Source organism: Pseudomonas sp. P1_C12 (assembly GCF_056406435.1).
Genome location: NZ_JBFUAE010000016.1, coordinates 54,220 through 155,778, shown reverse-complemented (window position 1 = coordinate 155,778; position 101,559 = coordinate 54,220). Strand labels below are relative to the sequence as shown.

Sequence of the window (101,559 nt, the reverse complement as noted above, 5' to 3'; positions counted from 1 at the left end):
AAGATGTCGATGAACCCGTTCTGCGAAATCGCCGTGGAAGAAGCCGTACGCCTGAAAGAGAAGGGTGTTGCGACTGAAATCGTCGTCGTCTCCGTAGGCCCGTCCACCGCTCAAGAGCAACTGCGCACCGCGCTGGCTCTGGGTGCCGACCGCGCCATCCTCGTCGAGTCCGCCGAAGACCTGACTTCCCTGGCTGTTGCCAAACTGTTGAAAGCTGTTGTCGACAAGGAACAGCCTCAGCTGGTGATCCTTGGCAAACAGGCCATCGACAGCGACAACAACCAGACTGGCCAGATGCTCGCTGCATTGAGCGGCTACGGTCAGGGCACGTTCGCTTCGAAAGTCGAAATCAGCGGCGACAGCGTCGCTGTTACCCGTGAAGTCGACGGCGGCGCGCAGACGGTTTCCCTGAAATTGCCGGCCATCGTCACCACCGACCTGCGTTTGAACGAGCCGCGCTACGCGTCTCTGCCAAACATCATGAAAGCCAAGAAGAAGCCTCTCGAAGTGCTGACTCCGGATGCTTTGGGCGTTTCCACCGCCTCCACTAACAAGACCCTGAAAGTCGAAGCGCCGGCTGCACGCAGCGCGGGTATCAAGGTCAAGTCGGTGGCTGAACTGGTCGAGAAACTGAAAAACGAAGCGAAGGTAATCTAAATGACTATCTTGGTTATTGCTGAACACGACAACAAAGTGCTGGCTCCGGCCACGCTGAACACCGTTGCTGCTGCCGCCAAAATCGGTGGTGACATCCACGTTCTGGTCGCTGGCCAGGGTGCTGGCGCCGTGGCTGAAGCCGCTGCGAAAGTCGCTGGCGTGGCTAAAGTGCTGGTAGCTGATAACGCTGCCTACGCTCACCAGCTGCCGGAAAACGTTGCTCCGCTGGTTGCAGAGTTGGGCAAGGGCTACAGCCACATCCTGGCTGCCGCTACTTCCAACGGCAAAAACATCCTGCCACGCGTTGCCGCTGCACTGGACGTTGACCAGATCTCCGAGATCATCTCGGTAGAAAGCGCCGACACCTTCAAGCGTCCGATCTATGCCGGTAACGCCATCGCTACCGTTCAATCGAACGCTGCGGTCAAAGTGATCACCGTGCGTGCCACCGGTTTCGACCCGGTAGCTGCTGAAGGTGGCTCCGCTGCCGTTGAAGCCGTTGCTGCTGCCCACGACGCTGGCATCTCCAGCTTCGTTGGCGAAGAGCTGGCCAAGTCCGATCGTCCGGAACTGACCGCTGCCAAGATCGTCGTTTCCGGCGGGCGCGGCATGCAGAACGGCGACAACTTCAAACACCTGTACGCCCTGGCCGACAAGCTCGGCGCTGCTGTCGGTGCTTCACGCGCCGCGGTCGACGCAGGTTTTGTTCCGAACGACATGCAGGTCGGTCAGACCGGCAAGATCGTTGCTCCACAGCTGTACATCGCCGTCGGTATCTCCGGCGCGATCCAGCACCTGGCCGGCATGAAAGACTCCAAAGTGATCGTTGCGATCAACAAGGACGAAGAAGCGCCGATCTTCCAGGTGGCCGATTATGGCCTGGTGGCAGACCTGTTCGAAGCCATCCCTGAGTTCGAGAAGCTGGTCTAATCCGGCTGCTTCACTTATAAAGAGCCCGGCCTTTTGGCCGGGTTTTTTTTTGCTCTTCTGTAGGAGCGAGCTTGCTCGCGATGGACTCAAATGCGCCGCGTTTTTCCAGAATGAACGCGTCATCGTTAACGTTCATCGCGAGCAAGCTCGCTCCTACAAGGGGCATAACCGGGTATGAGTGGAGTGTGTAGCCATGGATCTGCGCCTTGTGTGGAGTTTGCTGGGATTGACGCTATTGCCCGCGCTGTCTTTCGCCGCAGGCAAATGCGAACGCCTGGTGGTGACTGGTAGCCCGGACGCGCCACCGTATCTGTGGCAAGACCCGCGGAATCCCGAACACCTGATCGGTGCCAGCGCCGATTTGCTGCAGCAAGTGGCGGGGGAGTTGGGGCTCAAGGTCGAACTGCTGTATGCCGGCAAACGCGCCCAGGCCCTGGACGAAGTGCGCAGCGGGCGCATGGACATGCTGGCGGACGCGACGTTGACCGTCAGTGAGCTGGATTCCCTGGATTACATCCATCCACCCGTGCTGGAAAACGACTATCTGGTCTGGACGCGCAAGGACTCGACGCTGGTCTACAACGAAGCACAGGACCTGCACGGCCATTCCGGTGCCGTGTCGGAAAAGGCTCGATTGACTCCGCAATTCAGCACCTTTGCCGGACAGCAGTTAACCCTCACGCACACGTCCAACCTGACCCAGGCCTTTCAGAAACTGCTGTTGGGCGAGGTCGAGTTTGTGCTGGCAGGACGTTACTCGGGCATGGCGACCGCACAGACACTGGGCATGGCCGGTGATTTGGTCACTCGCTCGCAACCGGTCGACAAGCCTGGCCTGTACCTGGCGATTTCCCATGACTCGGCCTGCAACGATCCGTGGTTGCGCGGACAGTTGGCCAAAAAGATGACAGAATTGCCCGCGTTCGGACTGACGGAAGCCGTGCTGATGCGCAATATCGAGCGTTGGAAGGCACAACGCTCACAACCGCAGCAACCCTCGCAACAACCCGTCAGTGCCCCAAAACAGTAGGGATATCTAGTGAGTATTCGACCTCTTTTCGCTGCCGTGGCCTTTGTGGTCCTGGCGGGTTGTGCAACCGATCCTGCGCCGAATGAACAGATGCGCCTGACCGAACAGGCACTCGAACAGGCCAAGGCCGTGGGCGCCACCGCCGACGATGTGCCGGAAATGAAACTGGCCGAGGACAAGTACAATCGTGCCAAGGGCAATATGACCGATCAATCCTTCAAGAATGCGCGGATGCGGGCCGAACAGGCCGAACTCGATGCGCGCCTGGCTGAAGCCAAGGTGTTGAAGGCCAAGAGCGAGGAGCAGTTGAACGTGCTGAACACCCGCATCGCCCGCCTGCAAAAGCAACTGGGAGATGCCGAATGAGCCTCAAGAGCAAAGCCCTCGGCGGTTTGATCCTGGCAGGCTGCGCGAGCCTGTCTGGTTGCGCCAGCCAGCACAGCGAGACCGCATTGCAGCAGGCTGGAGCCGATTTTCAGAAGGTCAAGGAAGACTCCAATGTGCTGCGAATCGCCCCCAAGGACGTGATTCGCGCCGGGGAGTCCCTGGCCCGTGCCGATCGCCTGTCCAGCTATTGGGGTAGCGGTTCGGACGTGGTGCATTACGCCTACCTGAGCCAGCGCTATAGCGCCATTGCCCGGGAACACACCGATCAGGCGCTCAACGAAGAGCAAGCGGCGAAGCTTGAACTGGAGCGGCAGCGCCTGCAACTGGCACTGCGTGAATCCAAACTGTTCAGCGTGCAGCAGCAAGGCAAATGGCTCGAAGAGCAGATCCTGGCATTGACGACCACCCAGACCGACCGTGGCCTGGTGATGACATTGGGTGACATGCTGTTCGACACCGGCGAAGCGGAATTGAAACCTTCGGCCAACCGTGTGGTGTTGAAGATCGTGCAGTTCCTGCAACTCAATCCCAAGCGTGTGGTACGGATCGAAGGTTATACGGACAGTACCGGGGGCAAGCAGGAAAACCTCAAGCTGTCCCGCGACCGCGCACAATCGGTGGCTGATGTGTTGATGGACCTGGGCATCGACGACAAGCGTATTCAGGTCGAGGGTTATGGCGACGAGTATCCCGTGGACGCGAATGCGTCGGAACGGGGCCGTGCGCAGAACCGTCGGGTGGAAATTGTGTTTTCCGACGAAAAGGGCCAGCTCGGCGCTGCCCGCTAAGGCTGCTCCAGGGTTGCGCTATGCACCCTGGAGGAGCTGCGGAGTGAAACGAGGCTGCGATCTGTTGATCTTGCTCTTGATACTCAAGTGAACTCGAAAAGATCGCAGCCTCGTTTCACTCGACAGCTCCTACAGTCCTACAGCCCGGCCTGCCATGCAGCGCCGGGTTTTTTTATACCTGCCGATTACCGCGCAAAACAGTACAGATTTTGCTGACACTGCACTGTATGGTCGACTATTGTGGCAACTGTCCCCGTACACTTCTAAACTGTTCCGGTATTGTTTCACACAAGAATAAAATGCCCGTGAAATCGAGTGCTGCGTCATGACCAATCTTTTGCTCTATCAACGTATTGCTCAACAACTGGCCGAAGACATCCGCCGTGGGGTCTATCAGCCGGGGGAGCGCGTACCTTCGGTGCGCAAGATGAGCTCGCAGCTCAATGTCAGCCATGCGACGGTGTTGCAGGCGTATGCCAATCTCGAGGATCAGGGGTTGATCCGCGCCCGGCCGCAGTCGGGTTACTACGTGCACCAGACGCCGGCCCTCACCGCACCGACGCCGGACATCGCCCGGGTCGAGCGCCCCGGCCTGGTCACCCGCAGTAGCATCATTCAACAAGTCCTGGTCGAATCCCGTCGTGAAGGTGTCTTCCCGCTGGGCGCTGCAGTGCCGAGTGTCGATTATTTGCCGGTGCGGGCACTGCATCAGCAATTGGCCAAAGTCACCCGTTTCCATAGTCCGCGGGCCTTCAGCTACATGTTCAGCCCCGGTTTCGAACCGTTGCGCCGACAGGTGGCGATCCGCATGCGCGATGCCGGCGTGGTGGTCGATCCGTCGGAAGTGGTGATCACCCACGGTTGCGTCGATGCGCTGCAGATGTCCTTGCGTGTGCTGACCCGTCCGGGCGATCTGATCGCGGCCGAATCGCCGACTTATTACGGGTTGCTGCAACTGGCCGACCTGTTGGGCCTCAAGGTCATCGAGATCCCCAGCGATCCGGCCACGGGCATGAGCCTGGAAGCCCTGCAACTGGCGGCCAACCAATGGTCGATCAAGGCGTTGGTGTTGACCACCCGTCTGAGCAATCCATTGGGCGGCACCATGCCGGAGGAGCGGCAGAAACAATTGCTGCGCCTGGCGTCGGACTTCGATATCCAGATTGTCGAAGACGATATCTACGGTGAGCTGATGTTCGAACAGGGGCGCACCAAGTCCCTCAAGGCCTACGATCGGCTGGATCGGGTGATCTATTGCTCGAGCTTCTCTAAAACCCTGTCGCCTGGCGTGCGGATCGGCTGGATGATTGCCGGCAAGTATCAGCAGGAAATCCAGCGCTTGCAGACCTTCAGCACGCATTCTGCGTGCAGCGTGACCCAGATGGGCATTGCCGCTTACCTGGAAAATGGTGGGTACGACCGGCATTTGCGCTTCATCCGTCAGGAATACCGGAAAAACCTCAGCGCCTTCCAACTGGCCGTGCAGCAGTATTTCCCGGAAGGCACGCAGATGACCCGGCCTACCGGTGGCTTCATTCTGTGGGTCAGTCTGCCGGGACGGGTCAACACTCAGGAGTTGCACGTGCGGGCATTGCAGCAGGGCATCAGTATTGCGCCGGGGCTGATCTTCAGTAACACCGAGCAGTTCAATCACTGCATTCGCCTCAATTGCGGCATCCCGTGGAATCGTGAAGCCGAGCGCGCGTTGATGACCCTGGGCATGCTGGCCACCCAGCTCTGCCAGGAGATGGCGGGCGGTTTGTAACAGGCTGCTACGGTGCTTGTCTTGTGGGCTGCAACAGGGGAGCATATGCACCTCTGCCGTTTGCACCCACCGTGGGATACATGAAACCGACTTTTCCTGCCGCCTGGCTTTTGCTCTGCCTGATTGCGAGTATTCAGCCGGCATTCGTCGTAGCGGCTACCGAGCAGGATCAGGAGGCCACCGGCAGTTTCCACGTCGCACCGATAAAACCCGAACCTGTGAAAAAAGCCTCGCCGGCCGAGAAACCGGCGACGCCCGTGAAAAAGCGCCAGCCCATTGCCTCCAAATCGAAACCGGCCAGCGAAGTTGTCAAGACCGAGCTTCCATCCGCCAAGTTGGACCTGAGCCTGCCCAAGGATATGGTTCAGGAGCTGAAGCCGATCGGAACGGTGCCGTTGTCCAGGCGCGAACCATTGTTACCCCAGATGTTCGGTGACAAAAGCGGCAGCAGCCCGTTCCAGCTCAACGGCCGCCTGCTCACCAATGAAATGCAGCTGCAACTGCGAAAGGAAGAACGCCGCGAGGTCGAAGGTGCGGCGCTGGATTTCGAGTTCAAGCAGTAACCTCACCAGGATCCGCGAACCGCAGACCAGACGCTTTGTCGGCGACTGGTCGGTCATGTTCGTTTGCATTGAAAAACCCGCTCGCAGGTAATTTAAAACAACTGTTTAAGCGGGTACTCTGTGCCCCGTCCTTTTACACATTGCTCGTCGCGAGGAGCTTGTCGTCATGAAATGCCGTGAGGGCTGTGGCGCTTGTTGCATTGCCCCTTCCATCAGTTCACCGATTCCCGGTATGCCCAACGGCAAAGCCGCAGGGGAGCGTTGCCTGCAACTTTCCTCCGATAACCTGTGCAATATTTTCGGCCAGCCGGAACGGCCGGCGGTGTGTTCTGCCTTCGAGGCCGACCCCGAGATGTGCGGAGGCAGCAGTGAAGAAGCGATCCGGTTGATTGGCTGGTGGGAGCAAATGACGGCGGCGTGATGTGTGGGCTTGCACCTCCGATCACCTCCGAAAAACCTGAAGGTGATCGGAGGTGCAAGCCCAACGAACGTAACTTAAACAATAAGGAATAAGACTATGGGTTCGCTGCATCGTATTGCTGTGCTGTGTGGTTTGACGGTTGTGCTGGCCACTTCGACGGCCCAGGCCGAAGACTGGAAAGTCAAAAAAGACGAAGACGGCATCAAGATCTCCCTGAGTGAAGTGGCCGGCTCCGACTACAAGGCCTACCAGGGCGTCACGCTGATGAAAACCACCATAGCCAAGCTGCGCGCGTTGCAGGAAGACGTGTCCGGAGCCTGCGCCTGGATTCACGAATGCAAAACCCAGAAGCTGCTCAAGCACGAAGGTGACCAGAGCTGGACCTACACTCAGTTCAACACCCCGTGGCCGGTTACTCCGCGTGATTCGGTGCTGCACGTCACCACCATCGAAGGCGCCGATGGCAGCCTGACCCGCAAGCTCGAAGGCGTACCAAAATACATTCCTGAAGAAAAAGGCTTCGTCCGGGTCGCCAAGGTCGACGGTTTCTGGAAGTTCGTGCCCAAGGGCGACCAGGTCGAAGTGACCTATCAGGTGCACACCGAGCCGGGCGGCAGCGTGCCGTCGATGGTGGCCAACAAGTTTGTGGTGGATGCCCCGTTCAATACCTTGAAAGCCCTCAAGGAACGCGCCGAGAAGTAACTTTATCGCTCTTTTAAGGTGACTTCGTAACGCCCCGACTCGATCGGGGCGTTTGCGTTTTTGACCGGTGCGCAGGCTTTAAATTGTTTCCGGATATGCGTTGCACGAAATTTTCAGCCACTCTCCAAGACAATTCGCCGGCTCTCCCGTAACGCGCTGCGTACTGCTGAATGCAGGATGAAACAGTCGGGATGAGGGTAGTAATCAATGGCAATGCAGCCGTTGATCGTGCAACATTTGCGCACCGCGCAAACCCCCAGGCCTTGTACGGGCCGAAAAGAGGGCAAGGCGCAGCTGTATTTTTGAAACTTTAACTTCCAATGGGTCCTAAAACGACATGGCAATCCCGGACGCCCTGAATCAGCAGCGAGCCTCTAGTAGTCGCCTGCTGCAACCGACCGTCAAATCGCATCTGGCCTACACGCTGTTGTGTGCCCTGGTCATGATGGTCATGTTCAGCCTGCTGCGCGTCGCGCTGCTGGTTTACAACCGCTCGATGATCCTCGACACACCGGCCTCGACCTTTCTCGAGGCATTCGCCAACGGTCTGCGTTTCGACCTGCGTCTGGTGGTCTATCTCAGCATTCCCTTGCTGCTGGCACTGTTCAGCGCCCGGGCCATGGCCGCACGCGGGCTGTTCCGTCTCTGGTTGACGATCGTCTCCAGCATTGCGCTGTTCCTGGGCCTGATGGAGATGGACTTCTACCGTGAGTTCCACCAGCGCCTCAACGGCCTGGTCTTCCAGTACGTCAAGGAAGATCCGAAAACCGTGATGAGCATGCTCTGGTACGGTTTCCCGGTGGTTCGTTACCTGCTGGCATGGGCCGTGGGCACCTGGATCCTGAGCCTGGCATTCAAGGGCGCCGACCGTGCAACCCGTCCCCGTGGCCCATTCAGTGGTGGTAGCATCGGCACGCGCCAGGTTGCCCCGTGGTATGCGCGCATCGCGGTGTTCGTGGTTTGCTTGCTGATCTGCGTGGTCGCCGCTCGTGGCACCCTGCGTCAGGGCCCGCCATTACGTTGGGGTGACGTGTACACCACCAACTCGATTTTCGCTAACCAGTTGGGCCTCAACGGTACCCTGCAATTGGTGGCTGCTGCCAAGAGCCGGATGTCCGAAGAGCGCGACAACATCTGGAAAGCCACCTTGCCGCAAGAGCAGGCCCAGCAGATCGTGCGTGACATGCTGGTGCTGCCGGACGAAAAACTGGTCGAGACCGACATTGCCGCCGTACGCCGTGATTACACGCCGCCGGCCGACAAGACGCTGCCGATCAAGAACGTTGTCGTGATCCTGATGGAAAGCATGGCCGGTCACTCGGTGGGTGCTTTGGGCGGGCCGGACAACATCACGCCGTACCTCGACAAACTGTCGAAGGAAGGCCTGCTGTTCGACCGCTTCTTCTCCAACGGTACTCATACCCACCAGGGCATGTTTGCCACCATGGGTTGCTTCCCGAACCTGCCGGGTTTCGAATACCTGATGCAGACCCCGGAAGGCAGCCACAAGCTGTCTGGCCTGCCGCAGTTGCTCAGTGCCCGTCACTATGACGACGTGTATGTCTACAACGGTGATTTCGCCTGGGACAACCAGTCGGGTTTCTTCAGCAACCAGGGCATGACCAACTTCATCGGCCGTAACGACTTCGTTAACCCGGTGTTCTCCGACCCTACATGGGGCGTGTCCGACCAGGATATGTTCGATCGCAGCCTGCAAGAGCTCAAGGCACGTGAAAACGGCAAACCGTTCTATGCCTTGCTGCAAACCCTGTCCAACCACACGCCTTACGCCTTGCCGACGCCATTGCCGGTCGAGCCCGTGACCAATCGCGGCAGCCTGAACGAGCACTTGACCGCCATGCGTTACGCGGACTGGGCGCTGGGCCAGTTCTTTGAAAAGGCCCGCAAGGAGCCGTACTTCAAGGAAACCCTGTTCGTCATTGTCGGTGACCACGGTTTCGGCAACGAACAGCAGATCACTGAAATGGACCTGGGCCGCTTCAACGTGCCGATGTTGATGATCGCGCCGGGCATCCAGGAGAAGTTCGGTCAGCGTGACCACACCGTGGGCACCCAGATCGACATCGTGCCGACCATCATGGGCCGCCTGGGCGGCGAAACTCGCCAGCAGTGCTGGGGCCGCGACCTGCTCAACCTGCCTGAAGGCGACAAGGGTTTTGGTGTGATCAAACCTTCGGGTAACGAGCAGACCACGGCCATCCTCAGCGACGACCGGATCCTTGTACTGCCGAAGGAAAAGGACATGGCGCCAAAGTTGTACCAGTACGAAATGGGCGCTACGCCGCATGCCGAGATCATTGCGGATGCACCGGGTACCGCTGAGTTGAAGCTCAAGCTCGAAGCGTTCCTGCAAACCGCGACCAAGAGTCTGCTGGACAACACCGCCGGTGTAGTTCACGGCACGCCGCAGTAAGTTGTGACGCAATGGAAAAGAGGCTCTTCAAGAGCCTCTTTTTTTTGCCTGGCGGATTTTTATATTCGGCCGAGCAAGAGCAGGATCAACAGTACCACCAACACGACGCCGATGATTCCGGATGGGCCATAACCCCAACTTCTGGAGTGTGGGAAGACCGGCAAACCACCGACCAGTAAAAGGATCAGAATGATGATTAGTATTGTGCCCATGTCTATTTCCTTGTCGAAAATGCAGTGAATTGACCATGCCAATCAAGGTCAGCGGGAATGAAGTAAATTCGCGCTGCTTAAATATTCCGACTCTTGCGCTTGCAGGAAAATTCCAGGTTTTTTTCAAGTATTTCGAACGGGTCTTTATCTTTTTTTGTTGCATCAGTTACTTCAGGCGCTCCCGCGGTTTGCTCGGGCCATTCAGCAATCTGATGGAGCGTGGGTCGGGCAATTTCCTTCGCTACACTCGGTGCATCTTCCGAGAACAACAAGGCTGTTTGCTATGCAAAATCGCATGATGATCACTGGTGCAGGCTCTGGTCTGGGTCGTGAAATCGCGCTGCGCTGGGCGCGTGAAGGCTGGCAACTGGCCTTGTCGGACGTCAGCGAGCCCGGTTTGCAGGAAACCTTCAAGCTGGTCCGCGAAGCGGGCGGCGATGGTTTTATCCAGCGTTGTGACGTACGCGATTACAGCCAGTTGACGGCGTTCGCCCAGGCCTGCGAAGTCAAATTCGGCGGCATCGATGTCATCGTCAATAACGCGGGTGTGGCGTCTGGCGGGTTCTTCAGTGAGTTGTCCCTGGAGGACTGGGACTGGCAGATCGCGATCAACCTGATGGGCGTGGTCAAGGGCTGCAAGGCTTTCCTGCCGCTGCTGGAAAAAAGCAAAGGCAAGATCATCAACATCGCGTCCATGGCCGCGTTGATGCAAGGCCCGGCGATGAGCAACTACAACGTGGCCAAGGCGGGCGTGGTGGCGTTGTCCGAAAGCCTGCTGATCGAACTGGCGCATCAGGAAGTCGGCGTGCATGTGGTGTGTCCATCGTTCTTCCAGACCAACCTGCTGGACTCCTTCCGCGGTCCGACCCCGGCCATGAAAGCCCAGGTCGGCAAGTTGCTGGAAAGTTCGCCGATCAGCGCCGTTGACATCGCCGACTACATCTACCGGCAGGTCGCCGCCGGCGAGTTCATGATCCTGCCCCACGAACAGGGCCGCATGGCCTGGGCGCTCAAGCAGAAGAACCCACAACTGCTCTACAACGAAATGACCGTCATGGCCGACAAAATGCGCGCCAAGGCCAGGCAATCGGCAAGCTGATCTTGCTCGCAGGCAACGCTGTGGTTAGGGTGGCCGCCATCGGCCATCCTCGCGAGACGCTTGCATGCTCAATTACCTTTGGTTTTTCCTCGCCGCGCTGTTCGAAATTGCCGGTTGCTTTGCCTTCTGGATGTGGCTGCGCCAGGGTAAAAGCATGTGGTGGGTGGTGCCAGCGCTCCTGAGCCTGACCCTGTTCGCCCTGCTGCTGACCCGGATCGAAGCCACTTACGCCGGCCGTGCCTACGCCGCTTACGGTGGTATCTACATCATTGCGTCAATCGGCTGGTTGGCCGTGGTCGAGCGGATTCGTCCGCTGGGTTCGGACTGGCTTGGCGTGGCGCTGTGTGTGATCGGTGCGAGCATCATCCTGTTCGGACCGCGATTCTCCGCGTCCTGACAGATCGGCCCTACAATCAACCGTCCTGTCAGACTTTTCCGTAAGCGGGGTGTGTCAAGGGCTGTCAGTTCGGTCTGGATTGCTGTCAGAGCATTGTAGGCGTACGGCGGGCCGGGCATCTTCAAGGGCCAGTAATCCCTGAAGGACACTCCTTATGCTCGTACTCAGCCGCGTTGTGGGCGAAACCATTTCCATCGGTGAAAATATTTCCGTGCGCGTTCTCGCGATTAACGGAAACAACATTCGCTTTGGCGTCGAAGCGCCACAGGACGTCAAAGTTCACCGCTCGGAAATCTACGAACGTATCCAGAACAAACTGGCGAAGATCAAGGGACGCTGAAGGCTTCAGTCAAACAGGTGCTTGGGCACGTCGTGCTTGAGCATCAGTTGGCACTGCTCGCTTTCCGGGTCGAAGACAATCAGTGCCTGGCCCTTGGTCAAGGCTTGGCGTACGCGCAGTACGCGGGTTTCCAGTGGTGTGTCGTCACCATTGTCCGTGCCGTCGCGGGTCACGAAATCCTCGATCAGGCGGGTGAGGGTGTCGACTTCAAGTTGGTCGTGGGGAATCAGCATAGGCACCTCGGTTGGATCAATGGCGCGATGCTACGGCGATTGGGCTGTTGCGGCTAGCCTTGGGCTAATGTGTTGTCTGGTCCGGCGTCTTCGCGGGCAAGCCCGCTCCCACAGGTGATCGCATTCCCCCTGTGGGAGCGGGCTTGCTCCGGGCGGCGTTCCGACGAAAGCGGTTTACCTGGCGATGAAGCGCCCGGATCAGTTCTCCGACCGCTGCCCCACCAGGCTGTCCACCGAAGGCACCCGCGTATCGCTTTCCATCTGTGTGTCATGTTCGAGCTGATGGCTGAAGCGGTCCAGTGAACCCTTGGCCGGTTGCGCATCGCTGGCAAACACGGGCGGGCTGAGGATGTACGCACCGAGCAGGCGGCTCAGGGCGGCAAGGCTGTCGATGTGGGTGCGTTCGTAACCGTGGGTGGCGTCGCAGCCGAAGGCGAGCAGGGCGGTGCGAATGTCGTGGCCGGCGGTGACCGCTGAGTGTGCGTCGCTGAAGTAGTAGCGGAACAGGTCGCGGCGCGCCGGCAACTCGTTGTCGCTGGCCAGGCGCAGGAGGTGGCGCGACAGGTGATAGTCATACGGCCCGCCGGAATCCTGCATCGCGATGCATACCGCGTGCTCGCTGGAGTGTTGGCCTGGCGCGACCGGTGCGATGTCGATGCCGACGAACTCACTGACGTCCCAGGGCAACGCCGCCGCGGCGCCGCTGCCGGTTTCCTCGGTGATGGTGAACAGTGGATGGCAGTCGATCATCAGGTCTTCGCCACTGTCGACGATGGCTTTGAGCGCCGCCAGCAGCGCGGCCACCCCGGCCTTGTCGTCGAGGTGGCGGGCGCTGATGTGGCCGCTTTCGGTGAACTCCGGCAACGGGTCGAAGGCGACGAAATCGCCGACGCTGATGCCCAGCGACTCGCAGTCGGCACGGGTGGCGCAGTAGGCGTCCAGGCGCAATTCGATGTGATCCCAACTGATCGGCATCTCATCCACGGCGGTATTGAACGCGTGCCCGGACGCCATCAGCGGCAAGACGCTGCCGCGGATCACGCCATTGTCGGTAAACAGGCTGACCCGACTGCCTTCGGCAAAGCGGCTGGACCAGCAGCCGACCGGCGCGAGGGTCAGGCGGCCGTTGTCCTTCACCGCACGCACCGCCGCGCCGATGGTGTCCAGGTGAGCGGAAACGGCGCGGTCGGGGCTGCTTTTCTTGCCCTTGAGCGTGGCGCGGATGGTGCCACGACGAGTCAGCTCGAAGGGAATACCGAGTTCTTCAAGGCGCTCGGCGACGTAGCGCACGATGGTGTCGGTGAACCCGGTGGGGCTGGGAATGGCGAGCATTTCCAGCAGGACTTTTTGCAGGTAACCGAGGTCCGGTTCGGGGATTTTGCAGGTCATGGAAACTCCTGATGTATTGAGGCCATCGATGGTTTCGATGAGGGGATTTTTGTTGCCTGGGCTGGCCCCTTCGCTGGCAAGCCAGCTCCTACATTGGAACGCATTCCCCTGTAGGAGCGAGCTTGCTCGCGAAGGGGTCCGCCCAGGCAACACATCACTAAGAGACTGCCGGCTGGCTGTGCGGAAACAGCAAATCCACAAACCGCTCCGCCGTGGGCTGCGGTTCGTGGTTGGCCAGCCCGGCCCGTTCGTTGGCTTCGATAAACACGTAGTCCGGCTGGTCAGCGGCGGACACCATCAAGTCGAGGCCGACCATGGGAATGTCCAGCGCCCGCGCGGCCCGCACGGCGGCGTCCAGCAGCGTCGGGTGCAGGATCGCCGTGACGTCTTCAAGCACGCCGCCGGTATGAAGATTCGCCGTGCGTCGTACGAACAGATGCTCGCCGGCCGGCAGAATGCTGCTGTAGTCGTATCCGGCGGCCTGCAAGGTGCGCCGGGTTTCCGCGTCCTGCGGGATCTTGCTTTCGCCACCCGTGGCCGCCTGTCGCCGACGGCTCTGGGCTTCGATCAATGCGCCGATGGAGTGCTGGCCGTCGCCGACTACTTCGGCCGGCCGGCGAATGGCGGCGGCGACCACTTCAAAACCGATCACCACAATGCGCAGGTCGAGGCCTTCGTGGAAACCTTCCAGCAGCACGCGGCTGTCGAAGTGGCGAGCGGCTTCTATGGCTTGCTGCACCTCCTCAAGGGTACGCAAATCCACCGCCACCCCTTTACCCTGTTCACCATCCAGTGGCTTGACCACCACGCGCTGGTGTTCATCGAGGAACGCCAGGTTGTCATCGGCATTACCCGCCAGTTGCTGCGCCGGCAGGTTCAACCCGGCAGCCCTGAGCACTTTGTGGGTCAGGCTTTTGTCCTGGCACAGGGTCATGCTGACGGCGCTGGTCAGGTCGCTCAGGGATTCACGGCAGCGTACCCGGCGCCCGCCATGGCTGAGGGTGAACATCCCGGCGTCGGCGTCATCGACGTGCACATCGATGCCACGACGGTGTGCTTCCTCGACAATGATCCGCGCGTACGGGTTGAACGCGGCTTCCGGGCCGGGCCCGAGAAACAGCGGCTGATTGATGCCGTTCTTGCGCTTGATGGCGAAGGTCGTCAGGTTGCGAAAACCGAGCTTGGCGTAGAGGCTTTTCGCCTGGCGGTTGTCGTGTAGCACCGACAAGTCGAGGCAGGCGAGCCCGCGACTCATGAAGTGTTCGATCAAATGCCGCACCAGCACTTCACCGACACCCGGCCGCGCACAATGCGGGTCGACCGCCAGGCACCACAGACTGCTGCCGTTTTCCGGGTCGTTGAAGGCCTTGTGGTGGTTGAGGCCCATGACGCTGCCGATGACCGCGCCGCTGTCCTCGTCTTCGGCCAGCCAGTACACCGGGCCACCCAGGTGGCGCGCAGTGAGCCGGGTGGCATCGATCGGCAGCATGCCGCGGGCCTGGTACAGCTGATTGATCGCCTGCCAGTCGGCATCGCTTTGCGCGCGTCGAATGCGAAAACCGCGAAACACCCGGGTCGCTTGACGGTAATCACTGAACCACAGGCGCAAGGTATCGGACGGGTCGAGAAACAGCTGCGTCGGCTCCAGCCCCAGCACTTGCTGGGGCGCGGCGACGTACAGCGCAATGTCCCGTTCACCGGGCTGCTCGTTGAGCAACTCCCCGGCGAGGCTCGCGGCATCGGCAAAGGTATGGCCGATCAGCAAGCGGCCCCAGCCGCAATGCACGGCAATCGGCGCCCCGCCGAGTTCACAGCGATCCTCGGCCAGGCGTGCCTGCAAGCGTTCGTAGGAGGGTGACTGGCCGCGCAACAGACGTTGGCTGAAAGCCGTGGCGTGAGGTTTCATCGGTCAGATTCCTTGTTCGCTGAGCCACAGGTTGAGCGCCGCCAGTTGCCACAGTTTCGAGCCGCGCAACGGTGTCAATTGCCCCTGTGGATCGGTCAGCAGACGGTCGAGCATCGCGGGGTGGAACAGGCCGCGATCCTGGCTGGGATCGAGCAGCAACTCGCGCACCCACTCCAGCGTATCGCCCTGCAAATGCTTGAGGCCCGGCACCGGGAAGTAACCTTTCTTGCGGTCGATCACTTCACTGGGAATCACTTGTCGCGCGGCTTCTTTCAAGACGTGCTTGCCGCCGTCCGGCAGTTTGAAGCGCCCCGGAATCCGTGCCGACAGCTCCACCAGGCGATAGTCGAGAAACGGCGTGCGCGCTTCCAGGCCCCAGGCCATGGTCATGTTGTCAACGCGTTTGACCGGGTCGTCCACCAGCATCACCGTGCTGTCCAGACGCAAGGCCTTGTCCACCGCCGCATCGGCACCGGGCTTGGCGAAATGGGCTTTGACGAAGTCACCGGCGGCGTCATTCGCGGTCAGCCATTTCGGTTGCACGGTGGCGGCGTAGTCGTCGTAACTGCGGTCGAAAAACGCTTCGCGGTACGCGGCATACGGATCACTCGCGCCGTCCACTTGCGGATACCAGTGGTAACCGGCGAACAGTTCATCGGCGCCCTGGCCGCTCTGGACGACTTTGCAGTGTTTGGCCACCTCCCGTGACAACAGGTAGAAGGCAATGCAGTCATGGCTGACCATCGGTTCGCTCATGGCGCGGAATGCGGCGGGCAGTTGTTCGATGATCTCTTTTTCTTCGATGCGCAATTGGTGATGCTGCGTGCCGTAGTGCCGGGCGATCAGGTCGGAATACTGGAACTCGTCACCGCGCTCGCCGCCCGCATCCTGAAACCCGATGGAAAAGGTCGACAGATTGTCCACGCCGACTTCCCGCAACAGGCCCACCAGCAGGCTTGAATCGACGCCGCCGGACAAGAGCACGCCGACATCCACCGCTGCACGTTGGCGGATGGCAACAGCTTCGCGAGTGCTGACGAGCACACGGTCGCGCCAGTCTTCGAGGGTCAGATCCGTCTCATCGGCGTGAGGGCCGTAGGGCAGGGTCCACCAGGTTTTCTGTTCGGTGCGACCATCGGCTTCGATGCGCATCCAGGTGGCCGGCGGCAGTTTTTCAATGCCCGCCAGCAAGGTGCGCGGTGCCGGGACCACGGAGTGGAAATTCAGATAGTGATTGAGCGCTACAGGATCGAGGATCGGGTTGATGTCGCCGCCCTTGAGCAATGCCGGCAGCGCCGAAGCGAAGCGCAGGCGCTGGTCGGTGCGCGACAGGTACAGCGGTTTCACGCCGAGTCGGTCGCGGGCGATGAACAGGCGTTGGGCATCGCGCTCCCAAACGGCGAAGGCAAACATGCCGTTGAGTTTTGGCAGCAGCGCTTCGCCCCAGGCGTGATAGCCCTTGAGCAACACTTCGGTGTCGCCACCGGAATAGAAGGTGTATCCCAGGCTTTCAAGCTCGGCGCGCAATTCCGGAAAGTTGTAGATCGCCCCGTTGAAGGCCAGGGACAAGCCCAATTGCGGGTCGATCATCGGCTGCGCCGAGCCGTCCGACAGGTCCATGATTTTCAGGCGCCGATGGCCCAGGGCAACAGGCCCCTGGCTATGAAAGCCCCAGGCGTCGGGGCCGCGGGGGGCCAGGTGATGGGTGATTCGTTCAATGGCTGCAAGGTCTGCAGGTTGATGATCAAAACGTAACTCGCCAGCTAATCCGCACATAAATTCCTTACCGGTTTTTCCGTTGGGGAGGGTCGATCGATACCGCGCCAGAACGGCGGGTACTCAGAAAGTGACCCTCCTCGGTAAGGGGAGTTTTAGATCGATGAGTTATATGCGCGCCAGACCACGGCCGAATCGCCCCGTGAGGGCGACTTCGGCTGCTGTATCGATTACTTGCCCCGGATCAGGCGCCGCAGGGCAAACCGATTGGGATGGCAGGCTTCGGCCACGCTTCTGGGCAACGGCAGGGGTTCGTTGTCCAGCCAGGCTGCCAGCAGTTCTCCGGACAGCGGCGCGGTGATCAGGCCGCGCGAGCCGTGACCGCTGTTGATGTACAAACCGTCAAGCCATGGGCATTCGGCGTCTGGCACCTGCCGGGCATCCTTGCCCAGCGCTGCATAAGCCTGAGTGAACGCCTGGGTGTCGGCTAACGGGCCGACGATTGGCAAGTAGTCGGGGCTGGTGCAGCGAAAAGCGGCACGCCCCTGGAGGCTTTCAGGCGCAAGATTATCGGTCTGTAGACGCTCGACCAGATCGTGGGAAATCTCTTCGAGCATGGCCATGTTGCCCAGGTGTTCGGCCGTGGTCGGCGTCAGGTCATCGCTCTTGAAATCGAAACTGGCCCCCAGGGTGTGTTCGCCCAAACGGGCAGGGGCGACATAGCCTTCTGCACACACCACGGTGCTCAGGGCCTGGCTTTGCGGGGTTTGCGCCAGGCGGGTGATTTGTCCGCGAATGCGTTTGAGCGGCAACTCGGCGCTCTCGGGGAAGCGCTGGATTTCGGCTGCGCCGGCGAGCACCACCACGGGGGCGTCGGCAAGCAATCGCTCGCCGTCCCAGGCTTGCCAACGGCCTTCAACCTTGCGCAGTTCCAGCGCATCGTGATGGGTGAGCAATTGAATCTGTGGATGCGCAGCCTGCCACTGGCACAGCGCCGGTGGGTGGACCCACCCGCCTTCGGGATAGAACAGGCCCCCCTGTGCCAGCCCGATACCGGCCACGGCCTGTGCCTCGGGTTGATCCAGCAGGTGCAGCAAGTCCGCTGGAAACGCCGCGGCCAATTGCGCCTGGCGTTCGGCTTCCTTGGCATTGAAGGCCAGTTGCAACACGCCGCAATCGTCCCAGTCGCGACCCCGTTGCAAGTGTTCGAGCAGGCGTCGGGTGTAGCCGAAACCGCTGACGATCATTTGTGACAGCGCCGTGCCGTGGGCGGATAACTTCAGGTAGAGCACGCCCTGCGGGTTGCCCGAGGCTTCCCGGGCGATGTCGTCGTGGCGCTCCAGCACTGTCACTTGCCAGCCACGCGCGGCGAGGCTGGCGGCGCTGGCACAACCGGCCAGGCCGGCACCGATCACTAGAGCCTGGCGCTCGCCGGTCAGCGCTGCCGGGCGGGCGAACCAGGGTTTATCCAGGGCCGGGGCCGGCGTTTCCTGGGGCCAGCCGAGGAACTCGCCGCGCAGGATTTCCCATTTGTGGCCGATGCCAGGGGTACGTTTCATCTTGAAACCGGCGGCGTTGAGCAGGCGTCGCACCCACCCGGTGCTGGTGAAAGTGCTGATGGATGCACCAGGGGCGGCCAAGCGAGCCAGCTCGGCAAACAGTTCGGCGGTCCACATGTCGGGGTTCTTCGCCGGAGCGAAACCGTCGAGGAACCAGGCGTCGATTCGGGCATCGAGTTGAGGCAGTTGGTCTAATGCGTCACCGATCAGCAATGTCAGGGTCACGCGACCGTTATCCAGCGTCAGGCGCTGAAAACCCTGATGGATCGCCACGTACTGCGACAGCAATTGATCGGCAAACACCTTGAGTTCCGGCCACAGCGCCAGGGCTCGTTGCAAATCGGCCGGGCTCAACGGGTACTTTTCGACGCTGACAAAATGCAGCCGCGCTCCGGCCGCCGCGTGTTGTTCGAACACCTGCCAGGCACACAGAAAATTCAGTCCCGTGCCAAAGCCCGTTTCACCGATGACCAGGCGTCCGCCCTCCGGCAAGGCAGCAAAGCGTTCCGCCAAGCGGTTTTGCTCGATAAAGACATAGCGGGTTTCGTCCAGCCCCGACTGGTCGGAGAAATACACATCATCGAACACTCGCGAATACGGACGACCTTGGTCGTCCCAGTCGAGCTGGGCGTGGGGCAATTCAGGTTTCATGGCAGGCTCGGCAACGGCAAGGCCGCCATTCTAGCCGATCGACGGCGCGGTGCTTGATCCGTGGCAAGGTATGCATTGGCCGAGACCGGGAGAATCTCTGCTGACCTTCAGTTCAATCCGCTAGTCTTGCTCACATCTGGAAGGGAGCCGCTCATGTTTGAATCTGCTGAAATCGATCACGCCATTGACAAAGAAACCTACGACGCCGAAGTCCCGGCCCTGCGCGAAGCGTTGCTCGAAGCGCAATTCGAATTGCAGCAGCAACGCCGCTTTCCGGTGATCATTTTGATCAATGGCATCGAAGGTGCCGGTAAGGGTGAGACGATCAAGGTGCTCAACGAGTGGATGGACCCGCGCTTGATCGAGGTCCGCACCTTCGACCAGCAAACCGATGAAGAACTGGCGCGGCCGCCGGCCTGGCGGTACTGGCGGATGCTCCCGGCCAAGGGGCGCATGGGGATTTTCTTCGGCAACTGGTACAGCCAGATGCTGCAGGGGCGGGTCCATGGCGTGTTCAAGGATCCGCGACTGGACCAGGCGATCAACGGCGCCGAGCGCCTGGAAAAGATGCTGTGCGATGAAGGTGCGCTGATCTTCAAGTTCTGGTTTCACCTCTCCAAGAAGCAAATGAAGGCACGCCTCAAGGCGCTGGCCGACGACCCGCTGCACAGCTGGCGCATCAGCCCGCTGGACTGGCAGCAGTCGCAAACCTACGACAGGTTCGTGAAGTATGGCGAACGGGTGCTGCGCCGCACCAGCCGCGACTATGCACCGTGGCATGTGATCGCCGGGGTGGATGCCCATTATCGGAGCTTGGCCGTGGGGCGGATTCTGCTGGCGGGCCTGCAGGGCGCATTGCAGCGACCGACGATCCATCCGGAAAAGGTCAGCGCCGCGCCAGTGTTCCCCAGTGTCGATCAAGTGAACCTGATCGACAGCCTGGACCTGACCCTGCACCTGGACAAGGAAGATTACGAAGAACAGCTGATTACCGAGCAGGCGCGGTTTTCCGGGTTGATGCGCGACAAACGCATGCGCCGCCACGCGCTGGTGGCGGTGTTCGAAGGCAACGACGCGGCTGGCAAGGGCGGGGCGATCCGCCGGGTAGCGGCAGCGCTTGATCCGCGCCAGTACAGCATCGTGCCGATTGCCGCGCCCACCGAAGAAGAACGGGCGCAACCGTATCTGTGGCGCTTCTGGCGGCACCTGCCGGCCCGGGGCAAGTTCACCGTGTTCGACCGCTCCTGGTATGGCCGGGTGTTGGTGGAGCGCATCGAAGGGTTTTGCAGCCCGGCAGACTGGCTGCGTGCCTACAGCGAGATCAACGATTTCGAGGAACAACTGACCGATGCCGGGGTGATCGTGGTCAAGTTCTGGCTGTCCATCGACAAACAGACGCAACTGGAGCGCTTCGAGGAGCGCGAAAAGATTCCCTTCAAGCGCTTCAAGATCACTGACGATGACTGGCGCAACCGTGAAAAGTGGGATGACTATCGCGCGGCGGTTGGCGACATGGTCGACCGTACCAGCACCGAGATTGCGCCATGGACCCTGGTGGAAGCCAACGACAAGCGTTGGGCACGGGTCAAAGTCTTGCGCACCATCAATCGCGCACTGGAGGAGGCTTTCGAAAAATCCGACCGGCATGAGAACAAGAAGCGTAAGGACAAGGATTGAAGCGATGGTTGCGCATACGCGAGGTGAATGATTGTCGCGGTCGGTGAAGCGCTGGACTTATGCTCGGTCCACTCTCAACTGATAACAACAATGAGGTATGTCATGCGTGAAGTGGTGATCGTCGACAGCGTGCGGACCGGCCTGGCCAAATCCTTTCGCGGCAAATTCAACATGACCCGCCCGGACGACATGGCGGCACACTGTGTCGATGCACTGTTGCTACGCTCCGGTATCGATCCGGCGAGCGTCGAGGACTGCATCGTTGGTGCCGGTTCCAACGAAGGCGCCCAGGGTTTCAATATCGGTCGCAATGTCGCGGTGCTGTCGCGCCTGGGCATCGGCACGGCCGGCATGACCCTCAACCGCTTCTGTTCCTCGGGCTTGCAGGCGATCGCCATTGCCGCCAACCAGATCGCTTCGGGTTGCAGCGACATCATCGTCGCCGGCGGTGTCGAGTCCATCAGCATGACCATGAAAAGTGTCAATACCGACAACCTGATCAACCCGCTGCTCAAGGAACAGGTGCCGGGCATCTACTTCCCAATGGGGCAGACTGCTGAAATAGTCGCGCGTCGGTACGGCGTCAGCCGTGAAGAGCAGGACCTGTACGCGTTGCAAAGCCAGCAGCGTACTGCTCAGGCTCAGGCCGCCGGGCTGTTCTGCGATGAAATCGTGCCGATGGCGGTGAAGTATCGCGTCGAAGACAAAAACACCGGTCAGGTGCAGATCCTCGACGGTGTCGTTGATCGTGATGACTGCAACCGCCCGGACACCACCCTGGAAAGTCTGGCCGGGTTGAAGCCGGTGTTCGCCGAAGATGGCTCGGTCACGGCCGGCAACTCTTCGCAACTGTCTGATGGCGCGTCCATGACCCTGGTGATGAGCCTGGAAAAAGCGCTGGAACTGGGGCTCAAGCCGAAAGCGTTCTTTCGCGGTTTTACCGTGGCCGGTTGCGCGCCGGACGAGATGGGCATCGGCCCGGTGTTTTCGGTACCGAAACTGCTCAAGGCCAAAGGCTTGCGGATTGACGACATCGACCTGTGGGAACTCAACGAAGCGTTCGCCTCGCAGTGCCTGTACAGCCGCAACCGCCTGGAAATCGACAACGCCCGGTACAACGTCAACGGCGGCTCGATCTCCATCGGCCACCCGTTCGGCATGACCGGCTCGCGTCAGGTCGGGCATCTGGTTCGTGAATTGCAGCGACGCAATCTGCGTTACGGTGTCGTCACCATGTGCGTGGGAGGCGGGATGGGGGCAACCGGGCTGTTTGAGGCGGTGCGTTAAGCCTAGGGTTTTTTCGTTGTCCGCCAGATAGCTTTCGCGAGCAGGCTCGCTCCCACAGGTTTGGTGGCGTACACAACATTTGTGATCGCCGCTAATCATTGTGGGAGCGAGCCTGCTCGCGATGGGCGCACCTCGGTTGTACCCCCCAAAAAAAATACGACCCGCACAGTTTCATTCGCGGCCAGTCCGCAACTGTCCCTGTGTACGCCACCGCTGCGGGCCTAGAATGACGGCTCCTGTCAGTTGGCGTTGGGGTTCACATGCACATTTCATCGGGTCGCTGGGGTTACGGTCTGTTCCTGGCCTTGTTGACCGCGTTGTTGTGGGGAATCCTGCCGATCAAGCTCAAGCAAGTGCTGCTGGTGATGGACCCGGTGACGGTGACCTGGTTTCGCCTGTTGGTGTCTGGCGGCTGCCTGTTCATTTATCTGGCGGCCACCAGGCGTCTGCCTAGCCGCAAAGTGCTCGGTCCTCGCGGTGGCTGGCTGGTACTGATGGCGGTGCTCGGCCTGGTCGGTAACTATGTGCTGTATTTGATGGGCCTGAACCTGCTCAGCCCCGGCACGGCGCAACTGGTGGTGCAGATGGGGCCGATCTTGCTGCTGATCGCCAGCGTGTTCGTGTTCAAGGAGCGGTTCAGCCTGGGGCAGGGGATCGGGCTGTTGGTGCTGCTGATCGGTTTTGCGCTGTTTTTCAACCAGCGCTTGAGTGAATTGCTCACATCGCTGACCGACTACACCGCCGGCGTGCTGCTGGTGCTGTTGGCGTCCACGGTCTGGACCTTCTATGCCCTGGGGCAGAAGCAATTGCTGACGGTGTGGAATTCGCTGCAGGTGATGATGGTGATCTACCTGTTTTGCGCGCTGCTGTTGACGCCGTGGGTGCAACCGCTCGAAGCGTTGCAATTGAACCCGTTGCAGGGTTGGTTGCTGCTGGCGTGCTGCCTCAACACCCTGATTGCCTATGGCGCGTTTGCCGAGGCCCTGGCCCATTGGGAAGCCTCTCGGGTCAGCGCAACGCTGGCCATCACACCGCTGGTGACCTTTGTGGCGGTTGCCATGGCTGCATGGCTATGGCCTGACTATGTGCATGCCGAGACCATCAATGGTCTGGGTTATGGCGGTGCGGTGCTGGTGGTGCTGGGGTCGGCGCTGGTGGCGTTGGGGCCTTCGTTGATTGCCGGGCTCAAGGCAAGGAAGATGCGGGTGGCCTGAAGATCAAAAGATCGCAGCCTGCGGCAGCTCCTACATGCAAACGCGTATTCCCGTAGGAGCTGCCGCAGGCTGCGATCTTTTCGCTTCACTGCAAAACTCAGCCCTTGGCCCCAGCCTCCAGCATATTCTCCGGCCTTACCCACGCATCGAACTCTTCATCGGTCAGATACCCCAGTTGCAACGCCGCCTCGCGCAAGGTCAGGCCTTCGCTGTAGGCCTTCTTGGCGATCTTCGCCGATTTGTCATAGCCAATGTGCGGGTTGAGCGCCGTCACCAGCATCAGGCCTCGTTCCAGGTGTTCAGCCATTTTTTCCGCATCCGGCTCCAGACCGGCCACGCAGTGCTGCTGGAAGTTGCTGCAGCCATCACCCAGCAAACGGATCGATTGCAGCAGGTTGTGGATGATCACCGGTTTGAACACGTTCAGCTGCAAGTGGCCCTGACTGGCGGCAAAGCCGATGGCGACGTCGTTGCCCAACACCTGGCAGGCCAGCATCGACAAGGCTTCGCACTGGGTCGGGTTGACCTTGCCTGGCATGATCGAGCTGCCCGGTTCATTGGCCGGCAGCTTGACTTCGGCGAAGCCGGCGCGCGGACCGGAACCCAGCAGGCGCAGATCGTTGGCGATCTTCATCAGGGTCACGGCGAGGGTTTTCAGCGCGCCGGACAGCGTGGTCAGCGGCTCATGGCCGGCCAGTGCGGCGAACTTGTTCGGTGCGGTGATAAATGGCAAACCGGAGAGGGCGGCCAATTCTGCAGCGATGGCCTCACCGAAGCCGTGGGGTGAATTGAGCCCGGTGCCGACGGCCGTTCCGCCCTGGGCCAGCTCGCAGACCGCGGGCAGTGCGCTGCGGATCGCCCGTTCGGCGTAATCGAGTTGCGCGATGAACGCCGAGATTTCCTGACCGAAGCTGATCGGAGTCGCATCCATCATGTGGGTGCGGCCGGTCTTGACCAGTTTCATATGGCGGGCGGCCAACTCGGCCAGCCCGCCGGACAGTTCGCTGATCGCCGGCAGCAAGTGCTGTTGCACCGCCTGGACGGCGGCGATGTGCATGGCGGTGGGGAAGCAGTCGTTGGAACTCTGGGAGCGATTGACGTGATCATTGGGGTGCACCGGGGACTTGCCGCCACGGGGGTTGCCGGCCAGCTCGTTGGCGCGACCGGCGATCACTTCGTTGACGTTCATGTTGCTCTGGGTGCCGCTGCCGGTTTGCCAGACCACCAGCGGAAACTGGTCGTCGTGGTCGCCGCCGAGCACTTCGTCGGCTGCCTGCTCGATCAGGCGGGCGATGTCGGCGGGCACGTCGCCGTTGCGATCATTGACCCGTGCCGCGGCTTTCTTGATCAGCGCCAGGGCATGCAACACCGCCAGCGGCATGCGTTCGTTGCCAATGGCGAAGTTGATCAGCGAGCGTTGTGTCTGAGCGCCCCAGTAGGCTTCATCCGGGACTTCAACCTCGCCGAGGCTGTCGGTTTCGATACGGCTCATCTTGCTCACTCCTGTAGGTCCGATTGCGCAGTTTAGGCCGTGATCGACGGCCGTGGTTCCATCAGTCTGAATTTGACCATTCAACCCCTCTAAATCAGGTGCGACAAGGCTTGGGGTTGAGCGACAGACTTTTTTAGGCGCAGAATGGACGCCCTTGGGGTCTTACCTCGCCAGCTAGAAAAGGAAACTCGATGACTCGTCTTCGTGCCATCTGTACCGCCGTTGCTTTGGTCTGCGCCAGCGGCCAGGTTCTTGCCGACACCGCCAGCCATAACGCCAGTGCCGAGGCTTTCCTGACCATGGCGCACGCTGACAAACTGGGCACCCCGGTGTACATGCAAGTACAGCAGATGTTTGCCCAGCGTTTCGAACAGACCAAAGCTCCTGAGTCGAAAAAAGCCGTGCTGGAAACCTACCAGGCCAAGGCCAACGCCGCTCTGGACCAGGCCATTGGCTGGAACAAGCTGAAACCGGACATGGTCAAGCTCTACACCACCAACTTCACCGAATCCGAGCTCAAGGACCTGGTTGCGTTCTACCAGTCGCCACTGGGCAAGAAAGTCCTGGAAAAAATGCCTCAGCTGACCCAGCAATCGGCCCAGATGACCCAGGCCAAGCTGGAAAGCGCAGTGCCGGTGGTCAACAAGCTGTTGGCTGACATGACCGCCGAGCTGACGCCGAAAGACGCGGCTGCGCCAGCCAAGAAAAAGCCTTAAGCGGAGTTCGGTATGACCATGCAACAACGCATCGAATCGACACTGGCCCTGCTTCAGCCCGAGCATCTGCACGTGCTGGATGAGAGCCATATGCACAGCCGTGGGTTGCAGACCCATTTCAAGGCTGTGGTGGTCAGCGCACAGTTCGAAGGCCTGAACCGGGTCAAGCGCCACCAGAAGGTCTACGGCACGCTCGGCGAGCTGATGGGCGAGTTCCATGCGTTGGCGCTGCATACCTACACGCCGGAGGAATGGGCCCGGATCGACGCGGCCCCGGCCTCGCCGACCTGCGCTGGCGGTAGCGAGCATTAAGCTCAAAAGATCGCAGCCTGCGGCAGCTCCTACAGGAATACGCATTCCCATGTAGGAGCTGCCGCAGGCTGCGATCTTTTTTGTTAGAATGCCCAACGCGCCGCTAACCCGGCGCGTTTTTTTTCGCATCCGGTTCACCCCTTACGAGGGTAGCCACCTGGAGATTTACCCATGACACAACAGATTGTCGTGGCGGCACTGTATAAGTTCGTCACCCTGGAAGATTACGTCGCCCTGCGCGAGCCCCTGCTGCAAGCGATGGTCGACAACGGCATCAAAGGCACGCTGCTGATTGCCGAAGAGGGTATCAACGGCACCGTGTCCGGCAGCCGCGAAGGCATCGACGGGCTGATGGCCTGGCTCAAGAACGACCCGCGCATGGACGACATCGACCATAAAGAGTCGTACTGCGACGACCAGCCGTTCTACCGCACCAAAGTCAAGCTCAAGAAAGAAATCGTCACCCTCGGCGTGGAAGGCGTGGACCCGAACAAAAAGGTCGGCACTTACGTCGATCCGCAGGACTGGAACGCGCTGATCAGCGACCCGCAAGTGCTGCTGATCGACACCCGTAACGACTACGAAGTATCGATCGGTACCTTCGAAGGCGCCATCGATCCGAAAACCACCAGTTTTCGCGAATTTCCCGATTACATCAAAGCCAACTTCGACCCGGCCGTGCACAAGAAGGTCGCGATGTTCTGCACCGGTGGCATCCGCTGCGAGAAGGCCTCGAGCTACATGCTCAGCGAGGGCTACGGTGAGGTCTTTCACCTCAAGGGCGGCATCCTGAAGTACCTCGAAGAGGTGCCGCAGGAAGAAACCAAGTGGCAGGGCGACTGCTTCGTGTTCGACAACCGCGTGACCGTTCGTCACGACCTGAGCGAAGGCGACTACGATCAATGTCATGCCTGCCGCACGCCGGTGAGCGTGGAAGACCGCGCGTCCGAGCATTACGTGGCCGGCATCAGTTGCCCGCATTGCTGGGATAAGCTGAGTGAGAAGACCCGTCGCAGTGCGATCGACCGGCAGAAGCAGATCGAGCTGGCCAAGGCTCGAAACCAGCCTCACCCGATCGGCTACAACTACAAGCAAGCATCTTCCGAGGCCTGAGCCATGTCTGCGCGCCTGCTCTATGTGATGGACCCGATGTGTTCCTGGTGCTGGGGGTTTGCCCCGGTGGCCAACGCACTGGTCGAGCAGGCGCAAGCCGCAGGCGTGGAGGTGCATCTGATCGTGGGTGGTTTGCGCACCGGTAACGGTGCCGCACTGGAGCCGAGTACCCGGCGCTATATCCTCGAACACTGGCAGGCGGTCACCGAGGCCACCGGCCAGCCCTTCAAGCTTGAAGGCGCGTTACCCGATGGCTTTGTCTACGATACCGAACCTGCCTGCCGGGCACTGGTGACGGCGCGCACGCTGGCGCCGGATTGTGCCTGGAAACTGCTCGGGCTGATTCAGCACGCCTTTTACGCTGAAGGTCGCGATGTCACGCGTGCCAGTGTCCTGGTGGAGCTGGCAGAGCAGGCCGGTCTGCCGCGCATCGAATTCGCCGCCGCGTTCGACCGTGCCGATACGCACGCCGCGACATCTGCCGATTTCACTTGGGTCCAGGACCTGGGCATCGCCGGTTTTCCTACGTTGCTGGCTGAGCGAAATGGGCAGTTGGCGTTGTTGACCAATGGCTATCAGCCGTTGAGCGAGTTGTCCCCGCTGCTCGGCCGCTGGCTGGAGCGTGCTGCCTGTGCATGACCTGCCCGATGATGTTGCACCCGCTAAACGTGTCGACCGTCTGAGCTGGGCGGAAATCCGCCGACTGGCCCTGCATCACAAGAAATCCCTGTGGATCGCCAACGGCGTGGCCGTGCTGGCGACCTTGTGCAGCGTGCCGATTCCCTTGCTCCTGCCATTGCTGGTGGACGAGGTGTTGCTGGGGCACGGTGATGTGGCGCTGAAGATCATGAACCACGCGCTGCCCGAAGGCTGGCAGAAAGCCGCGGGCTACATCGGACTGATGCTGCTGGTGACCCTGACCCTGCGCTGCGCGGCGTTGATGTTCAACGTAGTGCAGGCGAAATTGTTCGCCGGACTGGCCAAGGACATCGTCTATCGCATTCGCATACGCCTGATCGAACGACTCAAGCGCATCTCGCTGGGCGAATACGAAAGCCTGGGCAGCGGCACGGTGACCACGCATCTGGTCACCGACCTGGACACCCTGGACAAATTCGTTGGCGAAACCCTCAGCCGTTTCCTCGTGGCCATGCTGACGCTGGTGGGCACTGCCTCCATCCTGATGTGGATGCACTGGAAACTCGCGCTGCTGATCCTGCTGTTCAACCCGCTGGTGATCTATGCCACGGTGCAGTTGGGCAAACGGGTCAAACACCTGAAGAAGCTCGAGAACGACAGCACCTCGCGCTTCACCCAGGCCTTGACCGAAACCCTGGATGCGATCCAGGAAGTACGCGCCGGTAACCGCCAGGGGTTTTTCCTCGGTCGCTTGGGGCAGCGCGCCCGGGACGTGCGCGACTATGCGGTGAACTCGCAATGGAAAACCGATGCGTCGAACCGCGCCAGCGGCTTGCTGTTCCAGTTCGGCATCGATATTTTCCGTGCCGCGGCGATGCTCACTGTACTGTTTTCCGACCTTTCAATCGGCCAGATGCTCGCGGTGTTCAGCTACCTGTGGTTCATGATCGGTCCGGTGGAACAACTGCTGAACCTGCAATATGCCTACTACGCAGCCGATGGTGCGCTGTCGCGGATCAACGAACTGCTGTCCCGTGACGATGAGCCCGAGTACTCGGGTGGAGTCGACCCGTTCAGTGGCCGCGAGACGGTCGGGCTGGAAGTACAGGGGTTGAGTTTCGGTTACGGTGATGAACTGGTCTTGAACCAGATGAACCTGTCCATCGCCCCCGGCGAAAAGGTCGCAATCGTCGGTGCCAGTGGCGGCGGCAAGAGCACGCTGGTGCAACTACTGCTGGGCTTGTATACGCCGCTGGCGGGCACCATTCGCTTTGGTGGTTCAACCCAGCAAGAGATCGGCCTGGAAACCGTGCGGGAAAATGTCGCCGTAGTCCTGCAACATCCGGCGCTGTTCAACGACACCATCCGCGCCAACCTGACCATGGGCCGCGAACGCAGTGACGAGGCCTGCTGGCAGGCACTGGAAATCGCCCAGTTGCACGCTACGGTCCGGGATTTGCCCAATGGCCTGGACAGCATCGTCGGGCGCTCCGGCGTGCGTTTGTCCGGCGGGCAGCGCCAACGCCTGGCCATCGCCCGGATGGTGCTGGCCGAGCCCAAGGTGGTGATCCTCGACGAAGCCACCTCGGCGCTCGATGCCGCCACCGAGTACAACCTGCACCAGGCACTGGCGCGGTTCCTGAGCAACCGCACCACACTGATCATTGCCCACCGTCTTTCGGCGGTAAAACAAGCCGATCGTGTGCTGGTGTTCGACGGCGGGCAAATTGCCGAGGATGGCGACCATCAGCAATTGATCGCCGAGGGTGGGTTATACGCCAAGCTGTATGGGCATTTGCAGCAGCATTGATCGGGCAAGCGTTTACTTCCAGATCACGTCGAGTGCATTGGGGCTGCCGTCATAGCCGAATTGTTTCATGACGACTGCGCAGGAGTCGCAGGGCGGCAAGGTGGTGGCGATCGTGATGAAATCCAGGTCTTTTGGATCTGGATATTTTTTGCGTATGACGCTAATGAGCTTGCTCTCAGTGTCCAGCGAGGTTGGGCGAGAGGTGAGCATAGGCGTGTATGTTTCAATATTGTCGATGGTATGGGGGATCGCCTGTAGCTTGCCCGCTGGGGTTATGCTTAGGGCGGTCTCCGGGAATCGGGTTCCTTTATCTATATTGAAGTAACGGGTACCGTCGACGGTTACCTCCTTTCTGTTAGCTGGATTTTGAAACATTGGCAGGAAACCGGTGTCACCTTTGCTGCCGGAAACGCTGACATAGATTTCACGCACCCCAGCTTTGGTCTTGATTTCGGCGAACGCAATATTCCTTGGGGCATGCACTGGTCGCTGGAGTTTTTGGCCGATGATGACTTGCAGTTGCTGCATCATCTTGTCGATGTTTAGAGCCAGGGGCTCGCCCCGACCCGATTGGATGGTGATGACTTTTTTCTGAAACAGATTATTGAAAACCTCCGCTGTCGTTTCACGCACGCTGTCCGGTGCTTTCTTGGACGGTGACCACGTGGCGGCACCATCCTCGGAACTTCTGATGATCATTCTGGTTTTATGATCGAAAAGAATTGCCTCCCCGGGACTGGTATCAACCTTGAGCAGCTCGAGTCGCTTGAGCGTATTGGGCTCGTGGACGCTAATTGGAATGGCAATTTCATCCATGGTTTTCATGGCGCGCTCGACGGCCTCGATGCCATGGATTCTTGCCATGTTGTTGGCATTCAGCGAGCCGGTGTAGACCACCATCAATTGCTCCTTCAGCGCTTCGGACAGCGTTGATGCTTGTTTGAATGTCAGCGGATTACCCAAGCTTCGTCCTTTTGCGAGTTCGGCAACGAAAAAGTCGCTGGCATTTAGGCGTGTAAACACATACCGCTTCGTGCCATCTGCCGCTTCGACAATAATGGCGCCGGCTCTAAGGGTATCCATTACACCCCGATCGGGAACACTGACCTTCACACGTCCAAAAATACCTTGGCAAAACTCGATGGTTGCACCGAGAGTCTCGTGTGTAGCAATCGATGCCCTTTTCATCGGTGTTCCCTTCGCGCCATTCGTATAGATACTATCTCCGAACCAGGGGGCCCAACCTTTGGTTTCATCGAAGCTGTTGATATCAGGAGTAGGGGCGGGGGCGCGAGTGACATAGCTCGTTTCGCATACATCGGCACCTGGGGCACGCCGTACCCGACAAGGCAAGGATCTGAGCATCGCCTGATCATCGATCAGGTCGGCGCGACGCAGCGTGTCGCCATCCAGCCGATACGGCACATCATCGATAAACAACGTAGTTCGGCCATCGACTTCAAGCACTTCCCGAATGCGGCTGTTTTCAGAAACTTCGACAATGACGTGATTTTTGGTGTTATCCAGGGAATTGTAATGCGATCTCCCTAACGAAATATCACCTGAGCGGGTGGTTAGCCGGGGACCGTAGGGTCTGGACGATAATGGATCGATAAAGTGGTAGTCGGCATTGTCGGGAATGGCCGATTTGCGTATGTGGATGTCGTCAATACCCTTGACGGTCGCTAACTGGTCACCCTTTACCAACGGTTTCCAGCGGCCCGCATCGCTGATCTGCGGCAGCTTGTGCGCGAAATCATAACTGCCAGCCTTGCCCGCCAGTTCCTTGATTCTGAGAAGGCTGAATCGGACAAGTTTCACCCCTCTGGCTCCCAATGCATGGAGCAGCGATCCAACACCGTCAACCGGATTCAGCGTTTGCAGGCTCGAAAACAACAGGTTTTTCGTCAGCGACACAAATGCGGGAAGTCTGGCGCGAAAGGTCAGTCGGCTTGCATTACTGATCAGTATTGCCGAGCCCGAGGCAAACTTGCCGATGGGTTGTGCAAAGGAAAGCAGGTCGGCAAACAGGCCGAACGTCCCGTTGATCAGGCGTGTTTTGTCGCCGGAGGCCAAGTCTTCGATGCTGTTCCAGAAAGGGATGAACATTTTCCCGATTTCGAGGGCTTTTTCACCCCGCGCCTCTTCGAGTTCGAAACGCGTTTGTCCGTAGGCGGCAATGCGAAGTTTTATCGGGTCCGTGAACAGCAGCTGAGTTGCAATGAAATGACTGATCGCCACGCAACGACTTGATGACAGCGTCAACGGGATAGTGTCTGCACTTTCCTCCGTCTCTGTTACGGTGGCGAAAGTGCTACCTAACTGTTCGATGATAGCCTGGCAAATCGCGTCTTCTTTCGGTTTGCTGCCCGTCGAATGAGCGTCCCAATCGAAGGGCAACGTCTTATGGCGCAGTACGCTGACGGAAACGGTCGATTTCAGACGCCACTTTTCCGTCTGGATGGCACCTCCCAAGTGTTCCGGGCCAAGGTTTTCAATACGACGTATGACGCCTGCTCTGGGCAGCAATTCGTAATACCTGGTTTCAATACCCTGTTCGTGACCCTGGGTTTCGCGCGTATGGATCGCCTGCAATATCAAGCCGTTGCGGGCTCGTAGCGGCAAGATCATTTCCGGCGTTTCATTCTGGGCCTCGATACCACGCGTTTCCTTTCTCAAGCTGTATACCCTGAGTTCGCCTAAGGCGATGGCCTGACGGTCGGCAAACGGGAGTGAGGCCAATTGACTTCTGATCAGTGTTTCATAGGCCGTTGTGGTCAATTGCAGATGGTGCTTGAAGTCGTTGTCGAACAGCGCTTTGACGTCGGGCAACCTGGTCTCCGGTGAGATAACCCACCGGGAGCCTGGTTTGCGCCATGGCCTTTCTCCGGTGACGATCCTTCGGCTCTCGTCTATTCGTATCCATTGTGTGCTAATGGTAGTGCCATCGCTTTGTGTCGCCCGCCAACTTTTCTGATCGTCGAACTTGCCGGATGCATAGACGTCGACAAACGAGTAATAGTCGTACTCCTTGCCTTCAAGCGGCGGCGTGTCACGAAAACTGGTCGGACCGGTAGTGTCCTTTCTAGCCAGTTTTCGACCATCCGAGATGAAGACATCCTCTCCAAAGATTGACTGCATTTTTGTTTTGGCGATCGCCAGTCGTTCGGGTGGTTTTTTATCGAGTTGAATGATGGCCTCATTCAACTCGTTTTTTTGGTTATCCAGTGCCGATAGCGCCAGATCAATCTCGCTCTGTGAATAGTTTTTAAGACTTTTTTGCGAAATAACCCCTTGGGTAACCGCCCAGTCCAGTGTCGGAAGCAGCCTCGCCAGAGCGATAAGATTCAATTGCTCTGGCGTTGCTCCGACGGTTCGTTTGATTGGCAGGTTGACCAATTGCTGGAAGGTCATCCGCTCGATCGAGTCAGGCTCCATGTCTTCGGCCAGCTTTACACCGTGGACAAAATTGACCCAAACAACAGAACTTCTATAGGGAAGATCAGCTGGAATGTCCGGGACTTGAAACGCTCGTGGAAATTCAGGTTGCAGCAAGCGCGCGAGCAAGATCGCCTCAGTCATTGATGACGCTCGCCGGGAGTCGAATAGGTGCTGTTCAAACTCAGCCCGGATACTCGGGTAACTCTTTCCCCAGTTCGAGCGTTGATGCCATGTGTATCCAGCGATATCAGCGGGTTTACCGCTCTTGTTTGTCCATAAGCGAATGGCTTTGCTGAGCAGTTTGATTCGTACGCCTGATGAGGTTTCTTCGCCGGGTTTTCCACCGTACCAGTTCAAGCCTTCCAACAGCGCCATTGCCAGTCGCTCTGACTCGGCGGAGCGCAAAATGCTTTCCAGCACTACCGTGGGCGTGACACGGACTTGAGCTTCGGTCGCATTGGGCACTGCGTTTTGAATCAGGTAGCTGAATAGCGAGCTTTCGGTTTCGGGAAGAAAACGCTTGACGATGGCAACGATATCTCTGTTCGTCAGTTGAGCGAGCAGGCTATCGATGGTCATAGCGGATGTCGGAGTGGCTCTCTGTATGGTTTTGAGTAGTTCTCGGTCTTCAGCTGTGGGTGAACGATTCAAGGAGTCGATATCAACACCACTGAAGAGTTGCAATGAGTGACTGGCGCGTCTTTCCTCCAGTTTGTGAATTAGCGACTCCATTTCAGTGGTGTTTTGAGTTTGCGCTGCCGGTAACGCGTAATACGTCAGAACCTGAGGAAGGCTGAGCAACTTATCCGAGCGCAATTGTCCGCCTATGCTGAGAGCTATCGGCTCGATTTTTTCGGTCAGTTCGCGCCAGCCAGGTTTTTCAGTCATGGAGAGAATGACTTCGGCACCCTTCTGGTCAACCGTCGTGTAAACGCTGCGTCCTCCTGCTGTAGACACAGATAAAAAACTCATGATCTTCAACTTTTCGACAAGTGCCAGATAGTCCGGGTGTCTGAGCAAGCTGTGCAAGTGGGTTTGCCCGACGTCATGTTCCTGGGCAAGGGGGGAGTGAGGCTGGGGAGATAAATAGATGCCGGCCAGAGCAAGGCCTCGCGCCTTGGCATCACGTAGACGGCCTAGCAGCGCGTCGTATTCTGCGAGTTGACCCAGATATTGTTGGTATGGGGTTGGTGCCGAAGCATTTGTGGTATGCATAAACAGTGACATCTCTTGATAGGAGGGACGTCAGTCTCGATGCAACAAGGACTGTCTTTGCGGTACATATATATTGGCTGTGTTGATGTTCGAAGCTTTGATCAGCTTGTCGGGACGACGAAGGCACCCTAGTCTAGCTGTAGCGATTTTCGTCCGGACGACAATCGAGCAGCTCTAATGTAAGGGACCTCATGAATCAAAAGCGGACTCTCGGAACGCCACGGCTGTTGGGCATCGTCTGGCCATTTATCGCCGTTGTGGTGTTTCAGGCCCTCTTGGGCGGTGTCAGCCTTTATGTACTGTCGGCTGTTCGCGGTTATGTCGCCGGTGAGAGCCTGTGGTCCAAGGGCCAGAAAGACGCCATCTATTACCTCAATCTCTACGCCGACAGCGGCGACGAAGCGATTTTTCATAAATACCAGAACGCCATTTCCGTGCCTCAGGGTGGGCATGAATTGCGTGTGGCGCTGGATCATCGGCCGCCGAACATCGAGGCGGCACGTGTGGCGATCCTCAAGGGCGGCAACCATCCGGATGACATCACCAGTGTGATCTGGTTGTACCTGAATTTCCGGCACTTCAGTTACCACGAGAAAGCCATCGACCTTTGGAGGGTGGGCGACGCGTATCTGGTGCAACTCGATGCCATTGCGCAGGAGATGCATCAGCGCATCACCACCAGGCAGGCCACCGATGCCGATATCAAGCGCTGGAAGGATCAGATATTCGTCATCAACGAAAGTGTGACACCGGCGGCGAAGGCCTTCAGCGATGCCTTGGGCGAAGGCTCGCGGATGATCCTGCGACTGTTGCTGGTGACCAACCTCGCCACCGCCCTGGGTTTGATTGTATTGGCCTTGATGCGCACCCATAAACTGCTCAAGCAGCGCCATGCCTTCGCCGATGCGCTGCAACTGGAGAAAGAGCGGGCGCAGATCACTCTGCAATCGATTGGCGACGGCGTGATCACCACGGATGTTTCCGGTGCGATTGCCTACATGAATCCGGCGGCCGAGGCATTGACCCACTGGAAGGCCGAGCAGGCGACAGGGTTGCCGCTGGCGGCGCTGTTCAACCTGCTGGATGAAAATGCACAGACCGACGGTTTCACCCTGATCGAGCATATTCTGAGCGGTCAACTCAGTGGCGGCAGTGAGCACTCCAAGTTGATTCAACGCCTGGACGGCAGCACGGTGTCGGTCACGCTGGTGGGTGCTCCGATCCGCAATGCCGGCAAAGTCAGCGGAACGGTGCTGGTGCTGCATGACATGACCCAAGAGCGGCAATACATCGCCAATCTGTCGTGGCAGGCGACCCACGACGCCTTGACCGGGCTTGCCAACCGCCGCGAATTCGAATATCGCCTGGAACAGGCGCTGCACAACCTGACCCGCCATTCGGGTCGCCATGCCCTGATGTTCCTCGATCTGGATCAGTTCAAGCTGGTCAACGATACCTGTGGTCACGCGGCGGGCGACGAACTGTTGCGGCATATCTGTGCCTTGTTGCAATCCGGGTTGCGCGAAGGCGATACCCTGGCACGCCTTGGCGGCGACGAGTTCGGTATCCTGCTGGAAAACTGCGCACCGGAAGCGGCGGAGAAAATTGCCGAGAGCCTGCGTCAGACTGTGCAGAATCTGCATTTTGTCTGGAAGGGCCGGCCTTTCGTGACCACTGTCAGTATCGGACTGGTCCATGTTGCGCAGAATCCGACGACGCTCGAAGCCTCGCTGCGTGCTGCCGACATGGCGTGCTACATGGCCAAGGAAAAGGGCCGGAACCGGGTCCAGGTCTATCATCCGGATGACTCGGAATTGTCCCTGCGCTTCGGCGAAATGGCCTGGGTGCAGCGTTTGCACATGGCGCTGGAGGAGGACCGCTTCTGCTTGTACGCCCAGGAAATCGCATCCCTCGGTCATACCGAGCATGGCAGTGGGCATATCGAAATCCTGTTGCGGTTGCATGATGAGGCGGGGCGCATGATCTTGCCCGACAGTTTCATCCCGGCCGCCGAACGCTATGGCCTGATGAGCTCTCTGGACCGCTGGGTTGTGCAGAACGTGTTCAAGATCATTGCCCAGTGTCAGGCCGAACAGCACCAGGGGCCGCTGGCCATGTGTGCGATCAATCTGTCAGGCACGACGATCGGGGATGAGGCGTTTCTGGACTTCCTGCGCGAACAGTTTGTGACGTATTCGATTCCGCCTGAAATGATTTGTTTTGAAATTACTGAGACCAGTGCTATTTCAAATCTTGGCAGCGCCATTCGATTCATTAATGAACTCAAAGGCTTAGGATGCTATTTTTCACTGGATGATTTTTGTGCCGGAATGTCCTCATTCGCGTATCTGAAACATTTGCCTGTAGACTTCCTGAAGATCGATGGGAGTTTCGTAAAGGATATGCTGGACGACCCGATTAACCGCGCCATGGTCGAAGTGATCAATCACATCGGTCATGTCATGGGTAAGCGCACGATTGCCGAGTTTGTCGAAACGCCCCAGATCGAGCAGGCATTGCTGGAGATCGGGGTGGATTACGCTCAAGGGTATGTGATTGAACGCCCGCATTTGTTTACCTTTGATAGCCTGTTAAGTCGTCCCGCCAGGCCTCAGCCTCTGTTGTTCAAGGCCCCTGGCACGTTCCGTTGAAACTCCTGCCGGTCTTACAATCACAATCAAAAGGAGCTCGACAGTGATCGATACATTCAACCGAACCGGACCGCTCATGGAAGCTGCAAGTTACCCTGCCTGGGCCCAGCGCCTGATCCAGGATTGCAGCGAGAGCAAACGCCGGGTTGTCGAACACGAACTGTACCAACGCATGCGAGACAACAAACTCAGTGCAAAGACCATGCGCCAATACCTGATCGGTGGCTGGCCGGTGGTCGAACAGTTCGCGTTGTATATGGCACAAAACCTGACCAAGACACGCTTTGCTCGTCATCCCGGCGAAGACATGGCCCGTCGCTGGCTGATGCGTAATATCCGCGTCGAATTGAACCACGCCGATTACTGGGTGCACTGGAGTCGCGCGCACGGTGTCAGCCTGGAAGACCTGCAGGCACAGCAGGTTGCACCGGAGCTTCACGCCTTGAGCCATTGGTGCTGGCACACCAGTTCAGCCGACTCGCTGATCGTTGCGATTGCCGCTACCAACTACGCCATCGAAGGGGCGACCGGGGAATGGTCGGCGGTCGTTTGTTCCAACGGTATCTACGCCGCCTCGTTCCCCGAGGAAGATCGCAAGCGAGCGATGAAGTGGCTGAAGATGCATGCCCAGTACGACGATGCCCATCCATGGGAAGCCCTGGAAATCATCTGTACATTGGCGGGCACCAACCCGAGCAAATCCCTGCAGGTGGAGTTGCGCCAGGCTGTGTGCAAGAGCTACGACTACATGTACCTGTTTCTCGAACGTTGCATGCAGTTGGAGCACGCAGAAAGAGCGCCGGTCGCGCGTGAGCGGATGGCACTGGCCGAGAGCTGATCCAAAGTCTGCTTGAAACAACTGTGGGAGCGAGCAGCCTCGCTCCCACATTATTTTGTGGTCGGCAGTTACCCCGCCATCTCCAACCGGTTACGACCTTCGCGCTTGGCCACATACAGTGCACTGTCTGCCCGTCGCAACAGGCTTTCGGCAGACTCGCCGGGTAACAATGTCGAACAGCCGAGGCTGACCGTCAGCAAGATCGTATGACCATCGGCCAGGTATTCTTCAGACTGCACTGCAAACCGCAGCCGCTCACCGACCATGGCCGCGGCCTCGCGGCTGGTGTTCGACAGCAGGATCAGGAACTCTTCACCGCCATAGCGAAACACCATGTCCACGTTGCGCAGCTGGTTTTTGATCGAGGCAGCGACCGCCTTGAGCACGTCATCGCCTGTGCTGTGGCCGTGGGTATCATTGACTTGCTTGAAATGATCGATGTCCAGCATCAGCACCGATAACGGTTGCAGATGGCGCCGGGATAGCTCGATTTCCCTTTGCAATGTCTGGTCCATGGCGATGCGGTTGCCGGTGCCCGTCAGCGGGTCGCGCAGTGCACTTTGGGTGGCGGTACGGTAAAGCAGCGCGTTGCGCATCGGGAAAAGCAGCGCGGCCAGCAGCGATTCGAGATTGCCCTGTTCCTGTTCGCTGAAACGCTGATTGCGGCGGAAAATCAGCTCACCCAGGTGTTCGCCTTCGTGGCTGAGGCTGTAACTGATGGAATGGTGGCCGCGTTGGCCGAACTCCAGACGCAAGTCACTGCTCTTGTGCAGGTAGCACAAAGCGTCCAGCGGCACCAATCGCTGAATCTCGCGATAGAACGTCCCAAGAATGCGTTGCGGTTCCAGACTGGTTTGCAGCTGCAGGCTCAGTTGCTGGCGCAATTGCGCAAGACTGATAGGCCTTGCCAGAAGAAGCGGTTGCTGACCAAAGCCCAGGCGCTGCAATTTGGCGCTATCGAAGTCAATTGCGTTGGTCTGGGAAGGTGGTTTCATAAGGCGTGCGCCCCTAAGCAGTAAGGCTGTCTTACAAGCAGGGTGAGAGCGGCTTAGGCTGCGCGTCGTACTGGTCCGTCAGTCCCGTAGGACATTTCGTACAAGTTTAATCTGCTTTGTAGAAGATGAGTAATCGCCGCACTCAAGCTTCGTTCCGTCTGCTTTCACGTTGCGTGTCTTAGCAAATTTAGAGCGAAAGTCGTGCCATTCGGTTCATCTTAATAAAATTTGTATTAAATCAACAGGTTGTGCTTCGTCTATTACGTGTGCAGCGCAGTATGTGACGTTTGTTTGACAGGTTCCTGGCGTGTATTCGAGTGCCGCGACAGGAAATCGGCGCGGCACCAAAAAGCGACGTACGGTCGCTACTGGGCGTTGAACGCCTGGCCGTTGATACCGGTGCTGTCCGGGCCCATCAGGTAAAGGTAGACCGGCATGATCTCCTCGGGCGTCGGGTTGTTCAGCGGATTTTCACCCGGGTAAGCCTGGGCGCGCATGCTGGTGCGGGTAGCGCCCGGGTTGATGCTGTTGGAGCGTACCGGGGCCACGGTATCGACTTCGTCAGCCAGGGTTTGCATCAGCCCTTCAGTGGCGAATTTGGAGACGCCGTAAGCGCCCCAGTACGCACGTCCCTTGCGGCCGACGCTGCTGGACGTGAACACCACCGAGGCATCTTGCGACAGCTTGAGCAGCGGCAGCAGAGTGCTGGTGAGCATGAACATGGCATTGACGTTGACTTGCATGACCCGCATGAAGTTTTCGCCGGACAGCTGCTCGATCGGCGTGCGCGGGCCGATGATCGAAGCATTGTGCAGCAGGCCGTCGAGATGCCCGAATTCGCTTTCGATCATCGCCGCCAGCTCATCGTATTGATGGGGCAGGGCGGTTTCGAGATTGAACGGGATCACCGCCGGTTGTGGATGGCCGGCGGCTTCGATTTCGTCGTAGACCTGGGTCAGGTTGGCTTCGGTCTTGCCCAGCAGCAGCACGGTTGCGCCGTGTGCCGCGTAGGCTTTTGCCGCTGCGGCGCCAATGCCACGTCCTGCGCCGGTGACCAGAATGACCCGATCCTTGAGCAGTTCGGGGCGGGCGGAATAATCAAACATAAAAAACCTCAATCCATAACAAAGCTGGAAAAGATCGCAGCCTGCGGCAGCTCCTACGTCGATCGCGGTCCCCTGTAGGAGCTGCCGCAGGCTGCGATCTCTTGACTTTAATCAGCAGCTGCAAAGCGCACTATCGAGCACCTTGCGCAACTCCAGCGGATGATCAACCACCACATCCGCACCCCAATGCCGCGGATTATCATCCGGGTGGATATAGCCGAAAGTCACGGCGGCAGTCTTGGTGCCAGCATCGCGGCCCGACTCGATGTCGCGCAGGTCATCGCCGACGAACAGCACGCTGGCCGGATCGAGATCGAGCATCTTGCAGGCGAGGATCAGCGGCTCGGGATCCGGTTTGCTGTTCTTCACATGATCCGGGCAGATCAGCAGCGCCGAGCGTTCAGCCAGCCCCAGCTGTTGCATGATCGGCTCGGCGAAGCGCAGCGGCTTGTTGGTGACCACGCCCCAGACCAGGTTGGCCTTCTCGATGTCCGCCAGCAGTTCGCCCATGCCGTCGAACAGCTTGCTGTGAACGGCACAACCGACGAGGTAGCGCTCCAGAAACTCCAGGCGCAGTTCCTCGAACCCCGGCGATTCCGGGTCCATGGCGAAGGTCACCGCGACCATCGCCTTGGCGCCGCCGGAAATCTCGTCGCGAATGTGCTTGTCGTTCATCGGTGGCAAGCCACGGTCGGCACGCATCGCCTGACAGATCGCAATGAAGTCCGGCGCGGTGTCGAGCAGAGTGCCGTCCATGTCGAAAAGAACTGCTCTGATTGGCATCGGCTTACTCCTCGCGCAGGGTCTGGATCATGTAGTTGACGTCCACGTCGGCCGCCAGTTTGTAGTGCTTGGTCAGCGGGTTGTAGGTCAGGCCGATGATGTCCTTGACGGTCAGGCCGGCCATGCGGCTCCAGGCGCCAAGTTCGGAGGGGCGGATGAATTTCTTGAAGTCGTGGGTGCCGCGCGGCAGCAGCTTCATGATGTATTCGGCGCCGACGATGGCGAACAGGTACGCCTTCGGGTTGCGGTTGATGGTGGAGAAGAACACCTGGCCGCCGGGCTTGACCATGCGGAAGCAGGCGCGGATGACCGACGACGGGTCCGGCACGTGCTCAAGCATTTCAAGGCAGGTGACCACGTCGAACTGCTCCGGCATTTCCTCGGCCAGGGCTTCGGCGGTGATCTGTCGGTACTCGACGCTCACGCCCGACTCCAGCTGATGCAACTGGGCAACCGCCAACGGCGCTTCGCCCATGTCGATACCCATCACGGTCGCACCGCGTTGGGCCATGGCTTCGCTGAGGATGCCACCGCCGCAACCGACGTCGAGGACTTTTTTACCGGCCAGGTTGACCCGCTCGTCAATCCAGTTGACCCGCAGCGGGTTGATGTCGTGCAGCGGTTTGAATTCGCTTTCGCGGTCCCACCAGCGATGAGCCAGGGCCTCGAATTTGGCGATTTCGGCGTAGTCGACGTTGCTCATGGTCTAGTCCTCTAAAACTTGAAAAATCCTGTTGCCCCGGATTGCGTTCCAGGGTGCTTACGATTCGGTGCGGCCGCTGATGCGCTGGCCCCAGGCCCTCGCGACAGCGCCAAGCTGTTGTTCATCCAGGCGTGTCAGGCGACGGTCGTCGAGCAACTGCTTGCCGGCAACCCAAAGGTGTTTCACGCAGTCGCGGCCGGTGGCATATATAAGCTGCGAAACCGGTTCGTAGACCGGTTGCTGGGCCAGGCCGGAGAGGTCGAAAGCCACCATGTCCGCGGCCTTGCCGATTTCCAGCGAACCGACTTCGGCCTCGATACCCAGTGCCCGGGCGCCATTGAGGGTGGCCATGCGCAAGGCACGATGGGCATCCAGCGCGGTGGCCGAGCCGGCGACAGCCTTGGCCAGCAGGGCCGCGGTGCGGGTTTCGCCGAGCAGGTCCAGGTCATTGTTGCTGGCCGCGCCATCGGTGCCGACCGCAACATTGACCCCGGCCTGCCACAAACGCTCGACCGGGCAGAACCCGCTGGCCAGCTTCAGGTTCGACTCCGGGCAATGAATCACATTGCTGTTGCTTTCTACCAGCAGCGCCAGGTCTTCTTCGCTGATCTGGGTCATGTGAACCGCCTGGAAGCGCGGCCCCAGCAAACCCAGGCGCGCCAGTCGGGCCAGTGGTCGTTCACCGCGCTGCTCGACCGATTGTTGTACTTCGAAGGCGGTTTCATGCACGTGCATGTGGATCGAAGCGTCCAGTTCCTCGGCGATCATCCGGATTTTTTCCAGGTTTTCGTCGCCTACGGTGTAGGGTGCATGGGGGCCGAAGGTGATTTTGATGCGTTCGTGGTGCTTGAGATCGCCAAACAGTTCAACGCCCTGACGAATGGCTTCGTCCGCCGTGGCGGCCCCCGGAATCGGGAAGTCGAGGATCGGAATCGCGATTTGCGCGCGAATGCCGCTGTTGTGCACGCGCTCGCTGGCAACCTTCGGGAAGAAGTACATGTCAGAGAAACAGGTGATGCCGCCTTTGATTTGCTCGGCGATGGCAAGGTCGGTACCGTCGCGCACGAAAGCTTCATCGACCCATTTGGCCTCGGCGGGCCAGATATGGTTTTCCAGCCAGGTCATCAATGGCAGATCATCGGCCAGGCCACGGAACAGCGTCATCGCCGCGTGCCCGTGGGCATTGATCAGGCCGGGGCTGAGCAGCATGTCGGGCAATTCGCGGGTTTCGGTTGCGTTAAGCTTCAGCGCGGCGGAACGTGGGCCGATAAACACGATGCGTCCATCACGGATGCCCACGCCATGTTCCTTGAGGACAACACCAACGGGTTCGACGGGTACCAGCCAGGTCGGCAGCAATAACAGGTCGAGCGCAGCGGCAGTGTTCGGCATCGAGGGTCGGTTCCAGTGCTTTTGTATAGGATTGCGAAGTATACCCGAGCGTCTTCGCGGGGGGATCGCTATAATCGGCGGCTTTTGTTCATGAGTGCGGGGTGAGGGATGCGCGATCGACTGTTGGCTGCGGAAAAGGTAAAGGCCATCGATTGGCGTGATGGCGCTCTCCATCTGCTGGATCAGCGTATTTTGCCGTTCGAGGAAACCTGGATTGCCTACACCAGCGCTGCTGGCGTGGCCGAGGCCATTCGCTCGATGGTGGTGCGTGGCGCGCCGGCCATCGGCATTAGCGCAGCCTATGGCATCGTACTGGCGGCCCGCGCCCGGATTGCCGAAGGTGGCGACTGGTACGCTGCGCTGGAAGAGGATTTCATGCTGTTGGCCGATTCCCGTCCTACTGCGGTCAACCTGTTCTGGGCGCTGGGGCGCATGCACGACCGGCTTGATCGCCTGAAGGACAATGCCGATCCGCTGGAGGTGCTGGAGGCCGAGGCCATCGCCATTCATGAAAGTGATCGCGAAGCCAACTTGACCATGGCCCAGCTGGGTGTGGACCTGATCCGCAAGCATCAGGGCAACGCCCAGGCGATCCTCACCCACTGCAACACCGGCGCGCTGGCCACGGGCGGCTTTGGCACCGCGCTGGGGGTGATTCGTGGTGCGTTCCTCGAAGGTATGGTCGAGCAGGTATATGTCGACGAAACCCGCCCATGGCTGCAGGGCTCGCGGCTGACCGCGTGGGAACTGGCCAATGAAGGCATTCCCGTGACCCTCAATGTCGATTCCGCCGCGGCGCATATCATGAAGACCAAAGGCCCCACCTGGGTCATCGTCGGCGCTGACCGGATCACCGCCAATGGCGATGTGGCCAACAAGATCGGCACCTATCAGCTGGCCGTCAACGCCATGCACCACGGCGTGCGCTTCATGGTGGTGGCGCCGAGTTCGACCATCGACATGAACCTGGCCAGTGGCGATGACATTCCGATTGAAGAGCGTGATGGTCGCGAGTTGCTGGAGGTCGGTGGCAAGCGCGTCGGGGCCGACGTCAATGCCTTCAACCCGGTGTTCGACGTGACGCCGGCGGATCTGATCGATGCGATCGTCACTGAAAAAGGCATCGTCGAGCGCCCGGATACCGCGAAGATGGCGCAGTTGATGTGCCGCAAACGTCTGCATTAAATCATTCGGGTTGCACGAAATCCCTGTAGGAGCTGCCGAAGGCTGCGATCTTTTGATCTTCCCGGCATAAGTCGGTAACGGTCCCGAAAAGATCGCAGCCTTCGGCAGCTCCTACAGGTCGGTGTTTACAAGTGAAAAATACGGTTGAATGCCGGTTGATCACACCTCTAAGCCCCTCTCGTCCCCTTCAAGCCTGTCACCGGTCAACTAACTACTCTCCATGCGCGTCTGGGGGATAGGTGCGTGGCGGCTCTTGTGATAACATCCGGCGGTTTCCAAGGTTGCCCCGCGGGGTGATCTTTACTGCGCAGATCCATGGCATAACTCGTTGATTTGTCGTAAGCCAATGCATGGCACTGAGCCTGCAGCGGCGAGCTTCGTTGGTCCTGACGAAGTTTCACCAGAAAAAGGAATCAGGCTTCTCATGGGCGAACTGGCCAAAGAAATCCTCCCGGTCAATATCGAAGACGAGCTGAAGCAGTCCTACCTCGACTACGCGATGAGCGTAATTGTCGGGCGGGCACTGCCGGATGCGCGCGATGGCTTGAAGCCCGTGCACCGGCGCGTGCTGTTCGCGATGAGCGAGCTGGGCAACGACTTCAACAAGCCGTACAAGAAATCTGCCCGTGTTGTCGGTGACGTGATCGGTAAGTATCACCCGCACGGTGATACCGCGGTGTACGACACCATCGTTCGGATGGCACAGCCATTCTCCCTGCGCTACCTGCTGGTAGACGGCCAGGGCAACTTCGGTTCGGTGGACGGCGACAACGCCGCGGCCATGCGATACACCGAAGTGCGCATGACCAAGCTGGCGCACGAGCTGCTGGCTGACCTGCATAAAGAAACCGTGGACTGGGTGCCGAACTACGACGGCACCGAAATGATTCCGGCGGTCATGCCGACCCGTATTCCCAACCTGCTGGTCAACGGCTCCAGCGGTATCGCCGTAGGCATGGCGACCAACATTCCGCCGCACAACCTCGGTGAAGTCATCGACGGTTGCCTGGCACTCATCGACAACCCTGAGCTGACCGTCGACGAGCTGATGCAATACATCCCCGGTCCGGACTTCCCGACCGCCGCGATCATCAACGGTCGCGCCGGCATCATCGAAGCCTACCGCACCGGTCGCGGGCGCATTTACATGCGCGCCCGCTCGATGATCGAAGACATCGACAAGGTCGGTGGCCGCCAGCAGATCGTCATCACCGAACTCCCTTACCAGCTGAACAAGGCGCGTCTGATCGAGAAGATCGCCGAGCTGGTCAAAGAGAAGAAGCTTGAAGGCATCACCGAACTGCGCGACGAGTCCGACAAGGACGGTATGCGCGTCGTGATCGAGCTGCGTCGCGGCGAAGTGCCTGAGGTCATCCTCAACAACCTCTACGCCCAGACCCAGCTGCAAGCGGTGTTCGGTATCAACATCGTCGCGCTGATCGACGGCCGTCCGCGGATCCTGAACCTCAAGGACCTGCTGGAAGCCTTCGTCCGTCACCGCCGCGAAGTGGTGACCCGTCGTACCGTGTTCGAACTGCGCAAGGCGCGCGAGCGTGGTCATATCCTTGAAGGTCAAGCGGTTGCCCTGTCGAACATCGACCCGGTCATCGCCCTGATCAAGGCGTCGCCAACGCCGTCGGAAGCCAAGGAAGCGCTGATCAGCACGCCTTGGGAGTCCTCGGCCGTGGTGGCGATGGTTGAACGTGCCGGCGCCGATTCGTGCCGTCCGGAAAACCTCGATCCGCAATACGGTTTGCGCGACGGCAAGTACTTCCTGTCGCCAGAACAGGCGCAAGCCATTCTGGAACTGCGTCTGCACCGCCTGACCGGTCTGGAACACGAAAAACTGCTGGCCGAGTATCAAGAGATCCTCAACCAGATCGGCGAGCTGATCCGCATCCTCAACAGCGCCACGCGCCTGATGGAAGTGATCCGCGAAGAGCTGGAAGTGATTCGCGCCGAATACGGCGACGTGCGTCGTACTGAAATCCTCGATGCCCGTCTCGACCTGACCCTGGGTGACATGATCCCGGAAGAAGAGCGCGTCGTGACCATTTCCCACGGTGGCTACGCCAAGACCCAGCCGCTGGCTGCGTACCAGGCCCAGCGTCGTGGCGGTAAAGGCAAGTCGGCGACCGGCGTCAAGGATGAGGACTACATCGCTCACCTGCTGGTTGCCAACAGCCACACCACGCTGCTGCTGTTCTCCAGCAAGGGCAAGGTGTACTGGCTGAAAACCTACGAAATCCCTGAAGCGTCACGTGCTGCCCGTGGTCGTCCGCTGGTCAACCTGCTGCCGCTGGATGACGGTGAATACATCACCACCATGCTGCCGGTCGAGGAGTACACCGAAGGTCACTACATCTTCATGGCCACCGCCAACGGCACCGTGAAGAAGACCCCGCTGGAATCCTTCAGCCGTCAACGCAGCGTCGGCCTGATCGCGCTGGAGCTGGACGAAGGCGACGTGCTGATTTCCGCGGCCATCACCGATGGCGAGCGCGAAGTGATGCTGTTCTCCGATGGCGGCAAAGTGACGCGCTTCAAGGAATCCGACGTTCGCGCCATGGGCCGTACCGCCCGCGGTGTGCGCGGCATGCGTCTGCCGGAAGGCCAGAAGCTGATTTCCATGCTGATCCCGGAAGAAGGCAGCCAGATCCTCACAGCTTCGGCGCGTGGCTACGGCAAGCGCACGGCGATCACCGAGTTCCCTGAGTACAAGCGTGGCGGCCAGGGCGTTATTGCCATGGTCAGCAACGAGCGTAACGGCCGTCTGGTCGGTGCGGTCCAGGTGCTCGACGGCGAGGAAATCATGCTGATTTCCGACCAGGGCACTCTGGTGCGCACCCGTGTCGACGAAGTGTCCAGCCTGGGTCGTAACACCCAGGGCGTGACCCTGATCAAACTGGCCAACGATGAAACGCTGGTCGGTCTGGAGCGGGTTCAGGAGCCGTCGGAAGTCGAAGGCGAAGAGCTGGAAGGTGAAGAGGGTGAAGGGTTTGTCGGTGAAGTCGTGATCGACGACGTTGCCGAAGACCAGCAACTCGACGCCGCCGCTGACGAAGAACCACAGGAATAAGCGGGTAAGCAGGGGGCGGATGAAAATTCGCCCCCTTGTTGTTTGTCCTCTAGGAACTGTGGAATTGATTTTAATGTAGGAGCTGTCGAGCGAAGCGAGGCTGCGATCTCTTGATCTGGCTCTTGCTTTCATTTGGCATCAAAAGATCGCAGCCTCGCTCTGCTCGACAGCTCCTACAGATTTATTGCGTGATACCACCAAATCAGAGCGAGATTGGATGTGAGCAAGAGAGCCTATAACTTCTGTGCCGGTCCTGCGGCGCTTCCCGAAGCTGTCCTGCAGCGCGCCCAGGGTGAACTCCTCGACTGGCACGGCAAGGGTCTGTCGGTCATGGAAATGAGCCATCGCAGCGATGAGTTCGTGTCCATCGCCACCAAGGCCGAGCAGGATCTGCGTGATCTGCTGGATATCCCCTCGAACTATAAAGTGCTGTTTCTGCAAGGTGGCGCCAGCCAGCAATTTGCTCAGATTCCTCTGAACCTGTTGCCGGAAAACGGCTCGGCCGACTATATCGACACCGGTATCTGGTCGCAGAAAGCCATCGAAGAAGCTTCGCGCTACGGCCACGTCAATGTTGCCGGCACCGCCAGGCCATACGACTATTTCGCCATTCCCGGCCAGAACGAGTGGAAGCTGTCGAAAGACGCGGCCTACGTTCACTACGCGCCGAACGAAACCATCGGCGGCCTGGAATTCCAGTGGATTCCGGAAACCGGTGATGTTCCGCTGGTCGCCGACATGTCCTCGGACATCCTGTCGCGCCCGGTGGATGTTTCACGTTTCGGCATGATCTACGCCGGCGCCCAGAAAAACATTGGCCCGAGCGGTATCGTCGTCAACATCGTTCGCGAAGACCTGCTGGGCAAGGCCCGCTCCCTGTGCCCGACTATGCTCAACTACAAGGTCGCGGCCGATAACGGTTCGATGTACAACACCCCGCCGACCCTGGCCTGGTACTTGTCTGGCCTGGTATTCGAGTGGCTCAAGGAGCAGGGCGGCGTCGAGGCCATCGGCAAGCTCAACGAAGTCAAGCAGCGCACGCTGTATGGCTTCATCGATGCCAGCGGCCTGTACAGCAACCCGATCAACAAGTCGGACCGCTCGTGGATGAACGTGCCGTTCCGCCTGGCTGATGATCGTCTGGACAAGCCGTTCCTGGCCGGTGCCGACGAGCGTGGCCTGTTGAACCTCAAGGGGCACCGTTCCGTGGGGGGCATGCGCGCCTCCATCTATAACGCCGTCGACATCAACGCCGTCAATGCGCTGATTTCTTACATGGCAGAGTTCGAGAAGGAACACGGCTAATGTCTGAGCAAGAACTCAAGGCACTGCGCCTGCGCATTGATGCCCTGGACGAAAAGGTCCTGGAGCTGATCAGTGAGCGTGCGCGCTGCGCCCAGGAAGTCGCGCGAGTAAAGATGGCCTCGCTGGCCGAAGGCGAAGTGCCGGTGTTCTATCGTCCTGAGCGAGAAGCTCAGGTGCTCAAGCGTGTCATGCAGCGTAACCAGGGGCCGTTGGGCAACGAAGAGATGGCGCGGTTGTTCCGCGAAATCATGTCTTCGTGCCTGGCGCTCGAGCAGCCGCTGAAAGTGGCTTACCTCGGCCCTGAAGGTACTTTCACCCAGGCGGCGGCCATGAAGCACTTCGGCCACGCCGTGATCAGCAAGCCGATGGCGGCGATCGACGAAGTGTTCCGTGAAGTGGCGGCGGGGGCGGTGAATTTTGGCGTGGTGCCGGTGGAGAACTCCACGGAAGGCGCGGTCAATCACACCCTCGACAGCTTCCTTGAGCACGACATGGTGATCTGCGGCGAAGTCGAACTGCGTATCCACCATCACCTGTTGGTCGGTGAAAACACCAAGACCGACAGCATCAGCCGTATCTACTCCCACGCCCAGTCCCTGGCCCAGTGCCGCAAGTGGCTGGACGCCCATTACCCGAATGTCGAGCGCGTGGCGGTGTCCAGCAACGCCGAAGCGGCCAAGCGGGTCAAGGGTGAGTGGAACTCGGCGGCGATTGCCGGCGACATGGCGGCCGGCCTGTATGGCTTGACCCGTCTGGCCGAAAAAATCGAGGACCGTCCGGATAACTCCACGCGCTTCCTGATGATCGGTAATCAGGAAGTGCCGCCGACTGGCGACGACAAGACATCGATCATCGTCTCCATGAGCAACAAACCGGGTGCGCTGCACGAGTTGCTGGTGCCGTTCCACGACAATGGCATCGACCTGACGCGAATCGAGACTCGTCCGTCGCGCAGCGGCAAGTGGACCTACGTGTTCTTCATCGACTTCGTCGGCCACCACCGCGACCCACTGGTCAAAAGTGTGCTGGAAAAGATCAGTCAGGAAGCAGTGGCACTCAAAGTGCTGGGTTCCTACCCGAAAGCAGTTCTCTAAGGGGCGGTAGCAAATGAGTGGCAATTTCCTCGCTCTGGCACAGCCGGGCGTGCAACAACTTTCGCCTTATGTTCCGGGCAAACCCGTGGACGAACTGGCTCGCGAGCTCAAACTCGATCCAGCCAGCATCGTCAAACTGGCGAGCAACGAAAACCCGCTGGGCGCCGGCCCCAAGGCGCTGGCGGCCATCCGCGATGCGCTGGTCGAGCTGACCCGCTATCCGGACGGCAACGGTTTTGCGCTCAAGACCCTGCTGGCCGAGCAGTGCCGTGTCGAGCTGAATCAAGTGACGCTGGGTAATGGCTCCAACGACATTCTTGAGCTGGTGGCGCGCGCCTATCTGGCGCCGGGCCTGAATGCCGTGTTCAGCGAGCATGCGTTCGCTGTCTACCCGATTGCCACTCAGGCGGTCGGTGCGCAGGCCAAGGTGGTTCCGGCCAAGGACTGGGGGCATGACCTGCCCGCCATGCTGGCGGCGATCGATGCCAATACCCGTGTGGTCTTTATCGCCAACCCGAACAACCCGACCGGGACCTGGTTCGACGCCGAGGCGCTGGACGAATTCCTGCAGGATGTTCCGGAGCATGTGCTGGTGGTGCTGGACGAGGCCTACATCGAGTACGCCGAAGGCAGCGATATGCCGGACGGCCTGGACTTCCTGGCGGCTTATCCGAACCTGCTGGTTTCCCGCACCTTCTCCAAGGCCTATGGCCTGGCTGCACTGCGCGTGGGTTATGGCTTGTCCACGGCGGTGGTCGCGGACGTGCTGAACCGTGTACGCCAGCCGTTCAACGTCAACAGCCTGGCTCTGGCTGCGGCCTGTGCAGCGTTGAAGGATGAAGAGTATCTCGCGCAAAGCCGTCAACTGAATGAGGCCGGCATGCTGCAACTGGAGGCGGGTTTCCGTGAATTGGGGTTGAGCTGGATTCCGTCCAGGGGCAACTTCATTTGCGTGGACCTGGGTCAGGTTGCAGCGCCGGTGTTCCAGGGCTTGCTTCGTGAAGGCGTGATCGTGCGTCCGGTAGCGAACTACGGCATGCCGAATCACCTGCGCGTCACGATTGGTCTGCCGGCAGAGAACAGCCGCTTCCTTGAAGCGCTGACCAAGGTTCTGGCTCGTGGTTGATGTCACTGCGCTGCAATCTGCTGAACCTATGATCGGTCGCCTGGTGGTGGTCGGTCTTGGGTTGATCGGCGGTTCGTTTGCCAAGGGTTTGCGTGAGAGCGGCATATGCCGCGAAGTGGTCGGGGTCGATCTCGATCCGCAATCGCGCAAACTCGCGGTCGAATTGGGTGTGGTGGATCGCTGTGAGGAAGACCTGGGCATTGCTTGTCAGGGGGCCGACGTCATTCAACTGGCGGTGCCGATCCTGGCCATGGAAAAAGTGCTCGCGCGTTTGGCGAGCATGGATCTGGGGCAAGCGATCCTGACCGATGTCGGCAGCGCCAAAGGCAATGTGGTGCGTGCGGCAACCGAGGCGTTCGGCGGCATGCCGGTGCGGTTCGTGCCGGGCCATCCGATTGCCGGTTCCGAGCAGAGCGGCGTGGAAGCCTCCAACGCCGAGCTGTTTCGTCGTCATAAAGTGATCCTCACGCCGCTGGAGCAAACCGATCCGGCAGCCCTGGCGGTAGTCGACCGTTTGTGGCGCGAATTGGGCGCCGATGTCGAGCACATGCAGGTCGAACGTCACGACGAAGTCTTGGCGGCGACCAGTCATCTGCCGCACTTGCTGGCGTTCGGCTTGGTCGATTCGTTGGCCAAGCGCAATGAAAATCTTGAGATCTTCCGTTACGCTGCGGGCGGTTTCCGCGATTTCACAAGAATCGCCGGAAGCGACCCGGTCATGTGGCACGACATCTTCCTCGCCAACCGCGAAGCTGTCCTGCGCACACTCGATACATTTCGCAGTGACCTCGACGCCTTGCGCGACGCGGTCGATGCAGGGGATGGGCACCAATTGTTGGGCGTATTCACTCGCGCCCGGGTTGCCCGCGAGCATTTCAGTAAAATCCTGGCCCGCAGGGCCTATGTGGACGCTATGAATTCCAATGATCTGATTTTCCTGGCTCAACCTGGTGGCCGCCTGTCCGGTCGGATTCGCGTACCAGGTGACAAATCGATTTCCCACCGTTCGATCATGCTCGGTTCCCTGGCTGAAGGTGTCACCGAAGTCGAAGGTTTCCTCGAGGGCGAAGATGCCCTGGCGACCTTGCAGGCATTCCGTGACATGGGCGTCGTGATCGAAGGTCCGCACCACGGTCGCGTGACCATTCACGGTGTTGGCCTGCATGGCCTGAAGCCGGCACCGGGCCCGATCTATCTGGGCAATTCCGGTACTTCGATGCGTTTGCTGTCCGGCCTGCTGGCCGCGCAGAACTTCGACAGCACCCTGACCGGCGACGCTTCGCTGTCCAAGCGCCCGATGAATCGCGTGGCCAATCCGCTGCGTGAAATGGGCGCCGTGATCGAAACCGCCGCGGAAGGTCGTCCACCGATGACCATCCGTGGTGGCCACAAGCTCAAGGGTCTGACCTACACCATGCCGATGGCCAGTGCCCAGGTTAAGTCCTGCCTGCTGCTGGCCGGTCTGTATGCCGAAGGCAAGACCACGGTTACCGAGCCTGCTCCGACCCGCGACCATACCGAGCGCATGCTGCGTGGCTTCGGCTACCCGGTAACGGTCAACGGTGCGACCGCATCGGTCGAGTCCGGCAACAAGCTGACCGCGACCCATATTGAAGTCCCAGGTGATATTTCGTCCTCGGCGTTCTTCCTGGTGGCGGCATCGATCGCCGAAGGTTCGGAGCTGGTGCTGGAACACGTTGGCATCAACCCGACCCGTACCGGTGTGATCGACATCCTGCGCCTGATGGGTGCCGACATCACCCTGGAAAACCAGCGTGAAGTGGGTGGCGAACCGGTAGCTGACTTGCGCGTACGTGCAGCTAAACTCAAAGGTATCGAGATTCCCGAGGCGCTGGTTCCGCTGGCGATCGACGAGTTCCCGGTGCTGTTCGTCGCCGCCGCCTGTGCCGAAGGGCGCACCGTGTTGCGTGGCGCCGAAGAGCTGCGGGTCAAGGAGTCGGATCGCATCCAGGTCATGGCGGATGGCTTGCTGGCATTGGGCGTCAAGTGCGAGCCGACCCCGGATGGCATCATCATCGACGGCGGCCAGATCGGCGGCGGTGAAGTGCACGGTCATGGTGATCATCGTATCGCCATGGCGTTCAGCGTTGCTTCGCTGCGCGCCAGTGCCCCGATCCGCATTCATGATTGCGCCAACGTCGCGACGTCCTTCCCGAATTTCCTGGCGCTGTGCGCACAGGTCGGTATTCGCGTGGCACAAGAGGCACAGTCGTGATCAGCATTGCACCGGTCATCACCATCGATGGGCCAAGCGGTTCGGGCAAGGGCACGGTCGCCGGGATTCTGGCCAAGCGCCTGGGCTGGAACCTGCTGGACTCCGGTGCGTTGTACCGATTGCTGGCCTTCGCCGCGCATAACCATGGTGTCGACCTGACCAATGAAGAGCTGCTGAAGAAACTCGCCGCTCATCTGGATGTGCAGTTCATCGCGGCGACGGATGGTCAGTTGCAACGCATCATTCTGGAAGGTGATGAAGTCAGCGATGTCATTCGCACCGAAAGCGTCGGTTCCGGCGCTTCCCAGGTGGCTGCGCTGCCCGCTGTACGCGAGGCGCTGCTGCAGCGCCAGCGAGCCTTTCAGGAGGCGCCGGGCCTTGTGGCGGATGGTCGCGACATGGGCACCGTGGTTTTTCCTGGCGCGCCATTGAAGATTTTTCTGACCGCCAGTGCCGAGGAGCGGGCACGCCGTCGATATTTGCAGTTGAAGGGCAAAGTCGAGGGTGTTAGTCTGTCGAGTCTGCTAGATGAGATACGTGCGCGCGATGAGCGTGACACCCAGCGAGCGGTAGCCCCGCTCAAACCGGCGGCTGACGCCATACAGCTGGATTCCACGGAATTATCCATCGATCAGGTGCTGGAACGCATCATGAGCGAGATCGCCATTCGCGATATCGCCGGGTGACCAAGAGGGCCGCAGGGGACCAGTCATAGTCCTGCGGTGGCTTCTTTTAAATGAAACTAACCCACACCGTCTGGGGTGTGGAGATGGGCGTATTCTTCGCCCTCATCAACAGGAATTAAAATGAGCGAAAGCTTTGCGGAACTCTTTGAAGAAAGCCTAAAAACCCTGAACCTTCAGGCAGGCTCCATCATCACCGGTGTTATCGTTGATATCGATTACCAGGCTCGCTGGGTAACCGTTCACGCTGGCCTGAAGTCTGAAGCACTCATCCCGCTTGAGCAGTTCTACAACGACGCTGGCGAACTGAACATCAACGTCGGTGACGAAGTTCACGTTGCTCTGGACTCGGTTGAAGACGGCTTTGGTGAAACCAAGCTGTCCCGTGAAAAAGCCAAGCGCGCTGAATGCTGGATTGTTCTGGAAGCAGCCTTCGCAGCCGAAGAAGTGGTCAAGGGCGTTATCAACGGTAAGGTTAAAGGCGGCTTCACTGTCGACGTTAACGGCATCCGTGCGTTCCTGCCAGGTTCTCTGGTTGACGTCCGTCCAGTGCGCGACACCACGCACCTGGAAGGCAAAGAGCTGGAATTCAAGGTCATCAAGCTGGACCAGAAGCGCAACAACGTTGTCGTTTCCCGTCGCAGCGTCCTGGAAGCCGAGAACTCCGCCGAGCGCGAAGCTCTGCTGGAATCCCTGCAGGAAGGCCAACAAGTCAAAGGTATCGTCAAGAACCTCACCGATTACGGCGCATTCGTCGATCTGGGTGGCGTCGATGGCCTGCTGCACATTACCGACATGGCCTGGAAGCGTATCAAGCATCCTTCCGAAATCGTCAACGTTGGCGACGAGATCGATGTCAAGGTTCTGAAGTACGATCGCGAGCGCAATCGTGTTTCCCTGGGCCTGAAGCAACTGGGCGAAGATCCATGGGTTGCTATCAAAGCCCGTTACCCAGAAAGCACTCGCGTTACCGCGCGTGTAACCAACCTGACCGACTACGGCTGCTTCGCTGAGCTGGAAGAAGGCGTTGAAGGTCTGGTACACGTTTCCGAAATGGACTGGACCAACAAGAACATCCACCCTTCGAAAGTCGTACAAGTCGGCGACGAAGTGGAAGTCATGGTTCTGGACATCGACGAAGAGCGTCGTCGTATCTCCCTGGGCATCAAGCAGTGCAAATCCAACCCATGGGAAGATTTCTCTGGCCAGTTCAACAAGGGCGATAAAATCTCCGGCACCATCAAGTCGATCACCGATTTCGGTATCTTCATTGGTCTGGACGGCGGCATCGACGGTCTGGTTCACCTGTCCGACATCTCCTGGAACGAAGTGGGCGAAGAAGCCGTTCGCCGCTTCAAGAAGGGCGACGAGCTGGACACCGTTATCCTGTCGGTTGACCCAGAGCGCGAGCGCATCTCCCTGGGTATCAAGCAGCTGGAAAGCGATCCGTTCTCCGAGTACGTTCAAGAGAACGACAAAGGCGCCATCGTTAAAGGCATCGTGAAGGAAGTTGACGCTAAAGGCGCCATCATCACTCTGGCCGACGATATCGAAGCGACTCTGAAAGCCTCTGAAATCAGCCGTGACCGCGTTGAAGACGCGCGCAACGTTCTGAAAGAAGGCGAAGAAGTAGAAGCCAAGATCATCAGCGTTGACCGCAAGAGCCGTGTAATTCAGCTCTCGATCAAGTCGAAAGACGTTGAAGACGAGAAAGAAGCAATCCAGAGCCTGCGCGACAAGCCAGTAGCTACTGACGCTCCTGTGGCCACCACTCTGGGTGACCTGCTGCGTGCACAAATGGAAAAACAGAACTAAGTTCTGGCTTTCTGTAAAAAAGGGCGACTTCGGTCGCCTTTTTTGTGCCTGGATTTTACCTGGGCTGAACAGAGTATTGGCCTGCCGGGGTTTGTTGATGAAATCCAGGGCTCCTCAGGTTGTCTCTTTCTTAGTCGAATCAGTCGTTTATTTGCAGCTAGCCTTATGCCTGAAAGTAAGTGATGGTCAGGCGAGATACCTGGCAGGAGAACGATGGGGTAACTGCTGCACTGTTCAAAATCCTCCGGGTGTGCTGAGGCGCTGTGAAGCGCTGATCTGGTTGCTTGAAAAAGAAGGGGGGGCTATGACTAAGTCGGAGTTGATCGAGCGAATTGTCACCCGTCAGGGGCTGCTCTCATCCAGGGATGTGGAGCAGGCCATCAAGACCTTGCTTGAACAAATGTCCCAATGCCTGGCCACCGGTGATCGTATCGAGATCCGTGGGTTTGGCAGTTTCTCTCTGTGCTATCGCTCCCCGAGGGTGGGGCGCAATTCGAAAACCGGTCGGTCTCAGTCTCGATGGCAAGTTCGTTCCGCATTTCAAGCTGGGTAAGGAAGTGCGTGATCGGCTGAATGAGGATGAGGAGGGTTGCAGTGACGATTAGTTGGTGAGGCAGCCGCCGCTTCAAGCGATTCGTGATCACAGGGTTTGTGTTGTTTGTATCAATTCCATGCCTGCTCTTCGTGCTGGAAAACCAGCAGTTTGTTGTCATCTCCTTTTTAGGTTTTTCTTCACCACAGCTTCAGTTGTCGATTTTTGGCGTTGTTTCATTCTTGGTTGGAATGATTGTGGGGGGGGGGGGCGGTGTTGTGTCTGCTTATGCCTTGAGGGTCAGAAGCAGGGGCGGTAAGTTGAACATTGATTTTATTGGAATTTGTTTCTGGTGTTCAGCAGAGGCAATGATGCGGTATCCTGCGCGCGTTCGTTGAGATGGGAATTCATTGCTGTTTGCGCTTTAGTTGTTAAGGTTTTCTGGCGTAAATGTAGTCGCAATGACAACCTACAGACAATGTGGTATTGGGTATTGACGGTCAAGATCAGGGCGACGTCTCTTGGGAGTCGATGGACGATTACATCGAAGAAATTCGTAGGTGGGATGTTTCTCAGTACTTGCCGGATGATCTGCTCGTAAATATCGAGCGTGGTGCCATGAGCGCGAGCCTCGAAGCCCGGGCACCCTTGCTTGATCATCGAGTCGCGGAACTGGCGTTTTTTTGTCTTCAGAGCAGTTGATCAAAAGTGGCGTCGGGAAGTGGCCGCTTCGCGAACTGCTTAAGAGATACGTACCTACCTCGTTCTTCGATAGACCAAAGGCGGGCTTCTCTATTCCACTGGCGCAATGGTGCGTGGACCACTGAGAGAGTGGGCAGAGGACTTGCTGGCTGAGAAGCGAATCAGGAGTGAGGGCTATTTCGATTGTCAGAAAATTCGCTCAGCGTGGCTCCAGCATCAAAACGGAACGTACGATCGTAGTCTTCATTTGTGGAATATTCTGATGTTCCAATCCTGGCTTGATAAAAATAGTCGCTAATTCAGATTGAGCAAAAGGTTTTCCATGAAGATAGTTTTCAATGCGCTCTCTGCCCGCTTGGGTGGAGGTCAGACATATCTGATTAATCCTTTTCAGTTCGTACCCTTCGACGAGGATCTTGATATCCTCGTGTTTGCCCCTTCGTCACTCAAGCTGCCAGATCACCCAAGGATCCGTCGCGTCGAACCTGCCTGGCCGACAGAAAATCCGCTTGTCAGAGCCTTGTGGGAAAAGTGGGTGTTACCCGGTATCTTGAAGGCTGAAAAGGCTGACCTGCTGTTTTGTCCCGGGGGGGGAGTGGGCACTCGTGCACCAGCCGGTTGCAAGGTTGCGACGATGTTTCGGAACATGATTCCATTTGATTTGCGCGTACGAAAAAGTGTACCGTTCGGGTTGCAACGGATCAGAAATTGGTTGTTGAGCCGCATTATGCTCAAGAGCATGACTGAAGCTGATTTGACGATATTTATTTCAAATTATGCACGAGGGGGCATCGAATCGCTGACCAAGGTTAAAAACGCCGTTACTATCCCTCATGGAATTGGTTCTGTGTTTCGGACACACGGCAAAAGTACTGTTCGCCCGGATTTTTTACCAGGGAGCGAGTACATTTTATATGTGTCGAGATTTGACGTTTACAAGCATGATTTTCAAGTGGTCAGTGCTTACGGGAAACTACCTCAAGAGCTTCGTGAAAGGTTCCCGCTGATTCTAGTCGGGGAAACAAATCTGCCGGAAGCCGAGCGTGTAAAGACTCTGATTTCGACGCTAGGCCTGGAAGGCCAGGTCCTGCTACTTGGCGCTATTCCTTATCAGGAACTTCCTCCTCTGTATCACCACGCGTATCTGAATCTCTTTGCCTCGTCGTGCGAGAACAGCCCGAACATACTTCTTGAAGCGCTCGCTTCAGGTCGGCCAATGATTTGCTCCAATGTTATGCCCATGCCGGAGTTTGGCGCGGACGCAGCATTGTATTTTTCGCCGTTTGACTCCCAAGACATAGCAGACGTATTGATAGAAGCATTAACAAATCCGGAGTTCTTGAAAAAGCTGGCCGTTGCAGCGGTTGCACAAAGTGATAAGTTTGATTGGGAACAAACCTCAAGAAAAACGTGGTCCGAGTTGCTGGCGTTGGCCAAGTTGCGAAAAGCAGGTGTTTGATAAATGAGAGTTCTCGTGGTGTCGCAGTATTTTTGGCCGGAATCATTTATTATCAACGACCTGGTCAAAAGCTTGTCTGCTCAAGGGCATGTCGTAAAAGTTCTTACCGGCAAACCGAACTATCCGGATGGTGTTGTGTTCGACGGCTACCATGCTTCCGGATACCAGGAAGAAAGTTACGAAACGACAGTTGGCGTATGCCGTGCACCGCTTAGACCTCGCGGCTCTTCGGGCGCAAAAAACCTGATACTGAATTATTTGTCTTATATCGTAAATGGGCTGAAATTTTACCCGGCTGCTGTAAAAGGCGAACGTTACGACGCAATTTTTGTGTTTGCACCTTCCCCGATTACGTCGGTCATTCCCGCCATCTATTTGAAATGGAAACTCAAGAGTCATCTGGCTGTATGGGTTCAAGATCTCTGGCCAGAGAGTTTGAGTGCGACGGGATTCATCAGGAATAAATCGCTCTTGCGCGTGGTAGGGTGGATGGTCAGAGGCATTTACGCCTGCGTTGACACTTTACTCGTTCAGTCGAGGGCATTCCGGGAACCGGTTGCTCGCTATGCTGATCCCGGCAAGGTCGTGTATTTCCCAAATTGTTATCAGGATACTCCGCCAGGCTCCGAAGAGACCCGGATTCCTGCATCGCTGCTTGCGGAGCTCGAAAACCATTTCTGTCTCGTTTTTGCTGGCAACCTGGGGACCGCACAATCGGTCGAAACCCTGGTTGAGGTAGCAGACAGGCTTCGCCATCTATCCAATCTCCGAATTGTTCTGGTCGGCAGCGGTAGCATGCTGAGCTGGATCGAAAGCCAGAAAAAATCCCGATCATTGGACAACCTTGTCCTCGCCGGCCGGTATCCGGTAGGTGAAATGCCACATTTTTTCAGTCGTGCCACGGGATTGTTGGTGACGTTGAAGCAAGATGAGGCGTTCTCCTATACCATTCCCAGTAAAGTCCAGGCTTACCTTGCCGCGGGGAGGCCGATTGTCGCCGCGCTGGATGGCGAAGGGGCTCGGGTCATTCAAGAGGCCAATGCAGGCCTGACGAGCCCGGCGCAAGATGCCGAAGGTATGGCCAGGTGCATTGAGCAACTTTTCCACATGAGTTCGGATGAACGGGAGTCATTGGGGCAGTCGGGCAGGGCGTACTACCTCGAGCATTTCGAAATGGAGCGTCAAAGCCAGCGTCTCGTCGAAATCCTCTGTACCAGGATCAATGAATTGAAAGGTAGCTCAAAATGAAAGTACTAGTGTTAGGGGTCACCGGGATGCTGGGTAGCACGGTGTTCAGGCAATTCCATGGAAACCCATGCTATGAGGTGTGGGGCACTTTACGTAACCCAGGTGGCGCAAAACACTTTTCAGACGAAACTCGCAGTTCGTTGATCAGCAATGTTGACGTGCTGGACCAGGACTCGCTGGTTTCGGTGCTGGCACGGGTCAAACCGGATGTCGTCATCAACTGCGTCGGCTTGATCAAGCAGCTGGCCGATGCCAAGGATCCCCTTTCGGCGCTTCCCATCAATGCCATGTTGCCGCATCGCATTGCCAAGTTGTGCGAACTGTCTGGCGCTCGCTTGATTCACATCAGTACCGACTGCGTGTTTTCCGGACGTAAAGGGCTTTACACTGAAGAGGATATCTCCGATGCGGAGGATCTCTACGGCAAGTCCAAGTACATTGGCGAGCTTCATGCCCAGCCGAATGCAGTCACTCTCCGGACTTCAATCATCGGTCACGAACTGGGAAGCCAGTACTCGCTGGTGGATTGGTTTCTATCCCAGAACGGGTCGGTCAAGGGCTACGAAAAGGCCATTTTTTCGGGGCTCCCTACCGTGGAGCTGGCGCGTGTCATTCGAGATTATGTGATCCCGAACCCGGAGCTTAAGGGCCTTTATCATGTATCGGTGGCACCCATTGATAAATTGTCTTTGCTGAAATTGGTGGCAGAAGTTTATGAAAAGGAAATCGATATCGTCGCTGACAGTGATCTTTCTATTAATCGTTCGCTGGACTCATCAAAATTTCAATCCGCGACCGGTTACGTTCCACCTTCATGGTTGGAATTGGTCAAATCAATGCGCGCAACGCGTTGATCATTAAATACAATCAAGTCTTGGATGGTAGTTATGTTTGATAATAAAATTTTGATGATCACGGGCGGCACAGGGTCATTTGGTCATACAGTGTTGAAGCGTTTTCTTGATACAGACGTAAAAGAAATTCGTGTATTCAGCCGCGATGAAAAAAAACAGGAAGATATGCGCATTGCCCTGTCGAACGACAAGGTGAAGTTCTATATCGGTGATGTTCGCGATCGCGATAGCCTTGATCAGGCCATGGTCGGTGTGGATTACATTTTTCACGCTGCCGCATTGAAGCAGGTGCCTTCCTGCGAGTTCTACCCTATGGAAGCCGTGCGTACTAATGTCATCGGCACCGAAAACGTTCTGAATGCGGCGATTGCTTCGGGTGTTAAGCGCGTTGTCGTGCTAAGTACCGACAAGGCTGTTTATCCAATCAATGCCATGGGTATTTCCAAGGCCATGGCTGAAAAACTGATGGTGGCCAGGTCGCGGATGATTCCGGCAGCGGGACCTGTGATCTGCGCAACTCGTTACGGCAATGTCATGGCCTCGCGCGGGTCAGTGATCCCGTTGTTTATCAACCAATTGCAAAATGACGAGCCGCTGACTGTCACTGATCCGAACATGACCCGCTTTCTGATGTCGCTGGAGGACTCTGTCGACCTGGTGCTGCACGCTTTCGAGCATGCCGAGCAAGGCGATATTTTCGTTCAGAAAGCACCTGCCTCGACAGTCGCTGACCTGGCGCAAGCGCTCAAGGAGCTGTTCTCTCGTGACAATACCGTCAAGGTCATTGGCACCCGTCATGGCGAAAAACTCTACGAGTCGCTGATTTCCCGTGAAGAAATGGCCAAAGCCGAAGACATGGGGCGTTACTATCGAATCCCGGCGGACAATCGCGACCTGAACTACAAGAAATTCTTTGTTGAAGGTGAGCAGGAGATTTCCGATCTTGAAGATTACACCTCGCATAATACTGAGCGTCTCGATGTTGAAGGCGTGAAGAAAGTTCTTTTGAATCTGGAATACATTCAGGAGAAACTTGATGCTTAAGGTCATGACGCTGGTCGGCACGCGACCAGAGCTTATCAAGATGAGTCGTGTCATTGCTGAGCTGGATAAGCAGGTCAACCATGTGTTGGTCCACTCCGGCCAAAACTACGACTTCGAATTGAATCAGGTTTTTTTCGACGATCTTGAAATTCGAAAGCCCGATCACTTTCTGGGCGCCGCCGGCGATACGGCTGCCAAGACCATCGCCGAGGTGATTTCCAAGGCGGATGAAGTATTTGAAGTTGAAAAGCCGGACGCGCTTTTACTCTATGGCGATACCAATACCTGTCTTGCAGTCATTGCCGCAAAGCGCCGCAAGATTCCCGTATTCCATATGGAAGCCGGCAATCGCTGTTTTGATCAGCGAGTTCCCGAGGAACTGAATCGCAAGGTGCTCGATCACCTGAGCGATATCAATATGGTGCTGACCGAGCATGCCCGGCGTTATCTGATCGCTGAAGGGATTCGTCCTGAAACCATCATCAAGACCGGTTCGCATATGGAGGAAGTGCTCGACTACTACATGCCGAAAATTCTCACTTCCGACGTGCTGGTTCGAGAGGGGCTGGAGCAGGATAAATTCTTCATCATCAGCGCTCACCGAGAAGAAAACGTCGATACGCCGGAAAACCTCCGGGATTTGCTCAAGACACTGCGAGCCTTGGCCGACGAGTATAAGTTTCCGATCATCGTGTCCACTCACCCCCGCACCCGCAAACGTCTGGAGGCGATAGGCGAATCGTTGGATCACCCGTTGATCCGCTTTTCCAAACCATTCGGTCTGCTTGACTACATCAAGTTGCAGATGTCGGCGTTTTGCGTCCTGTCCGATAGTGGCACCATCACTGAAGAGGCCTCTCTGCTGAACTTGCCTGCCATTACCATCCGTAATGCACATGAGCGTCCGGAGGGGATGGACGAAGGGACACTCATTATGAGTGGCCTGAAAGTGGATGGCGTTCTCAATGCTGTACGTGTGGTGACCAGTCAGCATGATCGTGATCAGCGTGTCATCCCCGTGGTCAGGGATTACCAGGCGGGTCCGGTGTCCAAGCAGGTGGTTCGGGTCGTATTGAGTTACACCGACTACATCAACCGTACTGTCTGGTCGAAACCCTGAGCGGCGTCGAGGTTTGAAAATGCGTGTTTTGTTGACAGGTGCCACTGGTTTCGTAGGCCGTGCTGTACTGGGCCGGTTAGCGGCTTCTGAAGATCTGGAACCGGTGGCAGCCATTCGTGGGCATGCCTTGCCCGACTGTCCGGCGCGCGTTACAACTGTTCAAACCGCCGGGCTCGAAAGTGATGCCGATTGGTCGCAGGCGCTGGATCGGGTGGAGGTCGTCATTCACAGCGCGGCGCGTGTCCATGTGATGAATGACACCGAGTCCGATCCGCTGGTGGCGTTTCGCAAGGTGAATGTCGAAGGCACACTGAATCTTGCCCGGCAGGCGGCTGGTCAAGGGGTTCGACGTTTTGTGTTCATTAGCTCGATCAAGGTGAATGGTGAAGGTACGCCGCTCAATGAGCCCTATCTTGCTGATGCTCCACCCGCGCCAGCGGACCCCTATGGCGTATCAAAGATGGAGGCCGAGCGAGGGTTACGCGAAATCGCGATCGATTCAGGGATGGAGGTCGTGATTATTCGTCCTGTGCTCGTTTACGGCCCGGGTGTCAGGGCCAATTTCCTGAACATGATGCGCTGGCTGGACAAGGGGGTGCCACTGCCATTCGGGGCTATCCATAATCGACGCAGTCTGGTCGCGCTCGACAATCTTGTTGATTTAATAGTGACCTGTATTCGTCACCCTGCTGCAGCGAATCAGATTTTCCTTGTGAGTGATGGGGAAGATCTGTCCACTACGCAGCTCTTGAGGCGCATGGGGCAAGCGCTGGGCAAGCCTGCACGGTTGTTGCCTGTTCCGAGTGTGCTGCTTGAGCGAGGAGCGCAGCTTTTAGGTAAGCAGGCTTTATCGCAACGGCTTTGCGGGTCGTTGCAAGTCGATATAAGCAAAACTCGAAAGCTGCTGGGCTGGACTCCTCCCGTTAGCGTCGATGAAGCTCTGGTGTCGGCTGCGAACTACTACAAGGACAGGCAGCGATAAGCTGGCTAACGGCAGTGCTGGTTCAATTGCAAAATTGATTTTGGCTGTTTCAGGAAGTTGATCTTTGAACACAATTTGGTTGTTGGCTGCTGTGGTTGGTGTTTCATTTTTGGCCACGGGTGCATTGCGCAAGTATGCCTTGGCACGCAGTTTGATAGATATTCCGAATTCACGAAGTTCACATTCGGTCCCGACACCGCGTGGTGGAGGTGTGGCCATCGTCCTGAGTTTTCTGATTGCGTTACCGGCGCTTGTCTGGGTAGATGACATGGCCTGGCCCATGGCGTTGGCTCTACTTGGAGCCGGTGGGTGGATAGCAGTCATAGGTTTTCTTGACGACCACGGACACATTGCTGCCCGGTGGCGCCTGCTGGCGCATTTCGCTGGTGCCATCTGGGCATTGTTCTGGATTGGCGGCATGGCCCCGATCAATGTGTTCGGTTACGAAATAAGTCTGGGATGGTTTGGTTATGTCATCGGGGCTTTTTTTCTAGTCTGGATGCTCAATCTCTATAACTTTATGGATGGTATTGATGGTCTGGCGAGTGTCGAAGCGATTTGCACCTGTGTCGGCGCTTGTCTGGTGTATTGGATTGGCGGTCATGTGAGTCTCTCCATTGCCCCGTTTGTGCTGACAATGGCCGTACTCGGTTTCCTTGTCTGGAATTTCCCGCCAGCGCGTATTTTCATGGGCGATGCCGGGAGTGGTTTTCTAGGCATAGTGCTGGCGGTGTTGGCCCTGCATGCCGCATGGACTGCACCGGTGTTTTTGTGGGCATGGCTTATCCTGTTAGGCGTATTCATTGTTGACGCCACTTTTACCTTGCTGCGACGCCTGTTGCGTGGTGACAAGGTCTATGAGGCTCATCGCAGCCATGGATACCAGTACGCTTCACGGAAATTCCGCAGCCATCGTGTGGTCACAGTCGTAATAGCCGCTGTCAATTTGTTGTGGTTATTGCCGGTCGCTATATTGGTCGTCATGCAGTACCTGGATGGTGCGACAGGATTGATTCTTGCCTATGTGCCTTTGGTGGCGCTGGCATTCAAATTCCACGCTGGCGAGTTGGAAATCGCGAACAATGCGTGATGGTTGCTCTGGCTATCACGCAATGCCTTATCCACAAGAGATACCAAAAGCTGTAGTTGCTGTATCAATGCTGGGAGCTTCGAGAGGTGTTTAGAGGGGTTATGGATAAAATTCGGGCGCATTTATTAAGTCTGCCAAGACGACATAAGCGAATTTTGCTGGTTCTGACTGATATTTTTCTGGTCTGGTTTGCCTTGTGGATGGCGTTTGTTGTACGTCTGGGGCTGGACGAGATGGTCAACCCCCTCACTCAGCATGTTTGGCTTTTTGTCAGCGCACCTGTCGTGGCAATTCCCCTGTTCATCCGCTTTGGCATGTATCGCGCGGTGATGCGGTACTTCGGAAATGATGCGCTCATTGCCATTATCAAGGCCGTCACATTATCGTCCCTGATCCTGGGCGTCTTGCTGTACTGGTACAGCAACCATCAGAACGTCGTTCCCCGCTCGATCATATTCAACTACTGGTGGTTGAGTCTTATCATGATCGGGGGATTGCGCTTCGCCATGCGCCAGTATTTTATGGGTGATTGGTTCAGCGCGGTTCAGCATGTTCCGTTTACGAGCAGGGATGATGGCTTGCCAAAAGTCGCGATTTACGGTGCGGGGGCCGCCGGCAATCAACTCGTTACCGCCTTGCGAATGGGGAGGGTCATGCGACCTGTTGCCTTTATCGATGACGATAGTGGTATTGCCGATAGGGTTATTTCGGGGCTGCAAGTATATAAGCCTAAACATATCCAACAAATGATCGACAACACGGGCGCTCAGGAAATTCTCCTAGCCATCCCGTCATCCAACCGTGGTCGCCGCCGCGAGATTCTTGGTTTTCTCGAAGGTTTTCCTCTGCACGTTCGAAGTGTCCCGGGCTTCATGGATCTGGCCAGTGGCAGGGTCAAGGTCGACGACATCCAGGAAGTAGACATTGCCGACCTGCTCGGCCGCGATGCTGTTCCGGCTCAGGGGGATTTGCTCGAGCACTGCATCAAGGGGCAGTCCGTTCTGGTTACAGGTGCTGGAGGCTCCATTGGCGCCGAACTCTGCCGTCAGATCCTGGCACTCGGACCCACGACACTTTTGCTGTTTGAGCATAGCGAGTTCAATCTCTACAGCATCTTGTCCGAACTGGAACAGCGAATTGCACGAGAGTCATTGCCGATTCGTCTTTTGCCAATTCTTGGGTCTGTGCGCAATCAGGAAAAACTTCTGGATGTGATGAAATCCTGGCGTGTGGATACGGTGTATCACGCCGCGGCTTACAAGCACGTGCCTATGGTCGAGCATAATATTGCTGAAGGTCTGCTCAACAATGTGATCGGCACACTGAATACAGCACAGGCGGCACTTCAGGCCGGTGTCTCCAACTTTGTATTGATTTCGACTGACAAGGCCGTGAGGCCTACCAATGTAATGGGCAGTACCAAGCGTCTTGCCGAGTTGACGCTGCAGGCGCTCAGTCGAGAGATGGCACCGGTATTGTTCGGTGACACGACCAACGTTTCTCGGGTTAACAAGACGCGCTTCACAATGGTGCGGTTTGGGAACGTTCTGGGATCGTCCGGTTCGGTTATTCCGCTATTTCACAAACAGATCAAGTCGGGGGGGCCACTGACGGTCACTCACCCCAAGATTACTCGATACTTCATGACCATTCCCGAAGCCGCGCAGCTGGTTATTCAAGCGGGTTCCATGGGGCAGGGCGGGGATGTTTTCGTTTTGGACATGGGGGAGCCTGTGAGGATTGTTGAGCTCGCCGAGAAGATGATCCATTTATCTGGTTTGAGCGTCCGTTCGGAAAAAAATCCGCATGGCGACATCTCTATCGAGTTCACGGGCCTGCGTCCGGGTGAAAAACTTTATGAGGAATTATTGATCGGTGACAACGTGGCTGCCACTCAGCACCCGATGATCATGACTGCCAACGAGGATTACCTGTCCTGGGATGTGCTGAAGGTCAAGCTGAGCGAATTGCTCCGCGCCGTTGATCAAGACGATTATGCGCGTGTTCGCCAGTTGTTGCGCGACACCGTTAGTGGCTACTCCCCGGATGGTGAAATCGTCGACTGGATCTACCAGCAGCGACGCCTGGAACCCTGATTGTTTCATATTTTGCAATGTACATATTTTTGACAGCGCCATTACATAGCCTAAGTTTGAGGAGCAGCTTCGGAAAAAGCTGCCTTCTATAACGCCGTCATGGAGCTTCAATTATGCGTACAGGCTATTTTTACTCTCTGGTTTTTGCCCTTCTCACCAGTGTTCCCGTCGTTACTTTCGCTGCTCCAGTGACCAGTCCCGAGGTGCTCAAGACACCTCAGGTACTGGATGTGGCCGCCAAGGGGCAAGTGGGCAAAATCGATCTTAATCGTGCCGATTCAGCAACGCTGCAGCGTGAACTGTCGGGTATAGGCGAGGCCAAGGCCAAAGCGATTGTTGCATATCGTGAAAGCAATGGGCCATTTGCGTCAGTAGATGAACTGCTGGAAGTGAAGGGGATTGGTAAAGCGCTTCTGGACAGAAATCGCGAGAAGATCGAATTGAACTAAGCGTGTAATTGAACGAAAAAGGCCGATCATTGCAGGCTGTGTAAAAACCTAGCAATCTGCTGGCCGGTTAAAGAAAATGCCCGTATGGCAAGATACGGGCATTTTTCTTATACGCTATATCCAAGGTGAAAAACCGCTCCTGGTGGCCTGAGCGGTTAATTCGTTGTAAGCGCTCCATGAACCCCACATTCAAAGCGCTTAGCTGATCCCGGATGCTGTGCTCCCGATTCCCTCAAGAGCCAGCCCGCCATGATGCGCCCCGATGCAAAAGTCGAAAAAGTCTATCTTTACCCCAAACCCGTGGACTTTCGAAAATCCATTGATGGCCTGGCCGCGCTGGTCGAACTGGATATCAAGGTCGCGGTATTCGACCCTGTGCTTTTCGTCTTCCTCAACAAGCCGGGCTCAGGAGGTGCCGACGCGTCTGCTTGATGGCTATCGCGGCTACGTGATGACCGATGATTATGCCGGTTACAACGCGCTGGGCGCGCAGGAGGGGGTTGAGCGTTTAGGCTGCTGGGCGCATGCACGACGCAAATTCGTCGAAGCGCAAAAAGTACAGCCCAAAGGCAAGACGGGACGTGCCGACATCGCGCTGAACCTGATCAACAAGCTTTATGGCATCGAACGCGATCTACAGGCCGGCAACGACGGCGAGCGTAAAACCGGTCGTCACGCGCACAGCCTGCCGGTGCTGGCTCAGTTGAAAAACTGGATGGAAAAGACACAGCCTCAAGTCACAGCTCAGAACGCCCTGGGCAAAGCCATCAGTTATCTGGCCAACAACTGGAACAAACTTGCGTGGTATGTCGAGGAAGGCTACTTGCCGATTGACAACAACCCTGCCGAACGCGCCATCAGGCCCTTCGTGATCGGAAGGAAGAACTGGTTGTTCACCGACACGTCCAAAGGCGCGACGGCCAGTGCTCAACTTTACAGCCTGGTCGAGACAGCCAAAGCCAACGGCCAAGAGCCCTATGCGTGGCTGCGCCACGCACTTGAGCGCCTGCCGACGGCCTCTTCGGTTGAGGATTACGAAGCTTTACTGCCCTGGAACTGCTCGCCGGTATCGCGTAGTTAAACGCGCTATCCATCTTGATGGCTGGCGGGGTTTACGGATCGCTTACGAAGTGTCACCGTGTTCATGAGAGATCCTCCGCCAAAAACGAGAAAAGCCCTGCAAGCGTAAACCTGCAGGGCTTCTCGGTCAGGCTGACCATCTCAATAAACCCGCCGTAGCGGGTCATGTTGAGATTGAAGCTGTTATGAAGTCATAACGTTTAAGTAACGCTGATTCGTTTCCTCACGTTAACTCCAGCTAATACCGGACAACAAATGAACAGCGTGAACGCGTAAGGCATCCAGACAATTGGCCGCTGATATATACTAAACAGGAACAGCGCGAAAAACAGTAATGCCCATTTCGGCAAATCAGCTCTACGCAGAAGCGCGATAGCAAGCAAAATCATAGAGCCTGCAAAAAGGATCATCCCGATGATCCCAAAGTCCGTGAATATTCTCGTTACCACTTGAGAGACTCCACCAAACGTTACGCTAGCGTCAGAGCTTACCCCGAACATAAGAGTCTTCAAACCTGAAGACCAATAGTCATTGAGCAGTTTCTGCATTTCAGGAAGCGATCTATTGTTTATGTACTGAGTCTGACGCAAGGTTGAGGCCGGTAATTCAGTGGTGTTTTTCACTACCGAAGCTTCCGATGCCTGCGTCTCTGGGAAGCTAGCAACTAGCTCCGGAGGAGAAGACAATGGTCCTGTCAAGCTAGGCGCCGATGTAGTGACTTCGACTCCAGGGCCTTTCGCATTCGTTTCTGTGTGGAAAGAATCTGGCTTGATGACTCCTGCGGCAAGCAGCCCTGCAACTACGCTCAGAGCGAGAGGCGCCAAGGTTCTGGCAGATCGGGTCAGCACCAGGCGAGCAGCAAAACCAGCGACTGTCAGCACTGCAAACGCCAAAGAAAACGAGAGCAACCCGCCTACGAAAAGTAGGATGGTGGCTGTTGACCTGATCCGGAACCTATGGGCTGCGAGCAGAAATGCTGAAACGGTACCCACCATCCCCGGCTCATCATAAACCGCACACAAACGGTAGAGCGTTCCGCCCCATGGTAGAGACGTCACGTTATTCCCAAGCAATAGCACACCGGGCACATTCAGATAATAACCCCCCGCTGCGGCCATTACAGGGTTTAGAAGCGGGCTGTGATTAAAGCTGATTTGAAGCCCGAGAATGGCGCCAATCGATACCAAAACACCTGGCAGCAAGCTCAACCCGAAGATAATCGAAAATGCTTTTATAAGTTCGGCTCTCCGACTGTCTTCGAATACGAAGAGCGCTAGCATAGTCGGCAGAACGAAATACCAACGTGTAAAGCTTCCGTCCGTTTTCGGGAGGAAGCTTATGTAGACTATAAAAATTGCCATCATGGCAAAGCCGATCATTTCACTTTTACGTGGCCTATCACCAGCGATGAACGCGAGCGCCGCAATGACGCCAGCCGTTAGTCCGGCAAGTGCAATATGCCTACTGGAGCCCCATAAAAAGTACGGATTCAAAGATATCCATGAACACAGCGCTAAAGCAGGGGCAAGCAAGAGACTGCCACGATTGACGAATGATGAATACATTCCTGATTTCCTTGAAATGCTAAGCCGATAGCCGGCAAGTGTATCGGGCACTCGGGATCTACTTGGCGCTTGCCACAATCGAGTCTCGCTTAGCTCGGGTGAGCTCCACGACGCATACCCTGTCGACCCCCACTATATCCAGAGAAGCTATCGCACAGGACATGTCGGATTGGTTTTGCTTACTCCAAGAGCGTGAGCCTACTTTGATTAGGCATCCCTCTTGATCTCTTACGGATTTTGGGACCGCATCAATCAGGTCCACATCCGGGATACTACAATCTCTCGCTTCCTGATCTGCCGTTTTCCAAGCTGCAGCTGCTTACTCTACCAAAGACGAGCCCAGCGCAGAGGAAGAAATCAAAACCAGAGCCAACCCCGCCAACGTAATCCGTTTCGGTGATGCACAGCGTATTACCTTGGCCAAAGTCATTGCCAGTCGTCCTTTAGGCGAACATATAGTCAGTAGGCCGGCATGCTATCAGCTTTGAGACTGGTCTGCGACAACACACCAGCCGTCCCTGGCATAGGATCGCTTGGGCTACTTCTCCGCTTCAGCCTTCCTGGCTGCAGCCAGAGCTACCTTTTCCGTATCGCAAGGAGGACCGACCTTATGGGTACCGTCGGCGTAGACGAGCTTCGCGCTGATCTTCCCGCTGCGCGGCCATTGTGTGTACTGAATTTTCATCCTGCGAGAGCCTCCGCTACGACCGTACCAGAAGAGGCCAAAGCCGCTCCGTTGTAGTAGGTCTGATACTTGTCGAGGTACACCACCGCGCCTGTCACCCCACTGTTCACATGATACAAACGCGCCTTGTTCATATCGTTTCCGCTCAGCACCGTCTTGGTCGTGCCGTTATCGGTAGTTATGGTGCTTGACGGCAAAACGCTGTTTGCATAGTCGCCAGAACGGTTGTCGGGATTGATAGTGTTTCGATGCAGGTAAGGCTTAAAGCAACCCGACAGATAGATGAACGGATCGTAGATGCCCGTGTAGCGGGACGAGTAACCAGGGTGCTCCAACTGATTGATCGTGATTTGAGGCTGTTCGACGTTGATCAACGCCAGCGCCCCGCCGTTGGTCGTGATGTTGTTGTCATGGATGGCCATCTGCTGAGCGCCAGACAAGCCGATCACCTCGATACCGCAGTTGCGACCGGTAATCGTGTTGTGCTGGATCGTGAGGCTGTCGCCCATGTAGGTGCCGTGGATGCCGCTGTTGATCCAGCAACGCTCCACCACGCCTGTGAAGAACCCGTCGAGATTCTTGACGCTATTGTCGAACTCCAGGCCACGCCCCAGAACATCACCGATCTCAACGTAGCCGATACTCAGCCTTGGCTGTTGATGCCAGCTCATCCCGTAGCCCAAGTAGTCACACATCCATGACCCGGCTACCCGGCTCTTTTCCCGGTTCAGCGTCAGTTTCAGACGCTGCCTCAAGAACCGCTCGACGCCGGCCATCACTCGCTCACCGGAACGACGCCTACGCACATAAATGTTCGCATCGTCGGCGTAGCGCACGAAACGATGGCCTCGCCGCTCCAATTCACGATCGAGTTCGTGGAGCAGGATGTTCGACAACAACGGCGAGATAGCGCCGGCAACAATAGAGCAAACTCTCGGATAAAATGGGGGCTGTGCATTGTCATGGAGAGTTTTGCTGCGAGGTATGCGGGATGCCCCGGCGTCGAGATTGTTCTCGTCATTGAGGTCATCGCCCCCACTGACGGGAGAATTCAGTCATGAGCCGAAAACCGCGGATCTGGCGTATTCGTCTGGCTTTTGAGCCAAATCGATTCTCTTGTGAAGAGCTCGAGAGGGTCTACGAGCAGCTAAAACCGACAGAAACGCGGACTTCCTCAGAGTTGTCGCAATCCCGGTCCCCTGTGAAAAAGCATCGTACTGCCAAGCGAGGTGAGCAATGAGCCAGGCTGTGATGGTGGCGCTCTATGCCCGGGTATCCTCTGACCAACAGGCTAAACGCGGCACGATTGAAAGCCAGATTGCCGCGCTGATGGAGCGGATCGTGGCTGATGGCGCCCAAGTCGTTGAGGACATGCGCTTTATCGACGCTGGCGTCAGCGGCGCGACGCTGATTCGCCCACAATTGGAACGGCTCAGAGACCGCGCTGCACTTGGCTTGGTAGATCGTCTCTACGTCCTGTCCCCCCAGACCGGCTGTCACGAAAATATGCCCACCAGGCATTGCTGATGGAAGAACTATCGGCGTGCGGCGTACAGGTCGTATTCCTCAATCATGCCATCGTCGCGGCAAGCTTCATGGCGCCAAGCGGGGCAGTACCAGAGCTTGCGCGACAAGCCATTAGCTACTGATGCTCCTGTGCTACCACTCGGGTTGAACAGGATATTGGTTCCCGGGGAGGATTGCAGAAACTCAAGGCGCTTCAGGTTGTCTTTTTCTTTAATCGGATCAGTCGTTTATTTGCAACTAGTCTTATGCCTGAAGGCGAACGACGGTCAGGCGAGGCGTCTGGCATAAGGATGTGAATGAAAAGGCTCATTGTCGTGATTGCCGTACTGACATTGGCGGGTTGTACGACTAATGCAAGGACCCATGCGGTACACGGGGTCAGTGGCGTCGAGATCGATTGCTCGGGGCTGGGATCGGGGTGGGAGAGGTGTCAAAAGCGAGCTGACAGGGAATGTAAGGGGGCAGGTTACAAGGTTGTGGCCAGGTCCGACGACGCCAAGGATGAAGATGAATACTTCTTTGGCTTCAATCCTGCGGGTTTATTGACACGGACCATGTTGGTTATCTGTAGGTGAGCTGGGTGCCGGGGCGCGGACGCTCATGCGGGGAGAGAATGCGGTAAATGCAATGGGCTGTTCAAAATCGTCCGGGCGTGCTAAAACCTTTGAAGCGCTGATCTAGCTGCTTGAAAAAGAAGGGAAAAATATGACGAAGTCGGAGTTGATCGAACGAATTGTCACCCATCAAGGACTGCTCTCATCAAAGGATGTGGAGCTGGCCATCAAGACCATGCTTGAGCAAATGTCCCAATGCCTGGCCACCGGCGATCGCATCGAGATCCGTGGCTTCGGCAGTTTCTCGCTGCACTATCGCGCACCGCGCGTGGGACGCAATCCGAAAACCGGTCAGTCTGTCAGCCTCGATGGCAAGTTCGTTCCGCATTTCAAGCCCGGCAAGGAGTTGCGTGATCGGGTGAATGAGGATGAGGAGGAAGTGTCGTGATAGTAAACGGAGTTTGGGTTGTTACTGATGTCTAATATTAAACGCGTAATGCTTGCGGTTTTGTTGTTGCTATTGATCTTAGTGGTCTTAGTGTTCGTCCTGGAAAACCAACAAACCATTTCGATGGTGTTTCTTGGGTGGACAGGGCCTGCATTGCCCGTGTCGGTAATTGTAGTGCTTTCACTGTTGGTAGGGATGGTGTTGGGGCCTCTATTGTTTTGGCTATTGCTTAGGATCAGGAAGGTGTCGCGGACGTCAGCCAAGTAAATTGTAAAGAGATGAGCGTTCGGTTGACGGTTCAGTGATGTTTTCCGGGTATCGGTAATCCATCGTTTTCGATTTGTTATATCTGCAACTTTTTTCACTTCGGTAGATAGAGTGGTTCCTCAAGAATGCAGGAGAAGTGCGCCTGCTAGTCTGCCTACCTTGCTTGTCGATGGGGTATAACTTTAGTGTGGTATTTGTTGGGGTGTCTGTACTGCTCAGTCTACGGGCTCGATGGTAGAAACTAGCAGGTTGTTAAGGCTGGAAGAAGATATTAACTTTCGGCAGCGGTAGCATGCTTGAGTTGGGGCAGGAACAGTAAAAATAATCACTGTTTTGATGATTTGTTATTGTCGGTGCGATGTTCTGTGGGTTGCATGTAATAAATATTTGAGAGTTTCTCAATTTTGTTGGTTGGTTTAAGTGATGAGGAGATATCTTCTGCGCACTATGCAGTAAAGTCCAATCACATCTTACGGCCGGTTGCCCTATCATGACGGCCTTGCAAGGAGAGGGGGCTGCGTGATCGTTGAGTCGGGCGCCTGACTGGTTTGTGATCCTGATAACACTGCCGCATTGGCGGCGCGCTATTACCGTATTCCAGCAGGTAGTCGCAATCTAAGTTATAAAAGTATTTCATCCGGGCGAGAAAGAAAAAATTCAGGCCAAGCCCGGATGTTCGACTCTTACTGGTGTAAAATGACAGTCGTACGGGAATGAGCGCATTCTAAGCGTCATAAAAATAGGTGTGGTTGGAGCGTTCGAAGGGGTTATGGAAAGATTCCGGGTTTTGTTATTAGGTCTTCCGCGCCGCAGTAAACGACTGATCCAGGTTGCTGCTGATGTCGCGTTGGTGTGGCTAGCCCTGTGGATGGCATTTGTTGTCCGATTAGGCATCGATGAGATGGTCAACCCGCTCACTCAGCATCTCTGGCTTTTTTTGAGTGCGCAGTTTGTAGCAATTCCACTTTTCTTTCAATTTGGAATGTATCGCGCAGTCATGCGCTATTTTGGTAATGATGCCCTTATTACGATCGTCAAAGCGGTAAGTTTGTCATCGTTAATTCTTGGCGTTGTCGTGTATTGGTATAGTAATCATCAGAATATTGTGCCGCGGTCAATAATTTTTAATTATTGGTGGCTAAGTTTGGTCATGATCGGTGGTCTTCGACTGTTCATGCGTCAATACTTTCTCGGTGATTGGTTTTCCGCAGCTCAACATGTTCCTTTCACCAACCGGGATAACGGATTACCTAAGGTGGCCATTTATGGAGCTGGTGCTGCCGGAAATCAGCTTGTAGCAGCTTTGCGAATGGGACGAGCCATGCGTCCGGTCGCCTTTATCGATGACGATAGAAGTATTGCCAGTCGAGTTATTTCTGGGCTTAAGGTTTATAAACCAAAGCATATCAAGGAGATGATTGAAGCTACCGGTGTGCAGGAAATTTTATTAGCGATACCCTCCACATCTCGTGGGCGTCGTCGAGAAATACTTGGTTTTCTGGAGGAATATCCCCTTCATGTTCGCACTGTCCCCGGGTTCATGGATTTGGCTAGCGGACGCGTAAAAGTCGATGATATCCAAGAAGTAGATATCGCCGACTTATTGGGGCGTGATGCAGTTGCTGCCCAACATGAGTTACTCGAACATTGCATCAAACAACAGGTCGTACTTGTTACCGGGGCTGGTGGGTCTATAGGTTCTGAGTTGTGCCGGCAGATATTGTCATTGCAACCCACGGTCCTCTTATTGCTCGAGCATAGTGAATTTAATCTCTATAGTATTTTGTCGGAGCTTGAGCAACGAATTGTTCGGGAGTCGTTGTCTACGAAAATTCTTCCGATCCTCGGATCGGTCCGTGATAAGGCTAAAATTTTAGATGTGATGTCAACATGGCATGTAGAGACCGTCTATCACGCCGCGGCTTATAAACACGTTCCGATGGTCGAACATAATATTGCCGAGGGTGTACTCAATAATGTAATGGGTACACTTAATACGGCCCAAGCTGCAATCCAGGCAGGCGTGGCTAATTTTGTATTGATTTCGACGGATAAAGCTGTACGGCCTACAAATGTCATGGGTAGCACTAAGCGTCTTGCCGAACTGACGCTTCAAGCTCTCAGCAAGGAGCCCGCACCGGTACTATTTGGTGACACTGCAATCATATCTAGAGTCAATCGAACCCGATTTACGATGGTCCGTTTTGGAAACGTTTTAGGTTCTTCGGGCTCGGTGATACCATTATTTCACAAACAAATAAAATCAGGTGGCCCGCTCACGGTTACTCATCCTAAAATCACTCGTTACTTCATGACCATTCCAGAGGCGGCGCAACTGGTTATTCAGGCGGGCTCTATGGGGATGGGAGGTGATGTTTTCGTGCTGGATATGGGCGAACCGGTAAAAATTGTTGAGCTGGCAGAGAGAATGATTCATCTGTCAGGTTTAAGTGTTCGTTCAGAAAAAAATCCGCACGGTGATATCTCCATTGAGTTTACTGGGTTACGCCCGGGAGAGAAACTCTACGAAGAACTGCTGATTGGTGACAACGTAGTTGCAACTCAGCACCCGATGATCATGAGTGCTCACGAGGATTATTTGGCCTGGGAAGTCCTCAAGGTCAAGCTGGCGCATCTGCTTGCGGCGCTTGATGAGAATGATTACTCTCTCGTTCGACAATTATTGAGAGAAACAGTCCATGGATACACCCCTCAAGGAGAGATAGTGGATTGGATTTACGAACAGCGGCGTCTTGATCATTAAGCCGGTTATATTACGGATTTTAACTGAAAAGAATCCTGGATCCATGGCGGGCTGAGTAGTCGTACTGAATAGACGTATTATATTTTTTAAGCTGTTTTTATATTTTTGATGGCGTTGGTACAAATACTAGGGCTTGAATTGTGTGTGCATTTAAGGAGTGAGTCATCTTGAATCTTGAGACAAGTGATACTGAATGCGAAGTTCACGCTACCATTGAACAGCGTATCGTTGTGATAGGTGGAACTGGCTTTGTTGGTCAGCATTTACTCAATTCTTTAGTTGATTACAGCAAAGAGTTCGAAATTATTTTCGCGGTCCATCGAAACGAGCCACATTGGTTAACAGAATCGCCTATACAGGTTCGACATTTTGACTTGGATGATAGCGCGTCGTTAGAAAAAATTTTGAATTGCGGCAGCATCGTTTTGAATTTGCTGCGGCCAGACGGCACCGGATGGTTCTTGTCAGCGATCAAGAATATTTTGCGCGCTTGCGGCAATGCACGTGTTAAGCGTTATATCCATGTTTCAAGTATTGACGTTTTTGGAGCAAGCCAGGACAGCATTTGTACTTCGGCTTCACAGATCGTGCCTATCACGCCTTATGAGCGTGAGCATGCCGCTGCTGAGAAGTTTGTGAGCGCCGTCAATGCCGAGCATTTCGAAGCCTTGATTTTGCGCCTTGGCGCGGTATTTGGTGTCGGTGGATTAAATGTTGTTTCATTCGTAAGGGAAGTTTCGAGTGCCCCTGGCTGGAAACTCGCATTGCGCCGTTCATTGTACGGTGCGCGGCGAATGCATTTGGTCAGCGTTGAAAAAGTAGTCGAGGTTTTATTATTTGTTACAACGGCGGCACCAATAATTCAGGGGGAAATTATTGTAGTGACTGAAGACGCTGACGCTGATAATAATTTCGCTTATCTTCAGGATTGTTTGTTGGAAGTATTTAGCCGTACTGCAGTATTGCATATTCCTTACCTCCCCTCGCGAGTACTGCGTTTGGTATTAAATGCCAGAGGGATTAGTAATACCGATCCAATGCGTCGCTTCCAAGAAGATCGATTGTTGCAACTTGGATTGCCAGATTCTGCACTGTTCACCCAGCGCCTTAAAGGTTACTTGAGTCACTTGAGGGCTACGGTATGAATGTTTTATTGATTAATATTTCACTTGATGCACAGCGTGGGGGAGGGACTGCGGAACGCACAAGACACTTAGCCAATACCCTTGCGGATAAAGGCTGTCGTTGTGAAGTCATCGCGATGTCCGGTGATTCCTGGCAATCAGAGTTTAATACTCGAGGTGTTAAAACCTACATTACTGGAAAAATGGGTCAACACTTTCCAATCCCATTGGTCAATTTTATGCGTCTGTGGAAAGCGGTGAAGTCTGCTGACATTATCCATATCATGGGCTACTGGAATTTGTTGAGCATTATTACCGGCTTCTTCGCCAGGATCGCGCGGACTCCTTATGTACTTTGCCCCGCGGGTGAATTTGCTTCCATCGGAAAGCCTAGTCCAGTTAAGAAGCTGTTTCATTTGTTGCTTGGTAAATCACTTATAAAAAGTGCGTCGGGGTTTATTGCAATTACTCAGTTAGAGCGAATACTAATTGCAGAAGTTACAGGTTTTTTGCCGGATCGTATCCCGGTGTTTCCGAATGGGGTGGCGGAGCCCGCGTTAACCCCAATACGTACACTGCAGAATCTGCCCGAAGAGCCGTATATTTTATTTATGGGTAGGCTTGCCCCTGTCAAAGGCCCTGATTTGCTTATTAAAGCCTATCTCTCTACAAAGGCAGCCCACCATTATCCTTTAGTGCTTGCCGGGCCAGACTTCGGAATGCAAGCCGAGCTTGAGGCCTCTTTGATTGGTCATGAAATAGCTCGTCAGATTCATTTTATTGGATTTCTCAATGAGGCCCAACGGAATGAAGCTTATCAACATGCATTGATGCTTGTCATTCCCTCCAGATCGGAAGCCATGTCACTTGTTGCTCTGGAAGCAGGAATCACAGGTTTGCCGGTATTGCTGACAAATACATGTGGCTTTGACGAAGTACAGACAATCAACGGGGGAAGAGTAGTCGAGCCGACAGCCGCTGGTATCAGTAGAGGGCTTCAGCTCATGCTTTCAGAGGCCGACGATTTGACGCTTAAAGGGCAACGACTTAAGTCGTTTGTAATCGACCATTATAGTTGGCATGTAATTGTAACTAATATGGTCGATTATTTTGAAGGTTTTATTCAGGATAATTAGAGTGCTTGTTGATGTAAAGAGTTGATGGGATGCTTTTGTTTATTTAGTATCCATCTCAGCACAATTAACCCTATAAGAAAAGCGGTTATCTCAATCACGAAAAAAAGAAACGCTCTGGGGAAATTAATTTGCACTGTCAAGTATGCCATTCCAACGCCAATAGTAGCGCTTGTCATAACATTATTCAGTAACCGTTTAGCGGCAAGCTCGATGCTATAACCCAAGAAGAATAATAGTGCCATGCCAGCAAAAAGCACGAGATGATTGCCGCTGTAATACAGTACTGCTATAGGGCCAGGGATTGTCATGAATGTAAAATTTTCTAATCTTTCATACTGTGCATTAGATATTCGCTGATATATTGCTTGTGTGCCTTGTGCTGGATCTTCTTTTAAGCCTCTCATAAAAAGATCTAAATTCAGGTGATGATTGCTCGTTACTGCTAAAACTCCTTCAGCACCAATCCATCGGTCTACGATTAGCTTGCTCAATTCGTTTGCGATTCGTTTGAACTTCAGTTCGGGTGACAGTTGATGCGGGGTGACGTATGGCTCTGGGGTGGCGTCGTGTATTAAAGTTTTTTCGGATAATTTCAACGACGTCCCGGATTCTTCCAGATTTCCTTTCACGATGGTTTTTTCTGTATAAGGTACTGCCTTTGCAAACGAAGAAAGGCGATCGACTGATACGGAAATTATCGAAAATGCAAACAATAAAGCGGTCGTCGAAAAAATCTTTATCCAGCCAATTTTTGATATGTTCCACTCTAGTTTTCTCCCTTGTATCAGGTAAGCAATAAAAGGGGCCGAAACATGAAGGATCATTTGTGCACGACTGCCCATCGAAATTGATGTCAGTGCACCCTCAATAATGACGATATAAAAAAGCATGTTCGGAGTTAATTTTCCGCTTTTTACCAACCAGTAAGCCAAGGTGAAAAGAGCAATAGAGTTTCCCCAGGCGACCATGAAGGAAAAGACTACGTAAATATAACTAGGTAGCTTTAAAGTTGGTTCGTATCCAACTTTGATAATCGAATAGTAATAGTTAAAAATTAGAGAGGCAATTGTGAAGATGATTGCCATGCCCAAGAGTGTTGATAAGAGCTTTGTGTTTATATTGGTTTCTAGTTCTTTTCTTTTTTGAAAGCCGGCCACGACAATAAAGTAGCAGATAAGCAACGCGCTAAATGCTGTGATCAGTACTGCAATGGCGTTGTTCCATGCAGCTGGCGATTCATCAAAGCCTCCTATGGGCTCAATGAAATTGTTTCCAATGAGCAAGTGTAAAGTGATTTTTGCCCAGCAACCTAAAATCAAAAAAGAAAATAGAAAAAATATGAAGTAGCTTTTCGGTCGATTTTTAATCGTGGCATATATTATAGCAATGCTCAGTGTGCAATAGATTGCAAATAAAGCGACCATGCCTGGGTAATAGAAGCCTGCCCATATGCTAAGTAAAGTCACTGTGGCGACAATCCATGTTGTTGTCGCTTTATTATCAAAATAGCCTTCTGAGATCTCGTTCATTTTTTTACCGATGCGGATTTATAAATGCCGATTACGTAGCTGATCATCTTGCGAGAAAATAGTGATGAAGGGCTTAGTATTGCGGCCCGAAACATCTGCTTTAAACTGATGAGGTAACGGCCGGAGAAACCGTGCATGAATCCTGACAGCAGATAGGCGTTTGCCATCGCCCTTTTTTTCCAGCGAAGAAACTTTTTGGGTAAACCATTCGTATTATAAAAATCTTTAATAACGATAACTGGCTCATCTGAACGTTGAACACTGGAGGGATTATAGGTAGTTGACCCAGAGTGAATGCGGAAATCTGCTAGCGCCTCCGGGACTCGGATGAATGGGCCGTGTTGACAAAAGCGTAGAAAAAAGTCCATGTCCGGAATGTTTCTTAACCCGGTATTCCAGTCGCCCACTAGCGCCCAGGTTGCCCGTTTGAATAGCGCGCCCGGACCAGGCAAACATTGGAAGTTGGCAATGAGCAGGTTCTCAGAGTATTCGGGGGCTGTAATGGTCCTAACATAATTTGAGTCTTCGTCGATCACGCAAAAGTCCGGGTATGCCAATACTGCTTCAGGTGACAACGCCATTCGCGAAACTATCGTCTCGATTGCATTAGGATGTAATCTGTCGTCAGCACTTAGATAGCCCAACAAATCACCAGAGCTTTGTTTCCATCCAAAATTCATGGCAGCGCTTTGTCCAGCATTTTCTTGTCTGAAATGCGAAAACTGCATAGGATGATTCTTCAGCAAATTCGGAGTGTCATCGGTTGATCCATCATCAACCACAATCAGTTCGATATTTTGATAAGTTTGTTTTTTGACGCTATCAATTGCATCCAGCAAATATCGAGCTGTATTGTACGTGGGGATGACAATAGTGACTTTCGGCAGTGTCGTCATTTTATCGTCCATGTGGATTCTCTTAGTGAAAATAGGATTGGCTGAATTTGATTGTTGATTTAAAGTTGGCAGTTGTTTTCAAGTTGAATATTCGATTTACATAATGAATCATCAGGGCTGACTGAATAATACTGCCCGAGCTATAAACGATCGCTAATCCAATTATGCCGAAATATATGAATGCCACACTTCCTCCGGCGATCATCAGTACACCGCTGGCAATAGAGATTCGCATGGTGATATGTTGTTTTTGCAACATGACCAAGACCATGCCGGCGGTTCCAGCGAAGGTCTGAATAACTTGAGCGAAGCCGAGAACGATAAATAGAAAGTAAGCTTCTGAATACTCTTCTGGCCAAGCCATTGCAATAATGAGTTGACCTAAAATGGCAAATAATAGATAGCCCGTGATTGCCATTCCCGTTGCTACACCCGCACCGATACCCATCACTTTTTGCAAGTAACGTTTTTTTCGTCGAACCCACAGACGCCCAATTGATGGCGCGATGACTGTATTGACTACTGCCAAGGGAATTATCACCAAGATAGCAAGCCGTGATGCCAGGCCATAGATTGCTACGTCAGCGGTGCTGCCAAAGAAAACAATGATCCACAAGTCTGCTTGAGCTATGATAAATAGCACGCTTGTGGTGGTAAGGTTAGGTATGGTTTGCCACAATATTTCGGAATAACTTACAGTTTCTTTGGTTTCCCCATCATGAGTATTGTGCCAGCGCCACAGGGAATGTCCACCCAGTAATGCGGTACATAAAACACCAAGAACTCCCGAAAAGAGAAGGGTGTCCAATGAAAGTGTTATCTTTGACTGCCAGGCAATAATGACGGCAGCAGCGCTGGCGACAGCAGTACCAACCACCAGGAAACTCGCCTGAACAAAGTGTCCTAAAACCCGGTGTTGCTCGGATAGTAAAGTTACCGTGGCAGCTAACATCATACTGATTGAGATAAGTGGTGCTAATTTCTGCAGCGCGCCTGTCAACTCTGAGTGCAACAGGTTTTCCAGTACCGTTAGAGTTATCAAAAAAGTAACCGCGAACAGACTTGCCGCTGAGCATCCAATGATTAAAGTGCGCCGTAAAGTTTGCTTTACCCTGGCAGTGTCTTTATCACCGATGGCTCTGGAGATAATAGCTGGAGCTGTAATGCTTAAACCTAACTGACCCAAAGTGGCAAGCGCTGCTATTATGGATTGGCACAAAAAAAACAAGCCCACGGACTCTTGCTTCATAGTGAGTGGCAGTAGAATTCCGGTCAGGGCCCCGGTACCAAGCAGGAGAAATCGACCGACGATGGCTGCAGCACTCGCAGCCACTGGAGAGGATAGAGCGCTGATATTTTTCTTCGCAGTCATTTATTGAGATTTCGCAGCAGGTCATAATGCAGCTGCCGATTTTCACGTTTTTTCAATGCCCTGTCTACAGCCAGGGTCCTCCAGTTCTAACCGATCGGCGGAGGCTGTGATTCCTGCCGTGGCTGACCAAACTTGCTCGCCTGGAAAATGCTGCGGTTGGTGACTCGGCAATCCACAGGCTATTTTAGCAACGCTAAAGGGGGTGGAATCAGTTCCATTCACTGCCTCTTGACGGAGCGCTACCTGGTTTCAATCATCCCATTGACCTATTGATGGTGCATCTTCTCAAGGCGCTACACGCAACTCTTATAGTTAATCTTTCTGTTTTTATTTAATTTCCGGTATTGCTAGATAATTTATTCGGAAAGATTCGCGATTTAAATATAATTTTTTGGGACATGCTTCGTTCATCGCATTGCTGCTGGAATCGTACTGCCAGCTCCTGCGTTTACATTGAAGAAAGTTATCTGGCCAAACTCATTCATCTCGACGTTTGATTGTTTCACATCCCGCAACAGACACATTTTTGACATCCTCCTGCGTCACCCGGTTTGAGGAAGCCGTTTTGGAAAAGCTGCTTCCTCAACCAATGTCATGGGGCGCCATTTATGTGTACGGACTATTTCTACTCCCAGGTTTTTGCCCTGCTCACCAGCACCTCTTTTACCGCGAATGCAGCGCCTGCAGCGAGGCCAGAGTCTACCAAGGCTCCGATGTCGATGAAGGCTTCAGCGAATGCGCAATCTGGAACGGTGGTTTTTGACAAGGCCGATGCGCCGACGTTGCAGCGAGAGTTACCCAGTATTTGGGGAGAGCAAGGCTTCGGCGATTGTTGCGTATCGCGAAAGTAATGGTCTGCTTGTGTCCTTCGACGAGGTGTTCGAGGTGAAAGGTATCGACAAGGCCTTTCAAGATAAGAATCGCGAGAAGCCTCGGTTGAACTAAGCTTGTAAATCAGCCTTGGAGGCCGGTCATTGACCGGCCTTTTTTCATTTTGGCGACTGCTGCGAGGTTTTGCCTTCCGTCGACAATGAAAAAATTACGACTGTCATATGTCGATTAGATTATGTATATAATAAATACGCCGCTCGTCCAGGCACGCTGAGACTCAAGCGCTTATCTATCCCTCTGGCATCTCCCAGGAGCCAAGTCATGACGTCCATTCAGTCCCAAGGCACCGCCCTCATCACTGGTGCTTCTTCCGGTATCGGTGCGATTTACGCGCAACGGTTGGCAGCGCGAGGTTTTGATTTGTTGCTGGTTGCTCGTGACCAGGAGCGGCTTGAAGCAGCGGCAAGCGCGCTGCGCAATGCTCATGGGGTTCAGGTGGAGGTGCTCAAGGCAGATCTGACGCAGAAGGACGACGTGCTGAAACTTGAACAGCGTCTGCGCAGCGATTCGAGTATCAGCCTTTTACTGAACAATGCCGGCGTAGCCGCGGATGGCTTGTTGGCCAACGCCGATACCGATCAACTGGAGCGAATGATTCAGTTGAATGTTACAACGGTGACGCGATTGGCATCGGCCGCGGCGGCCAGTTTTGCCAAGGCGCGCCGGGGTACCATCATCAACATTGCTTCTGTGGTAGCGCTGTTTCCCGAACGCTTCAACGCCACCTACAGCGCCAGCAAGGCCTATGTATTGAGCCTGACCCAGTCGTTGAATGCCGAACTCGATGGCACCGGGGTCAAGGTCCAGGCCGTATTGCCTGGGGTGACACGCACCGAAATCTGGGAACGCTCCGGTATCGATGCTTCGCAGATTCCGGCCGAGATGGTCATGGAAGCGGGCGAGATGGTCGACGCGGCACTGTCGGGTCTGGATAAGGGCGAGTTGGTCACCATTCCTTCGCTGCCGGATGCCGCCGACTGGGATGCCTTTGTTGCGGCACGCCTTGTGATGGCGCCCAATCTTTCCAAAAGCAAAGCCGCTGCGCGTTACAAATGAAACGCCCCTAATCGACTGAGGTATTGCGGTATGAGTGATCGTCGTGTGGTTGTAACGGGCATGGGCCTGGTGTCGCCGCTGGGGAGCGGTGTCGAGGCAGTCTGGACGCGGCTGTTGGCCGGGCGTTCCGGGCTGCGCAATTTACCGCAAGAGGTGGTTGCCGACCTGCCGGCCAAGGTTGGCGGTGCAGTGCCTGCGTTGGCTGACGATCCGGAGGCGGGGTTCGATCCGGATCGGGCAACCCCACCCAAGGAACAGAAGAAGATGGACCGCTTCATCCTGTTCGCCATGGAAGCGGCGCGTCAGGCACTGGAGCAAGCCGGCTGGCAAGCATTGGACGCCAATGCCCAGGAGCGCACGGCCACCATCATCGGTTCAGGTGTAGGTGGTTTCGGCGCGATTGCCGATGCGGTGCGCACCACCGATAGCCGTGGTCCGAGACGTTTGTCTCCATTCACTATCCCTTCATTTCTGGTCAACCTCGCGGCAGGTCACGTGTCAATCCAGCATGGTTTCAAAGGGCCATTAGGTGCGCCGGTCACGGCATGTGCCGCCGGGGTTCAGGCGATTGGCGATGCGGCGCGGTTGATTCGCGCGGGTGAGGCGGATATCGCGGTGTGCGGTGGTGCGGAAGCGGCGATCGATCGGGTCAGTCTTGCCGGGTTTGCGGCTGCTCGTGCCTTGTCCAGCGCTTACAACGAAACGCCTGAGCGCGCTTCGCGACCTTTCGACAGTGGTCGCGATGGCTTTGTCATGGGAGAAGGGGCCGGGCTGCTGGTCATCGAATCTCTGGACCATGCGCTGGCCCGCGGCGCCAAGCCCCTGGCGGAACTGGTCGGTTACGGCACCAGCGCCGATGCCTTTCACCTGACCGCCGGCCCCGAGGACGGCAGCGGTGCGCGGCGAGCGATGTCGTTGGCATTGGCTCAGGCCGGTGTTTCACCGGCTCAGGTTCAGCATCTGAATGCTCATGCAACCTCGACTCCGGTAGGTGATCTAGGTGAGCTGGCGGCGATCAAGGCGTTGTTCGGTGCGCAAAACGGCATCGCCGTGACATCGACCAAGTCGGCGACCGGGCATTTGCTCGGTGCAGCGGGTGGGCTCGAAGCGATCTTTACGCTGCTGGCGATTCGTGACCAGATCGTGCCGGCGACTCTCAATTTCGAGAACCCGGACCCTGCCACTGAAGGTGTCGACATCGTTCATGGCAACGCGCGGCCGATGGCCATCGAATACGCGCTGTCCAACGGCTTCGGATTTGGCGGGGTCAATGCCAGTGTGCTGTTCAAGCGTTGGCAGGATTAATCCTGTGAATGTTTGAGGTGATCGCGTGCGACGTCGAGAATCCGTTGGGCAAACTCGGCGTCGGCAACGCTGCGCGATAACAGCAAGGCGCCGACCAGCGTCGACATGATGACGATGCTGCGGTCGGCGGTGCGCTCACCGTCAAGGGTGTGCTGGATCTGATCGAGTCGCGCCTGGAGCACGACGTCGCTGGTTGGACTCGGTTGACCACGCAGCCCCAGTTCCGAAGAAATGGTCAGCAGCGGGCAGCCCTCGTGAGGCGAGGTTTGATGCCATTCGGACAGATAAGCGTCGATGAAGGCTTCGAGTGGATGCTCCTCGGCGAAAATTTGCGCGCACAACTTGTCGACTTGTTCGCCAGCCTCTTGCAAGGCTTTTTCCACCAGTTCGTCTTTGGACTTGAAGTGCGAGTAAAAGCCACCGTGGGTCAAGCCCAGTGCTTTCATCAGGGGTTGCAGCCCCGTCGCGCCGATACCGTCGCGTCGAAATCGCGCTGAAGCTTCTTTGATTATGCGTTGGTGGGTCTGGGCTTTATGGTCCTGCGAGTAACGCATCTGATATCTCCGCATCAATGCGGCCCATATTAACCAATGAAAATTGCATGGTGACTGTACTTCTACTTCTAAAAAGCATGCAGATGCTTCGATATGGGCACAAAAGCGACATGATTTCAGGAGATTCCACGCAAAAACAAACCCCGCCGTTCAAGGCGGGGTTTTCAGTCAGCGGTCCTGCGCTTCCTTGGCGTCCATTTCCGCATTGCGTTCGGCGACGCGTTTACGTTGCTCTTCGGTCAGTTCGACCTTGTTGGCGGTGTCGCGCAGCATCATCAGACCACCAACGATCGAGCCGATAGCAACGACCAGAATCAACCAGGCATACCAGGGCATAGGACTCTCCTTGAAAAGCAGGCGGTCGGCGAGGGCTCGCCAACCGATCGTGCATACCACTTTGAGTGATGGGGTTTCATCGCAGTTCCATCGCTATCACCCCCATTCTATGCCTGTTGTTCGAGGTTCACTCGAACGCTTTCAAAGTCCGGTCAGCATCGCATCCGCCGGTGCGTCGGCACGCAATTGCGCGGTGAGCATGAAGTACACGAAACCTGCCGCCATGAAGCCCAGGAAGATCAGGCCGATCAACGTGTTGAACCAGGCCATCGCCACCAGGCACACCACCGCCAGCATCAGTGCAATGAACGGCACCAGCGGGTAGCACGGGGCGCGGAAGGTGCGCTCCAGGTTCGGCTCGGTTTTACGCAGTTTGAACAGGCTGAGCATGCTCATGATGTACATCACGATGGCACCGAACACGGCCATGGTGATCATTGCGGCGGTCAGCGTCATGCCGCCGAGGTTGATCAAGCCGTCGCTGTAGATGGCTGCAATGCCGATCACACCACCGGCGATGATCGCCCGGTGCGGAGTTTGGAAGCGCGACAGTCTGGCCAGGGACACCGGCAGGTAACCGGCCCGGGCGAGGGCGAAGAACTGCCGCGAGTAGCCGAGGATGATCCCGTGAAAACTCGCCACTAGACCAAACAGGCCGATCCACACCAGCATGTGCAGCCAGCCCGAGCTTTCGCCGACCACGGTTTTCATTGCCTGTGGCAGCGGGTCGTTGATGTTCGACAGGGCGCGCCAGTCGCCGACGCCACCGGCGAAGAACATCACACCCATCGCCAGCAGCACCAGGGTCAGAATACCGCTGATGTAAGCCTTGGGAATCGTGCGCTTCGGGTCCTTGGCTTCTTCGGCGGCCATGGCTGCGCCTTCGATGGCGAGGAAGAACCAGATGGCAAAGGGGATCGCCGCGAACATCCCGGCAATCGCCGGAGCATCGAACACGTCGGAACCGGCCCAGCCATTGAGGGCGAAGTTGCTGAAGCTGAACGCGGGGGCGACTACGCCCATGAACACCAGTAATTCGGCGACGGCCAACACGCAGACCACCAGTTCGAAGGTCGCTGCCAGTTTCACACCGAGGATATTGAGGCCCATGAACACGATGTAGGCACCGACTGCCGCGTGTTTCGGGTCAAGGGCTGGAAACTGGACATTGAGGTAGGCGCCGATGGCCAGGGCAATCGCCGGCGGGGCGAAGACGAATTCGATCAGTGTCGCCAGCCCGGCGATCAACCCGCCTTTTTCGCCAAAGGCGCGACGGCTGTAGGCAAAGGGACCGCCGGCGTGAGGAATGGCAGTGGTCAGCTCGGTGAAACTGAAGATGAAGCAGGTGTACATGGTGGCGACCAAAAATGAGGTCACCAGAAAGCCCAAAGTCCCGGCCACGCCCCAGCCATAACTCCAGCCGAAATACTCCCCGGAAATCACCAGCCCAACCGCAATGCCCCACAAGTGCAAGGTGCCCAGCGTGGGTTTGAGTTGTGTGTTCATGTTTTTGCTCCCTGAGTGGTTTGGAAAGCTCGGGGGAGGCCAGTGCAGTGGGCGTGCCATTTCACGATGGTGCGTCGTAATAGGATGAAAGGCGTCGTATCGGGGATGTTCGCCACAGAATGCGCGAATTTTGTGCGTCAGTCAGGGGCGGCGCTGGTGTAAATGCCGCTTTCGCGAGCAAGCCCGCATGCCCGCTACCCGACACCGTTGCAACGCGCAGGTTTGGTATTTCAATGCAGGTGCGGGCAGCGGTTGATGCTCAGGCTTGCTGAGTGAGGCACTCGCGCAACGCCGTTTGCCAGTCAGGTTGACTGACACCCCAATCGCGTTGCAAGCGACTGCAATCCAGGCGCGAGTTGAGCGGCCGGGCTGCGGGTGTCGGGTAGTCGCTGGAGGGGATCGGTAACAGGTCGGCGCAGGGCTTGCCCTGTTGTCGCAATGCTTCGCCGATCGCCTGTGCGAAGCCGAACCAGGAGGTTTCACCTTGAGCGGTCAGATGATAAGTACCCCAGTTGGCAACTTCGTTCGCCTGCCAGCGTTCGATCAGGGCAAGGGTGCTATTGGCGATTGTACCGGCCCATGTAGGGGCGCCGATTTGATCGGCGACTACGCGTAACTCCGGTTTCTCTTGCAGCAAACGCTGCATCGTCAGCAGAAAGTTACGGCCATGAGTTGAATAGACCCAACTGGTACGCAGGATCAGGTATTTACCTTGCACGTCCCTGATTGCCTGCTCACCGGCCAGTTTGCTCTTGCCGTACACCCCAAGCGGATTGGGCGTGTCGTCCTCGTTGTAAGGTCCGGCTTTACTCCCGTCGAATACATAGTCCGTGGAGTAATGTATCAACGGGATGTCGAGAGCCAGCGCTTCTTCGGCAAGGATGCCGGGAGCTACCGCGTTTATGGCAAAGGCTGATTGCGGCTCGCTTTCTGCCAGATCAACCGCTGTATGGGCCGCGGCGTTGATGATCAGATCGGGCCGGACGTTTTGCACCTGACGGCGAATCTGATCGGGTTGCGCAAGGTCGAGCTGATCGCGACCCAATACGATCAGCTCGCCGGCAGCCCCCAGTCGCCGTTGCAATTCATGTGAAACCTGACCGTGTCGGCCATTGATGAGTATTTTCACGGGAACAGTCCAGTCTCGTTACCGGGCGAATCGGGCTCGCACAGGTTCATTGCTCTTCCCCCGCCAGTTTGGCCAGGTACTGGCCATACCCGGTTTTGCCGAAGTACCGGGCGCGCTCCAGCAACTGTTCGCGGTCGATCCAGCCATTTTCATAGGCGATCTCTTCGAGACAGGCGACTTTGAGGCCTTGGCGGTGTTCGATGGTTTGTACGTACTGAGAGGCTTCGAGCAAGCTGTCGTGGGTGCCGGTGTCGAGCCAGGCGAATCCTCGACCAAAACGCTCGACCTGCAGATCACCACGTTGCAGATAGGCATTGTTGACGTCGGTGATTTCCAGCTCGCCGCGAGGCGAAGGCTTCACCGCCTTGGCGATCTCGATCACATCGTTGTCGTAGAAATACAGGCCGGTAACGGCATAGCTGGATTTCGGCTTTTTCGGTTTTTCTTCGATCGAAAGCGCACGGCCATCTTTGTCGAAATCGATCACGCCGAAGCGCTCGGGGTCTTTGACCCAGTAACCGAACACAGTGGCACCGCAAGTGCGTTTTGCCGCGTTCTGCAATTGTTCGCCAAAGTGCTGACCATGGAAAATGTTGTCGCCCAGGATCAGGCACACGGGGTCATCGCCAATGAACTCTTCGCCAATCAGAAAAGCCTGGGCCAGACCGTCCGGTGAGGGCTGCTCGGCAAAGCTGAAATTCACCCCGAACTGGCTGCCGTCACCCAGCAGATTGCGATATTGGGGCAGATCCTGCGGGGTGGAGATCAGCAGAATATCCTTGATACCGGCCAGCATCAGCACCGAGATCGGATAGTAGATCATTGGCTTGTCGTAGACCGGCAACAGCTGTTTCGACACTCCAAGCGTAATCGGGTGCAGGCGCGTGCCCGAGCCACCCGCCAAAACGATGCCTTTCATCATGCGAGCAGCTCCTTGGGGTTGATGGCGCCAAGGCGTTCGCCCTGATAGCTGCCGTCTTGAACGCGGCGGCACCATTCCATATTGTCCAGATACCATTGAACGGTTTTGCGCAGGCCGGTTTCGAAGGTCTCTTCGGGTACCCAGCCCAGTTCGCGTTCAATCTTGCTGGCGTCGATTGCGTAGCGCAGGTCATGACCAGGGCGATCCTGGACGAACGTGATCAGGTCGGCGTAATGCGCAACGCCCTCAGGCTTGTGCGGTGCCAGTTCTTCAAGCAGGGCGCAGATGCCACGTACCACGTCGATGTTCTTTTGTTCGTTGTGCCCGCCGATGTTGTAGGTCTCGCCGACGGTGCCGGTGGTCACCACTTTGAGCAGTGCCCGGGCGTGATCTTCGACGAACAGCCAGTCGCGCACTTGCAGGCCATTGCCATACACCGGCAGCGGCTTGCCGGCCAAAGCATTGAGGATGACCAGCGGAATCAGTTTCTCGGGGAAGTGGAACGGCCCGTAATTGTTCGAGCAATTGGTCAGCAGCACCGGCAAGCCATAGGTTCGCTGCCAGGCACGGACCAGGTGGTCGGACGCTGCCTTGCTGGCGGAGTAGGGCGAGCTCGGCGCGTAGGGCGTCGTTTCCGTAAACAGATCGTCGACACCGTGCAGGTCGCCGTAAACCTCGTCAGTGGAAATGTGATGAAAGCGGAAGGCGCTTTTCTCAGGCTCCGGGAGGGCTTGCCAATAGGCGCGGCTGGCTTCGAGCAGGCTGTAGGTGCCGACGATGTTGGTCTGGATGAATTCCGATGGCCCGTCGATGGAACGATCGACGTGGGACTCGGCTGCCAGGTGCATGATCGCGTGAGGCTGGAAACGCGCCAGCACTGCACTGACGGTCGCCTGATCGACAATATCGGCTTGAACGAACTCGTAGCGAGTGTCGTTGGCAATGCTGGTCAGCGACTCGAGATTGCCGGCATACGTCAGTTTGTCCAGGTTGAGCACATCATGCTCAGTGTGTTGAATCAGCTCGCGGACAAGGGCCGAGCCTATGAAACCGGCTCCGCCGGTAATAAGGATACGCACGTTGGGCCAGCCTTCTTCAGAAATGCGAATAGCGGTAGCTTGCAGGCGCGAGCGGGGAGGTGCAAGAGTTCTTGACCCCACTCGGTTGCGTCGCGCCAATCGGGCGGGATTATCCATGACTTGCAGCCTTCACTCACTACTCTCGCGCACAATTTAGAGTTCTACCTGCGACACTCCCGTTTTTTCCGCCCCGCACCCTGTAACCCCTGCATAAACCCACTCTTTACGTTTTCTTTATGCCTCTCCCGCACCCTCGATCTCGTTCCTTTACAGCCTCCTTTCCGACAATGACTCCACACGCGGCAATACGCCGTAACACGGAGAACTTCCATGAGCGTTCTGGACGGGGTGTCACTACTGCTGGCAGTGGGGCTGTTCATTTATCTGTTGGTTGCGCTGCTGCGCGCGGACCGGAACTAGGAGCGGCTATGCACAGTTATGACTATTGGCTGATCCTCGGGTTTTTTGCCCTGGTATTGGTCCCGGCGCCGTTTCTCGGGCGCTTCTACTACAAGGTGATGGAAGGTCAGCGCACGTGGTTGTCGCCGGTCCTTGGGCCAGTCGAACGTGGCTGTTACCGACTGGCCGGGGTTGACCCGCAAGCCGAACAGAGCTGGCAGAAATACGCCCTGGCCTTGCTCGCCTTCAACCTCGCGGGTTTCCTGCTGCTGTTCGCGATCCTGCTGTTCCAGGACCACCTGCCGCTGAACCCTCAGAACCTGCCGGGCCAGGAGTGGACGCTGGCGTTCAATACCGCCGTCAGCTTCATGACCAACACCAACTGGCAGGCCTACAGCGGCGAAGCGTCCCTGAGCTACTTGAGCCAGATGGTCGGCCTCACCGTGCAGAACTTCGTCAGCGCCGCCACCGGTCTGGCCGTACTGGTTGCGCTGTGCCGCGGCATCGGTCGCAAATCCACTGCATCGCTTGGCAACTTCTGGGTCGATATGACCCGCGCCACCCTCTATGGCCTGCTGCCGCTGTGCCTGCTGCTGGCGCTGTATCTGGTCTGGCAGGGCGTGCCGCAAACCTTCGCGCAGTATGTGAATGCGGTGACGGTGCAAGGCGTCGACCAGGTCATTCCCCTTGGCCCGGCGGCCAGTCAGATTGCGATCAAGCAATTGGGCACCAACGGTGGTGGTTTTTTCGGCGTGAACTCGGCGCATCCGTTCGAGAATCCGACCGCGTGGAGCAACCTGTTCGAGATGGCCTCGATCATTCTGATCCCCGTCGCGCTGGTCTTCACCTTCGGTCATTACGTGAAGGACCTGCGCCAGAGCCGCGCGATCATCGCCTGCATGCTGGCGCTGTTCCTGATCGGCGGCGCGACCTCGCTGTGGGCGGAATACCAACCGAACCCGGCGTTGAACTACGCTGCTGTCGAACAGACCGCGCCGCTGGAAGGCAAGGAAGCACGTTTCGGCACCACCGCCACGGTGTTGTGGTCGGTGACCACCACGGCCGCGTCCAACGGTTCGGTCAATGGCATGCACGACAGCCTCAACCCGCTGAGCGGCATGGTGGCGCTGGTCAACATGATGGTCGGCGAAGTGATCTTCGGCGGCGTCGGCGCCGGGCTCTACGGCATGTTGCTCAACGTGCTGATCGCGGTGTTCCTCGCCGGCCTGATGATCGGCCGCACCCCGGAATACCTCGGCAAGAAACTGCAGGCCAGGGAAGTGCAATTGCTGGTGGTGACCCTGATGGTCATGCCGATCGGTGTACTGGTGCTCGGCGCGATCGCCGCCAGCCTGCCAGGTCCGGTGGCCGCCGTGAGCAACCCGGGCGCTCATGGTTTCAGTCAGCTGCTCTACGCCTACACCTCGGCCAGTGCCAACAACGGTTCGGCTTTCGGTGGCTTCGGCGCCAACACCCCGTTCCACAACCTGATGCTGGGCCTGGGCATGTTGATCGGTCGCTTCGCCTACATCCTCCCGGTGCTGGCCCTGGCTGGCAGCCTGGCGATGAAGAAAACCGCACCGATCGGACAAAACAGCTTCCCGACCCACGGCCCGCTGTTCGTGACCCTGCTGACCGTGACCATTTTGCTGGTGGGTGGTTTGACCTTCCTGCCGACTTTGGCATTGGGACCAATCGCTGAACATCTGAGCATGGGATTCTAAGGAAACCATCATGAATATGCCTGCAATCAAGCCTGCCGCCGTCAAGGCAGCGGAACAACCGAAAACCGCGATCTCGGCCCTCTGGCGCCCGGCGCTGCTGCAAGCCTTCGTCAAGCTCGACCCACGGCAATTGCAGCGTGCGCCGGTGATGCTGGTGGTCGAACTGACCGCGATCCTGACCACCGTGCTGTGCTTCATTCCCGACACAGCGGTGCCGACCTTCGTCGCCGCGCAAATTGCGGTGTGGCTGTGGTTCACCGTGCTGTTCGCCAACTTCGCCGAAGCCCTCGCCGAAGGTCGCGGCAAGGCCCGCGCTGACAGCCTCAAGGCGGGTAGCGAAGGCCTGAGCGCCCGGCGCAAGAGCGGCAATGGCAGTTTTCAAGTGGTGCCCGCCATCAGCCTGCGCAAAGGTGATGTGGTGCGCGTCGACGCGGGGGAGATGATCCCCGGTGACGGCGAAGTGATTGAAGGCATCGCGGCTGTCAACGAGGCGGCGATTACCGGCGAATCGGCGCCGGTGATTCGTGAGTCCGGTGGCGACCGCTCGGCCGTCACCGGTAACACGCGGCTGGTGTCGGACTGGCTGTTGGTGAAGATTACCGCCAACCCCGGCGAGTCGACCCTGGACCGCATGATTGCCCTGGTCGAAGGCGCCAAACGCCAGAAAACCCCGAATGAAGTGGCGCTCGACATCCTTCTGATCGGCCTGACCCTGATCTTCCTGCTGGTGGTCGTGACCCTGCAACCGTTCGCCCACTTCGCCAATGGCAACCTGCCGCTGGTGTTCCTGGTGGCGCTGTTGGTCACGTTGATTCCGACTACCATCGGCGGTTTGCTGTCGGCCATCGGTATCGCCGGGATGGATCGCCTGGTACGCCTGAACGTGATCGCCAAGTCCGGTCGCGCGGTGGAAGCGGCGGGGGACGTGCACGTCTTGCTGCTGGACAAGACCGGCACCATCACCTTCGGTAACCGTCGTTGCTCGGCGGTGTATGCCGCGCCAGGTGTGACAGCCAGGGAACTGGCCGAAGGCGCATTGCTGGCTTCGCTGGCCGACGACACCGCTGAAGGCAAGTCGATCGTCGAGTACCTGCGTGGCACTCATCCGCAACCGGAACCGTCTGCCGATGTGCTGACAGTCGTGCCATTCAGCGCCGAAACCCGCTTGTCCGGTGTCGACTATCAGGGCCGCGTGTACCGCAAAGGCGCGGTGGATTCGTTGCTGGCGTTCGTCGGCCTGACCCGGGCTGATCTGGCTGCACCGTTGTCCCGTGAAATCGACAAGATCGCCCAAAGCGGCGGCACCCCGCTGCTGGTGTGTGCCGACGGCAAGTTGCTCGGGGCGATCCACCTCAAGGACGTGGTCAAGCCCGGTATCCGCGAGCGTTTCGCCGAGTTGCGCAAACTGGGGATCCGCACCGTCATGGTCACCGGCGACAACCCATTGACCGCTGCTGCCATCGCCGCTGAGGCGGGTGTGGACGATGTGCTGGCGGAAGCCACGCCGGAGAAAAAACTGGCGCGCATTCGTCACGAGCAAAACGACGGTCGTCTGGTCGCCATGTGCGGCGACGGCGCCAACGACGCCCCGGCCCTGGCCCAGGCGGACGTCGGCATGGCGATGAACGACGGCACGCAGGCAGCACGTGAAGCGGCCAACATGGTCGACCTCGACAGCGACCCGACCAAGCTGCTGGACGTGGTGCAGATCGGCAAGGAATTGCTGGTCACCCGCGGTGCGCTGACGACCTTTTCCATCGCCAACGACGTGGCCAAGTACTTCGCGATCCTGCCGGCGCTGTTCGCCTCGATTTACCCGCAACTGGGCGTGCTCAACGTGATGCACCTGAGCAGTCCGCAGAGCGCGATTCTCTCGGCGATTGTGTTCAACGCCCTGATCATCGTGGTGCTGATTCCTCTGGCGCTACGCGGCGTGCGGGTTCACGCGGCGAGTGCGGCGGCGTTGCTGCGGCGCAATCTGCTGATCTACGGCCTGGGCGGGATCCTGGTGCCGTTCGTGGGCATCAAGGCGATCGACATGCTGTTGACGGCGTTGCATCTGGTTTGATTGCCCTCTGTAGGAGCGAGTTTGCTCCGGGCGGCGTTCCGACGATGGGCGTTAACGATAACGCGCCATTTCTGACAAAACGCGGCGCCTTCAGATCCATCGCGAGCAAGCTCGCTCCTACAGTTGTTTTTACGAATTCGAGGATTTTGATATGTCCACATTGATACGCCCGGCCCTGAGCCTGCTGGTCCTGATGACGCTGATCACCGGCGTCGCCTATCCACTGGTGGTCACCGGCGTGGCCCAGGTCACGTTTCCGGATCAGGCCAACGGCAGCCTGGTGCGTGATGCCGAGGGCAAGGTCCGTGGCTCTTCGCTGATCGCCCAGGATTTCGTCGGCGACGCCTGGTTCCACCCGCGCCCTTCGGCCGGTGCCTTTGCCACCGTGTCGAGCAGTGCCAGCAACTTTTCGCCGAGCAACCCGGCGCTGGCCTCGCGGGTGATCGACGACGCCAACAAACTGCTGGTGCCAGGCCAGGGGCCGGTGCCCTTGGCGCTGGTCACTACGTCCGGCAGCGGTCTCGATCCGCACTTGCCACCGGCGGCGATTGCCTATCAACTGGCGCGTGTCGCGACGGCGCGCAACCTGCCGGTAGCGACACTGCAACGACTGCTGGACGCTCACATCGAGCAACCACTGGTAGGCCCGCCAGTGGTGAATGTGCTTGAGTTGAATCGGGCGCTGGAAAACCTGTAGATCAAAAGATCGCAGGCTTCGCCAGCTCCTACAGGATGTACGCCATCTGGCGTAGGAGCTGCCGCAGGCTGCGATCTTTTAATGCCACACCCATATATCAAGTCAAACAAGGCAATGAAAATGAGCAACTCCGGCCGCGCCGACGCGCTGTTAGCAGACCTGCCCCGCGATGGCCGTGGCCGGCTCAAGGTGTTTCTCGGCGCCGCGCCGGGTGTCGGCAAGACCTACGCCATGCTGCAAGCGGCCCACACCCAGTTACGCCAAGGGGTGAAAATCATCGCCGGCGTCGTCGAAACCCACGGCCGGGCCGAAACCGAAGCCCTGCTCGGCGGCTTGCCGCAGCAGCCGTTGGTGCGCTCGGAATACCGTGGCGTGTTGCTTGAAGAAATGGACCTCGACGGTCTGATCAAAGCCAAACCAAAACTGGTGCTGGTCGACGAACTGGCGCACACCAACGCACCCGGTAGCCGTCACGAAAAACGCTGGCAGGACATTCAGGAACTGCTCGCCGCCGGCATAGACGTGTACACCACGGTCAACGTCCAGCATCTGGAAAGCCTCAACGACCAGGTGCGCGGCATCACCGGCGTGCACGTCCGCGAGACCCTGCCGGACTGGGTGTTGCAGGAAGCCTATGAACTGCTGCTGATCGACTTGCCGCCGCGCGAGTTGCTGGAGCGTTTGCGCGACGGCAAGGTCTATGTGCCGGAGCAGGCGCGGGCGGCCATCGATGCGTTCTTTTCCCAGACCAACCTGACGGCCCTGCGTGAACTGGCGATGCAAACCGCGGCGGCTCAGGTCGATAACGATCTGGCCCAGGGCTATCGTCAACTCGGTCAAGCGGCGCCAGCCGTGCGCGGGCGTTTGCTGGTAGGGGTCGACGGCGATGCCCAGGCCGAGCGTCTGGTACGCCATGCCAGCCGTGTGGCCCAACGGCGCCATCTGCCCTGGAGCCTGGTGCACGTGGACAACGGCAGCGTGCATGACGAGCAGTCACGTCTGCGCCTGCAGAGTGCCCAGCAACTGGCCGAACGCCTGGGGGGCGAAGTGGTGTTGCTGCGCGCCGGTGAAGTGGCGAAAACCCTGATTCAGCATGCGGCCGAACGCCGCGCCAGCCTGGTGCTGGTCGGCCAGTCCCGGCCGCGTTTGCGCCGACGTCTGTTCGGTGGCGGGCTGGCTGCGCGATTGCTGCGTAATGCGCGCGGACTGGAGATCAACGTTCTCGACAGCAATCACCAACAGCATCAACCCCATCAGCGGTCGATGCATTCACTGGTCTGGTTCGACTACGCATTGGCCGTGGTCGCGACGGTTCTGGCCAGCGCCCTGGCCTGGGCCGTGGCGAGCGTGCTGCCACTGCCGAACATCTCCCTGGTGTTCCTTGCGGCGGTATTGCTGGTGGCGGTGCGCAGCAGTCTCGGCCCGGCGCTGGCCTGTGCGGCGCTGTCGTTCCTGACCTATGACTTCCTGTTCATTCCACCGAATTTCTCCTTCAGAATCCAGCGCGAAGAAGACGTGCTGACCTTGCTGTTCTTCCTGCTGATGGCGGCCCTCACCGGCAACCTCGCGGCGCGCCAGCGCAGGCAATTACAGGCCCTGCGCGATACCCAGGAAGAGACCAGCGAATTGCTCGACCTGTCACGCAAACTCACCGCCGCCACTGACCGCCAGGCCGTGGTCAGCGCGGCCGCCCAGCACCTCAACGGCTGGAGCGATGTGCAACTGTGCCTGCTCAATCGCGACGGGCAAAACGGCTGGAAAGTCGAAACCGGTGGCCCGCTCGAGTTCACCGAAGCCGAACGCGCCGCCGCCGATTGGGCCTGGCAGCACGATCAACCCGCGGGTGCGGGCACCGGTACCTTGCCGTTCGGCCGCTGGTGGTGGTGGCCGTTATCGGTGGAGGACGGCCCGCTGGCGTTGCTTGGCGTATGTGCCAACGAAGGCCAGACCCTGAGTGGCCAGCGCCGACGCTTGTTGACCGCGCTGAGCCAGCCGCTGGCCCAGGCACTGGCCCGGGCGCAACTGGCCGATGATCTGGAAGCGGCGCGGCTGCACGGCGAAACCGAGCAACTGCGCAGTGCCTTGCTGGCGTCGGTGTCCCACGATTTGCGCACACCGCTGACGTCCATGCGCGGCAGTATCGACAGCCTGCTGGCCCTGGGTGAGGCGATCCCGCTGGAGGATCGACGTGAACTGCTCGAAGGCACGCGCGATGAAGCCGAGCGCCTCGACCGCTACATTCAAAACCTGCTCGACATGACCCGGCTCGGCCACGGCGCGCTGAAGCTGGCACGGGACTGGGTGTCGCCGGCCGATATCATCGGCAGTGCGCTCAATCGCTTGCGCGCGGTACTCGCGTCGCTGCAGGTCAGCACCGAAGTACCGGCGCAATTGCCGCTGCTGTTCGTCCATGCCGCGCTGATCGAACAGGCACTGGTCAACGTGCTGGAAAACGCCGCGCGGTTTTCGCCGCACCACGGACGTTTGCAATTGCGCGCCGGGGCCGATGACAGTGAGCTGTTTTTCTCGGTCTGCGATGAGGGGCCGGGAATTCCGGAGGCGGAACGGGCGAAGATTTTCGACATGTTCTACACCGCGGCGCGGGGTGATCGTGGCGGGCAGGGTACCGGGCTGGGGCTGGCGATTTGTCAGGGCATGGTCGGTGCCCATGGCGGGCGTATCAGCGTTGCCGACGGTATCGAGGGGCGCGGCACCTGCATCACGTTGCACCTGCCGCTACAGGCTCAGCCAGGATACGAGAGTGAAGGCTGATCGTGCTTGCGCTACTCTCTTGCCACTTCTTTGTGTTGATGTGAATTCATGAGCCAGACCGCGACCATTTTGGTCATCGACGACGAACCGCAGATCCGCAAATTCCTGCGCATCAGCCTCGCTTCCCAGGGCTATAAAGTGCTGGAGGCCGGCACCGGCAGTGAAGGATTGGCACAAGCCGCGTTGAACAAACCGGACTTGCTGGTGCTCGATCTCGGCTTGCCGGACATGGACGGCCAACAGGTATTGCGCGATTTTCGCGAGTGGTCGACGGTGCCAGTGCTGGTGCTCTCGGTGCGCGCCGGTGAAGGGCAGAAAGTCGAGGCCCTGGATGGCGGCGCCAATGACTACGTGACCAAGCCGTTCGGCATTCAGGAGTTCCTGGCGCGGATTCGTGCGTTGTTGCGCCAGGCGCCCGTGGGCGAGGTGCAACAAGCGGCGCTGACCTTCGGTCCATTGACGGTCGACCTGGCGTATCGCCGGGTGTTGCTCGACGGTATCGAAGTCGCGCTGACTCGCAAGGAATACGCCGTGCTGGCGCAACTGGCGCGACATCCCGGGCGGGTGATCACCCAGCAGCAATTGCTCAAGGACATCTGGGGGCCGACGCACACCGAAGACACTCATTACCTGCGCATCGTGGTCGGGCACTTGCGCCAGAAACTGGCGGATGACCCGACCCGGCCACGGTTCATCGTGACCGAGGCGGGGGTGGGGTATCGGTTGTTGAGTGAGGGCAGCCTTTAGTTTTGTGCTGAATGATCCGGCCTCATCGTCGGAACGCCGCCCGGAGCAAGCTCGCTCCCACATTGGATCCTGGTCAGACACAAATTTCGTGGACACCGAAGATTTACTGTAGGAGCGAGCCTGCTCGCGAAGAGGCCCTGATAGTCACCCGAGAACTTTCAGGCGTTCAGTTCTGCTCATTCTCATACCGATCCAGCGTATCCCGCGCAATCTCCCGTCCCAGCGCGATCAGCTCCGGCGCCTTGTAGAACTCGAAAAACCGACACACGCGTTTAGGCACGTTGATCAGGATGTCAGGCGGATACCCGGCAATCTTGTACTGCGCCAGCGACGTCTGCATCACCTCGAAACTCTGGTTGATCAAATCCAGCAAGGACGCCGGCCCGACGTTGTCGATGATGAACGAACCGGTGGCGGAGCGAGGGGCGCCACTGGCTTGCGGAGCGGCCGCGGGTTGCTGCGCCTCGGGCTCGGCGGATTCGATCCACGGGTTGAAGTCCGCACCTTCGGCCTTCAAGGCTTCCTGTTCCAGAACCAACAATTGTTCAGCCTGTTTGCGCCGGAACGGCAACTTCGAGCCGACGGAGTTGATCAGGCTGTCGAAGCGGGTCTTGAAGGCAGCGGGACGCTGGATGACCGGCAATTGATAGTGGCGCTGGTTGGTGGAGTTGAGGTTGACCGCGATGATCAAATCGCAATGGCTCGACACTACGGGCACGATCGGTAGCGGGTTGAGAATGCCGCCATCGACCAGCATGCGGTTGCCCTGCATCACCGGGGTAAACAGGCTGGGAATCGCTGCCGAGGCGCGCATGGCCTGATGCAGGCAACCTTCCTGGAACCAGATTTCCTGCTGGTTGGTCAGGTCGGTGGCAACCGCGGTGTAGGGAATACGCAAATCTTCGATGTTGATCTCGCCGACGATCTTGCGGATCTGCCCGAAGACTTTCTCGCCACGGATCGCCCCCAGACGAAAACTGACGTCCACCAGACGCAACACGTCGAGATAATCCAGGCTCTCGATCCAGTCGCGGTAATCATTGAGTTTGCCGGCGGCGTAGATCCCGCCCACCACCGCGCCCATGGAGCAACCGGCGATACAGGCAATGTCATAGCCGCGCCGTTCGATCTCTTCAATGACCCCGATATGTGCATAACCCCGGGCTCCACCCGAGCCCAATACCAGTGCGACACGCTTTTTCATGGATCGCCCTCGCTTGAATGGTTCAACAATGCACCCATCGAGGGGCACGCTTCAATCGCCTTGGTCGTTCGACGGGGCAAGAGCGTCGTATTTTCGACACTCCATGGCGGCACATGGTTATTCTCGTCAGCGCTATAGTTTGCATAGCGGACCAACGGCACTTTTCAGGTGCCACACCGTCTTACCTGCACGACTGTTGACCTATCTTTGAGGAGTGAGTGATGAAAGCCTGGATCTGCGTGCCATTGATTGCCCTGGCGCTCGCCGGTTGTGCCGGCAAAACCGCTTATCGCGACAGTTGCGGTAGCAACCTGGATGCTGCATGGCATGAACTGGACTTGGCCAAGGCCGAAGGTTTTGCCGGGACCGTCAGCTACTCCAAGGCCCTGTCGCTGTTGACCGCAGCCAAGACCCAGCAGCAATTCGAGGGGTTTGAAGGCTGCACCACCAAAGCCGAGAAGGCCCGTTTCTATATTCGTGAATCGCGCGCGGGGCGTTAAAAGCGAAAAGCGGTTACAAGCTCTAAGCTGCAAACTGCAAGACCCACCGAGCTTGCAGCCTGGAGCTTGCAACCTGGCGCAGTTTACGGAGTAAACCCCCATGATCGATCGGTTGGTGGCTCAGGTTCTGGGCCTGGAAGTTCGTCTGCTGGCCTGTCAGGCCCGCCTGAAAGAGCGTACAGACCCTGAAGCGTTACACGACCTGCGCACGACCATGCGTCGGTTACGCAGCCTGTTGCGACCCTTGCGCGGGCTGCCCGGTGTCGAACAACTGGAAGCGGCCGCCTCCCGGGTGGGCGAACTGAGCACGCCATTACGTGATCGCGAAGTGCTGGCGGCGTACCTGCTCCAGCACCATCAACCCCAAGCCGCACAGTGGCGCATGGCGCAAATGGCCGAGGCCTATCCGGCCGTGGCGGCCAGCCCTGAACTTGCGCAATTGCTGATCGTCCTCGATGCATTTCCGCGTTTTCTGCGCGCCGCCCAGCGCCAGGGATTGCTCAAGGGCTTGCGCAAGCGCATCGAAAAACGCCTGGGCAAGCAGTGGGGAAAACTCGACGAGGCACTGCACGACCCGGCTCATGACCGTCATCGGCTGCGGCTGCTGATCAAGCGTGTGCGCTATGGCATCGATGCTTACCCCGAACTGGACCGTTTGCCGAAAGCGGCCATGTCCCGGTTGAAATCGGCCCAGGGCGCGCTGGGCGACTGGCACGATTGCGTGCAATGGCTGGCCATGGCTGAACAGGAAACGGATTTGCAGCCCTGTGTTGCGGTCTGGACAGCCACCATGGCCGAGGCTGAACAGCGTGCGGACCGGGTGCTGGAAAAACTGGGTAAGGCCTGTTTCAAATCCTGAAAACACCGGAGATCCATTGTAGGAGCGAGCCTGCTCGCGATGAGGTCGTGACATTCAAAATTGATGTTGGCTGTCCGGGCGCTATCGTCGGAACGCCGCCCGGAGCAGGCTCGCTCCCACAGGGTTATGTGTTCGGCTCTTCTGTCAGTACTTTTGGCCGGAATGGGTGCTGTATAGCCTTCTCCGGCTGGGTAAGATCCCT

The 101,559-nt window shown here is 57.0% G+C and carries 85 protein-coding genes and 5 pseudogenes; 64 read left to right on the top strand and 26 right to left on the bottom strand.

The genetic code is table 11. From position 1 onward, the window contains the following. Both AC1D19_RS24230 and AC1D19_RS24225 read left to right on the top strand, forming a co-directional pair. On the top strand, nucleotides 1-657 hold a 657-nt coding region (locus AC1D19_RS24230), incomplete at its 5' end, for an electron transfer flavoprotein subunit beta/FixA family protein (RefSeq protein WP_477764771.1). Next, entirely contained in the window at nucleotides 658-1,587 is a 930-nt protein-coding gene (locus AC1D19_RS24225) for an electron transfer flavoprotein subunit alpha/FixB family protein (protein ID WP_223534377.1), read from the top strand. 10 nt (nucleotides 1,588-1,597) lie between these two features. On the opposite strand, the gene AC1D19_RS24220 is transcribed toward AC1D19_RS24225, so the two are convergent. Next, nucleotides 1,598-1,732 (bottom strand): hypothetical protein, encoded by a 135-nt coding sequence (locus AC1D19_RS24220; protein ID WP_477764770.1) that lies wholly within the window; start codon nucleotides 1,730-1,732, stop codon nucleotides 1,598-1,600. Nucleotides 1,733-1,780: 48 nt separating this feature from the next. Between AC1D19_RS24220 and AC1D19_RS24215 the strand changes: the two genes are divergently transcribed. From AC1D19_RS24215 to AC1D19_RS24180, 8 genes are all read left to right on the top strand, one after another. Then, on the top strand, nucleotides 1,781-2,617 hold the full coding sequence (locus AC1D19_RS24215; RefSeq protein ID WP_477764769.1) for a substrate-binding periplasmic protein: 837 nt from the start codon (nucleotides 1,781-1,783) through the stop codon (nucleotides 2,615-2,617). A gap of 9 nt (nucleotides 2,618-2,626) precedes the next feature. Beyond that, the gene (locus AC1D19_RS24210; protein WP_108215383.1) at nucleotides 2,627-2,983 is read left to right on the top strand and encodes a DUF4398 domain-containing protein; all 357 of its coding nucleotides are present in this window, start codon (nucleotides 2,627-2,629) and stop codon (nucleotides 2,981-2,983) included. Beyond that, complete coding sequence (locus AC1D19_RS24205; RefSeq protein WP_477759902.1) at nucleotides 2,980-3,792, top strand: OmpA family protein; 813 nt, start codon at nucleotides 2,980-2,982, stop codon at nucleotides 3,790-3,792. Before AC1D19_RS24210 ends, AC1D19_RS24205 begins: the two co-directional genes overlap by 4 nt. Nucleotides 3,793-4,117: 325 nt before the next feature. Further along, nucleotides 4,118-5,557, top strand: a complete 1,440-nt coding sequence (locus tag AC1D19_RS24200; protein WP_008050371.1) for an aminotransferase-like domain-containing protein — start codon at nucleotides 4,118-4,120, stop codon at nucleotides 5,555-5,557. 80 nt (nucleotides 5,558-5,637) lie between these two features. Beyond that, nucleotides 5,638-6,120, top strand: coding sequence for a translation initiation factor 2 (locus tag AC1D19_RS24195; protein ID WP_477753719.1), 483 nt, complete (start codon nucleotides 5,638-5,640; stop codon nucleotides 6,118-6,120). Nucleotides 6,121-6,286: 166 nt separating this feature from the next. Then, complete coding sequence (locus AC1D19_RS24190) at nucleotides 6,287-6,541, top strand: YkgJ family cysteine cluster protein (protein WP_477764768.1); 255 nt, start codon at nucleotides 6,287-6,289, stop codon at nucleotides 6,539-6,541. A gap of 96 nt (nucleotides 6,542-6,637) precedes the next feature. After that, nucleotides 6,638-7,243 carry an START domain-containing protein gene (locus AC1D19_RS24185; RefSeq protein WP_477759901.1) on the top strand — a complete coding sequence of 202 codons (606 nt, stop codon included), beginning with the start codon at nucleotides 6,638-6,640 and terminating at the stop codon, nucleotides 7,241-7,243. 337 nt (nucleotides 7,244-7,580) lie between these two features. Next, complete coding sequence (locus AC1D19_RS24180; RefSeq protein ID WP_477764767.1) at nucleotides 7,581-9,677, top strand: LTA synthase family protein; 2,097 nt, start codon at nucleotides 7,581-7,583, stop codon at nucleotides 9,675-9,677. A 59-nt stretch (nucleotides 9,678-9,736) separates the two neighbouring features. Here the strand turns inward: AC1D19_RS24180 and AC1D19_RS24175 are convergent, their stop codons facing one another. Beyond that, nucleotides 9,737-9,895, bottom strand: a complete 159-nt coding sequence (locus AC1D19_RS24175) for a DUF3309 family protein (RefSeq protein ID WP_477754914.1) — start codon at nucleotides 9,893-9,895, stop codon at nucleotides 9,737-9,739. Between the two features lie 277 nt (nucleotides 9,896-10,172). Here AC1D19_RS24175 and AC1D19_RS24170 point away from each other — a divergent pair, with 277 nt between their 5' ends. From AC1D19_RS24170 to csrA, 3 genes are all read left to right on the top strand, one after another. After that, nucleotides 10,173-10,988: an SDR family oxidoreductase gene (locus tag AC1D19_RS24170; protein ID WP_477764766.1), complete on the top strand. Its 816-nt coding sequence runs from the start codon at nucleotides 10,173-10,175 to the stop codon at nucleotides 10,986-10,988. Nucleotides 10,989-11,052: 64 nt separating this feature from the next. Further along, a complete protein-coding gene (locus tag AC1D19_RS24165; protein WP_008004345.1) occupies nucleotides 11,053-11,385 on the top strand; it encodes a YnfA family protein in 333 nt (110 codons plus the stop codon). A gap of 154 nt (nucleotides 11,386-11,539) precedes the next feature. Then, on the top strand, nucleotides 11,540-11,725 hold the full coding sequence (csrA, locus tag AC1D19_RS24160) for a carbon storage regulator CsrA (RefSeq protein ID WP_477764765.1): 186 nt from the start codon (nucleotides 11,540-11,542) through the stop codon (nucleotides 11,723-11,725). Between the two features lie 5 nt (nucleotides 11,726-11,730). Here the strand turns inward: csrA and AC1D19_RS24155 are convergent, their stop codons facing one another. From AC1D19_RS24155 to mnmC, 5 genes are all read right to left on the bottom strand, one after another. Next, the gene (locus AC1D19_RS24155) at nucleotides 11,731-11,958 is read right to left on the bottom strand and encodes a YheU family protein (protein WP_003199186.1); all 228 of its coding nucleotides are present in this window, start codon (nucleotides 11,956-11,958) and stop codon (nucleotides 11,731-11,733) included. Nucleotides 11,959-12,156: 198 nt separating this feature from the next. Then, the gene (locus tag AC1D19_RS24150; RefSeq protein ID WP_477764764.1) at nucleotides 12,157-13,347 is read right to left on the bottom strand and encodes an osmoprotectant NAGGN system M42 family peptidase; all 1,191 of its coding nucleotides are present in this window, start codon (nucleotides 13,345-13,347) and stop codon (nucleotides 12,157-12,159) included. Between the two features lie 157 nt (nucleotides 13,348-13,504). Then, on the bottom strand, nucleotides 13,505-15,253 hold the full coding sequence (ngg, locus tag AC1D19_RS24145; protein ID WP_477764763.1) for an N-acetylglutaminylglutamine synthetase: 1,749 nt from the start codon (nucleotides 15,251-15,253) through the stop codon (nucleotides 13,505-13,507). Nucleotides 15,254-15,256: 3 nt separating this feature from the next. After that, a complete protein-coding gene (locus AC1D19_RS24140) occupies nucleotides 15,257-17,029 on the bottom strand; it encodes an N-acetylglutaminylglutamine amidotransferase (RefSeq protein WP_477764762.1) in 1,773 nt (590 codons plus the stop codon). Nucleotides 17,030-17,199: 170 nt separating this feature from the next. Then, nucleotides 17,200-19,179, bottom strand: a complete 1,980-nt coding sequence (gene mnmC, locus AC1D19_RS24135) for a bifunctional tRNA (5-methylaminomethyl-2-thiouridine)(34)-methyltransferase MnmC2/FAD-dependent 5-carboxymethylaminomethyl-2-thiouridine(34) oxidoreductase MnmC1 (RefSeq protein WP_477764761.1) — start codon at nucleotides 19,177-19,179, stop codon at nucleotides 17,200-17,202. Between the two features lie 153 nt (nucleotides 19,180-19,332). Here mnmC and pap point away from each other — a divergent pair, with 153 nt between their 5' ends. The 3 genes from pap to AC1D19_RS24120 all read left to right on the top strand — a co-directional run bounded on the left by pap (nucleotide 19,333) and on the right by AC1D19_RS24120 (nucleotide 23,357). Continuing rightward, a complete protein-coding gene (pap, locus tag AC1D19_RS24130; protein ID WP_477754911.1) occupies nucleotides 19,333-20,856 on the top strand; it encodes a polyphosphate:AMP phosphotransferase in 1,524 nt (507 codons plus the stop codon). Nucleotides 20,857-20,958: 102 nt separating this feature from the next. After that, entirely contained in the window at nucleotides 20,959-22,143 is a 1,185-nt protein-coding gene (locus tag AC1D19_RS24125; protein WP_477764760.1) for a thiolase family protein, read from the top strand. A 260-nt stretch (nucleotides 22,144-22,403) separates the two neighbouring features. After that, complete coding sequence (locus AC1D19_RS24120) at nucleotides 22,404-23,357, top strand: DMT family transporter (RefSeq protein ID WP_477764759.1); 954 nt, start codon at nucleotides 22,404-22,406, stop codon at nucleotides 23,355-23,357. A 97-nt stretch (nucleotides 23,358-23,454) separates the two neighbouring features. Here the strand turns inward: AC1D19_RS24120 and AC1D19_RS24115 are convergent, their stop codons facing one another. Then, nucleotides 23,455-24,849, bottom strand: coding sequence for a class II fumarate hydratase (locus AC1D19_RS24115; RefSeq protein WP_477754613.1), 1,395 nt, complete (start codon nucleotides 24,847-24,849; stop codon nucleotides 23,455-23,457). Between the two features lie 191 nt (nucleotides 24,850-25,040). Between AC1D19_RS24115 and AC1D19_RS24110 the strand changes: the two genes are divergently transcribed. The 5 genes from AC1D19_RS24110 (at nucleotide 25,041) to AC1D19_RS24090 (ending at nucleotide 29,439) form a co-directional block, all read left to right on the top strand. After that, nucleotides 25,041-25,565: a DUF2059 domain-containing protein gene (locus AC1D19_RS24110; RefSeq protein WP_007997268.1), complete on the top strand. Its 525-nt coding sequence runs from the start codon at nucleotides 25,041-25,043 to the stop codon at nucleotides 25,563-25,565. Between the two features lie 12 nt (nucleotides 25,566-25,577). Then, nucleotides 25,578-25,877: a BolA family protein gene (locus tag AC1D19_RS24105; protein ID WP_477754612.1), complete on the top strand. Its 300-nt coding sequence runs from the start codon at nucleotides 25,578-25,580 to the stop codon at nucleotides 25,875-25,877. Between the two features lie 171 nt (nucleotides 25,878-26,048). Continuing rightward, nucleotides 26,049-26,990, top strand: coding sequence for an oxygen-dependent tRNA uridine(34) hydroxylase TrhO (gene trhO / locus AC1D19_RS24100; protein ID WP_477764758.1), 942 nt, complete (start codon nucleotides 26,049-26,051; stop codon nucleotides 26,988-26,990). Between the two features lie 36 nt (nucleotides 26,991-27,026). Further along, nucleotides 27,027-27,629: a DsbA family protein gene (locus AC1D19_RS24095; RefSeq protein ID WP_477754615.1), complete on the top strand. Its 603-nt coding sequence runs from the start codon at nucleotides 27,027-27,029 to the stop codon at nucleotides 27,627-27,629. After that, the gene (locus tag AC1D19_RS24090) at nucleotides 27,622-29,439 is read left to right on the top strand and encodes an ABC transporter ATP-binding protein (protein WP_477764773.1); all 1,818 of its coding nucleotides are present in this window, start codon (nucleotides 27,622-27,624) and stop codon (nucleotides 29,437-29,439) included. The genes AC1D19_RS24095 and AC1D19_RS24090 overlap by 8 nt, the downstream gene beginning before the upstream one ends. 12 nt (nucleotides 29,440-29,451) lie before the next feature. Here AC1D19_RS24090 and AC1D19_RS24085 read toward each other — a convergent pair whose 3' ends face one another. Further along, nucleotides 29,452-34,095, bottom strand: a complete 4,644-nt coding sequence (locus tag AC1D19_RS24085) for a hypothetical protein (protein WP_477764757.1) — start codon at nucleotides 34,093-34,095, stop codon at nucleotides 29,452-29,454. A 191-nt stretch (nucleotides 34,096-34,286) separates the two neighbouring features. On the opposite strand from AC1D19_RS24085, the gene AC1D19_RS24080 reads away from it, so the two are divergent. Beyond that, entirely contained in the window at nucleotides 34,287-36,746 is a 2,460-nt protein-coding gene (locus tag AC1D19_RS24080; protein WP_477764756.1) for an EAL domain-containing protein, read from the top strand. A 76-nt stretch (nucleotides 36,747-36,822) separates the two neighbouring features. Continuing rightward, entirely contained in the window at nucleotides 36,823-37,584 is a 762-nt protein-coding gene (locus AC1D19_RS24075; protein ID WP_477764755.1) for a TenA family transcriptional regulator, read from the top strand. A 68-nt stretch (nucleotides 37,585-37,652) separates the two neighbouring features. Here the strand turns inward: AC1D19_RS24075 and AC1D19_RS24070 are convergent, their stop codons facing one another. The 5 genes from AC1D19_RS24070 to AC1D19_RS24050 all read right to left on the bottom strand — a co-directional run bounded on the left by AC1D19_RS24070 (nucleotide 37,653) and on the right by AC1D19_RS24050 (nucleotide 42,563). Then, a complete protein-coding gene (locus tag AC1D19_RS24070) occupies nucleotides 37,653-38,579 on the bottom strand; it encodes a GGDEF domain-containing protein (RefSeq protein WP_477764754.1) in 927 nt (308 codons plus the stop codon). A 365-nt stretch (nucleotides 38,580-38,944) separates the two neighbouring features. After that, complete coding sequence (locus AC1D19_RS24065; protein ID WP_477754607.1) at nucleotides 38,945-39,685, bottom strand: YciK family oxidoreductase; 741 nt, start codon at nucleotides 39,683-39,685, stop codon at nucleotides 38,945-38,947. Nucleotides 39,686-39,796: 111 nt separating this feature from the next. After that, nucleotides 39,797-40,468: an N-acetylmuramic acid 6-phosphate phosphatase MupP gene (gene mupP / locus AC1D19_RS24060; RefSeq protein ID WP_150758252.1), complete on the bottom strand. Its 672-nt coding sequence runs from the start codon at nucleotides 40,466-40,468 to the stop codon at nucleotides 39,797-39,799. Between the two features lie 4 nt (nucleotides 40,469-40,472). Further along, complete coding sequence (ubiG, locus tag AC1D19_RS24055; RefSeq protein ID WP_046042598.1) at nucleotides 40,473-41,171, bottom strand: bifunctional 2-polyprenyl-6-hydroxyphenol methylase/3-demethylubiquinol 3-O-methyltransferase UbiG; 699 nt, start codon at nucleotides 41,169-41,171, stop codon at nucleotides 40,473-40,475. Between the two features lie 57 nt (nucleotides 41,172-41,228). Beyond that, on the bottom strand, nucleotides 41,229-42,563 hold the full coding sequence (locus AC1D19_RS24050; protein WP_477764753.1) for a TRZ/ATZ family hydrolase: 1,335 nt from the start codon (nucleotides 42,561-42,563) through the stop codon (nucleotides 41,229-41,231). 108 nt (nucleotides 42,564-42,671) lie between these two features. Here AC1D19_RS24050 and mtnA point away from each other — a divergent pair, with 108 nt between their 5' ends. From mtnA to tnpC, 23 genes and pseudogenes are all read left to right on the top strand, one after another. Then, nucleotides 42,672-43,748: an S-methyl-5-thioribose-1-phosphate isomerase gene (gene mtnA, locus AC1D19_RS24045; protein ID WP_477764752.1), complete on the top strand. Its 1,077-nt coding sequence runs from the start codon at nucleotides 42,672-42,674 to the stop codon at nucleotides 43,746-43,748. A gap of 424 nt (nucleotides 43,749-44,172) precedes the next feature. Further along, nucleotides 44,173-46,827: a DNA gyrase subunit A gene (gene gyrA, locus AC1D19_RS24040; RefSeq protein ID WP_056727165.1), complete on the top strand. Its 2,655-nt coding sequence runs from the start codon at nucleotides 44,173-44,175 to the stop codon at nucleotides 46,825-46,827. 219 nt (nucleotides 46,828-47,046) lie between these two features. Continuing rightward, entirely contained in the window at nucleotides 47,047-48,132 is a 1,086-nt protein-coding gene (gene serC / locus AC1D19_RS24035; RefSeq protein ID WP_477764751.1) for a 3-phosphoserine/phosphohydroxythreonine transaminase, read from the top strand. Then, nucleotides 48,132-49,226, top strand: coding sequence for a prephenate dehydratase (gene pheA, locus AC1D19_RS24030; protein WP_477759896.1), 1,095 nt, complete (start codon nucleotides 48,132-48,134; stop codon nucleotides 49,224-49,226). The genes serC and pheA overlap by 1 nt, the downstream gene beginning before the upstream one ends. A 13-nt stretch (nucleotides 49,227-49,239) precedes the next feature. Beyond that, nucleotides 49,240-50,352, top strand: a complete 1,113-nt coding sequence (hisC, locus tag AC1D19_RS24025; protein WP_477764750.1) for a histidinol-phosphate transaminase — start codon at nucleotides 49,240-49,242, stop codon at nucleotides 50,350-50,352. Nucleotides 50,353-50,380: 28 nt separating this feature from the next. After that, nucleotides 50,381-52,588 carry a bifunctional prephenate dehydrogenase/3-phosphoshikimate 1-carboxyvinyltransferase gene (locus tag AC1D19_RS24020; RefSeq protein ID WP_477759910.1) on the top strand — a complete coding sequence of 736 codons (2,208 nt, stop codon included), beginning with the start codon at nucleotides 50,381-50,383 and terminating at the stop codon, nucleotides 52,586-52,588. Further along, a complete protein-coding gene (gene cmk, locus AC1D19_RS24015; protein ID WP_477764749.1) occupies nucleotides 52,585-53,274 on the top strand; it encodes a (d)CMP kinase in 690 nt (229 codons plus the stop codon). The genes AC1D19_RS24020 and cmk overlap by 4 nt, the downstream gene beginning before the upstream one ends. Before the next feature lie 120 nt (nucleotides 53,275-53,394). Beyond that, nucleotides 53,395-55,086, top strand: a complete 1,692-nt coding sequence (gene rpsA / locus AC1D19_RS24010) for a 30S ribosomal protein S1 (RefSeq protein WP_007973639.1) — start codon at nucleotides 53,395-53,397, stop codon at nucleotides 55,084-55,086. 304 nt (nucleotides 55,087-55,390) lie between these two features. Beyond that, nucleotides 55,391-55,691 (top strand): annotated as a pseudogene (ihfB, locus tag AC1D19_RS24005) (integration host factor subunit beta). 31 nt (nucleotides 55,692-55,722) lie between these two features. After that, entirely contained in the window at nucleotides 55,723-56,016 is a 294-nt protein-coding gene (locus AC1D19_RS24000) for a hypothetical protein (RefSeq protein WP_477764748.1), read from the top strand. Between the two features lie 133 nt (nucleotides 56,017-56,149). Next, nucleotides 56,150-56,320: an asparagine synthase-related protein gene (locus AC1D19_RS23995; RefSeq protein WP_477756919.1), complete on the top strand. Its 171-nt coding sequence runs from the start codon at nucleotides 56,150-56,152 to the stop codon at nucleotides 56,318-56,320. Beyond that, nucleotides 56,302-56,618 (top strand): annotated as a pseudogene (locus AC1D19_RS23990) (asparagine synthase-related protein). The gene AC1D19_RS23995 and the pseudogene AC1D19_RS23990 overlap by 19 nt, the downstream one beginning before the upstream one ends. A 24-nt stretch (nucleotides 56,619-56,642) precedes the next feature. Then, a complete protein-coding gene (locus tag AC1D19_RS23985; RefSeq protein WP_477764747.1) occupies nucleotides 56,643-57,779 on the top strand; it encodes a glycosyltransferase family 4 protein in 1,137 nt (378 codons plus the stop codon). Nucleotides 57,780-57,782: 3 nt separating this feature from the next. After that, nucleotides 57,783-59,027, top strand: a complete 1,245-nt coding sequence (locus AC1D19_RS23980) for a glycosyltransferase family 4 protein (RefSeq protein WP_477756752.1) — start codon at nucleotides 57,783-57,785, stop codon at nucleotides 59,025-59,027. Beyond that, a complete protein-coding gene (locus AC1D19_RS23975) occupies nucleotides 59,024-59,881 on the top strand; it encodes a dTDP-4-dehydrorhamnose reductase family protein (RefSeq protein WP_477756753.1) in 858 nt (285 codons plus the stop codon). The genes AC1D19_RS23980 and AC1D19_RS23975 overlap by 4 nt, the downstream gene beginning before the upstream one ends. A 33-nt stretch (nucleotides 59,882-59,914) precedes the next feature. Beyond that, nucleotides 59,915-60,925: a polysaccharide biosynthesis protein gene (locus AC1D19_RS23970; RefSeq protein ID WP_223456234.1), complete on the top strand. Its 1,011-nt coding sequence runs from the start codon at nucleotides 59,915-59,917 to the stop codon at nucleotides 60,923-60,925. Continuing rightward, nucleotides 60,918-62,045 (top strand): non-hydrolyzing UDP-N-acetylglucosamine 2-epimerase, encoded by a 1,128-nt coding sequence (gene wecB / locus AC1D19_RS23965; protein WP_477756583.1) that lies wholly within the window; start codon nucleotides 60,918-60,920, stop codon nucleotides 62,043-62,045. The genes AC1D19_RS23970 and wecB overlap by 8 nt, the downstream gene beginning before the upstream one ends. A gap of 19 nt (nucleotides 62,046-62,064) precedes the next feature. Next, complete coding sequence (locus AC1D19_RS23960) at nucleotides 62,065-63,027, top strand: UDP-glucose 4-epimerase family protein (protein ID WP_477764746.1); 963 nt, start codon at nucleotides 62,065-62,067, stop codon at nucleotides 63,025-63,027. 64 nt (nucleotides 63,028-63,091) lie between these two features. Then, nucleotides 63,092-64,117 carry an MraY family glycosyltransferase gene (locus AC1D19_RS23955; protein ID WP_477764745.1) on the top strand — a complete coding sequence of 342 codons (1,026 nt, stop codon included), beginning with the start codon at nucleotides 63,092-63,094 and terminating at the stop codon, nucleotides 64,115-64,117. 101 nt (nucleotides 64,118-64,218) lie between these two features. Beyond that, a complete protein-coding gene (locus AC1D19_RS23950; RefSeq protein WP_477764744.1) occupies nucleotides 64,219-66,213 on the top strand; it encodes a polysaccharide biosynthesis protein in 1,995 nt (664 codons plus the stop codon). Between the two features lie 113 nt (nucleotides 66,214-66,326). Next, complete coding sequence (locus AC1D19_RS23945; RefSeq protein ID WP_477756448.1) at nucleotides 66,327-66,662, top strand: ComEA family DNA-binding protein; 336 nt, start codon at nucleotides 66,327-66,329, stop codon at nucleotides 66,660-66,662. Nucleotides 66,663-66,911: 249 nt separating this feature from the next. Continuing rightward, nucleotides 66,912-67,094 (top strand): IS66 family insertion sequence element accessory protein TnpB, encoded by a 183-nt coding sequence (gene tnpB, locus AC1D19_RS23940; RefSeq protein WP_477759892.1) that lies wholly within the window; start codon nucleotides 66,912-66,914, stop codon nucleotides 67,092-67,094. Then, nucleotides 67,054-67,743 (top strand): annotated as a pseudogene (gene tnpC / locus AC1D19_RS23935) (IS66 family transposase); the annotation flags it as partial. The gene tnpB and the pseudogene tnpC, both read left to right, overlap by 41 nt. A 199-nt stretch (nucleotides 67,744-67,942) precedes the next feature. On the opposite strand, the gene AC1D19_RS23930 reads toward tnpC, so the two are convergent. Then, nucleotides 67,943-69,307, bottom strand: coding sequence for a hypothetical protein (locus AC1D19_RS23930; RefSeq protein WP_477764743.1), 1,365 nt, complete (start codon nucleotides 69,305-69,307; stop codon nucleotides 67,943-67,945). A 1,308-nt stretch (nucleotides 69,308-70,615) separates the two neighbouring features. Then, nucleotides 70,616-70,906 (bottom strand): annotated as a pseudogene (locus AC1D19_RS23925) (reverse transcriptase domain-containing protein); the annotation flags it as partial. Nucleotides 70,907-71,228: 322 nt separating this feature from the next. Between AC1D19_RS23925 and AC1D19_RS23920 the strand changes: the two are divergent. The 7 genes from AC1D19_RS23920 (at nucleotide 71,229) to AC1D19_RS23890 (ending at nucleotide 77,812) form a co-directional block, all read left to right on the top strand. After that, nucleotides 71,229-71,519 (top strand): recombinase family protein, encoded by a 291-nt coding sequence (locus tag AC1D19_RS23920; protein ID WP_477756943.1) that lies wholly within the window; start codon nucleotides 71,229-71,231, stop codon nucleotides 71,517-71,519. Between the two features lie 296 nt (nucleotides 71,520-71,815). Further along, nucleotides 71,816-72,094 (top strand): hypothetical protein, encoded by a 279-nt coding sequence (locus AC1D19_RS23915; protein ID WP_477764742.1) that lies wholly within the window; start codon nucleotides 71,816-71,818, stop codon nucleotides 72,092-72,094. 130 nt (nucleotides 72,095-72,224) lie between these two features. Further along, nucleotides 72,225-72,521 (top strand): integration host factor subunit beta, encoded by a 297-nt coding sequence (ihfB, locus tag AC1D19_RS23910; RefSeq protein ID WP_108215432.1) that lies wholly within the window; start codon nucleotides 72,225-72,227, stop codon nucleotides 72,519-72,521. A gap of 27 nt (nucleotides 72,522-72,548) precedes the next feature. After that, nucleotides 72,549-72,788 carry a lipopolysaccharide assembly protein LapA domain-containing protein gene (locus AC1D19_RS23905; RefSeq protein ID WP_477759890.1) on the top strand — a complete coding sequence of 80 codons (240 nt, stop codon included), beginning with the start codon at nucleotides 72,549-72,551 and terminating at the stop codon, nucleotides 72,786-72,788. 769 nt (nucleotides 72,789-73,557) lie between these two features. Beyond that, a complete protein-coding gene (locus AC1D19_RS23900) occupies nucleotides 73,558-75,552 on the top strand; it encodes a polysaccharide biosynthesis protein (RefSeq protein WP_477764741.1) in 1,995 nt (664 codons plus the stop codon). A gap of 167 nt (nucleotides 75,553-75,719) precedes the next feature. Further along, entirely contained in the window at nucleotides 75,720-76,697 is a 978-nt protein-coding gene (locus tag AC1D19_RS23895) for an NAD-dependent epimerase/dehydratase family protein (RefSeq protein WP_477764740.1), read from the top strand. Beyond that, on the top strand, nucleotides 76,694-77,812 hold the full coding sequence (locus tag AC1D19_RS23890; RefSeq protein ID WP_477764739.1) for a glycosyltransferase: 1,119 nt from the start codon (nucleotides 76,694-76,696) through the stop codon (nucleotides 77,810-77,812). Before AC1D19_RS23895 ends, AC1D19_RS23890 begins: the two co-directional genes overlap by 4 nt. Here AC1D19_RS23890 and AC1D19_RS23885 read toward each other — a convergent pair. The 3 genes from AC1D19_RS23885 to AC1D19_RS23875 are packed head-to-tail and all read right to left on the bottom strand — an operon-like array spanning nucleotide 77,809 to nucleotide 81,609. Next, nucleotides 77,809-79,341: a hypothetical protein gene (locus AC1D19_RS23885; protein ID WP_477764738.1), complete on the bottom strand. Its 1,533-nt coding sequence runs from the start codon at nucleotides 79,339-79,341 to the stop codon at nucleotides 77,809-77,811. The two genes, AC1D19_RS23890 and AC1D19_RS23885, sit on opposite strands and share 4 nt — an antisense overlap. Continuing rightward, nucleotides 79,338-80,249, bottom strand: a complete 912-nt coding sequence (locus AC1D19_RS23880) for a glycosyltransferase (protein ID WP_477764737.1) — start codon at nucleotides 80,247-80,249, stop codon at nucleotides 79,338-79,340. Before AC1D19_RS23880 ends, AC1D19_RS23885 begins: the two co-directional genes overlap by 4 nt. A gap of 10 nt (nucleotides 80,250-80,259) precedes the next feature. After that, nucleotides 80,260-81,609, bottom strand: a complete 1,350-nt coding sequence (locus tag AC1D19_RS23875) for a lipopolysaccharide biosynthesis protein (protein WP_477764736.1) — start codon at nucleotides 81,607-81,609, stop codon at nucleotides 80,260-80,262. 608 nt (nucleotides 81,610-82,217) lie between these two features. Here AC1D19_RS23875 and AC1D19_RS23870 point away from each other — a divergent pair. From AC1D19_RS23870 to fabF, 3 genes and pseudogenes are all read left to right on the top strand, one after another. After that, nucleotides 82,218-82,554 (top strand): annotated as a pseudogene (locus AC1D19_RS23870) (ComEA family DNA-binding protein). Between the two features lie 207 nt (nucleotides 82,555-82,761). Then, the gene (locus AC1D19_RS23865; protein ID WP_477764735.1) at nucleotides 82,762-83,556 is read left to right on the top strand and encodes an SDR family NAD(P)-dependent oxidoreductase; all 795 of its coding nucleotides are present in this window, start codon (nucleotides 82,762-82,764) and stop codon (nucleotides 83,554-83,556) included. 30 nt (nucleotides 83,557-83,586) lie between these two features. Continuing rightward, complete coding sequence (gene fabF / locus AC1D19_RS23860; RefSeq protein ID WP_477760140.1) at nucleotides 83,587-84,861, top strand: beta-ketoacyl-ACP synthase II; 1,275 nt, start codon at nucleotides 83,587-83,589, stop codon at nucleotides 84,859-84,861. Here the strand turns inward: fabF and AC1D19_RS23855 are convergent. From AC1D19_RS23855 to rfbB, 6 genes are all read right to left on the bottom strand, one after another. Next, nucleotides 84,858-85,415 carry a TetR/AcrR family transcriptional regulator gene (locus AC1D19_RS23855; RefSeq protein WP_477764734.1) on the bottom strand — a complete coding sequence of 186 codons (558 nt, stop codon included), beginning with the start codon at nucleotides 85,413-85,415 and terminating at the stop codon, nucleotides 84,858-84,860. The genes fabF and AC1D19_RS23855 overlap by 4 nt on opposite strands. Before the next feature lie 168 nt (nucleotides 85,416-85,583). Continuing rightward, a complete protein-coding gene (locus tag AC1D19_RS23850; protein WP_079246726.1) occupies nucleotides 85,584-85,751 on the bottom strand; it encodes a DUF2897 family protein in 168 nt (55 codons plus the stop codon). Between the two features lie 141 nt (nucleotides 85,752-85,892). Further along, nucleotides 85,893-87,257 (bottom strand): ethanolamine permease, encoded by a 1,365-nt coding sequence (gene eat / locus AC1D19_RS23845; protein WP_477764733.1) that lies wholly within the window; start codon nucleotides 87,255-87,257, stop codon nucleotides 85,893-85,895. A 259-nt stretch (nucleotides 87,258-87,516) separates the two neighbouring features. Next, entirely contained in the window at nucleotides 87,517-88,386 is an 870-nt protein-coding gene (gene rfbD, locus AC1D19_RS23840) for a dTDP-4-dehydrorhamnose reductase (RefSeq protein WP_477753741.1), read from the bottom strand. Between the two features lie 46 nt (nucleotides 88,387-88,432). Beyond that, entirely contained in the window at nucleotides 88,433-89,308 is an 876-nt protein-coding gene (gene rfbA / locus AC1D19_RS23835; protein WP_477764732.1) for a glucose-1-phosphate thymidylyltransferase RfbA, read from the bottom strand. Continuing rightward, the gene (gene rfbB / locus AC1D19_RS23830) at nucleotides 89,305-90,387 is read right to left on the bottom strand and encodes a dTDP-glucose 4,6-dehydratase (RefSeq protein WP_477764731.1); all 1,083 of its coding nucleotides are present in this window, start codon (nucleotides 90,385-90,387) and stop codon (nucleotides 89,305-89,307) included. The genes rfbA and rfbB overlap by 4 nt, the downstream gene beginning before the upstream one ends. A gap of 330 nt (nucleotides 90,388-90,717) precedes the next feature. Here rfbB and kdpF point away from each other — a divergent pair, with 330 nt between their 5' ends. The 6 genes from kdpF to AC1D19_RS23800 all read left to right on the top strand — a co-directional run bounded on the left by kdpF (nucleotide 90,718) and on the right by AC1D19_RS23800 (nucleotide 98,794). After that, entirely contained in the window at nucleotides 90,718-90,807 is a 90-nt protein-coding gene (gene kdpF / locus AC1D19_RS23825) for a K(+)-transporting ATPase subunit F (protein WP_007899818.1), read from the top strand. 8 nt (nucleotides 90,808-90,815) lie between these two features. Continuing rightward, complete coding sequence (gene kdpA / locus AC1D19_RS23820; RefSeq protein WP_477764730.1) at nucleotides 90,816-92,510, top strand: potassium-transporting ATPase subunit KdpA; 1,695 nt, start codon at nucleotides 90,816-90,818, stop codon at nucleotides 92,508-92,510. Nucleotides 92,511-92,520: 10 nt separating this feature from the next. Beyond that, nucleotides 92,521-94,578 carry a potassium-transporting ATPase subunit KdpB gene (gene kdpB, locus AC1D19_RS23815; protein WP_477764729.1) on the top strand — a complete coding sequence of 686 codons (2,058 nt, stop codon included), beginning with the start codon at nucleotides 92,521-92,523 and terminating at the stop codon, nucleotides 94,576-94,578. 151 nt (nucleotides 94,579-94,729) lie between these two features. Continuing rightward, nucleotides 94,730-95,275, top strand: coding sequence for a potassium-transporting ATPase subunit KdpC (gene kdpC, locus AC1D19_RS23810; protein WP_477764728.1), 546 nt, complete (start codon nucleotides 94,730-94,732; stop codon nucleotides 95,273-95,275). A 120-nt stretch (nucleotides 95,276-95,395) separates the two neighbouring features. Continuing rightward, nucleotides 95,396-98,047, top strand: a complete 2,652-nt coding sequence (locus tag AC1D19_RS23805; protein WP_477764727.1) for a DUF4118 domain-containing protein — start codon at nucleotides 95,396-95,398, stop codon at nucleotides 98,045-98,047. Nucleotides 98,048-98,095: 48 nt separating this feature from the next. After that, nucleotides 98,096-98,794 carry a response regulator gene (locus AC1D19_RS23800; protein ID WP_477764726.1) on the top strand — a complete coding sequence of 233 codons (699 nt, stop codon included), beginning with the start codon at nucleotides 98,096-98,098 and terminating at the stop codon, nucleotides 98,792-98,794. A 166-nt stretch (nucleotides 98,795-98,960) separates the two neighbouring features. Here the strand turns inward: AC1D19_RS23800 and AC1D19_RS23795 are convergent, their stop codons facing one another. Next, nucleotides 98,961-99,998 carry a patatin-like phospholipase family protein gene (locus tag AC1D19_RS23795; RefSeq protein WP_223543552.1) on the bottom strand — a complete coding sequence of 346 codons (1,038 nt, stop codon included), beginning with the start codon at nucleotides 99,996-99,998 and terminating at the stop codon, nucleotides 98,961-98,963. Between the two features lie 221 nt (nucleotides 99,999-100,219). Here AC1D19_RS23795 and AC1D19_RS23790 point away from each other — a divergent pair, with 221 nt between their 5' ends. Next, the gene (locus AC1D19_RS23790) at nucleotides 100,220-100,498 is read left to right on the top strand and encodes a hypothetical protein (protein ID WP_008000319.1); all 279 of its coding nucleotides are present in this window, start codon (nucleotides 100,220-100,222) and stop codon (nucleotides 100,496-100,498) included. Nucleotides 100,499-100,598: 100 nt separating this feature from the next. Next, on the top strand, nucleotides 100,599-101,357 hold the full coding sequence (locus AC1D19_RS23785) for a CHAD domain-containing protein (protein WP_477764725.1): 759 nt from the start codon (nucleotides 100,599-100,601) through the stop codon (nucleotides 101,355-101,357). Nucleotides 101,358-101,559: the final 202 nt, after the last annotated feature.

Bases quoted from the DNA above. Each gene is read 5' to 3' on its own strand.
- AC1D19_RS24225 (WP_223534377.1), top strand. From the start codon at position 658: ATGACTATCTTGGTTATTGCTGAACACGACAACAAAGTGCTGGCTCCG.
- AC1D19_RS24215 (WP_477764769.1), top strand. From the start codon at position 1,781: ATGGATCTGCGCCTTGTGTGGAGTTTGCTGGGATTGACGCTATTGCCC.
- AC1D19_RS24205 (WP_477759902.1), top strand. From the start codon at position 2,980: ATGAGCCTCAAGAGCAAAGCCCTCGGCGGTTTGATCCTGGCAGGCTGC.
- AC1D19_RS24200 (WP_008050371.1), top strand. From the start codon at position 4,118: ATGACCAATCTTTTGCTCTATCAACGTATTGCTCAACAACTGGCCGAA.
- AC1D19_RS24195 (WP_477753719.1), top strand. From the start codon at position 5,638: ATGAAACCGACTTTTCCTGCCGCCTGGCTTTTGCTCTGCCTGATTGCG.
- AC1D19_RS24190 (WP_477764768.1), top strand. From the start codon at position 6,287: ATGAAATGCCGTGAGGGCTGTGGCGCTTGTTGCATTGCCCCTTCCATC.
- AC1D19_RS24185 (WP_477759901.1), top strand. From the start codon at position 6,638: ATGGGTTCGCTGCATCGTATTGCTGTGCTGTGTGGTTTGACGGTTGTG.
- AC1D19_RS24180 (WP_477764767.1), top strand. From the start codon at position 7,581: ATGGCAATCCCGGACGCCCTGAATCAGCAGCGAGCCTCTAGTAGTCGC.
- AC1D19_RS24170 (WP_477764766.1), top strand. From the start codon at position 10,173: ATGCAAAATCGCATGATGATCACTGGTGCAGGCTCTGGTCTGGGTCGT.
- AC1D19_RS24165 (WP_008004345.1), top strand. From the start codon at position 11,053: ATGCTCAATTACCTTTGGTTTTTCCTCGCCGCGCTGTTCGAAATTGCC.
- csrA (WP_477764765.1), top strand. From the start codon at position 11,540: ATGCTCGTACTCAGCCGCGTTGTGGGCGAAACCATTTCCATCGGTGAA.
- AC1D19_RS24155 (WP_003199186.1), bottom strand. From the start codon at position 11,958: ATGCTGATTCCCCACGACCAACTTGAAGTCGACACCCTCACCCGCCTG.
- AC1D19_RS24150 (WP_477764764.1), bottom strand. From the start codon at position 13,347: ATGACCTGCAAAATCCCCGAACCGGACCTCGGTTACCTGCAAAAAGTC.
- ngg (WP_477764763.1), bottom strand. From the start codon at position 15,253: ATGAAACCTCACGCCACGGCTTTCAGCCAACGTCTGTTGCGCGGCCAG.
- AC1D19_RS24140 (WP_477764762.1), bottom strand. From the start codon at position 17,029: ATGTGCGGATTAGCTGGCGAGTTACGTTTTGATCATCAACCTGCAGAC.
- mnmC (WP_477764761.1), bottom strand. From the start codon at position 19,179: ATGAAACCTGAATTGCCCCACGCCCAGCTCGACTGGGACGACCAAGGT.
- pap (WP_477754911.1), top strand. From the start codon at position 19,333: ATGTTTGAATCTGCTGAAATCGATCACGCCATTGACAAAGAAACCTAC.
- AC1D19_RS24125 (WP_477764760.1), top strand. From the start codon at position 20,959: ATGCGTGAAGTGGTGATCGTCGACAGCGTGCGGACCGGCCTGGCCAAA.
- AC1D19_RS24120 (WP_477764759.1), top strand. From the start codon at position 22,404: ATGCACATTTCATCGGGTCGCTGGGGTTACGGTCTGTTCCTGGCCTTG.
- AC1D19_RS24115 (WP_477754613.1), bottom strand. From the start codon at position 24,849: ATGAGCCGTATCGAAACCGACAGCCTCGGCGAGGTTGAAGTCCCGGAT.
- AC1D19_RS24110 (WP_007997268.1), top strand. From the start codon at position 25,041: ATGACTCGTCTTCGTGCCATCTGTACCGCCGTTGCTTTGGTCTGCGCC.
- AC1D19_RS24105 (WP_477754612.1), top strand. From the start codon at position 25,578: ATGACCATGCAACAACGCATCGAATCGACACTGGCCCTGCTTCAGCCC.
- trhO (WP_477764758.1), top strand. From the start codon at position 26,049: ATGACACAACAGATTGTCGTGGCGGCACTGTATAAGTTCGTCACCCTG.
- AC1D19_RS24095 (WP_477754615.1), top strand. From the start codon at position 27,027: ATGTGTTCCTGGTGCTGGGGGTTTGCCCCGGTGGCCAACGCACTGGTC.
- AC1D19_RS24085 (WP_477764757.1), bottom strand. From the start codon at position 34,095: ATGCATACCACAAATGCTTCGGCACCAACCCCATACCAACAATATCTG.
- AC1D19_RS24080 (WP_477764756.1), top strand. From the start codon at position 34,287: ATGAATCAAAAGCGGACTCTCGGAACGCCACGGCTGTTGGGCATCGTC.
- AC1D19_RS24075 (WP_477764755.1), top strand. From the start codon at position 36,823: ATGGAAGCTGCAAGTTACCCTGCCTGGGCCCAGCGCCTGATCCAGGAT.
- AC1D19_RS24070 (WP_477764754.1), bottom strand. From the start codon at position 38,579: ATGAAACCACCTTCCCAGACCAACGCAATTGACTTCGATAGCGCCAAA.
- AC1D19_RS24065 (WP_477754607.1), bottom strand. From the start codon at position 39,685: ATGTTTGATTATTCCGCCCGCCCCGAACTGCTCAAGGATCGGGTCATT.
- mupP (WP_150758252.1), bottom strand. From the start codon at position 40,468: ATGCCAATCAGAGCAGTTCTTTTCGACATGGACGGCACTCTGCTCGAC.
- ubiG (WP_046042598.1), bottom strand. From the start codon at position 41,171: ATGAGCAACGTCGACTACGCCGAAATCGCCAAATTCGAGGCCCTGGCT.
- AC1D19_RS24050 (WP_477764753.1), bottom strand. From the start codon at position 42,563: ATGCCGAACACTGCCGCTGCGCTCGACCTGTTATTGCTGCCGACCTGG.
- mtnA (WP_477764752.1), top strand. From the start codon at position 42,672: ATGCGCGATCGACTGTTGGCTGCGGAAAAGGTAAAGGCCATCGATTGG.
- gyrA (WP_056727165.1), top strand. From the start codon at position 44,173: ATGGGCGAACTGGCCAAAGAAATCCTCCCGGTCAATATCGAAGACGAG.
- pheA (WP_477759896.1), top strand. From the start codon at position 48,132: ATGTCTGAGCAAGAACTCAAGGCACTGCGCCTGCGCATTGATGCCCTG.
- hisC (WP_477764750.1), top strand. From the start codon at position 49,240: ATGAGTGGCAATTTCCTCGCTCTGGCACAGCCGGGCGTGCAACAACTT.
- AC1D19_RS24020 (WP_477759910.1), top strand. From the start codon at position 50,381: ATGATCGGTCGCCTGGTGGTGGTCGGTCTTGGGTTGATCGGCGGTTCG.
- rpsA (WP_007973639.1), top strand. From the start codon at position 53,395: ATGAGCGAAAGCTTTGCGGAACTCTTTGAAGAAAGCCTAAAAACCCTG.
- AC1D19_RS23995 (WP_477756919.1), top strand. From the start codon at position 56,150: ATGGACGATTACATCGAAGAAATTCGTAGGTGGGATGTTTCTCAGTAC.
- AC1D19_RS23985 (WP_477764747.1), top strand. From the start codon at position 56,643: ATGAAGATAGTTTTCAATGCGCTCTCTGCCCGCTTGGGTGGAGGTCAG.
- AC1D19_RS23980 (WP_477756752.1), top strand. From the start codon at position 57,783: ATGAGAGTTCTCGTGGTGTCGCAGTATTTTTGGCCGGAATCATTTATT.
- AC1D19_RS23975 (WP_477756753.1), top strand. From the start codon at position 59,024: ATGAAAGTACTAGTGTTAGGGGTCACCGGGATGCTGGGTAGCACGGTG.
- AC1D19_RS23970 (WP_223456234.1), top strand. From the start codon at position 59,915: ATGTTTGATAATAAAATTTTGATGATCACGGGCGGCACAGGGTCATTT.
- wecB (WP_477756583.1), top strand. From the start codon at position 60,918: ATGCTTAAGGTCATGACGCTGGTCGGCACGCGACCAGAGCTTATCAAG.
- AC1D19_RS23960 (WP_477764746.1), top strand. From the start codon at position 62,065: ATGCGTGTTTTGTTGACAGGTGCCACTGGTTTCGTAGGCCGTGCTGTA.
- AC1D19_RS23950 (WP_477764744.1), top strand. From the start codon at position 64,219: ATGGATAAAATTCGGGCGCATTTATTAAGTCTGCCAAGACGACATAAG.
- AC1D19_RS23945 (WP_477756448.1), top strand. From the start codon at position 66,327: ATGCGTACAGGCTATTTTTACTCTCTGGTTTTTGCCCTTCTCACCAGT.
- tnpB (WP_477759892.1), top strand. From the start codon at position 66,912: ATGATGCGCCCCGATGCAAAAGTCGAAAAAGTCTATCTTTACCCCAAA.
- AC1D19_RS23930 (WP_477764743.1), bottom strand. From the start codon at position 69,307: ATGTATTCATCATTCGTCAATCGTGGCAGTCTCTTGCTTGCCCCTGCT.
- AC1D19_RS23920 (WP_477756943.1), top strand. From the start codon at position 71,229: ATGAGCCAGGCTGTGATGGTGGCGCTCTATGCCCGGGTATCCTCTGAC.
- AC1D19_RS23915 (WP_477764742.1), top strand. From the start codon at position 71,816: ATGAAAAGGCTCATTGTCGTGATTGCCGTACTGACATTGGCGGGTTGT.
- ihfB (WP_108215432.1), top strand. From the start codon at position 72,225: ATGACGAAGTCGGAGTTGATCGAACGAATTGTCACCCATCAAGGACTG.
- AC1D19_RS23905 (WP_477759890.1), top strand. From the start codon at position 72,549: ATGTCTAATATTAAACGCGTAATGCTTGCGGTTTTGTTGTTGCTATTG.
- AC1D19_RS23900 (WP_477764741.1), top strand. From the start codon at position 73,558: ATGGAAAGATTCCGGGTTTTGTTATTAGGTCTTCCGCGCCGCAGTAAA.
- AC1D19_RS23890 (WP_477764739.1), top strand. From the start codon at position 76,694: ATGAATGTTTTATTGATTAATATTTCACTTGATGCACAGCGTGGGGGA.
- AC1D19_RS23885 (WP_477764738.1), bottom strand. From the start codon at position 79,341: ATGAACGAGATCTCAGAAGGCTATTTTGATAATAAAGCGACAACAACA.
- AC1D19_RS23880 (WP_477764737.1), bottom strand. From the start codon at position 80,249: ATGGACGATAAAATGACGACACTGCCGAAAGTCACTATTGTCATCCCC.
- AC1D19_RS23875 (WP_477764736.1), bottom strand. From the start codon at position 81,609: ATGACTGCGAAGAAAAATATCAGCGCTCTATCCTCTCCAGTGGCTGCG.
- AC1D19_RS23865 (WP_477764735.1), top strand. From the start codon at position 82,762: ATGACGTCCATTCAGTCCCAAGGCACCGCCCTCATCACTGGTGCTTCT.
- fabF (WP_477760140.1), top strand. From the start codon at position 83,587: ATGAGTGATCGTCGTGTGGTTGTAACGGGCATGGGCCTGGTGTCGCCG.
- AC1D19_RS23855 (WP_477764734.1), bottom strand. From the start codon at position 85,415: ATGCGTTACTCGCAGGACCATAAAGCCCAGACCCACCAACGCATAATC.
- AC1D19_RS23850 (WP_079246726.1), bottom strand. From the start codon at position 85,751: ATGCCCTGGTATGCCTGGTTGATTCTGGTCGTTGCTATCGGCTCGATC.
- eat (WP_477764733.1), bottom strand. From the start codon at position 87,257: ATGAACACACAACTCAAACCCACGCTGGGCACCTTGCACTTGTGGGGC.
- rfbA (WP_477764732.1), bottom strand. From the start codon at position 89,308: ATGATGAAAGGCATCGTTTTGGCGGGTGGCTCGGGCACGCGCCTGCAC.
- kdpF (WP_007899818.1), top strand. From the start codon at position 90,718: ATGAGCGTTCTGGACGGGGTGTCACTACTGCTGGCAGTGGGGCTGTTC.
- kdpA (WP_477764730.1), top strand. From the start codon at position 90,816: ATGCACAGTTATGACTATTGGCTGATCCTCGGGTTTTTTGCCCTGGTA.
- kdpB (WP_477764729.1), top strand. From the start codon at position 92,521: ATGAATATGCCTGCAATCAAGCCTGCCGCCGTCAAGGCAGCGGAACAA.
- kdpC (WP_477764728.1), top strand. From the start codon at position 94,730: ATGTCCACATTGATACGCCCGGCCCTGAGCCTGCTGGTCCTGATGACG.
- AC1D19_RS23805 (WP_477764727.1), top strand. From the start codon at position 95,396: ATGAGCAACTCCGGCCGCGCCGACGCGCTGTTAGCAGACCTGCCCCGC.
- AC1D19_RS23800 (WP_477764726.1), top strand. From the start codon at position 98,096: ATGAGCCAGACCGCGACCATTTTGGTCATCGACGACGAACCGCAGATC.
- AC1D19_RS23795 (WP_223543552.1), bottom strand. From the start codon at position 99,998: ATGAAAAAGCGTGTCGCACTGGTATTGGGCTCGGGTGGAGCCCGGGGT.
- AC1D19_RS23790 (WP_008000319.1), top strand. From the start codon at position 100,220: ATGAAAGCCTGGATCTGCGTGCCATTGATTGCCCTGGCGCTCGCCGGT.
- AC1D19_RS23785 (WP_477764725.1), top strand. From the start codon at position 100,599: ATGATCGATCGGTTGGTGGCTCAGGTTCTGGGCCTGGAAGTTCGTCTG.